Annotated in this window: 103 protein-coding genes, 3 tRNA genes, 1 other RNA gene and 1 pseudogene (2 of these 108 running past the window's edge); 62 read left to right on the top strand and 46 right to left on the bottom strand. The window is 59.7% G+C overall.

What is annotated here, in order from left to right:
• The 7 genes from R1W00_RS08095 to hflX all read left to right on the top strand — a co-directional run.
• On the top strand, positions 1 to 390 hold the 3' portion of the coding sequence (locus tag R1W00_RS08095; protein ID WP_317262218.1) for a response regulator. Its footprint begins 1,008 nt before the window's first position; only the last 390 of its 1,398 coding nucleotides appear in the window; its start codon lies beyond the left edge, outside the window; its stop codon occupies positions 388 to 390.
• Between the two features lie 138 nt (positions 391 to 528).
• A complete protein-coding gene (locus tag R1W00_RS08090; protein WP_317262217.1) occupies positions 529 to 2,751 on the top strand; it encodes a PAS domain-containing sensor histidine kinase in 2,223 nt (740 codons plus the stop codon).
• 17 nt (positions 2,752 to 2,768) lie between these two features.
• Complete coding sequence (locus R1W00_RS08085; protein WP_317262216.1) at positions 2,769 to 4,193, top strand: sigma-54 dependent transcriptional regulator; 1,425 nt, start codon at positions 2,769 to 2,771, stop codon at positions 4,191 to 4,193.
• 58 nt (positions 4,194 to 4,251) lie between these two features.
• Positions 4,252 to 5,628 carry a Trk system potassium transporter TrkA gene (gene trkA, locus R1W00_RS08080; RefSeq protein ID WP_317262215.1) on the top strand — a complete coding sequence of 459 codons (1,377 nt, stop codon included), beginning with the start codon at positions 4,252 to 4,254 and terminating at the stop codon, positions 5,626 to 5,628.
• A gap of 9 nt (positions 5,629 to 5,637) precedes the next feature.
• Positions 5,638 to 7,155: a TrkH family potassium uptake protein gene (locus R1W00_RS08075; protein WP_317262214.1), complete on the top strand. Its 1,518-nt coding sequence runs from the start codon at positions 5,638 to 5,640 to the stop codon at positions 7,153 to 7,155.
• A gap of 140 nt (positions 7,156 to 7,295) precedes the next feature.
• Positions 7,296 to 7,529: an RNA chaperone Hfq gene (hfq, locus tag R1W00_RS08070; RefSeq protein WP_037206760.1), complete on the top strand. Its 234-nt coding sequence runs from the start codon at positions 7,296 to 7,298 to the stop codon at positions 7,527 to 7,529.
• Complete coding sequence (gene hflX / locus R1W00_RS08065; RefSeq protein WP_317262405.1) at positions 7,530 to 8,813, top strand: GTPase HflX; 1,284 nt, start codon at positions 7,530 to 7,532, stop codon at positions 8,811 to 8,813.
• Here the strand turns inward: hflX and R1W00_RS08060 are convergent.
• The gene (locus tag R1W00_RS08060) at positions 8,810 to 9,451 is read right to left on the bottom strand and encodes a DUF1638 domain-containing protein (RefSeq protein ID WP_317262213.1); all 642 of its coding nucleotides are present in this window, start codon (positions 9,449 to 9,451) and stop codon (positions 8,810 to 8,812) included. The genes hflX and R1W00_RS08060 overlap by 4 nt on opposite strands.
• A 139-nt stretch (positions 9,452 to 9,590) precedes the next feature.
• On the opposite strand from R1W00_RS08060, the gene R1W00_RS08055 reads away from it, so the two are divergent.
• Entirely contained in the window at positions 9,591 to 10,103 is a 513-nt protein-coding gene (locus R1W00_RS08055) for a hypothetical protein (protein ID WP_317262212.1), read from the top strand.
• 55 nt (positions 10,104 to 10,158) lie between these two features.
• Here the strand turns inward: R1W00_RS08055 and R1W00_RS08050 are convergent, their stop codons facing one another.
• Entirely contained in the window at positions 10,159 to 10,860 is a 702-nt protein-coding gene (locus R1W00_RS08050) for a B12-binding domain-containing protein (protein WP_317262211.1), read from the bottom strand.
• A 160-nt stretch (positions 10,861 to 11,020) separates the two neighbouring features.
• On the opposite strand from R1W00_RS08050, the gene R1W00_RS08045 reads away from it, so the two are divergent.
• Positions 11,021 to 12,136 carry a PA0069 family radical SAM protein gene (locus R1W00_RS08045; RefSeq protein WP_317262210.1) on the top strand — a complete coding sequence of 372 codons (1,116 nt, stop codon included), beginning with the start codon at positions 11,021 to 11,023 and terminating at the stop codon, positions 12,134 to 12,136.
• A gap of 21 nt (positions 12,137 to 12,157) precedes the next feature.
• Here R1W00_RS08045 and bmt read toward each other — a convergent pair whose 3' ends face one another.
• From bmt to R1W00_RS08030, 3 genes are all read right to left on the bottom strand, one after another.
• Positions 12,158 to 13,171, bottom strand: coding sequence for a betaine--homocysteine S-methyltransferase (bmt, locus tag R1W00_RS08040; protein WP_317262209.1), 1,014 nt, complete (start codon positions 13,169 to 13,171; stop codon positions 12,158 to 12,160).
• Between the two features lie 163 nt (positions 13,172 to 13,334).
• Positions 13,335 to 15,203, bottom strand: a complete 1,869-nt coding sequence (locus R1W00_RS08035; protein WP_317262208.1) for a phosphatidylglycerol lysyltransferase domain-containing protein — start codon at positions 15,201 to 15,203, stop codon at positions 13,335 to 13,337.
• A gap of 172 nt (positions 15,204 to 15,375) precedes the next feature.
• Positions 15,376 to 15,690, bottom strand: a complete 315-nt coding sequence (locus R1W00_RS08030; RefSeq protein ID WP_317262207.1) for a DUF1476 domain-containing protein — start codon at positions 15,688 to 15,690, stop codon at positions 15,376 to 15,378.
• Positions 15,691 to 15,907: 217 nt separating this feature from the next.
• Between R1W00_RS08030 and purC the strand changes: the two genes are divergently transcribed.
• The 9 genes from purC (at position 15,908) to R1W00_RS07985 (ending at position 27,639) form a co-directional block, all read left to right on the top strand.
• Positions 15,908 to 16,669, top strand: coding sequence for a phosphoribosylaminoimidazolesuccinocarboxamide synthase (purC, locus tag R1W00_RS08025; RefSeq protein ID WP_317262206.1), 762 nt, complete (start codon positions 15,908 to 15,910; stop codon positions 16,667 to 16,669).
• 44 nt (positions 16,670 to 16,713) lie between these two features.
• The gene (purS, locus tag R1W00_RS08020) at positions 16,714 to 16,953 is read left to right on the top strand and encodes a phosphoribosylformylglycinamidine synthase subunit PurS (RefSeq protein WP_317262205.1); all 240 of its coding nucleotides are present in this window, start codon (positions 16,714 to 16,716) and stop codon (positions 16,951 to 16,953) included.
• Between the two features lie 45 nt (positions 16,954 to 16,998).
• Entirely contained in the window at positions 16,999 to 17,673 is a 675-nt protein-coding gene (gene purQ, locus R1W00_RS08015) for a phosphoribosylformylglycinamidine synthase subunit PurQ (RefSeq protein ID WP_317262204.1), read from the top strand.
• A 45-nt stretch (positions 17,674 to 17,718) separates the two neighbouring features.
• The gene (locus R1W00_RS08010) at positions 17,719 to 19,470 is read left to right on the top strand and encodes an ATP-binding protein (protein WP_317262203.1); all 1,752 of its coding nucleotides are present in this window, start codon (positions 17,719 to 17,721) and stop codon (positions 19,468 to 19,470) included.
• 18 nt (positions 19,471 to 19,488) lie between these two features.
• Positions 19,489 to 20,820, top strand: coding sequence for a sigma-54 dependent transcriptional regulator (locus R1W00_RS08005; protein WP_317262202.1), 1,332 nt, complete (start codon positions 19,489 to 19,491; stop codon positions 20,818 to 20,820).
• Positions 20,821 to 21,251: 431 nt separating this feature from the next.
• Positions 21,252 to 24,140, top strand: a complete 2,889-nt coding sequence (locus tag R1W00_RS08000) for an Rne/Rng family ribonuclease (protein WP_317262201.1) — start codon at positions 21,252 to 21,254, stop codon at positions 24,138 to 24,140.
• 128 nt (positions 24,141 to 24,268) lie between these two features.
• Positions 24,269 to 25,021 carry a cytochrome c biogenesis CcdA family protein gene (locus R1W00_RS07995; protein ID WP_317262200.1) on the top strand — a complete coding sequence of 251 codons (753 nt, stop codon included), beginning with the start codon at positions 24,269 to 24,271 and terminating at the stop codon, positions 25,019 to 25,021.
• A 30-nt stretch (positions 25,022 to 25,051) separates the two neighbouring features.
• The gene (locus R1W00_RS07990) at positions 25,052 to 26,284 is read left to right on the top strand and encodes a hypothetical protein (RefSeq protein WP_317262404.1); all 1,233 of its coding nucleotides are present in this window, start codon (positions 25,052 to 25,054) and stop codon (positions 26,282 to 26,284) included.
• On the top strand, positions 26,281 to 27,639 hold the full coding sequence (locus R1W00_RS07985) for a cytochrome P450 (protein WP_317262199.1): 1,359 nt from the start codon (positions 26,281 to 26,283) through the stop codon (positions 27,637 to 27,639). Before R1W00_RS07990 ends, R1W00_RS07985 begins: the two co-directional genes overlap by 4 nt.
• Here R1W00_RS07985 and R1W00_RS07980 read toward each other — a convergent pair.
• Entirely contained in the window at positions 27,614 to 30,076 is a 2,463-nt protein-coding gene (locus R1W00_RS07980; RefSeq protein WP_317262198.1) for a penicillin acylase family protein, read from the bottom strand. The two genes, R1W00_RS07985 and R1W00_RS07980, sit on opposite strands and share 26 nt — an antisense overlap.
• Positions 30,077 to 30,154: 78 nt before the next feature.
• On the opposite strand from R1W00_RS07980, the gene R1W00_RS07975 reads away from it, so the two are divergent.
• Both R1W00_RS07975 and R1W00_RS07970 read left to right on the top strand, forming a co-directional pair.
• Positions 30,155 to 31,030 carry an NAD(P)-dependent oxidoreductase gene (locus R1W00_RS07975; RefSeq protein ID WP_317262197.1) on the top strand — a complete coding sequence of 292 codons (876 nt, stop codon included), beginning with the start codon at positions 30,155 to 30,157 and terminating at the stop codon, positions 31,028 to 31,030.
• Positions 31,031 to 31,222: 192 nt separating this feature from the next.
• The gene (locus R1W00_RS07970) at positions 31,223 to 31,702 is read left to right on the top strand and encodes a hypothetical protein (RefSeq protein ID WP_317262196.1); all 480 of its coding nucleotides are present in this window, start codon (positions 31,223 to 31,225) and stop codon (positions 31,700 to 31,702) included.
• Positions 31,703 to 31,767: 65 nt separating this feature from the next.
• Here the strand turns inward: R1W00_RS07970 and R1W00_RS07965 are convergent, their stop codons facing one another.
• Entirely contained in the window at positions 31,768 to 32,328 is a 561-nt protein-coding gene (locus tag R1W00_RS07965) for a YSC84-related protein (protein ID WP_317262195.1), read from the bottom strand.
• Between the two features lie 121 nt (positions 32,329 to 32,449).
• Positions 32,450 to 33,451, bottom strand: coding sequence for a porphobilinogen synthase (hemB, locus tag R1W00_RS07960; RefSeq protein ID WP_317262194.1), 1,002 nt, complete (start codon positions 33,449 to 33,451; stop codon positions 32,450 to 32,452).
• A 117-nt stretch (positions 33,452 to 33,568) separates the two neighbouring features.
• Here hemB and R1W00_RS07955 point away from each other — a divergent pair, with 117 nt between their 5' ends.
• Positions 33,569 to 34,096 carry a component of SufBCD complex gene (locus tag R1W00_RS07955; RefSeq protein ID WP_317262193.1) on the top strand — a complete coding sequence of 176 codons (528 nt, stop codon included), beginning with the start codon at positions 33,569 to 33,571 and terminating at the stop codon, positions 34,094 to 34,096.
• A 31-nt stretch (positions 34,097 to 34,127) separates the two neighbouring features.
• A complete protein-coding gene (gene mfd / locus R1W00_RS07950; RefSeq protein ID WP_317262192.1) occupies positions 34,128 to 37,601 on the top strand; it encodes a transcription-repair coupling factor in 3,474 nt (1,157 codons plus the stop codon).
• Positions 37,602 to 37,622: 21 nt separating this feature from the next.
• On the opposite strand, the gene R1W00_RS07945 is transcribed toward mfd, so the two are convergent.
• From R1W00_RS07945 to R1W00_RS07935, 3 genes are all read right to left on the bottom strand, one after another.
• Positions 37,623 to 38,837 (bottom strand): multidrug effflux MFS transporter, encoded by a 1,215-nt coding sequence (locus tag R1W00_RS07945; RefSeq protein ID WP_317262191.1) that lies wholly within the window; start codon positions 38,835 to 38,837, stop codon positions 37,623 to 37,625.
• An 87-nt stretch (positions 38,838 to 38,924) separates the two neighbouring features.
• A complete protein-coding gene (locus R1W00_RS07940) occupies positions 38,925 to 39,575 on the bottom strand; it encodes a DsbA family oxidoreductase (protein ID WP_317262190.1) in 651 nt (216 codons plus the stop codon).
• Positions 39,562 to 41,091: a class I adenylate-forming enzyme family protein gene (locus R1W00_RS07935; protein WP_317262189.1), complete on the bottom strand. Its 1,530-nt coding sequence runs from the start codon at positions 41,089 to 41,091 to the stop codon at positions 39,562 to 39,564. Before R1W00_RS07935 ends, R1W00_RS07940 begins: the two co-directional genes overlap by 14 nt.
• 68 nt (positions 41,092 to 41,159) lie before the next feature.
• On the opposite strand from R1W00_RS07935, the gene R1W00_RS07930 reads away from it, so the two are divergent.
• A complete protein-coding gene (locus R1W00_RS07930; protein ID WP_317262188.1) occupies positions 41,160 to 41,783 on the top strand; it encodes an XRE family transcriptional regulator in 624 nt (207 codons plus the stop codon).
• Between the two features lie 13 nt (positions 41,784 to 41,796).
• Here R1W00_RS07930 and R1W00_RS07925 read toward each other — a convergent pair whose 3' ends face one another.
• Together R1W00_RS07925 and R1W00_RS07920 are read right to left on the bottom strand one after the other, a co-directional pair.
• Positions 41,797 to 41,910, bottom strand: a complete 114-nt coding sequence (locus R1W00_RS07925; RefSeq protein ID WP_317262187.1) for an entericidin EcnA/B family protein — start codon at positions 41,908 to 41,910, stop codon at positions 41,797 to 41,799.
• On the bottom strand, positions 41,911 to 43,731 hold the full coding sequence (locus tag R1W00_RS07920; RefSeq protein ID WP_410901532.1) for an extracellular solute-binding protein: 1,821 nt from the start codon (positions 43,729 to 43,731) through the stop codon (positions 41,911 to 41,913).
• 281 nt (positions 43,732 to 44,012) lie between these two features.
• Here R1W00_RS07920 and R1W00_RS07915 point away from each other — a divergent pair, with 281 nt between their 5' ends.
• Both R1W00_RS07915 and R1W00_RS07910 read left to right on the top strand, forming a co-directional pair.
• Positions 44,013 to 44,786, top strand: coding sequence for a 3-hydroxybutyrate dehydrogenase (locus tag R1W00_RS07915; protein WP_317262185.1), 774 nt, complete (start codon positions 44,013 to 44,015; stop codon positions 44,784 to 44,786).
• Between the two features lie 3 nt (positions 44,787 to 44,789).
• Positions 44,790 to 45,839, top strand: a complete 1,050-nt coding sequence (locus R1W00_RS07910; protein ID WP_317262184.1) for a patatin-like phospholipase family protein — start codon at positions 44,790 to 44,792, stop codon at positions 45,837 to 45,839.
• Here R1W00_RS07910 and R1W00_RS07905 read toward each other — a convergent pair.
• The 4 genes from R1W00_RS07905 to R1W00_RS07890 form a co-directional block, all read right to left on the bottom strand.
• Entirely contained in the window at positions 45,836 to 46,447 is a 612-nt protein-coding gene (locus R1W00_RS07905; protein WP_317262183.1) for a LysE/ArgO family amino acid transporter, read from the bottom strand. The genes R1W00_RS07910 and R1W00_RS07905 overlap by 4 nt on opposite strands.
• Before the next feature lie 5 nt (positions 46,448 to 46,452).
• The gene (locus tag R1W00_RS07900; protein WP_317262182.1) at positions 46,453 to 47,169 is read right to left on the bottom strand and encodes a DUF502 domain-containing protein; all 717 of its coding nucleotides are present in this window, start codon (positions 47,167 to 47,169) and stop codon (positions 46,453 to 46,455) included.
• A 135-nt stretch (positions 47,170 to 47,304) separates the two neighbouring features.
• On the bottom strand, positions 47,305 to 48,225 hold the full coding sequence (locus tag R1W00_RS07895; protein ID WP_317262181.1) for a pseudouridine-5'-phosphate glycosidase: 921 nt from the start codon (positions 48,223 to 48,225) through the stop codon (positions 47,305 to 47,307).
• Positions 48,222 to 49,112: a PfkB family carbohydrate kinase gene (locus R1W00_RS07890; RefSeq protein ID WP_317262180.1), complete on the bottom strand. Its 891-nt coding sequence runs from the start codon at positions 49,110 to 49,112 to the stop codon at positions 48,222 to 48,224. Before R1W00_RS07890 ends, R1W00_RS07895 begins: the two co-directional genes overlap by 4 nt.
• 263 nt (positions 49,113 to 49,375) lie before the next feature.
• Between R1W00_RS07890 and rpsB the strand changes: the two genes are divergently transcribed.
• Positions 49,376 to 50,143, top strand: coding sequence for a 30S ribosomal protein S2 (rpsB, locus tag R1W00_RS07885; RefSeq protein WP_317262179.1), 768 nt, complete (start codon positions 49,376 to 49,378; stop codon positions 50,141 to 50,143).
• An 83-nt stretch (positions 50,144 to 50,226) separates the two neighbouring features.
• Positions 50,227 to 51,102: a translation elongation factor Ts gene (gene tsf / locus R1W00_RS07880; protein WP_317262178.1), complete on the top strand. Its 876-nt coding sequence runs from the start codon at positions 50,227 to 50,229 to the stop codon at positions 51,100 to 51,102.
• 431 nt (positions 51,103 to 51,533) lie between these two features.
• Here the strand turns inward: tsf and R1W00_RS07875 are convergent, their stop codons facing one another.
• The 10 genes from R1W00_RS07875 to R1W00_RS07830 all read right to left on the bottom strand — a co-directional run bounded on the left by R1W00_RS07875 (position 51,534) and on the right by R1W00_RS07830 (position 61,365).
• The gene (locus R1W00_RS07875; protein WP_317262177.1) at positions 51,534 to 52,283 is read right to left on the bottom strand and encodes a LuxR family transcriptional regulator; all 750 of its coding nucleotides are present in this window, start codon (positions 52,281 to 52,283) and stop codon (positions 51,534 to 51,536) included.
• 348 nt (positions 52,284 to 52,631) lie between these two features.
• The gene (locus R1W00_RS07870; protein WP_317262176.1) at positions 52,632 to 53,057 is read right to left on the bottom strand and encodes a hypothetical protein; all 426 of its coding nucleotides are present in this window, start codon (positions 53,055 to 53,057) and stop codon (positions 52,632 to 52,634) included.
• 233 nt (positions 53,058 to 53,290) lie between these two features.
• Complete coding sequence (locus tag R1W00_RS07865; RefSeq protein ID WP_317262175.1) at positions 53,291 to 53,743, bottom strand: hypothetical protein; 453 nt, start codon at positions 53,741 to 53,743, stop codon at positions 53,291 to 53,293.
• 245 nt (positions 53,744 to 53,988) lie between these two features.
• Positions 53,989 to 54,681 (bottom strand): phosphate regulon transcriptional regulator PhoB, encoded by a 693-nt coding sequence (gene phoB / locus R1W00_RS07860; RefSeq protein WP_317262174.1) that lies wholly within the window; start codon positions 54,679 to 54,681, stop codon positions 53,989 to 53,991.
• A 5-nt stretch (positions 54,682 to 54,686) separates the two neighbouring features.
• Positions 54,687 to 55,400 carry a phosphate signaling complex protein PhoU gene (gene phoU, locus R1W00_RS07855; protein WP_317262173.1) on the bottom strand — a complete coding sequence of 238 codons (714 nt, stop codon included), beginning with the start codon at positions 55,398 to 55,400 and terminating at the stop codon, positions 54,687 to 54,689.
• A gap of 16 nt (positions 55,401 to 55,416) precedes the next feature.
• Entirely contained in the window at positions 55,417 to 56,214 is a 798-nt protein-coding gene (gene pstB / locus R1W00_RS07850) for a phosphate ABC transporter ATP-binding protein PstB (protein WP_317262172.1), read from the bottom strand.
• Positions 56,215 to 56,229: 15 nt separating this feature from the next.
• Positions 56,230 to 57,564 carry a phosphate ABC transporter permease PstA gene (pstA, locus tag R1W00_RS07845; protein WP_317262171.1) on the bottom strand — a complete coding sequence of 445 codons (1,335 nt, stop codon included), beginning with the start codon at positions 57,562 to 57,564 and terminating at the stop codon, positions 56,230 to 56,232.
• Positions 57,561 to 59,030 carry a phosphate ABC transporter permease subunit PstC gene (gene pstC, locus R1W00_RS07840; protein WP_317262170.1) on the bottom strand — a complete coding sequence of 490 codons (1,470 nt, stop codon included), beginning with the start codon at positions 59,028 to 59,030 and terminating at the stop codon, positions 57,561 to 57,563. The genes pstA and pstC overlap by 4 nt, the downstream gene beginning before the upstream one ends.
• Before the next feature lie 94 nt (positions 59,031 to 59,124).
• On the bottom strand, positions 59,125 to 60,156 hold the full coding sequence (locus R1W00_RS07835) for a substrate-binding domain-containing protein (protein WP_317262169.1): 1,032 nt from the start codon (positions 60,154 to 60,156) through the stop codon (positions 59,125 to 59,127).
• 168 nt (positions 60,157 to 60,324) lie between these two features.
• Positions 60,325 to 61,365, bottom strand: coding sequence for a sensor histidine kinase (locus R1W00_RS07830; protein ID WP_317262168.1), 1,041 nt, complete (start codon positions 61,363 to 61,365; stop codon positions 60,325 to 60,327).
• Positions 61,366 to 61,598: 233 nt separating this feature from the next.
• Here R1W00_RS07830 and R1W00_RS07825 point away from each other — a divergent pair, with 233 nt between their 5' ends.
• A complete protein-coding gene (locus R1W00_RS07825; RefSeq protein ID WP_317262167.1) occupies positions 61,599 to 61,919 on the top strand; it encodes a hypothetical protein in 321 nt (106 codons plus the stop codon).
• Positions 61,920 to 61,924: 5 nt separating this feature from the next.
• Here the strand turns inward: R1W00_RS07825 and R1W00_RS07820 are convergent, their stop codons facing one another.
• From R1W00_RS07820 to R1W00_RS07805, 4 genes are read right to left on the bottom strand one after another with little or no spacing between them, the layout of a single operon-like run.
• Positions 61,925 to 63,112, bottom strand: coding sequence for an aminotransferase class I/II-fold pyridoxal phosphate-dependent enzyme (locus tag R1W00_RS07820; RefSeq protein ID WP_317262166.1), 1,188 nt, complete (start codon positions 63,110 to 63,112; stop codon positions 61,925 to 61,927).
• 15 nt (positions 63,113 to 63,127) lie between these two features.
• Positions 63,128 to 63,655, bottom strand: coding sequence for a gamma carbonic anhydrase family protein (locus R1W00_RS07815; protein ID WP_317262165.1), 528 nt, complete (start codon positions 63,653 to 63,655; stop codon positions 63,128 to 63,130).
• The gene (gmk, locus tag R1W00_RS07810; protein ID WP_317262164.1) at positions 63,652 to 64,296 is read right to left on the bottom strand and encodes a guanylate kinase; all 645 of its coding nucleotides are present in this window, start codon (positions 64,294 to 64,296) and stop codon (positions 63,652 to 63,654) included. The genes R1W00_RS07815 and gmk overlap by 4 nt, the downstream gene beginning before the upstream one ends.
• A gap of 6 nt (positions 64,297 to 64,302) precedes the next feature.
• Positions 64,303 to 65,196, bottom strand: coding sequence for a YicC/YloC family endoribonuclease (locus R1W00_RS07805; protein WP_317262163.1), 894 nt, complete (start codon positions 65,194 to 65,196; stop codon positions 64,303 to 64,305).
• 149 nt (positions 65,197 to 65,345) lie between these two features.
• Between R1W00_RS07805 and R1W00_RS07800 the strand changes: the two genes are divergently transcribed.
• Complete coding sequence (locus tag R1W00_RS07800; RefSeq protein ID WP_317262162.1) at positions 65,346 to 66,029, top strand: PAS domain-containing protein; 684 nt, start codon at positions 65,346 to 65,348, stop codon at positions 66,027 to 66,029.
• Here R1W00_RS07800 and R1W00_RS07795 read toward each other — a convergent pair whose 3' ends face one another.
• Positions 66,030 to 67,397, bottom strand: coding sequence for a class II 3-deoxy-7-phosphoheptulonate synthase (locus tag R1W00_RS07795; RefSeq protein ID WP_317262161.1), 1,368 nt, complete (start codon positions 67,395 to 67,397; stop codon positions 66,030 to 66,032).
• Positions 67,398 to 67,670: 273 nt separating this feature from the next.
• Between R1W00_RS07795 and R1W00_RS07790 the strand changes: the two genes are divergently transcribed.
• From R1W00_RS07790 to R1W00_RS07780, 3 genes are all read left to right on the top strand, one after another.
• Positions 67,671 to 68,591 carry a GlxA family transcriptional regulator gene (locus R1W00_RS07790; RefSeq protein ID WP_317262403.1) on the top strand — a complete coding sequence of 307 codons (921 nt, stop codon included), beginning with the start codon at positions 67,671 to 67,673 and terminating at the stop codon, positions 68,589 to 68,591.
• Between the two features lie 101 nt (positions 68,592 to 68,692).
• Positions 68,693 to 69,889 (top strand): ABC transporter substrate-binding protein, encoded by a 1,197-nt coding sequence (locus R1W00_RS07785; RefSeq protein ID WP_317262160.1) that lies wholly within the window; start codon positions 68,693 to 68,695, stop codon positions 69,887 to 69,889.
• A gap of 63 nt (positions 69,890 to 69,952) precedes the next feature.
• Positions 69,953 to 70,735, top strand: a complete 783-nt coding sequence (locus tag R1W00_RS07780) for an ABC transporter ATP-binding protein (RefSeq protein WP_317262402.1) — start codon at positions 69,953 to 69,955, stop codon at positions 70,733 to 70,735.
• A 34-nt stretch (positions 70,736 to 70,769) separates the two neighbouring features.
• On the opposite strand, the gene R1W00_RS07775 is transcribed toward R1W00_RS07780, so the two are convergent.
• Together R1W00_RS07775 and R1W00_RS07770 are read right to left on the bottom strand one after the other, a co-directional pair.
• Positions 70,770 to 72,590: an ABC-F family ATP-binding cassette domain-containing protein gene (locus R1W00_RS07775; RefSeq protein WP_317262159.1), complete on the bottom strand. Its 1,821-nt coding sequence runs from the start codon at positions 72,588 to 72,590 to the stop codon at positions 70,770 to 70,772.
• A gap of 48 nt (positions 72,591 to 72,638) precedes the next feature.
• Complete coding sequence (locus R1W00_RS07770) at positions 72,639 to 73,376, bottom strand: GNAT family N-acetyltransferase (RefSeq protein ID WP_317262158.1); 738 nt, start codon at positions 73,374 to 73,376, stop codon at positions 72,639 to 72,641.
• A 103-nt stretch (positions 73,377 to 73,479) separates the two neighbouring features.
• Here R1W00_RS07770 and msrB point away from each other — a divergent pair, with 103 nt between their 5' ends.
• Positions 73,480 to 73,878, top strand: coding sequence for a peptide-methionine (R)-S-oxide reductase MsrB (gene msrB, locus R1W00_RS07765; RefSeq protein ID WP_317262157.1), 399 nt, complete (start codon positions 73,480 to 73,482; stop codon positions 73,876 to 73,878).
• Positions 73,879 to 73,953: 75 nt separating this feature from the next.
• On the opposite strand, the gene R1W00_RS07760 is transcribed toward msrB, so the two are convergent.
• Positions 73,954 to 74,415, bottom strand: coding sequence for an outer membrane protein assembly factor BamE (locus tag R1W00_RS07760; protein WP_317262156.1), 462 nt, complete (start codon positions 74,413 to 74,415; stop codon positions 73,954 to 73,956).
• Positions 74,416 to 74,497: 82 nt separating this feature from the next.
• On the opposite strand from R1W00_RS07760, the gene R1W00_RS07755 reads away from it, so the two are divergent.
• From R1W00_RS07755 to R1W00_RS07690, 14 genes are all read left to right on the top strand, one after another.
• Positions 74,498 to 75,052 (top strand): DUF177 domain-containing protein, encoded by a 555-nt coding sequence (locus R1W00_RS07755; RefSeq protein ID WP_317262155.1) that lies wholly within the window; start codon positions 74,498 to 74,500, stop codon positions 75,050 to 75,052.
• Positions 75,053 to 75,217: 165 nt separating this feature from the next.
• On the top strand, positions 75,218 to 75,424 hold the full coding sequence (rpmF, locus tag R1W00_RS07750) for a 50S ribosomal protein L32 (RefSeq protein ID WP_317262154.1): 207 nt from the start codon (positions 75,218 to 75,220) through the stop codon (positions 75,422 to 75,424).
• A 24-nt stretch (positions 75,425 to 75,448) separates the two neighbouring features.
• Positions 75,449 to 76,555, top strand: a complete 1,107-nt coding sequence (gene plsX / locus R1W00_RS07745; RefSeq protein ID WP_317262153.1) for a phosphate acyltransferase PlsX — start codon at positions 75,449 to 75,451, stop codon at positions 76,553 to 76,555.
• A complete protein-coding gene (locus tag R1W00_RS07740) occupies positions 76,552 to 77,523 on the top strand; it encodes a beta-ketoacyl-ACP synthase III (protein ID WP_317262152.1) in 972 nt (323 codons plus the stop codon). The genes plsX and R1W00_RS07740 overlap by 4 nt, the downstream gene beginning before the upstream one ends.
• A 115-nt stretch (positions 77,524 to 77,638) precedes the next feature.
• On the top strand, positions 77,639 to 77,938 hold the full coding sequence (gene ihfA / locus R1W00_RS07735; protein WP_317262151.1) for an integration host factor subunit alpha: 300 nt from the start codon (positions 77,639 to 77,641) through the stop codon (positions 77,936 to 77,938).
• A 21-nt stretch (positions 77,939 to 77,959) separates the two neighbouring features.
• Positions 77,960 to 78,886, top strand: coding sequence for a MerR family transcriptional regulator (locus R1W00_RS07730; protein WP_317262150.1), 927 nt, complete (start codon positions 77,960 to 77,962; stop codon positions 78,884 to 78,886).
• 59 nt (positions 78,887 to 78,945) lie between these two features.
• A tRNA-Pro gene (locus R1W00_RS07725) sits at positions 78,946 to 79,022 on the top strand.
• Between the two features lie 59 nt (positions 79,023 to 79,081).
• Positions 79,082 to 80,170 (top strand): 2'-deoxycytidine 5'-triphosphate deaminase, encoded by a 1,089-nt coding sequence (locus tag R1W00_RS07720; RefSeq protein ID WP_317262149.1) that lies wholly within the window; start codon positions 79,082 to 79,084, stop codon positions 80,168 to 80,170.
• A 72-nt stretch (positions 80,171 to 80,242) separates the two neighbouring features.
• Positions 80,243 to 80,596, top strand: a transfer-messenger RNA (tmRNA) gene (ssrA, locus tag R1W00_RS07715).
• Between the two features lie 59 nt (positions 80,597 to 80,655).
• Positions 80,656 to 81,912, top strand: a complete 1,257-nt coding sequence (gene chrA, locus R1W00_RS07710) for a chromate efflux transporter (RefSeq protein ID WP_317262148.1) — start codon at positions 80,656 to 80,658, stop codon at positions 81,910 to 81,912.
• 75 nt (positions 81,913 to 81,987) lie between these two features.
• The gene (locus R1W00_RS07705; RefSeq protein ID WP_317262147.1) at positions 81,988 to 82,500 is read left to right on the top strand and encodes an SspB family protein; all 513 of its coding nucleotides are present in this window, start codon (positions 81,988 to 81,990) and stop codon (positions 82,498 to 82,500) included.
• A gap of 78 nt (positions 82,501 to 82,578) precedes the next feature.
• Entirely contained in the window at positions 82,579 to 83,970 is a 1,392-nt protein-coding gene (fumC, locus tag R1W00_RS07700) for a class II fumarate hydratase (protein ID WP_317262146.1), read from the top strand.
• A gap of 2 nt (positions 83,971 to 83,972) precedes the next feature.
• Positions 83,973 to 84,170, top strand: a complete 198-nt coding sequence (locus R1W00_RS07695) for a DUF4169 family protein (protein WP_317262145.1) — start codon at positions 83,973 to 83,975, stop codon at positions 84,168 to 84,170.
• Positions 84,167 to 84,394: a ribbon-helix-helix domain-containing protein gene (locus tag R1W00_RS07690; RefSeq protein WP_317262144.1), complete on the top strand. Its 228-nt coding sequence runs from the start codon at positions 84,167 to 84,169 to the stop codon at positions 84,392 to 84,394. Before R1W00_RS07695 ends, R1W00_RS07690 begins: the two co-directional genes overlap by 4 nt.
• On the opposite strand, the gene R1W00_RS07685 is transcribed toward R1W00_RS07690, so the two are convergent.
• Complete coding sequence (locus R1W00_RS07685; protein ID WP_317262143.1) at positions 84,391 to 84,819, bottom strand: SufE family protein; 429 nt, start codon at positions 84,817 to 84,819, stop codon at positions 84,391 to 84,393. The two genes, R1W00_RS07690 and R1W00_RS07685, sit on opposite strands and share 4 nt — an antisense overlap.
• Before the next feature lie 122 nt (positions 84,820 to 84,941).
• On the opposite strand from R1W00_RS07685, the gene R1W00_RS07680 reads away from it, so the two are divergent.
• The gene (locus tag R1W00_RS07680; RefSeq protein WP_317262142.1) at positions 84,942 to 85,406 is read left to right on the top strand and encodes a hypothetical protein; all 465 of its coding nucleotides are present in this window, start codon (positions 84,942 to 84,944) and stop codon (positions 85,404 to 85,406) included.
• Between the two features lie 60 nt (positions 85,407 to 85,466).
• Here the strand turns inward: R1W00_RS07680 and rnd are convergent, their stop codons facing one another.
• The 3 genes from rnd to purM form a co-directional block, all read right to left on the bottom strand.
• The gene (gene rnd / locus R1W00_RS07675) at positions 85,467 to 86,618 is read right to left on the bottom strand and encodes a ribonuclease D (protein WP_317262141.1); all 1,152 of its coding nucleotides are present in this window, start codon (positions 86,616 to 86,618) and stop codon (positions 85,467 to 85,469) included.
• An 86-nt stretch (positions 86,619 to 86,704) separates the two neighbouring features.
• On the bottom strand, positions 86,705 to 87,295 hold the full coding sequence (purN, locus tag R1W00_RS07670; protein WP_317262140.1) for a phosphoribosylglycinamide formyltransferase: 591 nt from the start codon (positions 87,293 to 87,295) through the stop codon (positions 86,705 to 86,707).
• Positions 87,292 to 88,341, bottom strand: a complete 1,050-nt coding sequence (gene purM / locus R1W00_RS07665) for a phosphoribosylformylglycinamidine cyclo-ligase (protein ID WP_317262139.1) — start codon at positions 88,339 to 88,341, stop codon at positions 87,292 to 87,294. The genes purN and purM overlap by 4 nt, the downstream gene beginning before the upstream one ends.
• 134 nt (positions 88,342 to 88,475) lie before the next feature.
• Here purM and R1W00_RS07660 point away from each other — a divergent pair.
• The 4 genes from R1W00_RS07660 to R1W00_RS07645 all read left to right on the top strand — a co-directional run bounded on the left by R1W00_RS07660 (position 88,476) and on the right by R1W00_RS07645 (position 92,948).
• Positions 88,476 to 88,551, top strand: a tRNA-Ile gene (locus R1W00_RS07660).
• 245 nt (positions 88,552 to 88,796) lie between these two features.
• Complete coding sequence (cysG, locus tag R1W00_RS07655; protein WP_317262138.1) at positions 88,797 to 90,176, top strand: siroheme synthase CysG; 1,380 nt, start codon at positions 88,797 to 88,799, stop codon at positions 90,174 to 90,176.
• 76 nt (positions 90,177 to 90,252) lie between these two features.
• Positions 90,253 to 90,717 (top strand): (2Fe-2S)-binding protein, encoded by a 465-nt coding sequence (locus R1W00_RS07650; RefSeq protein WP_317262137.1) that lies wholly within the window; start codon positions 90,253 to 90,255, stop codon positions 90,715 to 90,717.
• Complete coding sequence (locus R1W00_RS07645; protein WP_317262136.1) at positions 90,714 to 92,948, top strand: xanthine dehydrogenase family protein molybdopterin-binding subunit; 2,235 nt, start codon at positions 90,714 to 90,716, stop codon at positions 92,946 to 92,948. Before R1W00_RS07650 ends, R1W00_RS07645 begins: the two co-directional genes overlap by 4 nt.
• Positions 92,949 to 92,950: 2 nt before the next feature.
• Here R1W00_RS07645 and R1W00_RS07640 read toward each other — a convergent pair whose 3' ends face one another.
• The 6 genes from R1W00_RS07640 to R1W00_RS07615 all read right to left on the bottom strand — a co-directional run bounded on the left by R1W00_RS07640 (position 92,951) and on the right by R1W00_RS07615 (position 100,062).
• Positions 92,951 to 93,907, bottom strand: coding sequence for a dipeptide ABC transporter ATP-binding protein (locus R1W00_RS07640; RefSeq protein WP_317262135.1), 957 nt, complete (start codon positions 93,905 to 93,907; stop codon positions 92,951 to 92,953).
• Complete coding sequence (locus R1W00_RS07635; RefSeq protein ID WP_317262134.1) at positions 93,900 to 94,901, bottom strand: ABC transporter ATP-binding protein; 1,002 nt, start codon at positions 94,899 to 94,901, stop codon at positions 93,900 to 93,902. The genes R1W00_RS07640 and R1W00_RS07635 overlap by 8 nt, the downstream gene beginning before the upstream one ends.
• A gap of 2 nt (positions 94,902 to 94,903) precedes the next feature.
• Entirely contained in the window at positions 94,904 to 95,797 is an 894-nt protein-coding gene (locus R1W00_RS07630; RefSeq protein WP_317262133.1) for an ABC transporter permease subunit, read from the bottom strand.
• A gap of 1 nt (position 95,798) precedes the next feature.
• On the bottom strand, positions 95,799 to 96,806 hold the full coding sequence (locus R1W00_RS07625) for an ABC transporter permease subunit (RefSeq protein WP_317262132.1): 1,008 nt from the start codon (positions 96,804 to 96,806) through the stop codon (positions 95,799 to 95,801).
• Positions 96,807 to 96,902: 96 nt separating this feature from the next.
• Positions 96,903 to 98,498: an ABC transporter substrate-binding protein gene (locus R1W00_RS07620; RefSeq protein WP_317262131.1), complete on the bottom strand. Its 1,596-nt coding sequence runs from the start codon at positions 98,496 to 98,498 to the stop codon at positions 96,903 to 96,905.
• A gap of 262 nt (positions 98,499 to 98,760) precedes the next feature.
• The gene (locus R1W00_RS07615; protein WP_317262130.1) at positions 98,761 to 100,062 is read right to left on the bottom strand and encodes an ATP-binding protein; all 1,302 of its coding nucleotides are present in this window, start codon (positions 100,060 to 100,062) and stop codon (positions 98,761 to 98,763) included.
• A 40-nt stretch (positions 100,063 to 100,102) separates the two neighbouring features.
• Here R1W00_RS07615 and R1W00_RS07610 point away from each other — a divergent pair, with 40 nt between their 5' ends.
• The 6 genes from R1W00_RS07610 to R1W00_RS07585 all read left to right on the top strand — a co-directional run bounded on the left by R1W00_RS07610 (position 100,103) and on the right by R1W00_RS07585 (position 107,121).
• Positions 100,103 to 100,984 carry an MBL fold metallo-hydrolase gene (locus R1W00_RS07610; RefSeq protein WP_317262129.1) on the top strand — a complete coding sequence of 294 codons (882 nt, stop codon included), beginning with the start codon at positions 100,103 to 100,105 and terminating at the stop codon, positions 100,982 to 100,984.
• A 70-nt stretch (positions 100,985 to 101,054) separates the two neighbouring features.
• Positions 101,055 to 101,129, top strand: a tRNA-Asn gene (locus R1W00_RS07605).
• A gap of 119 nt (positions 101,130 to 101,248) precedes the next feature.
• Positions 101,249 to 103,222: a site-specific integrase gene (locus R1W00_RS07600; protein ID WP_317262128.1), complete on the top strand. Its 1,974-nt coding sequence runs from the start codon at positions 101,249 to 101,251 to the stop codon at positions 103,220 to 103,222.
• Between the two features lie 364 nt (positions 103,223 to 103,586).
• Positions 103,587 to 104,177 (top strand): hypothetical protein, encoded by a 591-nt coding sequence (locus R1W00_RS07595; RefSeq protein ID WP_317262127.1) that lies wholly within the window; start codon positions 103,587 to 103,589, stop codon positions 104,175 to 104,177.
• Between the two features lie 279 nt (positions 104,178 to 104,456).
• A complete protein-coding gene (locus R1W00_RS07590; protein ID WP_317262126.1) occupies positions 104,457 to 105,461 on the top strand; it encodes a hypothetical protein in 1,005 nt (334 codons plus the stop codon).
• 277 nt (positions 105,462 to 105,738) lie between these two features.
• Positions 105,739 to 107,121, top strand: coding sequence for a hypothetical protein (locus tag R1W00_RS07585; protein WP_317262125.1), 1,383 nt, complete (start codon positions 105,739 to 105,741; stop codon positions 107,119 to 107,121).
• A gap of 712 nt (positions 107,122 to 107,833) precedes the next feature.
• Here R1W00_RS07585 and R1W00_RS07580 read toward each other — a convergent pair.
• Positions 107,834 to 108,751: pseudogene (locus tag R1W00_RS07580) on the bottom strand (IS5 family transposase); the annotation flags it as partial.
• 162 nt (positions 108,752 to 108,913) lie between these two features.
• Here R1W00_RS07580 and R1W00_RS07575 point away from each other — a divergent pair.
• The 4 genes in view from R1W00_RS07575 to R1W00_RS07560 are tightly spaced (at most 1 nt apart) and all read left to right on the top strand, a layout consistent with a single transcriptional unit that may run on beyond the window.
• Positions 108,914 to 110,401: an ATP-binding protein gene (locus tag R1W00_RS07575; protein WP_317262124.1), complete on the top strand. Its 1,488-nt coding sequence runs from the start codon at positions 108,914 to 108,916 to the stop codon at positions 110,399 to 110,401.
• 1 nt (position 110,402) lies between these two features.
• On the top strand, positions 110,403 to 113,156 hold the full coding sequence (locus tag R1W00_RS07570; RefSeq protein ID WP_317262123.1) for a Z1 domain-containing protein: 2,754 nt from the start codon (positions 110,403 to 110,405) through the stop codon (positions 113,154 to 113,156).
• The gene (locus tag R1W00_RS07565) at positions 113,146 to 114,090 is read left to right on the top strand and encodes a PD-(D/E)XK motif protein (RefSeq protein ID WP_317262122.1); all 945 of its coding nucleotides are present in this window, start codon (positions 113,146 to 113,148) and stop codon (positions 114,088 to 114,090) included. The genes R1W00_RS07570 and R1W00_RS07565 overlap by 11 nt, the downstream gene beginning before the upstream one ends.
• Position 114,091: 1 nt before the next feature.
• Positions 114,092 to 115,343 carry the 5' portion of an AIPR family protein gene (locus R1W00_RS07560; RefSeq protein WP_317262121.1) on the top strand. The gene runs 872 nt beyond the window's last position, so only the first 1,252 of its 2,124 coding nucleotides appear in the window; it begins with the start codon at positions 114,092 to 114,094; its stop codon lies off the right edge, out of view.

Here is a 115,343-nt window from a genome sequence, read left to right as displayed (position 1 = left end):
GGCAACGTGCGTCAGTTGGAAAACACCATCCGCCGTCTGGTCGTGACCTCGTCCGAAGAGGTGATTTCCCGCGCCGAGGTGGAATCGGTTCTGGGCAGCCAGCCCGAGATCGAACCGCTGGTCGGTGGTGGAGAGGGCGAAAAGCTCTCGTCGTCGGTCAACAAACACCTGCGCCGCTATTTCGACCTGCATGGTGGGGTTTTGCCGCCGCCGGGTCTCTATTCGCGGATTCTGCGTGAGGTTGAAATGCCTCTGATCGAGATCGCATTGGATGCGACCGGCGGAAATCAGGCGAAATGCGCGGATTTGCTGGGCATCAACCGAAATACCCTGCGCAAGAAGATTACAGACCTCGATATTCGCGTGACACGCCGCCGCAAATTGATGTAAAACCGCAACAGGGACTGTGGCGCGATTGTATCACCGCCACGGGACCCCAACAAAATTTGGCGGTTGCCGCGCAAAGCGGCGCAACATGGTGAGGCGGTAGTGCGAGGCCCTGCGCGGAGCGCGACCTGGAACAAGGCGATGCGATTGCGTCGTCAGCGGCGTGTGCAAAACGCTGCAACCTTGGGTCTGGTGATCCTTGGTCCGGTCTTGGCGATCCTGACATTGCTATTGCTTGGGCCCCTTGATCAGGGGGCGTCGTCGGTGTGGCTGCGTGCTGTGCTGCTGGCGGACTTGGTCTATGTGCTGATGGTGGCCTCGCTGGTGCTGATGCGCGTGGCGCAGATGATCGCGGCGCGGCGTCGCAAATCCGCCGGATCACGGTTGCACCTGCGTCTGACCGGTGTCTTTGCCGTGATCGCCCTTGTCCCTGCGGTGACGGTTGCGGTCTTTGCCGGTTTAACGGTGAACACGGGCCTTGAGGGGTGGTTCTCGGATCGTGTGCGCTCGGTTGTCGGCACGTCTCTGGAGGTCGCGGAAACCTATACCGCCGAACATCGTGCCGATCTGATTGAAGACGGTGAGGCACTGGCCTCCTACCTGAACCTCGCGCGTAATCAATCGTTTTTCCTAAGTGACGGGGATGTCCGCCGCGTTCTGACGGCCGGTCAGACTCAGGTTCAACGCGGGCTGAAAGAGGCCTATGTCATCGATTCCTCCGGAACCATCCGCGCGCGGGGCGAGGGGTCCTATCTGTTCGACTATGAGCAGCCGTCCGAGGACGATCTGACCCGCGCCAACGCCGGTGAAACCGTGTTGATTGAGGATTGGGTCAACAACGAATTCCGCGCGCTGGTGCGGCTGTCGGCCTATGTGGATCGCTATCTGTTGATCTCGCGCGGCGTGGATGGGACCTTCCTGAACCTGCTGGACGAGACTCAGGCGACCGCGCGCTTCTATCAACAGCTTGAGAATGAGCGCGGGCGCATCCTGTTCGAATTCGGCCTTCTTTATATCGGGTTTGCGGTGATCCTGATCCTTGCCTCGATCTGGTTGGGTCTGTGGTTTGCCGAACGTCTGTCGCGACCCATCGGACGTCTGGCCGGCGCGGCGCAACGCGTGGGCGCGGGCGACATGGATGTGCGCGTGATTGAGGAAGAGGGCGATGACGAAATCGCCGTCCTCGGGCGTATGTTCAACCAGATGACGCGCCAGTTGAAACGCCAGCGCAGCACGCTCTTGGCCAAGAACCAACAGATTGAAGAGCGTCAGCGCCTGTTTGACTCGGTCCTTGGCTCGGTCACGTCGGGCGTTGTGGGCGTCGATGCGGAGGGGCAGATCGAATTCCTGAACCGCTCGGCCCAACGTATTCTGGATCTGGACGGCGAGGGCGCGCTGGCCCTGCCGCTGCCTGCTGCGGTACCGGAATTCGGCGCGCTGTTTGAACGTCTGTCGACCACCGATGTCGAGGCCGCACAGGGCGAGGTCCGCCTGTCACGCAACGGGGCGATGGAAAACCTGCTGGTCCGCATGGCGATGCGCCGCGGGGATGAGGGCGAACTGGATGGCTATGTGGTGGCCTTTGACGATGTGACCGATCTGGTCAGTGCCCAGCGGATGGCGGCATGGGGCGATGTGGCCCGCCGCATCGCGCATGAGATCAAGAACCCGCTGACCCCGATCCAATTGTCCGCCGAACGCATCCGGCGCAAATTCGCGCCCAAGGTTGGGGACGACTCAGATGCCTTGGAACAGCTCACCGATGTTATTGTGCGCCAAACCAACGACTTGCGCCGCATTGTGGACGAGTTTTCGAAATTCGCCCGTATGCCCGAACCGGATCGGCGGGACGCGGATATCGTGACACTGGTGCGCGATGCGGTGGTTCTGCAAGAGGCGGGGCAACCGGAAGTCACCATCACCGGCGATCTGCCTGATGGTGCCATGATGGCCGAGGTTGATGCGACGATGATTTCGCAGGCCCTGACCAATCTGATCAAGAACGCGGGCGAGGCGACCGAGACCTATCGTCAGGAACACGACGCCGACGGGTATGCACCGACCGTTCGCGTCAGTCTGAACCGCGACGGGGCCTCGGCCCTGATCCGGATTGCGGACAACGGCATCGGCCTGCCCGAGGATCGGGCGCGCTTGTTCGAGCCCTATGTCACCACGCGGGACAAGGGCACGGGTCTGGGCCTGCCGATTGTGAAAAAGATTATCGAGGAACACGGGGGCACGCTGGCCTTGCTGGACGCGCCCCAGTTTGAGGGCAACAGCCACGTCGGCGCGATGGCAGAGATCCGTCTGCCTTTGATGACGGACGTGGCCAAGCCGCCGGAAACACCGGTGGCGGCACAATAGTAAGAGGGGACAGGTTTATGGGTGATATTCTAATTACGGACGATGAGCGCGACATTCGCGAGTTGATCGCGGATATTTTGCAGGATGAGGGCTATTCCACACGTCTGGCCGCGAATGCGACCGAATGTATGGATCAGATCGAAGACGAGCTGCCCGCGCTGATGATCCTCGACATCTGGCTCAAGGACAGCCACATGGACGGGATCGACATCCTGACCAAGGTTAAGAAAACCCACCCCGAGGTGCCGATCGTGATCATCTCCGGTCACGGCAACATCGAAATCGCAGTCGCCGCGATCAAACAGGGTGCCTATGACTTTATCGAAAAGCCGTTCAACATCGACCAGTTGCTGGTCGTGATCCGGCGGGCGATGGAAACCTCGCGTCTGCGCCGTGAGAACACCGAGTTGAAACGCGGCGGCACCGCGTCGGGCGAAATGATCGGCAATAGCTCGTCGTTCAAAACCCTTAAGGGGCAGTTGGACAAGGTCACGAAATCCAATGGTCGCGTGATGCTGTCGGGGCCTGCGGGCGTCGGCAAAGAGGTCGCCGCGCGCTATATCCACGCCAATTCCAACCGCGCCAGCGGGCCGTTCGTGACGGTGTCGTCTGCCACCATTGAACCCGACCGGATGGAAGATGTCCTGTTCGGACGCGAAACGCCCGAGGGCGGCGTTGAACAGGGCCTGCTGGAACAGGCCAACGGCGGGGTTCTGTTTTTCGATGAGGTCGCGGATATGCCCGCAGGGACCCAGTCGAAGATCCTGCGCGTTCTCGTCGATCAGTCCTTCACCCGCGTGGGCGGCACGGCCAAGGTCAACGTCGATATCCGTGTGATTTCCAGCACCACCAAGGACCTTGATGTCGAGATCGCGAACGGCACCTTCCGTCAGGAACTTTATCACCGTTTGAACGTGGTTCCGGTGGCGGTGCCTGCACTGGACGAACGGCGCGAGGACATCCCGGAACTGGCCACCCATTTCATCGGTGAGTTCAACCGCAATCAGGGCCTGCCGCTGCGCGAGCTGGATGAGGACGCGATTGCCCTGCTGCAGACCATGGAATGGCCGGGCAATGTGCGTCAGCTGAAGAACGTGATCGAACGGGTTCTGATCCTTGGCGAGGGCAGCGGCCCGATCAAGGCGCGCGAATTGCCCGAATCCGGTCCCGCCCCCGAAGAGGACACAGGCCGGATTTCCCTAAATGGGGCCTTGGCGACCTTGCCCCTGCGCGAGGCGCGCGAGTTGTTTGAACGGGAATATCTGCTGACCCAGATCAACCGTTTTGGCGGCAATATCAGCCGCACCGCCAGCTTTGTCGGGATGGAGCGTTCGGCCCTGCACCGCAAGCTGAAATCGCTGGGCGTGGTGACCACGAACAAATCCGGCACCCGCGTTGCGACCGTTGACACCAAGGACGATGCGGACACCGAACAGGCTTGATTGACCCCATAGGGCCCATCTGTCAAAGCTACGTCAAACAGGCAATTAGGATGTCCTGATGAAAGTCATTATTTGCGGCGCGGGTCAGGTTGGCTGGCAGATCGCCCGCCACTTGGCCAGCGAGAAAAACGACGTCACCGTAGTGGACAACAACGCCGATCTGGTGCGTCGTGCGACCGATACGTTGGATGTGCAGGGGGTGGCGGGGTTTGCGTCCTATCCAGATATTCTGGACCGTGCGGGCGCGCGTGACGCGGATATGATTATCGCCGCAACCTATTCCGATGAGGTCAACATGGTCACCTGTCAGGTGGCCCATTCGGTCTTTGCCATTCCGCGCAAGATCGCCCGTTTGCGCAGCCAGTCCTATCTGACCGCGATCTATTCCGACCTTTACCGGCGCGATCACATGCCCATCGACGTGGTGATCAGCCCCGAGCGTGAGGTCGCCGAGGCGGCGCTACAACGCCTGTCCGCGCCCACCACGTTTGACACCGAAAGTTTCATGGACGGCAAGGCGCAGTTGCTGGGCATTCAGCTTGGCGAGGATTGTCCGGTTCTGAATACGCCCTTGCGTCAGTTGACGGATCTGTTTTCCACCCTGCGCGCGATTGTCGTCGGCATCCGTCGCGAGGGAACCCTATTCGCGCCCGCGCCGGGGGATCAGCTGTTCTCGGGCGATCAGGTCTATGTCTTTGCCGAGGCTGGCGATGTGGGCCGGACGTTGGAGATTTTCGGCAAGGCCCCGCGCAAACAGGAACGCGTGGTGATTGTGGGCGGTGGCAACGTCGGTCTGACGGTCGCCAAAGAGCTTGAGGCCCAGCCCAAACGCATGCGCGCCCGCGTCATCGAAAAGAACCGTGCGCGCGCCGAAAACGCCGCCGACGCCTTGGAACGGACCATTGTATTGCATGGCGACGGGATGGACACGGCCCTACAGGCCGAGGCGAATATCGACCGTGCCGACGCCATTTTGGCGGTGACCGATGACGATAAAACCAACTTGTTGGCCTCTGTGCGGGCCAAGGCGGCGGGATGCCCCATGGCGATCTGTCTGGTGAACGATCCGTCCCTTGTGCCGCTGATGGCGCCCCTCGGGATTGACGCCTACATCAACCCGCGCGCCACGACGGTCAGTTCGATCCTGCGCCATATCCGGCACGGGCGGGTGCGCGGCGTCTATTCCATCGGCGACGCCGAGGCCGAGGTTATTGAGGCACAGGTTCTGAACACCTCGCCCATCTCCGGCAAAAAGATCAGCGACATCGGTTTTCCCGAGGGCGTCCTGATCGGCGCGGTGCAAAAGAACGGGCAGGTGATCAAGCCCACCGGCAACACCCGCATCGATGAGGGCGATGTGGTGGCGATCTTTACCATGGCCGATGATGTGCCCGAGGTAGAGCGCCTGTTGCAGGTCTCGATCGACTTTTTCTAGGCGACGGCTGTGCGGGTTCTGGCGAAATTTCCGTTTCTGGTCATTCTGATCGGCATTGCCGCGGCGGCGATGTATCTGCCCGCGATCCATGCGGTGTCGATCCGCGACCACCATACGGCCCGCGCGTTTTTCTATTCCGGCACGCTGTTTCTGTTCTTTGCGGTGGTGCTGGGCCTGTCGTCCTATCAGTCACGTCCGCGCAACCTTGCCCTGTCGCACCTGATCGCGCTGCCGCTGTTTTTCACGTTCATGCCGTTCCTGTTGGCCTTTCCCTTTTGGGAGGCCGTGGGCAACACCACCTTTCTGAACGCCTATTTTGAAATGGTGTCCAGCCTGACCACAACCGGCGCGACCCTGTTTGACGATCCTGCGCGCCTTGCGCCGTCGATCCATCTGTGGCGCGCGCTTGTCGGTTGGATGGGCGGGTTCTTTGTCTGGGTGACGGCGCTTGCGATCCTTGCGCCGCTGAACCTTGGCGGGTTTGAGGTGATCAGCAGCCAGAACATCGGCCAAGGCACAAAGCACGACGCCCTGTCGGTGCGCACGGCCAATACGCGTGAATTGCTGTTGCGGTTTTCGGGGCAGCTCTTGCCGATTTATGGCGGGATCACTGGTGCGCTGTGGCTGTTGTTGATCCTGTCGGGTGAGGAGCGTCTGATCGCCGTCTGCCACGCCATGTCCGTCATCGCGACCAGCGGGATTTCCCCCGTCGGTGGTCTTGAGAACGGGCTGTCGGGCCTTCCGGGGGAACTGTTTATGTTCCTGTTCCTCGGCTTTGCCCTGTCGCGCCAGACGTTCACACCCGAAACAGGGCGTGAGGGCTGGGGGCGTCTATTGCGCGATCCCGAGATCAATCTGGGTCTGGCCTGTCTGGCCGTGATCCCGATGCTGTTGTTCCTGCGCCATTGGCTGGGGGCCTATGACGTCGATGATCAGGAAAACACCGTCGCCGCCCTACGTGCCCTGTGGGGTAGCGTGTTTTCGGTGCTGTCCTTTCTGACGACCACGGGGTTTGTATCGGCCGATTGGGCGGATGCGCGGGTCTGGTCGGGCCTGCAGACGCCGGGGATGGTTCTGTTGGGGCTTGCCCTGATTGGTGGCGGCGTTGCGACCACGGCGGGCGGGGTCAAATTGCTGCGGGTCTATGCCCTTTACAAACACGGGGTGCGCGAGATGGACAAGCTGGTCCATCCGTCATCCGTAGGCGGGGCAGGGGTGTTTGCCCGCCACATCCGGCGGCGCGGGGCCTATGTGGCGTGGATCTTTTTCATGATGTTCGCCCTGTCGATTGCCCTGATCATGACGCTCTTGTCTCTGACCGGTCTGCACTTTGAAGACGTCAGCATCCTGACCGTTGCGGCCCTGTCGACGACCGGTCCCGTGGCACAGGTCGCGGGCGAGGTCCCGATCAGTTTTTCCGAACTCGACAGTGCCGGCAAAGTGATCTTCAGCGGGGCGATGATCCTTGGGCGCCTTGAAATGCTGGCCATCATCGCGCTGCTCAACCCCGAGTTTTGGCGACAATAATGCCGCAATGAGGCATCTAGTGCACAAATGCACATTATTTCCGCTGGAATCCGTCTTGCAGTCTGCTCATACTTACTGTCGTATGTGCGAGTGAATGTCCCAGTAAGGGGGCAAAACCAAGAATAAAGGCAAGAAAAACAATGGCTGCCGATAAACAGAACCTGCAGGACGCATTTCTGAATCATGTACGCAAGACCAAGGTTCCGGTCACGATCTTTCTGATCAATGGCGTCAAGCTTCAGGGTGTGATCACGTGGTTTGACAACTTTTGTGTGCTTCTGCGCCGTGATGGGCAATCGCAACTGGTCTATAAACATGCGATTTCGACTATAATGCCGGCGCAACCGATCAACCTCTATGATGGTGAGGAATAAATTTCTGATCCTGTTGACCGCGAACCGGGCCTAACACGGGCCTGGGTTCTGCATCCCGATATCACCTCGGACCGAGAGCGGCGCGACGCAGCGCCAGCGCTTGAAGAGGCCGTTTCCCTTGCTGCTGCCCTGCCGGAACTGACGGTTGTGGGCTCTACCATTGTGCCTTTGCCCAAGATGCGGGCGGGGTATCTGTTTGGGACCGGCAAGATTGATGAACTGGGCAAGATGCTGCATGACGCCGAGGTCGATCTGGTCCTCGTCGACGGGCATGTGACCCCCGTTCAGCAGCGCAATCTCGAAAAGGCGTGGAAGGTCAAGCTGCTTGACCGGACCGGTCTGATCCTTGAAATCTTTGCCGACCGCGCCCGCACCCGTGAGGGTGTTTTGCAGGTCGATCTGGCCGCGCTGTCCTATCAGCGGACCCGCCTCGTGCGCGCTTGGACCCACCTAGAGCGTCAGCGCGGTGGCCTTGGGTTCGTGGGTGGTCCCGGTGAAACCCAGATCGAGGCCGACCGCCGCGCCATCGACGAACAGATCGTCCGCCTGCGCCGTCAGTTGGCCAAGGTGGTCAAAACCCGCGACCTGCACCGCGCCGCACGCAAAAAGGTGCCGTTTCCCGTCGTGGCCCTTGTCGGTTATACCAACGCGGGCAAATCCACCTTGTTCAACCGGTTAACCGGTGCGGATGTGATGGCCAAGGACATGCTGTTCGCGACCCTTGACCCGACCATGCGGGGCGTGACCCTGCCGTCGGGGAAAAAGGTCATCCTGTCGGACACTGTGGGCTTTATTTCCGATCTGCCGACGCAACTGGTCGCGGCGTTTCGCGCCACGCTGGAAGAGGTGCTAGAGGCCGATCTGATCTTGCATGTGCGCGACATCGCCCATCCCGATAGCCAAGAGCAATCGGATGACGTGTTGCGCATTCTGGCCGATCTGGGGGTTGAGGAAGAGACGCCGCAGATCGAAATCTGGAACAAGGTCGATCTGCTGGACGAGGCGCGCCGCGAGGCGTTGCAGGTCAAGGCCGACCGCGAGGATGACGTGTTCACCCTGTCCGCGATCACCGGTCAGGGGGTTGAGACCCTGATGGATGCGGTGTCCGAGGCCCTGACCGAACCGCGTCACACGCTCGACCTGACCCTGTCCTTTGCCGAAGGGCGCGCGCGGGCGTGGCTGTTTGAGCAGGGCGTGGTCAAGGCCGAGGAACAGACCGAAACGGGCTATACGATCACCGTGTTCTGGACCGACAAACAGGCGGCGCAATACCGCGCGCTCTAACCCTGAACGGCCCCCGTGATCGCGGGGGTCAGTTCGCCGTAGCCTGTAAACCGCCGCTCATACGACAGACCTAGGCGCGCCGCACAATCGGCCGCGCGCGCATCCAGCGCGGGGTCATCGGTCTGCGCCAGATAGACCAGCGTCCGGTAATGGCCGAAATACATGTCGCGCAGCTCGGGGTGACGATCTAGGCCTAGCGGTTTCCACACAAAGGCATCGAACTGACGCGCCAGAAAATCGGTCAGGTAAAAGGCGTCGATCTCATCTCGCGCGGTGAAGGTATCCACGCCTTCGAAAAACGCATAGCAATGCGGTCCGCGGATCATCTCCACGCCATGCGCCGCGCAAACCTGTTCCAGCGCGCCGCCGGTGCCGCAATCGGCATAGGCGACAAAGATCCGGTCAAAGTTCGGCGCGTGTTTGATCAGGGCCTTTTCGACCTCGGTGGCGATCTTTTCGGGGTGATTGTGCAGAATCGCGGGCAAACAGGCCAAGCTGACGTGCTCCCACCCGCCGGTTTTGATCACGGCAAGTATTTCATGCGCCAACGCACCACAGGCCAGGATAAGGATTTTTCCACCTTCGGTTGAGAAATATCCCATTTCTGTCAACTTGGCGTCATCAATTCGCGCGGTCATCTGTCGTAATCCTCATGCTTTCGTGTGGCAGTGTAACGGTATCGAAATGAATTTCACCTTCACGTGGGATCAGCGCGAGATGGTTGCGGGATGGACAGGGGCGGGCCATGTCTAGTGCAACGTATTTAGGGACGATGACATGACTGATACCAACACCACAATGATGAGCAGCGATAAATCCGCGGCTCTGGATATGCACACAATCTTTGCCATTCTGATCGCGGGTTCGACCGGCACCATCGCCTTTGACCTGTTTGGTCAGGCGATCAGCCCGGGACTTGGCTTTGCCAATCTGGCGCCTGTCGGTCTGGCGCGGTCTCTGTTGGGGGCGCTTGGGTTGCCCAACGGGAACCCCGCGGGCAATCTTTTGCACCTGTTTCTGGTCGGCCTGATTGCCTATCCGGTGGGCTGGCTGTTCATTGCCAAGCCGATCATCGCCAAGATCATTCCGGGTCTGCATTGGGTCATCGCCTCGGCGATCTACGGCGTGGGCCTGTGGGTTTTCGCCATCGGTGGCGTGACCAAGGTGGCAGGTCTGCCGTTCTTCTTGAACTTTACGGGGATCACTTGGGTCGCTCTGACGGGTCATACGCTCTATGCGATCGTATGTGCGGGGACCTTTGTGTATCTCAACAGCCTGCGCGCAAAGTAAGGCGCGCAACCCACTCACGAAGCAAAAAGGGGGCAGCGTCGCTGCCCCCTTTGTTTTAGGCGCTCATCTGGTTGTGCTTGCGCGCGATGTATTCTTTGGCTGTTTCCACCGCCACGGCCGCATCACGGCAATAGGCGTCGGCGCCAATGGCCTTGCCGAACTCTTCGTTCAGGGGCGCGCCGCCCACCAGAACGATGTAGTCGTCGCGGATGCCTTGTTCGACCATCGCGTCGATGACGACCTTCATATAGGGCATCGTCGTGGTCAGCAGGGCGGACATACCCAGAATATCGGCCTGTTCTTTGTCGATGGCCTCAAGATAGTTCTCGACGGGGTTGTTGATGCCGATGTCGACAACCTCAAACCCTGCGCCTTCCATCATCATGCCGACAAGGTTCTTGCCGATGTCGTGGATGTCGCCCTTGACGGTGCCGATGACCATCTTGCCCATACGCGGTGCGCCGGTTTCGGCCAGCAGCGGTTTCAGGATGGCCATGCCGCCCTTCATCGCGTTTGCCGCCAGCAGGACCTCGGGCACGAAGAGGATGCCGTCGCGGAAGTCGTGGCCAACGATCGTCATCCCCGCGACCAAGGCTTTGGTCAGGATGTCATAAGGTGCCCAGCCGCGTTCCAGCAGGATATTTACACCTTCTTCGATTTCCTCTTTCAGACCATCATAGAGGTCATCCATCATCTGCTGGACCAACTCGTCGTCGGGCAGTTCGGACAGGATGATATCGTCTTCTTCATCGGCCATTGGCTTACTCCTGGCAGGCGGTGGTCGCACTATTAAGGATGATATTTACGGAATCGGGCGTCGTGTTAATGGCAAATTGCGACATAGGCGCGCACGCCACCGACGTTACGGTTGCAAAACAGGGGGTTGTGATCGAAAGGGGCTGGCGCGGGTGGAACAAATGTTCTACTTTCGTTCTCAAATGACACAGGTTCCCCAATCCCCCCATGCGCCGGTGATCCGCGCGCGCGCCACGGCGCAGAACGACCCGTCGCGGTTCGATCCGTACCGGCGTGAGGTGCTGGATGACGGGTGGCTGGACACGGTTGAGGTGGAGGCGGGCGCGCCGATCCGCACCTCTGTGCGCAATGAACGCGCGCGCCGGATCCTGACCAAAAACCAGTCGCCCGATATTCCATTCGACCGCTCGATCAACCCCTATCGCGGGTGCGAACACGGCTGTATCTACTGTTTTGCGCGCCCCACGCATGCCTATCTGGACATGTCGCCGGGTCTGGATTTCGAAACCCGCCTGATCGCGCGCCCCAACGCGGCCGAGCAATTGGCGCGGGAACTGTCCGCGCCGCGCTACCGCCCCGCGCCGATTGCGATCGGGACCAACACCGACCCGTACCAGCCCGTCGAACGGGACCGTGGCATCATGCGTGACATCCTGCAGGTGCTGAACGATTTCAACCATCCGGTCACGATCACCACCAAGGGCGCGCTGATCACACGCGACATCGACATTCTGGCGGATATGGCCACGCGCGATCTGGTCCATGTGGGGGTGTCGGTTACGACCCTCGATCCGGTTCTGTCCCGCAAGATGGAACCGCGCGCCGCCGCGCCCAACCGCCGGATTGAGGTGATCGGACGTCTGGCCGATGCGGGCATCCCGACGCGCGTCATGATTGCGCCGGTCATTCCCGCGCTGACCGATCATGAGCTGGAACAAATCCTTGCCACCGCCGTTCAGGCCGGTGCGACCGGCGCGAACTGGATCATGCTGCGCCTGCCGCGTGAGGTTGCGCCGTTGTTTCAGGACTGGCTGAACACCCATTACCCCGACCGCGCCGGACGCGTGTTGGGCCATATCCGCGATATGCATGGCGGTGCCTTGTACGAGTCCGCATGGGGGCGCCGGATGCAGGGACAGGGGGCCTATGCCAAACTGATCGGCGCGCGGTTTAAACGTGCGTTCACGGCGTTGGGTCTGGACCAGAGATCGCGCCCCTTGCGTGTGCACGACTTCTGTGTCCCGCCACGCGTGGGGGATCAGTTGAGCCTGTTTTGACATCTCGGTGCCTGTGGGCGATTAGGCGCGACGGCGACGACGGGTGCGGGCGGGCGCGGGTGCCTCATCCCCTGTGCCGTCGCTGTTGGACGAGAACCCGCCCAGTGCCTCGGCGATTTGTTCCAGCGTCGGGCGATCCCCACGGGGACGCGTTTCCAGCGCGGCACGCATCGCGCGCAGGTGCTCGGGCGTCGTGCCACAGCAACCGCCGATGATCGTCGCGCCACAATCGCGCGCCAGAACGGCGTAATCCGCCATCAGTTCGGGCGTGCCATCGTAGTGGATGTGACCGTCGTGGTATTTCGGAATGCCCGCGTTGCCCTTGGCGATCACCGGCGTTTCGGTGCCAGCCGCGGAAAAGCCCATCACAGTGCGCAGCAGATCGGACGCGCCCACACCACAGTTGGCCCCAAAGGCCAGCGGCGGGTAGGGCAGTTTCGCGATCATCTCGGCCAGATCGGCCGAGGTCACGCCCATCATCGTGCGACCAGCGGTGTCAAAGCTCATCGTGCCGCACCACGGCATACCGGCCAGTTTCGCGGCCTCGCCTGCGGCTTTGAATTCATCGGGGGCGGAAATGGTTTCGACCCACAGAACGTCTGCGCCGCCCTCTTTCAGACCCTCGGCCTGTTCGTGGAACATCTCAACGGCGGCGGAATAGGACAGGTGGCCCATGGGCTCCATGATTTCGCCGGTCGGACCGACGGAACCTGCGACCACAATCGGGCGACCGGCGGCATCTGCCACCTCGCGGCCCAGCTCGGCACCCACGCGGTTCAACTCGCGCACGCGGTTCTGCGCGTCATGCAGTTTCAGACGCGAGGCATTGCCGCCAAAGGTGTTGGTCAGGAAGATGTCCGACCCTGCGTCAACCGCCCCACGATAGAGCGCGCGGATGTTGTTGGGTTCGTCCACGTTCCACAGTTCCGGCGCATCGCCCGAGCTCAGCCCCATGTTGAACAGGTTCGTACCCGTCGCACCATCCGCCAACAACCAGTCGCGGGTTTTCAAAAGTTCGGTCAGGGCGTCGCTCATCCGATGTCCTTTCGTGATGGCCGATGGGGCGCAACAGGGGCACCCCCGGATGGACCGAGGGCATGTTCGTGGGCGCTATGTGTCACTTGTGACATCAAACCGCAAATTCTTATTTGTCATAATGATGATGAAAACGGCGCATGTTGGCCGGATGTGAGGGGGATCAGGCGGCGGGGCGCAGGATTTCGCGAATGATTTCCGCCCCCGCAACCGACAGGGCCAAGGGCGAGGACGCCGCGACATAGAGCATCTCCCAGCGCGGGGCAAAGGCGGCCTTGAACTGGCGCAGACCCGCGCCCGGTGCCGTGCGGCGCGCATAGGTTTGCAGTTTGCTCAGGCGGGGATCGGTGATCTCGCCCTCATAAGGAACGGCGGCAAGGGACAGGCGCGCGCAACCGGCGGCGCGGGCGGCGGCGATTCCTGCGGTGACAAGGGCGTACATGGTGCCATCAGGCGCATCATCGCCCGTGCGCATCAGGTCCAGCGTGTATTCGCTGACCCCTCGGTGGAAGGTGGCAAACGCCACGGGCGTATCGCCGACAAAGGCCGTGAACACCGCCTGTTGGTCGATGTAATCGGTGTCGAACGTGCCCATGGAAAAGCCGCGCTCGCCCTTATTGCGGGTGGCCCATTGGCGGTGAAGGTCGGCCATCGTGGCCGCATCGGGCGCACCGGCGCGGACCGTCACGCCGGCCTTATCTGCCTTGCGCAATTTGCGACGCAGGCCGCTGCGCGCGGGCGTGTCCAGTGTGAAATCGGCCAGATCGATCAGCGCCTCTTGGGCCACGGGGATCACCGTGAACCCGCGGCGGCGGGCGCGTGCGGCGGTGCGGGCCGAGCATTTATAGACGCAGGGCGCGGTGTGGCTATTGGCGGCGCGCACCCGCAGCGCGTCCAGCGCCGTGTCGGGGCAATCGCCCACCGGATCCCCCAGCGCGATCAGGCTCTGGCCCAAGCGCGCGGAGACAAACGCCGGATTGCCACAGGGGGATTTCAACAGTTCCTTGCGGCCCTGATAGATCAACGCGGCCTCGGCCCGTTTGGTCGTGGCAATCGCGTGCCGGTCTGCGGGGTTCAGTTTGGCGGGCGCGACGGTTTTGGGATAGGCGCGCCATTGTTTGATGGGACCGGACAGCCAGACCAGACCGGCCAGTGCGGCGGGCAGGGCATAGTACACCACGCGCCACGCGACGATCCCCGCCAGCAAGGGCTCGCTGTCAAATTGGGACAAGAGCGCCAGTAGCGTCACCTCAAACGGGCCGACGCCACCGGGCGTGCCACTGATCAACCCCGCGCCAAAGGCCAAGAGGAACGCGGGCAACAGGACCTGATAGCTGACGTCCGCAGGCATCAAACAGTAGAGACCAAAGGCGGCGGCCAGCGTGTCGAGGCAGGCAAAGGCGACGATCACCGCCATGGCGCGCAGCGAGGGCAGGCGCAGGGCGCGACCCCGAAACGACAGGCGCGGCGGCCAGATCGACAGGGCCATCGCGCCGAAACACAGAACCACCGCCGCGATGCCCGCGTACTGATAAACCGGTTCGCCCGAGGGAAGGATCAACAGGGTCAGGCCCGTGACGACCAACCACCCCGCCAAAAAGGATGCGGTCACAAGGATCGTCAGCTGTGCCGCCCCCGCCGCGCCCAAGCTGGGCAAAAGGCGCCAGCGCACCAAGCTGCCCGTGACGACCCCGAATCCCAGCGTTTGGGACAGAGCAATCCCGGTCGCGCCTGTGATGCGGGCCGCGCGGGTGCAGACGCCGGTGCCGATAATCCCGTGCAACACGCCGTCATAGCGCCCGATGGCCCAGAAACTGACCCCCGTGGCCAGAACGGCCAAGGCCCAATCGCCCGCGGACACGGCCAGAACGCATTCGATCACCCGCCCGACGTCCAATGCCATCACACGGTCGCGCAACAAAAATACCACCAGAGCCGCAATCGACCACGGCCCGATCTGACGCAGGATCAGACGGCCACGCGACGGGGCAATGGCCGCATGGGCGTCGGTGTCTTGGTGCGATGTGCTCAACGGCGGGTCCTCACAGACTGAGTCACAGACTCATATACGGCACAGGGGTTAACGATTTTGCCCACCGCGTCGATTTGGCCAAAGGTCGGATCAAACAGGACGGCGGGTTTAAGAAAAGCGCGCCTTGCCGATGACAAAGCGCGCCCGCGTTTTTTCGAGATTTCAGAAGGGCTTATTCGCCGTTCAAGATCTCGCCTTTGGCTTCGATCAGGGCCTCGGCCATTTTGGCGCGAATGGTGGCCTCATCCGCCAGACCGTTCAGATCGCCCGCAACCTTGCGGAACACGTCCTCGTGGCCGGCCTCTTCAAAGTCCGATTTCACTACTTCACCGGCATAGGCGGTCGCCTCATCGCCGGATTTGCCCAGCAGGCCAGCGGCCCACAGGCCCAGCAGCTTGTTCGCACGCGCCTGCGCCTTGAATTTCATTTCCTCGTCGTGTGCGAATTTGTTTTCAAATGCATTTTCGCGATCGTCGAAAGTGGTCATGGGCCTATCGTCCTCCAGAATCTGGTTGAATGCGTTTTAAGACATTGGTGCACGGATGCCTAGGGGGCGTGCGCGCTATCATTTACGGTTCCTATTATAGTGTGAAAACGCACGCCCGCGCCTTGCTCTAGCGCAAACCTTGGCATAAGAGGTGCGAAAGACACGGGGGCCGATGTGCATAGACCACAGCCCGGGCCCATCATTGACCGGAGTTTTCATGGCACGCCGTAAGAAAATCTACGAAGGCAAGGCAAAGATCCTGTACGAAGGCACCGAGCCCGGTACCCTGGTTCAGTATTTCAAGGACGACGCCACCGCATTCAACGCCGAGAAAAAGGCGACGATCGAGGGCAAGGGCGTTCTGAACAACCGCCTGAGCGAGTTCTTTATGACCGGTCTGACCCAGATTGGTGTGCCGAACCACTTTATCAAACGCATCAACATGCGCGAACAGCTGATCCGCGCGGTCGAGATCGTTCCGCTTGAGGTGATCGTGCGCAACTTTGCGGCTGGGTCCATGGCGAAGCGTCTGGGTCTGGAAGAGGGCACGCCGCTGCCCCGTCCGATCGTGGAATTCTCGTACAAGGACGACGCGCTTGGTGATCCCCTCGTGCCCGAGGAATACATCATCGCATTCGGCTGGGCGACCCAGCAGGACATGGATGACATCGTCGCGCTGGCCCTGCGGGTCAACGATTTCCTATCGGGGATCATGTATGGCGTCGGCATCAAGCTGATCGATTTCAAAATCGAGATCGGCCGCATCTTTGAGGGCGATTTCATGCGTCTGATCGTTGCCGACGAGATCAGCCCCGATAGCTGTCGTCTGTGGGACATGAAGACCGGCCAAAAGCTGGACAAGGACGTGTTCCGCCGCGATCTGGGCGATTTGACCGACGCCTATACCGAGGTTGCGCGCCGTCTGGGTGTGATGCCCAACAACGTGTCGCCCGCGACCAAGCCCACGCTGATCAACTAACCTGTCGCTGACAGGCAAACAGAGACAAAGGAAGGACCGGACAAATGAAAGCCCGCGTTCATGTGATGTTGAAAAACGGTGTTCTGGACCCCCAAGGTGAGGCAGTCCGCCACGCTCTGGGGTCGCTTGGCTTTGACGGCGTGGATGGCGTGCGTCAGGGCAAGGTGATCGATCTGGATCTGGCCGAAACCGACGCCGACAAGGCCCGTGAAACCGTGACTGCCATGTGCGAAAAGCTGTTGGCGAACACGGTGATCGAAAGCTACGACATCGAGATCGCCTAAGCGTCCGCGCTTAGGCTTTGGCACACGCCCAAGAGGATTACGTTGATGAAAGCCGCCGTCATTCAGTTCCCCGGATCCAACTGTGACCGTGACATGGCCGTCGCCCTCAATCAGGTGACCGGCAATGATCAGGCCCAGATGATCTGGCACAAGGAAACCAGCCTGCCGGACGGTCTGGACGTTGTCGCGATCCCCGGTGGGTTCTCGTTCGGCGACTACCTGCGCTGTGGGGCGATTGCCGCGAATTCGCCGATTGCGCAGGCCGTGATCGATTTTGCGAACAAGGGCGGCTATGTTCTGGGCGTGTGCAACGGGTTTCAGGTTCTGACCGAAACCGGTCTGCTGCCCGGCGCATTGATGCGCAACGCGGGTCTGAAGTTCCTGTGCAAATCGGTGGGCCTGCGCGTTGCGACCGCCAGCAGCGATTTCACCAGCGCCTACACCAAGGGCGACGTGATTTCGGTGCCGATTGCGCATCACGACGGCAACTATACCGTTGATGACGCGACGCTGGCGCAACTGCGCGATCAGGACCGGATTGCCTTTGAATACGTCAACAACCCCAACGGGTCGGTTGCCGATATCGCCGGTGTGCTGTCGGAAAACCGCCGTGTGCTGGGGATGATGCCGCACCCCGAGCGCGCCGCCGAATCCGCCCACGGCAACACCGACGGGGTGGAAATTTTCCGCTCATTGGCGGGGGCGCTGCTGTCTGCATGACCTGTTGCGCTTGTCCCGACGGGGCAGGGCGCATAGATTTGGCCCATGGCCGACACTGACGATCATTCTATCCAAGGCGGGGTCAGCTGGCGTATTCGCGCCACGCTGATCGCTTTGTTTTTGGCGGCGGTCGGCGTCATCTATGTCACCAATGACCTGCTGACCGAGAGGTTCACCAACGCCACACGGTCACGCGCGGCGGTGCGACTGGCGCTTTATTCCGGCAACCTGATGTCCGAGCTTCAACGCTCGTCTGTTGTGCCCCTGTTGTTGTCGCGGGATCCGACCCTGATCGGCGCGCTGAATTCCACCGATTACAGCCAAAGCTCGCAGCGTCTGATCACCTATGCCGAAGAGATCGGCGCGGCGTCCCTGTTGTTGCTCGACAACGGCGGACGGGTCGTGGCGTCCAGTGATCGCAACCGGATCGGCGCGAACCAACAGACCGAGGCCTATTTCGTCGACGCCCGCCGGTCCAACGATACCGTGTTTATTGCAGGGGAAAGCGCCTCTGGCGGGTATTCGTTCACCTATTCGCGCAAAATCACCAGCGACCGCGAAACCATCGGTGTAATCGTGGTGGCCGTCGATCTGGCCAAGTTCGAACAATCGTGGTCGGGCATTTCGGACGCGGTGATGGTCACCAATTCCGAGGGCCTGATCATCCTTTCGACCGAACCGCGCTGGCGCGGACGCACGGTCGAGGAGGCCCTTGCCACGCAATCCGCGCCCTCGGCCATCCAACGCGCAATTCAGGCCACCGCCGATTGGGCCGCGCTGCCCGCGAATACCTTCCTGCTGGGTGAATCCTATATGCGCAATGAGGCGCGCATCCCGTTCCAAGGGTGGCGCATCATCAGTTTCACCACCTTCGCCTCGATCCGCGAACGGGTGAACGGGGTTCTGGCGCTGGAGATCATGGGATTTGCCATGCTCTTGGCGCTGACGTTTTACGTCACCTCGCGCCGCGCCCTGTCGCGCTCGGTGTTCTACGCGCGGGAATCCGCGGAATTGCGCGCATTGAACAGCGCGCTTCAGCGGGAAATCGCCGAACGTGAACGCGCCGAAAAGAACCTAGAGGTCGCCGAACAGACCCTCGCGCAGTCCTCGAAACTGGCGGCGCTGGGGGAAATGTCGGCGGCGGTCAGCCATGAGTTGAATCAGCCCTTGGCGGCGATGAAAACCTATCTGGCGGGCGCGCGGTTGTTGCTGACCCGACGGCGCAGTGATGAGGCATTGGCGTCGTTTGCGCGGATTGATGACCTGATTGAACGCATGGGCGCGATCACCAAACAGCTAAAGAGCTATGCCCGCAAAGGCGGGGATGCGGTCGAACCCATTGATTTCAAGGCCAGTTTGTCCAGCGCCCTGTCGATGATGGAGCCCCAGCTGAAACGGCGCAAAGTCACGATTACCCGCAGCCTGCCACCCGCACCCGTCATGGTGATGGCCGACCGCGTGCGTCTGGAACAGGTAATCATCAACCTCCTGCGCAATGCGCTGGACGCGACCAAGATGGCAAGTGATCCGCAGATCGATCTGATCCTGTCGGCGGGTGAGACTGCCACCCTGACCGTGCGCGACAATGGCCACGGGATCGAAGATTTGGACGCCTTGTTTGAACCGTTCTACACCACCAAGTCACCAGGGGACGGGGTCGGTCTGGGGCTTGCTATTTCCTCGGGGATCGTCAACGACCTTGGCGGTCGTCTGAAGGCGCGCAACGGGCGCGCGGGCGGCGCGGTGTTTGAGGTACAATTGCCCATCCTTGAAGGTGGGCAAGAGGCAGCAGAATAAAAATAAGGAGACCGCGACATGGGTCGGGGCATCAGAATTGCGATTGTAGACGACGAAAAAGACATGCGTCAGTCGATCAGCCAGTGGCTGGCCCTCAGCGGGTTCGAGACCGAGACCTATGCCTCGGCCGAGGATGCGCTGAAATCCATCGACGCCGAATTCCCCGGCGTGATCGTGTCCGACATCCGCATGCCCGGCATGGACGGGATGATGTTCCTGAAGCGCCTGATGGGCCTCGACAGCAGCCTGCCGGTCATCATGATCACCGGCCACGGCGATGTGCCCATGGCAGTTGAGGCAATGCGCATCGGCGCGTTCGATTTCCTTGAAAAGCCGTTTAACCCCGACCGGATGACCGAACTGGCCAAACGCGCGGCGCAAAACCGCCGTCTGACGCTGGACAACCGCGCCCTGCGCCGTGAACTGTCGGATGGCTCGGTCATCATGAAGAAACTGATCGGCTCGTCCGATGAGATGGAGCGGTTGCGCGAGGATATCCTCGACCTTGGTCAGGCGGACAACCACGTGTTGATCGACGGGGAAACCGGCACGGGCAAGACGCTGGTCGCGCACGCCCTGCACGCCGTCGGTCCGCGCGCCAGCAAAAAGTTCGTCACGATGTCCTGCGCCGCCTATAGCGAGGAAGAACTGGCAAAGCGTCTGTTTGGTCCGGCGGATGACACGGATAAATTGCCCTTGGTCGAAGAGGCGCGGGGCGGGACCCTGTGTCTTGAGGATATTGAGGCCCTGCCGCAGGCGTTGCAGGCGCGGTTGCTGACCTTCATCAACGAACAAGGCACGCCGCCCGAAACGCGGATCGTTGCTGTGTCGAACCTGCAGGAACAGGGCAAAACCTGTGAGGACGTGTTGCGCCCCGATCTGTTCTTCCGGCTGGCGGCGATGAAAATCACCCTGCCGCCGCTGCGCAACCGTGGTGAGGACATCCTGACCCTGTTCACGCGTCTGGGCGAACAATTCGCCGAGGAATACGGCTGTGACGCGCCGCAGGTGACCGCGCAAGAGGCCGCGCAACTGTTGCAGGCGCCGTGGCCTGGTAACGTGCGCCAACTGATCAACGTGGCCGAGCGCGCGGTTTTGCAGAACCGTCGGGGCAGTGGCACCATCGCCAGCCTGCTGATGGCCGACAACGAAGAGACCCATCCGGTGATGACCACCGAGGGTAAGCCGTTGAAAGAATACGTCGAAGCCTTTGAGCGGATGCTGATCGACAACACGATGCGCCGTCACAAAGGATCTATCGTCAACGTGATGGAAGAACTGTGCCTGCCGCGCCGGACGCTGAACGAAAAAATGGCGAAATACGGTCTGTCGCGGTCGGATTACCTCTAAATCCATAAGATTATTACGGGAATGCCGCCGGATGTGAAAAATTCGGTTGGCATTGTCCACCATTCGCCGCTAACATGGACAAACCCCGATCCGTCATTGGACGAGTCTGGATGAGATGAGAGTTTCGCTGTTTCGTGATGTGTACCGGCCCAGAGTGGCGCGGCTGTTGCGTGAACAGGCAGATTAGGCCGGGAAACCAGCCGACAAAACGCCCAAACCCCGGGTACGGGGCGGGATTATAAATGGCGCCGGAAACGACGCCGGAGACAGACCGCGATGCAACGCGTGCACGGACACAGGCATATCAAAGGCAGGCACGTTGATGCCGCCGCCTTGGTTGTCCGCACGGCTGATCGCGCTTTACACAGATACCACCCGCAACGTTTGCGTCCCTTGGGGCGACGGGCGTCGTCGCGGTGTAATGAGAGAACATGGCCAAGAAAATGCTTATCGATGCCACCCACGCGGAAGAATGCCGCGTTGTGGTGGTCGACGGAAACAAGGTTGATGAATTCGATTTCGAAAGCGTCAACAAACGCCAGCTTGCTGGCAACATCTATCTAGCCAAGGTCACGCGCGTCGAGCCGTCGCTGCAGGCTGCATTTGTCGATTACGGCGGAAACCGCCACGGGTTCCTTGCGTTTTCGGAAATCCATCCGGATTACTACCAGATTCCTGTCGCCGACCGTGAGGCCCTGCTGGCCGAGGAACGGGCGTACAATGAATCGTTGAAAGACGACGAGGACAAGCCGCGCAGCAAGTCTTCGCGCTCGCGGTCGCGTCGTCGTTCGTCGTCCAAAAAGGACACCACGCCCCCCGAGGCACAGGCCGCCAAGTCGGAGACTGATGCCAAGGACGCCGTCGAAACCCGTGAGGTGACCGACAGCATTCCGGGTATGGATGTCGTCGATACTGGGACCGAGGCCGAAACCGGTGATCTGATCGTGGACACGGGGGCGGTGGAAACGGCGACCGAGACCGAGACCCAAGAGGCCGCTCCGGTCGAAACGCCTGCGACAGAGGTTGCCGAGGCTCCGGCTGAGACCACCGTCGAAGAGGCCGCTGCCGAACCCGTCGCGGAAGAGGCAGAGGCCAAAGAGGCCGAAACCGAAGAGGCCCCCGCTGCGGATACCGCAGAAGAGGCATCTGAGGACAGCGCTTCCGAGGACGCGTCGGACGATGATGCATCCGATGACGACGGTGACGACAGCGACGACGACAATGGCGACGATGACGCGTCCGAAAAGGACAGCGACATCGAATCCGTCGCCGACGAAGACGTCAGCGAGGAAATCCGCCTGCCGCGCAAACCGCGTCCCAAGCGGTACAAGATCCAAGAGGTCATCAAAGTCCGCCAGATCATGCTGGTGCAGGTGGTCAAAGAAGAACGCGGCAACAAGGGCGCGGCCCTGACCACATACCTGTCTCTGGCCGGTCGCTATTGCGTCTTGATGCCGAACACGGCCCGTGGTGGCGGCATCAGCCGCAAAATCACCAACGCGCCCGACCGCAAAAAGCTGAAAGAAATCGCTGGTGAGCTGAGCGTGCCCGAAGGTGCAGGCCTGATCATCCGGACCGCCGGTGCCAAACGCACGAAATCCGAGATCAAGCGCGACTACGAATACCTTCAGCGTCTTTGGGAGCAGATCCGCGAACTGACGCTGAAATCCGTCGCACCCGCCCCGATCTATGAAGAGGGCAACCTGATCAAACGCTCGATCCGCGATCTCTATAACCGCGAGATCGACGAGGTTCTGGTCGAGGGTGAGGCCGGCTATCGCGTGGCCAAGGACTTCATGAAAATGATCATGCCGTCCCACGCCAAGAACGTGAAACACTATCAGGACGCCCTGCCGCTGTTCGCGCGCTATCAGGTCGAAAGCTATCTCAGCAGCATGTTCAACCCGACTGTGCAGCTGAAATCGGGTGGCTATATCGTGATTGGCGTGACCGAGGCCTTGGTGGCGATCGACGTCAACTCGGGTCGTGCGACCAAAGAGGGCTCGATCGAGGAAACCGCGCTCAAGACCAACCTTGAGGCCGCCGAAGAGGTGGCCCGTCAGTTGCGCCTGCGTGACCTTGCCGGTCTGATCGTAATCGATTTCATCGACATGGAAGAGCGTCGCAACAACACCGCCGTTGAAAAACGTCTCAAGGACAAGCTCAAGACCGACCGCGCCCGCATTCAGGTGGGTCGCATTTCGGGCTTTGGTCTGCTTGAGATGTCGCGCCAGCGTCTGCGCCCGGGCATGATTGAGGCCACGACCCAGCCGTGCCCGTCCTGCCATGGTACGGGTCTGATCCGGTCGGATGACAACCTTGCCCTGTCGATCCTGCGTCAGCTCGAAGAAGAGGCTGTGCGCGGTCGCAGCAAAGAGTTGTTGCTGAAGGCGCCGATTGGCATCGTGAACTTCCTGATGAACCAAAAGCGTGAGCACATCGCCCAGATCGAGGCCCGTTACGGCATCTCGATCCGCGTTGAGGCCGACCCGCATCTGGTGTCGCCCGATTTCACGATCGAAAAGTTCAAAACCGCGACCCGCGCCGTGCCCGAAGTGACCGCGCCGGTGATTTCGATCGACACCTCGGACATGCCCGAGTTGGAGGAAGAGGAAGAAGCGGCTGCGCCGGCATCCACGCCCGAAGAGGGTGACGCCGAGGACAAGCCCAAGAAAAAGCGCCGTCGTCGTCGTCGTCGCAAGAGCAGCAACGCGAACCAAGACGCCGATGCAAGCACCGATGGTGAGAGCAACGGCGAAACGGGCGATGAGGCCAAGACCGACGCCGAGACGTCCACCGACGCCGCACCCGAAGGCGATGCGCCCGCAAGTGAGGCCGAAGGCGAAGCCGCCGAAGAGGCCCCCAAGCCGAAAAAGCGCACGCGCACCCGTCGTAAAAAGACTGAAACGCCTGCCGCTGAAACGACTGAGGCTGAGGCCACTGCCGACACCGAAACCAAGCCCGAGGGCGAAGTGACGGCAGAGGCCCCGGCCGAGACCGAGGAAAAGCCCAAGCGCACGCGTACCCGTCGCACCACCTCGACCCGTAAGAAAAAGACGGAAGAGGTGGCCGAGGAACCCGCAGCGGTTGAAGCCGTTGCCGAGGAACCCGCGTCGACGCCCGAGCCGGAGGTCGAGACCGCCGCCGAACCTGCGCCGGAACCCGTGGCCGAACTGGTCGGGGCCGAAGCAGAGGTCCAAACGCCGGTTGAGCCCGAGGTAGAGGTTGCCGAGATTCAGCCCGAGCCTGAGCCCGTGGCCGAGCCGGAACCCGAGCAAGAGCCCAAGCCGAAGAAACGCGGTTGGTGGTCCCTGAAATAAGGGCTTTGAAACAACACGGGATGCCGGGCCATTGGTCCGGCATTTCCTTTTCCACCAACGCAGATGTGAGTGTGCTGTGTGGAAAATGGCCCTATATAGGGCGGACAAACGGGTAAAAGGGATCGGTTATGTTCGGAATTGAGCTGTTGGATGCGTCACTGTTGCCGGCGATTTTGATCGCGGCGATTGGTGGCCTGATCAGTTTCCTCAGCCCCTGCGTTCTGCCGATCGTGCCGCCCTATCTGGCCTATATCAGTGGTGTCAGCATGGCCGAAATGTCGGGCGAGGGCGCCGAGGCGAAACGCCCGATCCTGCCTGCGCTGTTCTTTGTTCTTGGCCTATCGACGGTGTTCCTGTTCCTTGGGTTCACCGCCTCGGCCTTTGGGGCGTTCTTCCTGCAAAACCAGACGGTGTTCAATCAGATCGCGGGCATCATTGTGATGATCTTTGGCGCGCATTTCGTCGGCGTCTACCGGATCGGGTTCATGGACCGTGAGGCGCGTTTGGACGCCGGTGATCGCGGCGGTTCGGCCTTTGGGGCCTATATCCTTGGGCTTGCCTTTGCCTTTGGCTGGACGCCCTGTATCGGGCCGCAACTGGGCGCGATCCTGTCCCTTGCCGCGTCCGAGGCGGATGTCGCGCGCGGGACATTCCTGTTGGCGGTCTATGCGGCGGGCCTTGGCATTCCGTTCCTGTTGGTCGCGGCGTTCTTCCCGCGTCTCAAGGGCCTGATGGCATGGATGAAACGCCATATGGAGCGGATTGAGCGCATCATGGGCCTCCTGCTCTGGACCATCGGTTTGCTGATGCTGACGGGCGGGTTCGCCTCGATGTCCTATTGGCTGCTTGAGACCTTTCCGTTCCTCGCGACCTTGGGCTAACGGCCCTATCCAATTGAACAAATCTTGCCTATGCTGCCCGTGGGTTCGGGACAGCACAGGGTTTCAGTCGTGGTTCAGGTGCATCGGCGCAAGGTGTTTTACATCCCGGGCTATGACCCGATCCACCCGCGCCGCTATCGCGAACTCTATCGCAAAGAAGGCGCGGATCAGGCGCGCATCTCCGGCTATGACCTGACCCTGAAGCCCGGTGGCGGGGGCGGCAATTACGGCTGGCAGGTCGATACGGTGATTGACGGCGCATCGACCCACGCGGATTTTGAGGTGCTGGTCTGGTCCGATATTGTGCGCGGGTCGATGGATCAGGGGATCGTCGCGACCTATGGCCAACTGATCCGCACCGCATGGGCCTATATCGGGTCGGGTGCGTTGTTCCGGTTGATGCGGCTGCGCAAGGGGCCGATGATTGCGGCCCTCTATCCGATTGTGTTTTTGCTGGTCCAACTGGCGCTGGCCCTGATGGTGGCACGCGGTGTCGGGGCGGTTTTGTCGATGACGGGGGTGCCGTTTATCGGCTGGCTTGGCCTGATCGTGGTTTGGCCGATCCTCATGTGGTTCAAACGCCAAGACGGCCGGTTTTTCGCCTATTACCTGATGCATGATTACGCCTATTCGGCCAGTTCCCGTGGCGCGAACCCGCCCGCGCTTGAGGCGCGGATGACGGAATTCGGCGCGCAGATCCGTGCGTCACTGGACGCCGGATATGATGAGGTTCTGGTGGTCGGCCATTCGTCCGGCGCGCATCTGGGCGTGTCGATATTGGCCGATCTGCTGCGGGACGGCGTGGACGGGAAGGGCGCGCGCCTGTCGTTTCTGTCGCTGGGCCAAGTCGTCCCGATGGTCAGCTTTCTGCCCGATGCGGACCGTTTACGTCGCGACCTGCACGACCTGTCGCGCCAGACCATCGTGCCATGGGTTGACGTGACCGCGCCCGGGGATGGCTGTGCCTTTGCCCTATGCGATCCGGTGGCGGTCAGTGGGGTTGCCCCCGAGGATCAGGTCGGGCCGCTGGTGATTTCGGCGGCCTTTACCCAAACGCTCAGCCCCGAGCGGTGGGCCGAGCTGCGGTGGCGGTTTTTCCGCCTGCATTTCCAATATCTCTGCGCCTTTGATCGGCCGGGGGATTACGATTATTTCCAGATCACGGGCGGTCCCGTCACCCTGTCGGATCGGTTCGCCAAACGTGCGCCCACGCCCAGCCGTATCACCAAACCGGTGAACCGGTTCACGGAGATGGCCCCATGAGCCGCCCGCCCAAACCCGCCGCGCGGCCGGATAAGGTGTCACTGTGGACCTATGTGAAACTGTTTCGCCGCGACATCCTGTCGGCGCAACCAGCGCGCCTCTATCGCGCGAAGATGGCCGCGTTCAAGACGCCGTTTTTCCGCTCCTTCATGGTGAATGAACCCGCGCTGATCGATCTGGTGTTGAAAGAGCGCCCGATGGAATTCCCCAAATCGGGCCGTATCTCCGAGGGCCTGCGTCCGTTGTTGGGGAATTCGGTGTTCCTGACCAACGGGGCCGAGTGGGAACGTCAGCGTCGCATCATCGACCCCGCGTTTGAGGGCGGGCGCCTGCGCGATACCTTTCCCGCCATGGTCGTCGCCGCCGAGGCCGCGGTCGCACGCCTGTCCCCCGGTGTGGTTGAGGTCGAAGAGCAAACCAGCCACGCCGCCGCGGATGTGATCTTCCGAACGCTGTTCTCGATCCCCATCGACCATGTTCTGGCGCGGCAGGTGTTTGACGAATTCCGCACCTATCAGCGCACGCAACCGATCCTGAACCTTGCCGCGTTCATCCCGCTGCCGTCTTGGGTGCCGCGCGGGTTTCGGCGTCAGACGAAACGATCCGCTAAGATCATCCGCCGTTTGATCACAGAACTGACCGCCGCGCGGATGGACCAGATCACGGCGGGCACCGCGCCCGACGATCTGGCGACCAAGATCATGACCACCGCCGATCCGCAGACAGGCGAGCGTTTTGACACCCAAGAAATGGTCGATCAGGTCGCGATCTTTTTTCTTGCAGGCCATGAGACAAGCGCAAGCGCGCTGGCTTGGGCCCTGTATCTCATCGCGACGCATCCCGATATTCAGGCGCGCGTGGCGGAGGAGGTTGCCGCGTTGCCCGACCATCCGCAACTGTCGGATATGTCCACGTTGCGCCTGACGCGGGATGTATTTCGTGAGGCGCTGCGCCTTTATCCGCCGGTGCCGATGATGGTGCGTCAGGCCGCGCAGGACGAAACCCTGCGCGACCGCGATGTGCCCAAAGGCAGCCAGATTGTCCTGAGCCCGTGGCACCTACACCGCAACGACCGCTATTGGGAACGGCCCGACGATTTCGATCCCGACCGGTTCACGCGTGAGGACGGTAAGACCGCCCAACGCTGTGCCTATATCCCGTTTTCCGCCGGTCCGCGTGTGTGCACCGGCGCGGGGTTTGCGATGATGGAGGGGCCTTTGATCTTGGCCCTGATCCTGCGTGCCTTTCGGGTGGAGCCGGTTGAGGGGCAGGTGCCCGTTCCCGTCGCGCATCTGACCGTGCGCGCCGAGAACGGTATCTACCTGCGCCTTAGCCGTCGGGAAACAGACGGGTAATCCCGACTGCACCCGCGCGTGCCAGATCAAGGTCCAGCGACATCGGCACATATTCCCCGCGCCGCCACAACTCGCCCATGTCGTCGTAATGACGGCTGAGGGGATGACCGGATTGCCCCGTCGAAATGATGAAAACCGAACTGTCGGGATCGGCGAAATCATAGACCCCGCGATAGCCCGCGCCATGGACGTTCGCAAAGGGGTTCGGACCATCGCCCGAGGTGCGCCCGCGCTGCAGCGTGTTATCCCCACCCGAGGTGCTCTGGTAAATGTTCACGAACCATTTCAGGAACGGCACCTCGCCAAGGATCTGGTGCTTGTGCTCGGCGGTGTGGGCATCGCCCCAGCGCAGGCTTTCCAGCGACCCGCCATAGGTCTCGTCGATCCAGATCAGCGCCTCGTCCAGCGCGACGCGCGCCACATCGGTGCAACTTTCCACCGCCGTGGATTGCACGATGTCACACCACGCCGCCGCCCCGTCGATGTTGCGGAACACGCGCTCAAGGAACAGGGGTTCGACATGCGTGAATTCATCGGCCAGCGGCCCCAGATCGTCGCGGATCAGGCGATCCTGCAAATGGCGCATCCATGCGGCATAGATCAGGGGTTCGGGCATGTGCTCATTCATCTCGCCGTTCCAGTTGGCCAGCAGGCTGAGCGCGGTTTGACGCCGCCGTTCGGGGGTGCCGTCCGGCGCGGCCTCGCCCGTGAACCACAGATCGCGCCCGATCAGCGGCAACAGGGACTGCGCGCTGAACGACACGGTGTCCAGTTGCGCCTCGATAAAGCTTTCGCGCGTGTGCACCTCACGCCCTTGCATCAGACGACGCCAACGGTTGATGCGTTGCGTGTCGCCCCAGTCATAGCTGACGTGGAGCGGAAAGGGCCGGTCGATGGTCTTGTTGTTGGTGTTGCCAATAATGCCGCCGCGCGGGTTCACGAACCGCGGGTTCGACCCATAGGGAAACACCCCGTCCCAACGGTTCACGGCCTTCCACCCCTGAGACGGCATCCGGCCCAGCGTATCGTGCCCGTCATCGCGGCGGGGCATCACGCCAGTTGTCTGCATCGCGATATTGGCGCGGTCGATCAGCATCAGGTTCTGCGCCGGCGCGACCCAGCCCCGCGCGGCGTCCAGCGCCTGATCGACCGTCTGGGCGCGCATGATCTTCAGGGCCGCGCCGATGGTCGTGTCATCATCGCGCAGTGCCGTCCATGCGATGGATGCCACATGGCCGGGCGGGGTGATGGCGCGCAGATCGCGGTGCGTACCCGGCAAAACCGGTCCGTTGTCGGTCCAACGTTGGGTGATCGTGACGGGCTGTTCGCCCTTAACGGTGATGATGCTGCGCCGCGTTTCAAACGGCTTCCACCCGTCGGGCGTGCGGTATTCATCGGGGTTTTCGGGGTTCACCTGTTCGACATAAACGTCGAGGTCATCCAGATAGGCGGACGTATTCCCCCATGCGAGTTGATCCGAGCGGCCCACCAGAACAATCGGCGCGCCGGGGATGGTGCCGCCAATCACGCCGCCGGTCGACAGTTCCATCCGTGCCAGATACCAGATCGCCGGTGCGCTGAACCCCAGATGCGGGTCGTTGGCCATCAATGTCCCACCGGCGGCAGAACGTGTCGGCGCGGCCACCCATGCGTTCGACGCCCCCGCAAAGGGCAGGCGCGGGAAGGGTGACAGGGGATCATCGGTGCGCGCGGCAAATTGGGCGGGCGGTAAAGGCGCACCCATCAGGGCCGCGTAATCGGGCAGGGCGGCCACGCCGGTTCCCGGTGCTTCGGGCAGGATGTCCAGCACACGACCCTCGGGCAGGGCCAGCGACAGGCGCGCGCGAATGACCTCTTGTTCCAGACCGCCGGACAGTTGCAGCGCCATCAACTTGCCAATCGCGATGGAATCGGCGGGCTGCCAGAATGCGATCTGGTTCGAGAACATAAAGAACTCGGGCGCGCCACGTCCGCGTGCGCCTTCATTCACCTCGGTGATCCACGCATTGACGCCGCGCGCATAGGCCTGCAGCGCGGCCATGGTTTCAGGGTCCTGTGCGGAGAGGGATTTGACAGACAGGGTATAAAGGTCAAACCGGCGCAGCAGATCGTCGATTTTCAGGGTCCGCGGGCCGAACAGTTCCGACAAACGCCCCTGAGCGGTGCGCCGCATCATGGTCATCTGCCACAGACGGTCCTGTGCGTGGGCGAATCCGAGGCCGAAATAGACGTCCTCATCCGTGGCACCGGTGATATGGGGGACGTTCGCGTTGTCGCGGATGATCTCGACGGGGGCTGTGATCCCCGCGACCTCATGTCGGGTCTGATATTCGGGCAGGGACCGCGACGCGAGATAGTAGACAAACAAAACGGCCAGCACGCCCAAAACCAAGGCCGCAGTGAATAGGCGCAAAAGCCAGCGATAGACCAAAGACATCGTAATCCCGTTGTTGACCACCCCGGCGGGGCGGTTAGTTTGACCCTAGTTAATCCAAACACAGGGCAGGGGAAAGTCATGGCAAAGGTAACGTTTCTGGGTCTCGGCGTCATGGGGTATCCGATGGCTGGGCATCTTGTCGCCAAGGGGCATGAGGTGACGGTCTATAACCGCACAACGGCCAAGGCCGAGGCTTGGGCGGCAGAACATGGCGGGGCGTTTGCCGCAACGCCCGCCAAGGCCGCCGAGGGCGCGGATTTCGTGATGGCCTGCGTGGGCAACGATGACGATTTGCGCTCGGTCTGTATGGGCGCGGACGGTGCGTTCGCTGGTATGGCCAAGGGCGCGGTGTTCGTCGATCACACGACCGTTTCGGCGCAGGTGACACGCGAATTGGCCGACGTGGCCGCCGGTTCGGGGATCGGCTATGTGGACGCGCCTGTGTCCGGCGGTCAGGCCGGTGCAGAGAATGGACAGCTGGTCATCATGTGCGGGGGGGCCGAGGGTGATTATGACGCCGCCGCTCCGATCATGGATGCCTACGCCAAGCTGCACAAACGCATGGGCGCGGTGGGTGACGGGCAACTGACGAAGATGGTGAACCAGATCTGTATCGCGGGTCTCGTACAAGGTCTGTCCGAGGGAATTCATTTCGCGGAAAAAGCGGGTCTGGATCCGCGCGCGGTGGTGGGGGTGATCGGCGGCGGCGCGGCCGGTTCGTGGCAGATGGTGAACCGTCACGGCACCATGGCCGATGATGAATTTGAGCACGGGTTCGCGGTGGACTGGATGCGCAAGGATCTGGCGATCTGTCTGGCCACCGCAGAAGAGACTGGCGCGACCCTGCCGGTGACGGCCTTGGTCGATCAGTACTATAAAGACGTCCAGAACATGGGCGGCGGGCGTTGGGATACATCCAGCCTGATCAAACGTCTGCGTCGGCTGATGGGGTAATGATTAGCTATTCTAATCATTAGATATTGCCTAGAGATTTTTCGGGAGTCGCATGTCGCGGCTCCCGATTGTTTTTATTAACATAATAAAAACAAAGGTTTGAAATTTTTCTCCGAAAATTTCCAATACCATTGGAACGAAATCCGCGCCTCCGGTGTTGTCTTTTCGAACAGCAATTAAAGGAGGTTACTTATGTTTAATAAGTTTTATGCTACTGCTATCGCCGCTACTCTGACCGCTTCGGCTGCTTTTGCGTCGTCGCCGCAGCTGGACACGCAGGTCGACATCATTCTGGACGACCTTGGCTATGAAAACGTCGATCCGGCAATCCTGTCGAGCGAGGTCAAAAGCTATATTTACCTGCGCAGCAACAGTGACACGACCGACTATGAGCTGCGTGAAGATCTGGAACTGATCCTTGGTGGTGAACCCGACTTTACCAAGCTTGTCGTGATCCCCGCCGGTACGGCCCATGACGATGCGGGCCATGACATGATGGTTCTGGAAGACAGTGCCGTGAAGTCGGTACAGGATACCCTGGACCAGTACGGTTATGAGAACGTCGATGCGTCGACCCTGAAGACCAGTGAGATGGCCGAGATTTATCTGGCCGAATCTGGCGGTGACGCGACCGAAGTTCAGAACGTCCTGCGTTCGATCTTTGAATCGTAACATCTAACGAAAACGGGCCGGAAATCCTCCGGCCCGTTTTTGCATTCAATGCGCCCGTATCGTCCTTAGGGAATGATGCGGGTGTATTTTGTGCCTTCAAGGGAGGCGCCGACCAAAAGGCCCGCCTGACCAAACACCACCGCAATCACCGGATCGAGCGACGTGATGGTTTCGGCGGTCAGATTACCGCCCTTATCCTTGATCGCGTATTCCAGATCGGCCCCTGCAGACCATCCGGCGGACCGGCGGAAATCGCCAAGTGCCTCTTCGGTGATAAAGAACAGCGCGTGGGCATATTGCTGGGCACCGATTTGCAGGCCGAACGAGCCCTGCGTCGCCGAATAGTAATCGACCGTGGCGTTGTTAATGCGCAACGCGCCCTCGCCATAGGCGCCGCCCACGAACAGGCCCGCCTTGGTCACGAGGGGCATCCACAAGGTGCCAAGCGCCTTGCTGTCGATGTCCTGCATTTCGGGGAATTCATTAAAAAGGTAATCGCGCGACGCGTCGACGCGTGCGTCGATTTCCATGGCCGCATTCGTGCCAACGCCATTGCCGCAGGCCGCGGTCAACGCGGTTGTCGCCCCTGCAGCGCCGAGGAACGATCGCCGGGTGAACATGCTCATGTCTCTGCCCTATCTGTTTCGCCTGAGTGCAGCCTTTGGCGGCTGCTTGGCCCAAAGTCTAGGGGGTAAGCAGCCGCTTGTCATCATATCTTGGGGGTAATCGCCACATTTCGGCGGGAAATCACCCGTTTTTTAGATGTTTTGCCACCTCGGGCGCGAAATAGGTCAGGATCCCGTCACATCCGGCGCGTTTAAAGGACAAGAGGCTCTCGACCATCACCTTTTGCCCGTCGAGCCACCCGTTCTGCGCCGCCGCCTGCAACATCGCGTATTCGCCCGACACCTGATAGGCATAGGTCGGCACGCCAAAGCGGTCTTTGACGCGGCGGCAGATGTCCAGATAGGGCATCCCCGGTTTCACCATGACCATATCCGCGCCCTCCATCAGGTCGCGCTGGATCAGGCGCATGGCCTCGTCACTATTGGCGGGGTCCATCTGATAGGTGTTCTTGTCGCCCTTCAGCGCGCCCGAGGCCCCGACCGCATCGCGGAAGGGCCCGTAAAACGCCGAGGCATATTTCGCGGAGTAGCTGAGGATACAGACATTGTGATGTCCCTCGGCCTCAAGCGCGGTGCGCATCGCCGCGATCCGGCCATCCATCATGTCCGACGGGCCCAGGATATCGGCGCCCGCCTCGGCCTGTGCCAGCGCCATTTTGACCAGCGCGGCGACGGTCTCGTCATTCACGATCTCGCCATCGCGCACGATCCCGTCGTGGCCATTGGCGTTATAGGGGTCCAGCGCGATGTCAGTCATGATCGCGATATCCGGCACCGCGGCCTTGATCGCGCGGATCACCTGATTGGACAGGTTTTCAGGGTTCCATGCCTCTTCGCAGAGTTCGGTCTTTTTGCTGGGATCGGTGTAGGGGAAGATGCAGATCGCCGGAATGCCAAGATCATGCGCCATCGCTGCCGCCTCAACCGCGCGGGAAATCGACAGGCGGTTCACGCCGGGCATAGACGGGATCGGTTCGACCACGTCATCACCGTCGCGCACAAAGATCGGCCAGATCAGATCATCGACCGTCAGCGTATTTTCCCGCACCAAGCCGCGTACAGCGGGCGATTTGCGTGTCCGGCGCAGGCGGGTCATCGGGTACGGGGCCATCGGTGATTGCATCGATCTGTCCTTTCTATAGGCAGCCAAGGGGTGGCACGGTTTTGCAATGATCTCAAGGGCTAGGAATCCGGTGAATGCGGCGCTATGACAAGCCTATAGGGTTATCTGGGGGCCACTTTGGACTGGTATCAGACGGTATTCGAAGTCATCGACATGCGATCCTTTTCGAACCTGTGGTTCTGGATCATGCTGGCGGTGATCTGGTCCTCGGCGTCTTATTTCGTGATCGGTGTGCCGTTTGATCTGATCACCCGCGCCGGACGTCATGGGGGCCAAGCGGCCGAGGATCTGGCGACACTGGTCCGGATCAACGTCAATCGTATCCTCTATATTTCATCCGTATCGGGGCTTTGGCTGACGGGGCTCGGGTTCTTTTTTCTGACCATTCTGGCGATTTTGGGCTTTGGCTATCGGATGGAATTCGCACAGGCGGTGTTCTTGATCCTGATGCCGCTGTCGGGTGTGGCGGCGGTCAGTGTGCGCACCTGCCACGTGATCCATAATTTCGACCTACAGGGCGACGCCCTGCGCGCGCGTCTGATGTTCCATCGCCGTATCACACAGGTCATCGGCATGTTCGCCATTTTCGTCACAGCGATGTGGGGGATGTATCAGAACCTGTCGCTTGGCGTTTTGGGTGGTTGACAGCGCGGGTCCTGCGTTTAACTCCTGCGGCATGTCTGATCAAACTCACATCACGATGGGCGGTGCGCCCGAGGGGTTCGACGCCCAACTGATCCTGCGCGAATTGCGCAAGACAGGGGCGCCGGTTCTGCATGTCGCGCGCGACGATAAACGGCTGGCCGAAATGCGCGCCGCGCTGCGGTTTTTTGCCCCCGATGTGGTGGTTTTGGAATTCCCCGGCTGGGACTGTTTGCCGTTTGATCGGGTCAGCCCGAATGCCGATGTGTCGGCCTCGCGTATGGCGACGCTGGCCGCGCTGGCCTATGGCGGGATCACGGGACCGTTTGTGGTTCTCTCCACCGTCAGCGCCACGATGCAGCGCGTTCCCCCGCGCGAGATCCTGCGCAAATCCGCGTTTTCCGCGCGTGTGGGCGGGCAGGTGGATGAAAAGGGCCTGCGCGAGTTTCTGGTCCATATGGGGTTTGTTCAGGCGCCCACGGTGATGGAGGCCGGTGATTTTGCGATCCGTGGCGGCATCATCGACATTTTCCCGCCGGGACAGTTGGGGCCGATCCGTTTGGACCTGTTTGGCGATACGCTGGACGGGGTGCGCCGGTTTGATCCGGTGACACAGCGCACGACCGAGACCTTGGAGACGGTCGAGCTTGCCCCCGTGTCCGAGGTGATTTTGGATGAGCGCGCGATCACGCGGTTCCGCCAGAATTATCGGATCGAATTTGGCGCGGGTGGCCATGACGATCCCCTGTATGAGGCCGTTTCGGCGGGCCGCAAGCATCAGGGCGTCGAACACTGGCTGCCGTTCTTTTACGACGGGCTGGAAACGCTGTTCGATTACTTGCCGGATGCGTCGGTTTTTGTGGATTATCAGGGTGATGCGGCACGTCTTTCGCGTTGGGACGGGATTGCCGATCAATATGACAACCGCGCCGAGGCGATGAAGGCCAAGGGGCGGTTGGACACGGTCTATAAACCCTGTCCGCCGGACCTTCTGTACCTCAACGATCCCGCGTGGATGGAGCAGATTGCCGATCGCCGCGTCGTGTCCATGTCCCCGAACCCCCAAGGGTCGGGGCCGAATGTTCTGGACGCGGGCGGACGGATCGGGCGTAACTTTTCACCCGAACGTCAGCAAGAAGATAAAAACCTTTTCAGCGCCTTGGCGGATCACATTCAGGCAAAGCGTGAAGATGGGCCCATCGTCATTGCCTCCTATTCCGAGGGCGCGCGCGAACGTCTGCAAGGGCTGCTAGAGGATGAGGATGTTCTTGGCGTCACGCCCGTCCGTGATTTTCGCGATGTGGACGGGAAACAGGGCGTGTTCCTGTGCGTTTGGCCGCTAGAGCACGGGTTCACCACGCCGAACCTGACCGTGATTTCCGAACAGGATGTGCTGGGCGACCGGTTGATCCGTGGGGCGCGCAAACGGCGGCGCGCCGAGAATTTCCTGACCGAAACGCAATCCCTGTCGCCCGGTGATCTGGTCGTGCATGTGGAGCACGGGGTCGGGCGGTACAACGGGCTTGAGACCATCACCGCGATGGGCGCGCCGCATGAATGTATCGCGCTGGAATATGCGGGCGGGGACCGGTTGTTCCTGCCGGTCGAGAACATCGAACTGCTCTCGCGCTATGGCCACGAAGAGGGCCTGCTGGACAAGCTTGGCGGCGGCGCGTGGCAGGCGAAAAAGGCCAAGCTAAAAGAGCGTATTCGCCAGATCGCGGACAAGCTGATCCGTGTGGCCGCCGAACGCGCCCTGCGCAAGGCCGAGGTGCTGCAGCCCAGCCCGCATGCGTGGGAAGAGTTCAGCGCGCGCTTTCCCTATGAGGAAACCGAGGATCAGTTGAACGCGATCGAGGACGTTTTGACCGATCTGGCCTCGGGTGCGCCGATGGACCGTCTGGTCTGCGGCGATGTGGGCTTTGGCAAGACCGAGGTCGCGATGCGCGCGGCCTTCGTGGCGGCGATGGCAGGGGTGCAGGTGGCGGTGATCGCGCCGACGACCCTGCTTGCGCGTCAGCACGCCAAGGCGTTTCAGGAGCGTTTTCGTGGCTTCCCCCTGCAGGTGCGGCAATTGTCGCGCTTTGTGTCGCAAAAACAGGCCGCCGACACGCGCAAGGGTCTGGCCGACGGGACGGTCGATATCTGTGTCGGCACGCATGCCTTGTTGGCTAAGGGCGTGAGTTTCAAAAACCTTGGCCTGCTGATCATCGACGAGGAACAGCATTTCGGCGTTCAGCACAAAGAGCGTCTGAAACAGATGCGCAGCGATATCCACGTGCTGACCCTGACCGCGACGCCGATCCCGCGCACGCTGCAAATGTCGCTGACCGGTGTGCGCGATCTGTCGATCATCGGCACGCCGCCGGTGGATCGTCTGTCGATCCGCACCTATGTGTCCGAATTCGATACGGTTACAATCCGCGAGGCGCTGTTGCGCGAACATTATCGCGGCGGGCAGAGCTTCTTTGTTGTGCCCCGCATTAGCGATCTGCCCGAGATTGAGGATTTCCTGAAAAATCAGGTGCCCGAGGTCACGTTCATCACCGCCACGGGGCAGTTGGCCGCCGGTGATCTGGATGAACGGATGAACGCGTTCTACGACGGGAAATACGACGTCCTGTTGGCGACGACGATTGTGGAATCGGGTCTGGATATTCCGACCGCGAACACGATGATCGTGCACCGTGCCGATATGTTCGGCCTGTCACAGCTCTATCAAATTCGTGGCCGCGTGGGTCGCTCGAAAACCCGCGCCTATGCCTATCTGACCACGAAACCGCGCCAGCCCCTGACGCCGTCCGCGCAGAAACGTCTGCGGGTGCTGGGCAGTTTGGACAGCCTTGGCGCGGGCTTTACGCTAGCCAGTCAGGATCTGGACATTCGCGGGGCGGGCAACCTTGTGGGCGAGGAACAGTCGGGCCATGTCCAGGAGGTGGGATTTGAGCTCTACCAATCCATGCTGGAAGAGGCGATTTCCAAGATCAAATCGGGTGAGCTCGAAGGTCTCAACGACGGCGACGATCAATGGGCGCCACAGATCAACCTTGGGGTTCCGGTCCTGATCCCCGACACCTATGTGCCCGATCTGGACGTGCGTCTGGGCCTTTATCGTCGTCTGTCCAGCCTGCAGAAAAAGGTCGAACTCGAAGGGTTCGCGGCGGAATTGATCGACCGGTTCGGCCCGCTGCCCAAAGAGGTGAACACGCTGCTGTTGATCGTGCGGATCAAGGCGATGTGCAAAAAGGCCGGTATCGCCAAACTGGACGGTGGGCCCAAGGGCGCAACGATCCAGTTCCACAACGACAAGTTTGCTTCGCCCAAGGGTCTGGTCGAATTCATCAACGCCCAGAACGGCACGGCCAAGGTCAAGGACAACAAGATCATCCTGCGCCGCGACTGGCCCAAGGATGGCGACAAGATCAAAGGCGCCTTTGCGATTGCCCGTGATCTGGCGGAAAAGGTTGTGGCCGAAAAGAAAAAGGCCCGCGCGGGAACGCAGGCCTGATCGTTTGGATGGGATGCCGCGTCAATCGCGCGGCATCAGGATGAACAGGGCGCGCGCCATGACCACAGCCATGGTGATCCCAATCGCCATGGGCACGGGCGTGCCGTTGAACGCCAGACCCACCGGCGCGGCCAGAACTACGGAAATCACCGTTGCGACCGACCCCACGATCGAGGCGGCAAGGCCCGCGATATGGCCCATCGGCTCCATCGCCAATGCGTTCAGGTTCCCGACGGTCAGGCCCATCAGGCCGAACAGGGCAATCGACCACATCACATAGGCGGCGAATTCGACCCCTGCAGGCAGGACACCGGTCCAGAGCAGAACCACCATGATCACGGCCAGAATGGCCTCAACCGTCAGGGTGATGCTGATCAGATAGCGCATGCCCAGACGCACGACCAAACGGGCGTTCGCAATGGATGCAGTGCCCGCGCACAGCGCAATCACACCGAACCAGATGTGAAAGGTTTCCCCCCGGCCGAAATACTGTTCAAACACCTGCTGGGTTGAGGATAGCACCATAAACAGCACCGAAAACACCAGAGCCTGAACCGCGATCGACAGATTGACGATACGGTTGCTGAACACCTCGCGCATGGCGGCGAGCATCGTGCTTGCACGGATCGGACGGCGCAGGTTCGGTGGCAGGGTCTCGGGTTGGCGCAGCATGTACCAACCGACCGAAAAGCTTGCGAACAGCATGAAGGCCACGAAAATCGCGCGCCAGCCGCCCATCGCGATCACACCGGCCCCGATGGTCGGTGCAAGCGCGGGCAAAAGGGTAAAGATCATCATGACAAAGGACGTGATCTTGGCCATCTCGCGCCCCGAATAGAGATCGCGCACAACGGCAAGGCCAACAACCCGCGGCGCGGCGGCTCCCAGACCTTGAAGGACACGGGCAAGCAGCACCATTTCCAACTGACCTGCCGCCCATGCGAACACGGCCCCCACCAGATACAGGCCACCGCCCGCCAGAATAACGCGGCGACGCCCAAACGCATCGGACAGGGGGCCGACGAAAAACGTCCCGATCCCCATGCCCAGAACAAAGGCGGTGATAATAAAGGCGGCTTGGTTCGGATTGTCGGGGGAAAGTTCGGCCCCAATGACGGGCAGGGCGGGCAACATCGCATCAATGGAAAAGGCAATCGTCGCAAACATCATCGCGCACATTGCGATGAATTCAGGCTGCGCCAAACGGCGCGGCACGGGCTGAGTGGTGGCGTGCATATATTTTACTCTGTCAATTAAATTAATCGTAACCTGCGCCTAAATAGCACAGGTTGCTAGCCACCCAAATGCACAGTGGACGGTTCGTTAATTCACAGTCGCGTCTTGGGGCGGACCCGCAAGTTCAGCGATGACCTGCTCCCACAACTCGGGCGGTTGCGCGCCGGGGACCACGTGTGTGTTGGCGACGATAAAGGTCGGAACGCTGTTCACGCCGCGCTGACGGGCGTGGCTGTCGCGCGCGATGATGTCGGCGCGGTCGGCGTCACTGGCCAAGAGGCGGGCGATCATGTCGCCGTCCATCTCTGCGCCCTCGGCAATCGCGCGCAGGGTCGCGGGGTCCTCGATATCCTTGCCCTCTTGGAAATAGGCCTTGAACAGGGCGGTGACGACGGCGGTCTGGCGCCCCTCGATCCCCGCCCAATGGATCAGACGGTGCGCGTCCAGCGTATTGGGCGTGCGTTCAATCGCGGCAAAGTCGATCTCAAGACCCGACTCTTCGGCGGCCTCGGCAATCGCGCCGTAAACCTTCAGCGCATTGGCGCGGCCCCCGAATTTGGTCTCAAGGTATTCGCGGCGATCCATGCCACCGGCGGGCATGGTGGGGTTCAACTGAAACGGATGCCATTCGATGGTAAACGGATGGTCGGGATGGTTGATCAGGGCCTGATCCAGACGGGCCTTGCCGATGAAACACCACGGGCAGATCGGATCGGACAGGATATCAAGCTTGATCATGGTCGGCTTCCCAGTGTTGGCGCAGGGCCTTGCGGTTCAGTTTCCCGTTCCCGCCTTTGGGAAGGGCGTCCATCTTGATGAATAGACGCGGTTGTTTGTATCGGGCCAGATGGGTCTGTGCAAATTCCGAAAGCGCCGTTTCATCAACATCCTGTGAGGTGACGTAAAAGGCCGCGATCACCGTGGCGTCGGATTTGACGCGGATTTCGGTCGCCGCGACCTCGGCCACGCCGGGGAATTGGGACAGGGTCGCCTCAACCTCGACGGGGCTGACGCGAAAGCCGCCCGCGTTCATCATATCGTCGCCGCGTCCCAGATAGGTGATCGCGCCGTCTTCGGCCATTTCGACTGTATCGCCGGTCAGGAACCATTCGCCGTGGAACCGCTCGGCCGTTTCATCCGGCGCGTTCCAGTATGCGATCATCATGCCCGGATCGCGGTTGGAAATCGCCAATTGGCCCCCTGTACCACGTTTCGTGATGTTCAGTTCACCATCCAGAACCGCCAGACGCCGACCCGCTTGGGGATATCCTGACGCGGGGGGCGTCGCGGGGTGATCAGGACAGGCGGACACAAAGGTCGAACATTCTGACATGCCCAGCGCCTCATAAATCGCGGTGCCGGTGCGCTCGGTCCATGCAAGGCGCGTCGCCTCGGGCAGCTTTTCACCGGCGGACAGGCCGTGGCGCAGTTTCGGCAGGGACAGGGGCGCGTAGGATTTCAGCATCTGGCGATAGACCCCCGGCGCGGCGGCAAAGATCGTCGCGTCATAGCGTTTGAGCAGCAACGGCAGGGCCGAGGCCGCCACATCCGCCGCAGGGATCAGGGCGGTTGCCCCCATCGCCCACGGGTCCAGCAAACCGGTGCCCAGCGTATAGGTCCAGTTGAACGCGCCCGCATGCAGCAACCGGTCGGTCTGTGTCAGCCCGTACCAGCCGTCCCACATCATCCGCCGCGCCCAGACCGCGCGATGGGCGTGAACGACGCCACGGGGCCGGCCGCTGGTCCCCGATGTATAGACCATATAGGCGGGGCGGTCGGGGTCGCCCATGGCATAGTCGGCGGGCGGGTTGGTGAACATCGCCTCAAGCGCTGTCGCCGTGATCACTCGCGCGGGATGATCGGGCAGGGGCACGCCCGGCCCCGCGATAATGGCCACGGGGTCCAGCTCATCCGCCAGTTTGGTGATCTCGGGCGTGGTCAGGGCGGCGGCGGTCGGCACAGGGATCAGACCGGCGGCAATCGCGCCCAAAAAGGCCACCGGAAAATCGACCGTGTTCCCAAGACGCAGGATCACACGCCCCCCGGGCGGCAGACCCGCGTCCAGAAACCCCGTCGCCACACCGCGCACCGCCTGTTCCAGCTTGGCATAGGACCAACGCTGCGCGCCCTTGGGCGACACGACGGCAAGGGCGATCTTGTCCCCCAGATCCTGCGCGTGGCTCAGGATATAGGCGGCCAGATTGAACGGGGCGGGGCATGGGGCGAACGGCCCCTGATCGAACAATGCATCCATGCAGGCGTGCTAGCGTCCGCATGTGGTTGTTGCAAGGGCGGGGTGGCAGCGCTAGATGTTTTCGAACCATGACAAACGATACCCAACCCAGTCTGATCCGCCTTGCCCGTGCCTCTGGTGAACCGGCCAAGGTCGAACCGTTGAACCTTGGTCAACGGGTGCGCGAATTGCGCACGGCGCGCGGTTGGACGTTGGAACAGGCCGCGACCCATGCGGGGTTGGCGCGCTCCACCCTGTCCAAGATCGAGAACGGGCAGATGTCGCCGACCTATGAGGCGTTGAAAAAGCTGGCTGAGGGCTTGGCGATTTCCGTGCCCCAGCTGTTCACGCCCGCCAAGACGGAACAGGTCAACGGGCGCATGGCCACCACCAAAGAGGGTGAGGGCGCCGCCCATGCCACCACCACCTATGAGCACGAATTGCTGGCCCCGCAACTGACGCAAAAGGCGATGTTGCCCTATCGCGCCCGTATCCGCGCGCGCAGCTTTGATGAATTTGACGGCTGGGTACGCCATGACGGCGAGGAATTTCTATACGTACTGACGGGCGTTATTCGCCTGTACACGGAATTCTACGAACCGGTTGAAATGCGCCGTGGCGATAGCGCCTATTACGACGCGGCCATGGGCCATAACGTAATTTCCCTGTCCCAAGACGACGCCACCATCCTGTGGGTGACGTCGCTGGGGTAGGTCGGGCAGGGCGTTAGAACGCGTCCTGCACGATGCGCGATCCGGCCGAGATGTCCTCGCCCAGACCTTCGATTGTGCCGCAGGCCGCAAGGCCCGCCATCAGTGCAATCAAGATAAACGGTTTCATTTAGTCCTCTGCGTACCACCAGACATCCGGCTGGAACCCGATCCAATCCCCGTAAATCGGGATGGTTTCGGGATAATGCAGGTTTTTATCATGCGCAATCAGCGAGACAGGCGTGTACCACACCGGCACCACATAGCGACCGGCGGTCAGGATGCGGTCCAGCGCGCGCACAGCCGCCACCATGTCGTCGCCCGAGGGGGCGTTCAGCATGGCGTCGATCATGGCCACGGCGGCGGGTTCGTTCATCCCCATCCAGTTGCCGGTGCCGGGCTCGGTCACGCCATCGGGACCCCAATACAGCATCTGTTCGTTGCCGGGGCTGAGGGACATGCCGCGCGTGTACCATGTCATGTCGAAATCGTAATCCTTGGTGCGCGCAGAATATTGAGCATCATCAACCACTTCGACCGTGGCGTTGATGCCCAGACGTTTCAGCGTCTCCAGATACACGTCGGCGATTTGCTGGGGTTCGTTCGCCCCTTGTCGCAGGAGGATCGTCATTTCAAACGGATCGCCGGCGGCGTTGCGCAGAACGCCCGCGTCATCCACGGTCCAACCTGCCTCTTGCAGGCTGGCCAAGGCGGCGCGAAGGGCCTTGCGATCGACCTCACGCACATCGGAAACCGGCAGGCTATAGCCCTCGATCACGCCGGGGATCAAATCCTCGGCATAGGGGGTCAGCAGGTCGAGAACCTTGCCTGTGGCGGCCTCATGGCTCATCCCGAATTGCGAGTTCGAGAAATAAGAGGTGATGCGCGGCAGTTTGCCGTCGTTCAGCTTGGCGTTCGTGAATTCAAAGTTGAACGCCTGAATCATCGCCTCGCGCACACGCCAGTCGGCAAAGATATCGCGCCGCGTGTTCATGACGAAACCGGTGATGCCGGTGGGGCGTTGGTGCGGGATTTCGGATTTGACCACATCGCCGCGTTGAACCGCAGGGAAATTATAGACCTGTTCCCATTTCACGGGGTCGGTTTCGCGGTTGCTGGTCAGGATGCCGGCGGTAAAGGCCTCGAACATGACACTGCCATCGCCAAAGAATTCCATCCGGATGGTGTCAAGGTTGTTGGTCCCGCGGCGCAGCGGCAGGTCCTTGCCCCAATAGTCGGGATTGCGGGTCAGTTCGACATAACGCCCCGCCTCGAAATCGCTGATGACATAGGGGGCGGTGGAAATCGGGATGATGTCGATGCCGCTGGCGGCGAAATCGCGCCCCTCCCACTGTGCCTTTTTCAGGATCGGGCGCATGCCGATGATCAGGGCCAGTTCGCGGTCCTCGGTGTTAAAGGTGAACTTGACCGAGCGTTCGCCGGTTTGTTCGGCCGACGCGACCTTGCCCCAGACCCCGTGATAGCGCGGATGCCCCACGGTCCCCAGCGTCTCATAGGACCACAGCACGTCCTCAACCGTGACGGGCGTGCCGTCCGAGAATTTTGCCTCGGGGCGCAGGGTGAATTCGACCCATTCACGGTTCGGGCCCACATCAATCGATTCGGCCAACAGCCCGTAGAGGGTGAAGGGTTCGTCGTAACTGCGGCCCATCAAGCTCTCATAAGCCAGATATCGCAATTGCCACGGCACGCGCCCCTTAAGGATGTGAGGGTTCAAACTGTCAAAGCTGCCGACCTCACCCGTGACGATCTTGCCGCCCTTGGGCGCGTCGGGGTTCACATGAGGCAGGGACACAAAATCCGGTGGCAGCGCGGGGTCCCCATACATAGCTATGCCATGCTGTGGTTCCGCAGTTGCGAATCCCGTTCCAAGAATCACCGCGCCGATGGCCAATCGCACTGCTCGGGCCCCGAAAAAAATTGGTTTCATTATCGCAACAATCCTCAACATCCCTGTTTTAATTGACCCTCAGACTATGCCGCCGATCTAAGGTTTTCAAACTTTTAGCTTGGATGCAGGCAAGAGATTGCGTATAAAAGGGGCACTGCTCGATAGGTTTCTTGCCTGTATGAAACCTGCCTCAATAACTTAACGCCAGCTTCGCGCTGGCGTTTTTTTTTGCCCCCGATTTGCAACCAAACGCAGATTTTAAGTGTTCTTTGCAGGTGCAGCATCTATGTTCACTCACAACAAGGATCGGAGGACCAGATATGTCGCTAGTTGGAAAAACCGCAGTCATCACCGGATCGAATTCGGGAATCGGCCTTGGGGTCGCGCGTGAACTGGCGCGGGCGGGGGCGAACGTGGTTCTGAACTCGTTCACCGACAACCAAGAGGATCACGATCTGGCCCAAGAGATCGCGCGCGAGTTCAACGTGGATGCGCGCTATATTCAGGCCGACATGTCCAAGGCGGATGAATGCCGCGCCCTGATCGAAAAGGCGGGGGCCTGCGATATTTTGGTGAACAACGCCGGTATTCAGCACGTGTCGCCCATCGATGAATTCCCCGTGGAAAAATGGGACGCGATCATCGCAATCAACATGAACTCGGCCTTTCACACGACCGCCGCCGCCCTGCCGATGATGCGCAAGGCCGGTTGGGGCCGCGTTGTGAACGTCGCCTCGGCCCATGGTCTGACGGCCAGCCCGTTCAAATCGGCCTATGTCGCCGCGAAACATGGCGTGGTTGGCATGACCAAGGTGGTCGCGCTTGAAACCGCCAAGGAACCGATCACCGCGAATGCGATCTGCCCCGGTTATGTGAAAACCCCGCTGGTTGAAAAGCAGATCCCCGACACGGCCAAGAAATACGACATGACCGAGGAAGAAGTGATCGAAAAGGTCATCCTCGAACGTCAACCGTCCAAGGAATTCGCGACCGTGGAACAAATCGGCGGTACGGCTGTGTTCCTGTGTAGCGACGCCGCATCCCAGATCACCGGCACCACGATCAGTGTCGATGGCGGCTGGACTGCGCTGTAACCCATGGCCCGTTCCCGCAATCGCAAACGGATCAATCTGGCCCTGCAAGGTGGGGGCGCGCATGGCGCCTTTACCTGGGGTGTGCTCGACCGGATCATGGACGAGGACGATATCGAGATCGCGGGGATTAGCGGCACCTCGGCGGGGGCCCTGAACGGGGCGGCGTATAAATCCGGCTATTTGGCCAACGGGATTGAGGGCGCGCGCCATAACCTTGAATGGCTGTGGCGTCAGATCGGATCGGTCGGGGATATGCGGATCACCGATTGGGTGCGCGAATTCACGCCCGCGCCCGTTGTGATGGCACAGGCCGCAGGGTTTTCCGCCGCCTATGCCGTTGCCGATGTCGCAAGCCGGATGTTCAGCCCCTATGCCTATGGGCCGTTTTATCAGCACCCGTTGCGCAGCGTCGTGGATCAGTTCGATTTCGGTCGGATTTGCACGGCTGAGGGGCCGCGGTTCTATGTCTGTGCCACGAATGTGCGCACCGGCAAGGCGCGGGTGTTCACGGGGGATGAGATTTCCACCGATGCGATCCTTGCGTCGGCCTGTTTGCCAACCTTGTTCCAAGCGGTCGAAATCACCGACCCCGAAACCGGCCAGACCGATCCGTATTGGGACGGCGGGTACACTGGGAACCCTGCGCTATTTCCGTTGTACGATCAGGAGTTACCCGACGACATTGTCGTGGTGAACATCAACCCGTTGGAGCGCGATGACCTGCCGACCACGCCGCAGGACATCCAGAACCGGATCAATGAGATCAGTTTCAACTCGGCCCTGTTTAATGAGTTGCGCGCGATCCATTTCGTCAAACGTCTGATTGATCAAGGGGCGATTACGCCCGGCGCGATGAAAGATGCCAACATCCATATGATCGCCGACGATGACCTGATGAGGCAGCTGTCCGTTGCGACAAAGACGGTGCCTAACCCGTTGATTATTGGCAAGCTTCGCGATGCTGGCCGTGCGGCGGCGGATAAGTTTCTGACCGAGCATAAAGACGATCTGAACCATCGCGGGACCGCCGATCTGGTGGCGATGTTCGGCTAGAGCACGCTCAGGACCAGCATCACAGCCAGTCCCCACATCACCACGCCGATGAGCGCATCCAACACCTGCCACGCGCGGGCGGATTGCATGACGGGCGCAAGTAACCGCGCCCCGTAACCCAATGAAAAGAAAAAGCTATAGGACGCGAGCGAGGCCGCGACCGCAAAGGCAATTTTTTGGTTCAGGGGCACGAACTGGGTCGACACGGCGCCGATCAACCCCAGCGTATCCAGATAGACATGCGGGTTCAGCCACGTGAACGCCGCCGCAATCGCGATGGTTTTGCCAAGGGACACGGTCCGGTTTTCAAGGGTCAGCGCATAGTCGCCCTTGATCGCGGCCATGAACCGCAAGCCCCCGTAAACCAACAGAAATCCCGCGCCAAACACGGCCATCACAAAGGGCAACCACGGGGTAAGCGTGACCAGCGCGCCAAACCCCGCCACCCCGGACGAGATCAGGATCATATCCGAACTTGCACAAAACAGGGCGACCCAGAACACGTGCTGACGCGCGATCCCTTGGCGCAGAACAAAGGCGTTCTGCGCACCAATCGCCATAATCAGGGAAAGGGCCGTGAAATAGCCGGTGACCGCCGCCTCGAACATCGGGGTTATTTGGCGATGGCCTTGGCCGCCTCTTCGACGGCTTTGAGGGCGTCCTCGGGTTTGTCACTCGGGTAGACCAGACCGGCGGAAATCACCAGTTTCGCCGCGTCCTCGACCGACATGTCGAGCATGATCACCTCGGATTTCGGCACGAACAGCAGGAAACCCGACGTCGGGTTCGGCGTGGTCGGCAAAAAGACCGAGATCAACGCCTCGTCGCGGGGAATACGGCGATTCACCTCGCCCTTGGCGGTGGTGGACACAAACGCAATGGCCCATACGCCTTTGCGCGGGTATTCGACCAAACAGGCCTGATCGAATGAGGTTTCGGATTGGGCCAAAACCGTTTCTGCGATTTGTTTCAGTCCGTTATAGATCGACCTTACCACGGGCATCCGGTCAACAAGGCTCTCACCCCAGAGGATCAGAGAACGCCCGATCAGACCCTTGGCGATCCAACCGACAAACAGTGTGAACAGCAGGAAAAAGATCACCCCGACCCCGCGCAGGTCGATGCCCAGCAGGTTTTCGGGGTGGTACTTGTCCGGAACAAAGGGCAGAACGAACCCGTCGACCCAGCCAATGACCGTCCAGATCAGCCACACGGTCAGCCCGATCGGGGCAATCACGACCAGACCGGTCAGAAAGGACGCCCGCACGCCGGCCAAACCGCCACGGCGTTTTTTATGCTCTGGCGCATCAAGGTTTTCGTGTTCGAACATGTGGTTGCCTGTCTTCCCAATCGGGGTTCAATCTATGACCTCCGACCAAGGTCTACAATAAGCCCCGCGCACGGGGCCGAATTTAATGGTCGTATCTGAAATCTATGTTCAGATTTCCGGCACAGTTTGATGACGTTACGGGTATTGCGCAGCGATTTCGGTGGCAATCCGCGCGGCCAATCGGGCGTTGTTGCGCACAAGGGCGATATTGGCGGTCAGGGACGCGCCCGCCGTCAGGTTCAGGATATGACCCAGCAAAAACGGCGTGACTTCTTTGGCGGCGATTCCCTGCTGCTCGGCGGCGATCAGGGCCTGTTCGATGATCGGGCCGATCTCGCCATGGGGGATTTCGTCGGTCTCGGGGATGGGGTTCGCGATCAACTGACCGCCGGTTAGGCCGAGGCGCGCGCGCATCAAATGGGCCGCCGCGATCTGTCCGGCGTCATCCATGCGCAGGGGCGCGGTGATGCCACAGCTGCGCGACCAAAAGGCGGGCAGGGCGTCCTGACCATAGGCGATGACAGGCACACCTTGGGTTTCGAGCACCTCAAGCGTTTTGGGGATGTCGAGGATCGCCTTGGGCCCCGCCGCAACGACCGTCACGGGCGTTTGGCCCAGTTCCGTAAGGTCGGCCGAGATATCGAACGTGGTTTCCGCGCCGCGATGCACGCCGCCGATCCCGCCGGTGGCAAAGACCGAAATCCCCGCCAGATGCGCACAGATCATCGTCGCGGCCACGGTCGTCGCACCGGTCCAGCCCATGGTCAGGCACAGGGCCAGATCGGCGCGGCTGATCTTTTTGGCGTCGGTGGTCTGGGCGAGGCGTTCAAGATCCGCATCCGACAGACCGATGTGGATCATCCCGTCCATCAGGGCGATGGTTGCGGGCACGGCGCCTTGATCGCGGATGTCCTGTTCGACCGCGCGGGCCGTGGTCAGGTTGTCGGGATAGGGCATGCCGTGGGTGATGATCGTGCTTTCCAGCGCGACAACGGGCGCGCCGGTTTTCAGGGCCTCGGCGACATCGGGGGCAAAGCGGAGGGGCAGGGTGGTCATGTGGCGGGTCCTGTCAGATAGGTGGCAGTGGCGGTGTGGGCGCATTCCAGCGCGGCAAGGGGATCCGCGCCATTGGCCCGCGTCGCGATAAACTGGGCGGTGAAAAAGTCGCCCGCACCGGTGATGCGGGTCGGTGTGATGGCGGGGGGCGTGCGGGTTTTGACGCTGAGGCCCTTGGAATGGGCCCAAGCGACCGTGGTCTCACGCGCGCCGTCGGTGATGACCACGAGCGGAACGCCCATGCGTATGAGGGCGCGCGCGGCCTCGGTCGCCGAGATGTCGGGGGCGCGCAAGATCGCGCGGGCCTCGGCCAGATTACAATAGAGATCAGGTATCAGAGCGTTCAACAGCAGGTCGGTCAGCCGCGTGGATTTCACGGGACTGGCGCAGACCACGGACACGCGGCGTTCGCGCAGGTGGTCATGCCAATCAGGCCGATCCGCGATCAACGGGATCAGGTTCCCGTCCAGTATAAGGTGTCCGCGTGTGATCCTGAGTTGGTCGAGCATCGCATCGAGCCCTGCGCGCATCGCGCGGTCCACGGCCACCGCCCCGACAAGGCCGCGCGGGTCCTCTATCGCGATATAGCTGTCCGTGGGGTGACCCGGCAGGGGGATCAGACCGGTGGAGGTCAAACCCTGTGCCCCGAGGTCGTTGATGAGAGACCTGCCCGCATCATCATCGCCCACGGTGGCAATCAATGTGGTCGGCAGTCCCGCGTGATGAAGGTTGCGGGCGAGGTTTGTCGCCACGCCGCCAATGCGCCGCCGATAGGTTCCGGGCACATCGTCCCCCCGCGCGCAATCACCGTTCGCTTTGGCAATCACGTCCCAATGGGCCGCGCCAAGGCAAACAAATGGTGAGTAGTCGATCAGGGACAGTGTCATGGGCGTATCTGGGCGAGGATCGGGGGGCGGTGCAAGGGGATTGGCGTGAATTTCCGACCGTCTGGTCAAATGGCGATGTTTTTTGAGTATTTTTGCCAAGATGAAGGGCACGGGGCTTGTGTCATGGGGAAAGCTCGTTTAAACGCGCGATCACTTCACAGGCGAGGCTTGGGCCCTCGGGGGAGACATCCCCGAAAGGTCCGCCGGTTGGGACGCAAGTCCCTGATGGTCTCGCTCAGGCGCAAACCGGAAAGGAACACGATATGGCGCTTCCCGAATTCACTCTGCGTCAGCTGCTCGAAGCTGGCGTTCACTTTGGTCACCAAACCCAGCGTTGGAACCCGCGTATGGCGGAGTTCATCTATGGTGAACGTAACGGCATCCACATTCTGGACCTGACGCAGACCGTTCCCATGCTGGACGCTGCTCTGAACGTTGTGCGTGAGACCGTTGCCAAAAACGGCCGCATCCTGTTCGTTGGTACCAAGCGTCAGGCACAAGGTGCGATTGCTGAAGCCGCTGAGAAAAGCGCGCAGTACTACATGAACCACCGTTGGCTGGGCGGTACGCTGACCAACTGGAAAACCGTTTCGCAGTCGATCGAGCGCCTGAAAGCGCTGGACGAGAAACTGGAAAGCGGTGCCGAAGGCCTGACCAAGAAAGAGCGTCTGGGCATGGAACGTGAGCAGGCCAAACTGCAAGCGTCGCTGGGCGGTATCCGCGAGATGGGCGGCGTTCCCGATCTGCTGTTCGTCATCGACGTGAAAAAAGAAGATCTGGCGATTGCCGAAGCGAAAAAGCTGGGCATTCCGGTTGTTGGCGTTGTCGACACCAACTGCTCGCCGAACGGCGTTGACTACATCATCCCGGGCAACGATGACGCGGCCCGTGCGATTGCTCTGTACTGTGACCTGATCAGCCGCGCTGCTCTGGACGGTATGAGCGCGCAGCTGGATGCGGCTGGCGTTGATCTGGGCGCTCTGGAAGAGCTGCCGGAAGAAGAAGCCGTTGCTGAGGGCGCAGAGGCCTAATCGGCCCGCTGTCACGCAATTGATACCGGGCGGGGCTAGACCCCGCTCGGAACACCCATTCTGACGTTACGAGGAGAGCCGAAATGGCAATCACCGCTGCTATGGTGAAAGAGCTGCGCGAGAAATCCGGCGCAGGCATGATGGACGCGAAAAAAGCGCTGACCGAAAACGATGGCGACATGGATGCCGCAATCGACTGGCTGCGCACCAAGGGTCTGGCGACCGCTGCCAAGAAATCGGGCCGTACGGCTGCTGAAGGTCTGGTGGCTGTGGCTGTTGACGGCGGCGTTGGCGTTGCTGTCGAAGTGAACTCGGAAACCGACTTTGTTGCGAAGAACGCTGAATTCCAAGGCATGGTTTCGGGTATCGCGACCGCCGCTCTGGGCGTTGCTGATGTTGAGGCGCTGAAAGGTGCTGATCTGGACGGCAAAACCGTTGCTGACGTTCTGACCGACAAGATCGCAACCATCGGCGAAAACATGGGCGTACGCCGCATGGCCAAAGTCGAAGGCGACACCGTTGTCACCTACATCCACAACGCTGTTGCCGACAACATGGGCAAAATCGGCGTTCTGGTTGCACTGAAAGGTGGCGACGAGGCATTTGGCCGTCAGGTTGCCATGCACATCGCTGCGGCAAACCCCGCGTCGCTGGGCGAAGCTGATCTGGATCCGGCCGTTGTTGAGAAAGAGCGTCAGATCCAAATCGACATCGCACGTGAATCGGGCAAGCCCGAGCAGGTCATCGAGAAGATGATCGAAGGCCGCATGAAGAAATTCCTGTCGGAAGTCACGCTGCTGGGTCAGGCGTTCGTTGTGAACCCCGATCTGACCGTTGCCAAAGCTGCTGAAGAAGCCGGTGCCGAAGTTCTGGCATTCGTGCGCATGGAAGTGGGCGAAGGCATCGAGAAAAAGCAGGAAGATTTCGCTGCTGAGGTTGCTAAGGCCGCACAAGGCTAATCGCATCCGCGACCACGATTTCAGGCCGCTCCGGTTTCGGGGCGGCCTTTTTTGTTTCTGGGGATTGTTTGCGCGTATCCGTGTGGGTGATCGCGATGGACCTTCATCCACGGGCGCGAGACGACAATCAGCGTCGGGATAAAAAGGTATAGACAAAAAGAAACGGTGCAGCCGGGCAGCTGCACCGTTCTTTTTGAAACGCGCGGCTTCTATGGGGATGAGGGGCGCGCGTTTACTATGGTGCCGGCCAAGATGGCTGAATATACGCCATCCGACCGACGACCGGTTTCCCGGAAGAAAGGCGGTAAACACGTAATTGCGCGTCGCACCTCTCCAAAGTTCCATGGCTAAAGCCACCACTCACGGAACACGACTGTTTTGCCAGTAACAAACGTTAACCGAAAGTCAGGGATTCCTTACCTTGTCGGCCTTTAGGTCTCGAGAAGGAAAATTTGGTTTTGAAATGAGGCCTTTAGGACTGCCTGTGCAGTTGTTTCGACGTCTAGTGACTCGCGTGCAAGGCGAAGATGTTTCTCTACGGTTGCAGGCGTCAGGTCCATGATCGTCGCGATGTCCTGAGTCGTTTTGCCATCGCCAACCCATTCCAGCACTTCGCGCTGGCGGTTGGTGAGCATCCGACGCGTGCCGGAGTAGGGGAGACACATCAGTTTCAGGTGCGCCATGTTCGCGACCACAAAGATTTCGCGGCCGTGTTCGACCCATGTCGCATCAACCTCGGCCTGCGTGATGCCCGCACGCGCCGCAAGGCCCATGGCGCCCTTGGCACGTGCCGAGGCATCGCGGAAGCCGATGGAATAGCCCGCCGTTACATTATGCGCGCGGTTGAACTCCAGCACGCGCATGGCCTCGGGCGGCATTTCACCGGCCATTGCCTTATCAATCATGACCTGCCACGAGGACGCACCGACGTTCTCGGCGGCCCATTGCACCATAGGGGCGTCGAAATAGAGGCCGTCGTCGATAAACCCCGTCAGATAGGCATCGCCAAAGTTTGACAGGATCAAAACGTCCTTGGGATCGCCATAGGAATGCGCTGTACGGAAACGTGTGAACCCATAGATCAACCGATCAAATCCATAGCCATCCATGTACTTCACGAGATGGGCCCAGACGTCCTCGATGCTGCGAGCATCTGCAAGGATTTCCAGATCGTTCAACATTTGAGTCCTCAGAGCCTTGGGCGCGCCATACTGGAGCGTCGAACGTGTCTTTCCGCGTCTGATGGTTGAATACGCGGAGGTTTACGGTCGTATAAGGCAAGTTCTAGCCGATTACAGGAGAGAATGCACCATAAGGCGCAGAAGAATACAAATGTACTTTCACTTTTTCTGAAAGTGGTTCTGCATTCGGCATTTACGGCTGTTCGTTCAAGCTATGCGCGGGCGGATGCAAGCGTGGCTACATCATATTTAACATAATATTGATTATAGGATTGGTGATGTTTAATGGAAGCGTACTATGAGCGAAGACGTGCAGAGCGTGCGGCAGAGAGCCGATGAATGTGGGCCTTATGATGCTGAGTAAATGACGCGGAGCAGCCTCTCTCCTTCATGGTCGTATTTCACCCTCGCCCAAAGACCGATAAGCGCCTCTTCATCGGATACGTGTCTTCGATACTCTGTGCATCTCCTTACACCGCCATCTTCAAGAGGTTCGTCCAAAAGCGTCCGTTTCGGGGTAAGATCAGAGAACTTCAGGTACATATAGACGAACGCCATCAGCTGACGTTTTTCCAAAGATGACAGATATTCTTCAATCCTGAACGAAACAGATTGAACGGCGTCAAAGCTGCTTTCGCGCGCCGCGCGCTCAAGATCAACAAACAGAGAAAACAGCTTCTGGTCTGTCAAGGTCAGCCGACCATCAGATGTCCTATCAACACCGTGGGTAATGAGCTTATCTTTGACGAATTGGTAAATCGATGCTTCGGTCATAGGCGCAAACTACATCCGTGCCACCGTGCCTGCAAAAAAGAATTCAAGCGACCACCCGCAAGGCTTTTCAGCCCTGCGATATGTGAGGTCTCCGGGCCGCCAAGCCTTGCTCCTGTCGCGCCCTGTGGTGACACTTCTGATTTGCAAACCCAGTGACATTTCTACTTGGTTGCAACATGATGTTTAATGGAAACATGCTATGAGCGACGACCTAAAGAACGCGCAGACGTGGGTTAAGGCAAGGAAACTTCGGCCAGCCGTGCGCGATAAAACAGATCAATCGTGGCAACACCCAAATGGACATACTCGCATGTCGTGAACTCATACCCATCTAGTTCTACGCATTTTGGAACATTCTCGAATGTATCGGCTACTCGCTCCAAGGCAAGTTCATACCCCCTCGCTTGGAAGCCGCTTCCCTCAATGGTGTTGGGCAAAAGCGGAGACAAGGCCGCATAGAATGCGCGCATCGACCCAACCAACTCTGACAAACAAGTTCCGGTGCCACGATCAATCGTGACACAAATGTGAGCCGCATAGTCAAGGCATTGCGGTTGCATCCAGCCACGGTAGCGCAAATCCAAAGGCTCGATAGCCTTCAAACAGGCAATCACATCAGGGGTCGGCAGCTCTTCTTCCGCAATCGCCGGGTGGGCCAAAAATCCAAGAGCCAAAATGGCGGACATCACTAAGCTTTTCATTGAAATAGCTTGAAGCGACAAAAGGCAGGCGTCAATCCTGTTATCCGCAAGGCTTTTCGGGCCTGCGATATTTGAGGTCTTCGGGCCGCCAAGCCTTGCTCCTGTCGCGCCCTGTGGTGACCCTTCTGCTTTGCAAACCGGGTGACATTTCTACCTGATTGCAACATGGCATGGCGTACGGAACTGTCGAACCGTACGCCGAAGTTCAATCCTGGAACGTTCCGACGTTCCTAGCCGAGCGCATAGCCCGCGCCGCGCACCGTGCGCACGGGATCTTCACCGCCATGTTGGCACAGCGCCTTGCGCAGACGTCCGATGTGCACGTCGACGGTGCGCGTGTCGACATAGATGTCACGCCCCCACACGCGGTCCAGCAATTGCTCGCGGCTCCAGACACGACCGGGTTTTTCCATGAAGGTGCTCAGCAGACGAAATTCCGTTGGGCCCAGTTTCAACATATCCCCGCCGCGCGAAACCTTGTGGGTTTCGGCGTCCAGAATGATGTCTTCGTATTCCAGACGTTCCCCCACGGTCGCAGGACGCGTTCGGCGCAGTTGTGCACGCACACGGGCCATCAGCTCGACCACAGAGTACGGTTTGATCACATAATCATCTGCGCCGGTTTCCAGACCACGCACGCGATCCACCTCTTCGGCGCGCGCCGAGAGCATGATGATCGGAATGTTGCGCGTCTCGTTGCGGGTTTTCAGACGGCGGCAAACCTCAATCCCCGAAACGCTGGGCAGCATCCAGTCCAGAACGATGATGTCGGGCGATTCCTCATCCACGCAGAGCAACGCCTCTTCACCGTTTTCCGCCTTGGAAACCGAGAACCCTTCGGCCTCAAGGTTATAGGACAGCACTTCGCGTTGCGCCGGTTCATCCTCGACAACAAGAACGCGGGGTTGTTCTGCGGCGGCCATCGGTCTTAGTCCTTTTTACCGGCGTAGGATGTGTTGTCGCCTTTGTTGCGCTCATCATCGGGCATTTCACCGGTGGACAGGTAAATCACCTGTTCCACGATGGACGTCACATGATCGCCCATGCGTTCGATGTTTTTGGCGATGAAATGCAGGTGCATACAGGCGGTGATGTTGCGCGGATCTTCCATCATAAAGGTCAGGAATTCGCGGAACAGCGCGTTGTACATCTGATCGACTTCGTGGTCGCGTACGCGCACCGCGGCGGCCAGTTCGGCGTCACGCGTCACATAGGCGTCCAGCGCGTTTTTCAGCATGTCCTCAACCACAATGGCCATCCGGCGGATCGCGCCCGAGGCCCCATCGATCGGTTGCATCTGCACCAGAACCGAGGTCCGTTTACCAAGGTTTTTGGCGTAGTCCCCGATGCGTTCGAGGTTGGCCGAGATTTTCATCACGGTCAGAACGGTGCGCAGGTCAGACGCCGCCGGTGCACGCAGCGCCAGCAAGCGCGCGCATTCCTCGTTGATGCGTTCTTCGAGTTCGTCAATCGCGCGGTCGTTCTTGCGGACCTGCTCGGCCAGTTCTTCGTCACGGCGTTCCAGAGAGGTCGCTGCGTCGATAATCGCCTGTTCAACCAGACCGCCCATTTTCATGATCATGGCCTGAATGGCCTCCAGATCACGGTCAAAGGACGTCAGAATATGTTGGTGTTCACTCATGGTACTGGTCCCTGCCCTAGCCGATCCGGCCAGTGATATAGCTCTCGGTGCGTTCGTCTTTGGGGTTGGTGAAGATCTGGCCGGTTTCGCCATACTCAACCAAGGTCCCGAGGTGGAAGAACGCGGTTTTCTGGCTGACGCGCGCGGCCTGCTGCATCGAGTGGGTCACGATCACCACCGAATAATCGCGGCGCAGCTCGTCGATCAGTTCCTCGACCTGCAGCGTTGCAATCGGGTCAAGCGCCGAGCACGGTTCATCCATCAACAGGACCTCGGGCTCGGTCGCGACGGCGCGTGCGATGCACAGACGTTGTTGCTGACCACCGGACAGGCCGGTGCCGGGCGCGTGCAGACGATCCTTGACCTCATCCCAGATCGCACCACGGCGCAGCGCCTTTTCAACGATCTCGTCCAGATCGGCCTTGTTGCGGGCCAGACCGTGGATGCGCGGGCCATAGGCCACGTTGTCATAGATCGATTTCGGGAACGGGTTCGGTTTCTGGAACACCATGCCGACCTTGGCGCGCAGCTGTACGGGGTCAACGCGGCTGTCATAGATGTTCTGGTCGTCCAGACGGATGTCACCGGTCACGCGGCAGATGTCGATCGTGTCGTTCATCCGGTTCAAACAGCGCAGAAAGGTCGACTTGCCACAGCCCGACGGGCCGATGAACGCGGTGACCGTGCGGTCGGAGATATCGACCGAAACGTCTTTGATCGCATGGGTGTCGCCATAATAGACGTCACAGTTCTGCGCCGAGATTTTCACTTTGTTGGCGTCCACGTCTCTCTCCAGGATTCGCATATCATTCATAGCGGTCTTCCTTCCTTACCAACGGCGCTCGAACCGGCGACGCAAAATAATCGCCGCGACGTTCATAGCAAGAAGGAACACCAACAGCACAATAATGGCACCCGAGGCCCGTTCGACCAAGGCCGCATCGGCGCGCTGGGTCCAGTTATAGACCTGCACCGGCAGGGCCGAGGCCGGATCAAAGAACCCTTCGGGCGGGCCTGCGGGGTATTCCCGCACAAAGGCCACCATACCAATCAACAACAGGGGCGCGGTTTCACCCAAGGCCTGCGCCAGACCAATGATGGTCCCCGTCAGGATGCCCGGTGCCGCAAGGGGCAGCACATGGTGAAACACCGCCTGCATTTTCGAGGCCCCTACCCCCAACGCCGCGTCACGGATGCTGGGCGGAACGGCCTTCAGCGCGGCGCGCGTCGCGATGATGATGGTGGGCAGCGTCATCAGGGTCAGAACCAGACCACCGACAATCGGGGCCGACTGGGGCAGACCGGCAAAGTTGATGAAGATCGCCAGACCAAGGATACCGAACACAATCGAGGGCACGGCAGCAAGGTTGCTGATGTTCACCTCAATCAGGTCGGTCCAGCGGTTTTTCGGCGCGAACTCTTCCAGATAGATCGAGGCTGCAACGCCAATCGGCAGGGCCAAAACCAGAACCACAATCATCATGTAGAACGAGCCAAGGATCGCAACGCCCAGACCTGCGGCCTCGGGCCGGTTGTCGGATGCATCGGGCGCGGTGATAAAGGCGGTGTTGAACTTGGTGCGCAGGACACCGGCCTCCAACAGCGCGTCGGACAGGTCCAGTTGAACCGGCGACACGGTTTTCAACAGTTCCGCATCGGCGCGGTCCACGCGACCTTTGAAATAGCCGTCGATCTGGGCGTTGGCCAGAACGTCGAATTCCACCGTCGTGCCGATCGCATCGGGGTTTGCGATCACGAAATTACGCAGTTGCGCCGCGGCCTCTTTCGAGATGATCTTGCCCGCCTCTTTGCCGGTCAGACCTTCGATTTCAATCCCGTTCTCGACCATTGCGGCCTCGACAGCGGACTGAATCAGAGGCGCATAGCCAAAGGTCGAGACCTTTTTGATGTCGTCGATATTGCGGTTGCCGTTCTTGTCGAGCTTCGCCTCTAGCAATTCGACATTCAGCGTCACATAAGTCTGGCGGAACGCGCTGACCCCGTTGCCAAGGATCGACGTCATCAAAACGATCAGGGCAAGGATACCCACGCAAACGGCAGCCAGGCCATACAGGCGGAACCGTTTCTCGGCAGCGTTGCGTTTGCGGATATGGGCGTCGGTCGCATAGAGACCCGTCGCGGTGTTTGCGGATGCGTCGGTCATTCGTACTGCTCCCGGTATTTGCGCACGACATAAAGGGCAAGGATGTTCAGGCCCAGCGTCAGAACGAACAGCGTCAGACCCAGCGCAAAGGCGACAAGCGTCTCGGGGCTGGCGAAATCGGTGTCGCCGGTCAGCTGGCTGACGATTTTAACGGTGACGGTGGTCATGGCTTCAAACGGGTTGCCACTGATCTTGGCGGCGGCCCCTGCCCCCAGAACCACGATCATGGTTTCCCCGATGGCGCGCGATGCGGCCAGCAGGACCGCGCCGACGATGCCGGGCAATGCGGCCGGAACGACCACCTGTTTAATGGTTTCGGATTTCGTGGCCCCAAGGCCAAGCGAGCCGTCGCGCATGCTTTGGGGCACGGCGTTGATGATGTCATCAGACAGCGAGGACACGAACGGGATCAACATGATGCCCATGACCAGACCCGCCGTCATGACCGAGGCCGAGCTATCGCCAAGGCCCAGAGGTTGCGCGAAATAATCCCGCAGCATCGGACCCACAGTGATCAGGGCAAACAGACCGTACACAATGGTCGGGATACCGGCCAGAACCTCAATCGCGGGTTTGGCCCATGCGCGCATTTTCGGGCCCGCATATTCCGACAGGTAGATCGCCGCGAACAGGCCAATCGGAACGGCCACGATCAGCGCGATGAACGAGATATAGAGCGTGCCCCAGAGCAGCGGCAGAATGCCAAGCTCGGACGCGCCACCCCGACCGCTAAAGCTGGGCGCCCAAGTGGTGCCAAAGAAGAAATCGGTCCAGTTGTACTGGCCAAAGAAGTTGCGCGTCTCTAGCAGCATCGACATCACAATGCCGACCGTGGTCAGGATCGCGATGGTCGACGCAAGGATCAACAGCGCCTTGATCGCGCGTTCCACAACGTTGCGGGCGCGGAAGTCGACATGGGTGTTGCGGATCGCGGCAATGAACCCAAGCGCCGCCGCGCCCAGAACCACGATGCTCATCGCGAGGCTGTAGCGTGCCCAGAGGTTGCGATAGTCGCGGGCGCCGTCCAGAACCGGTTGGGCCACATCCGCGCCAAGCGCGATGCCCACCTGCCCCAGCATCCCGCGCACGTCGTCGCGCCCCGCGTTTAGGCGGGCGATTTCGGCGTCATCCAGAACGTTTTGCTCGTGCAGGTCGTTCAGACCATCGGCCAGACGGCGCACATCGGCCAGAACAAGATCGGGCGCACGCTCGCTGGCCTCGGCCTCGGCGGTGATCAGCGGCGAGATTTGCGCCTCAATTACCACGGGTTGCAGCAAAAGCCACGCCGCCATCAGCATCAGCGCAGGGATAACCGTCGCCAGAAAAACGTTGGAACCATAGTAAGAAGGAAGCGAGTGCAGCTTGCGGGTATCCCCGCCTGCGGAGGCCACAGCGCGGCGCACCCCCAGCAAGTATCCGATAGCGCCAAGCGCCAAAACGATCAGTAAGAGCCAGAGGATCGGCATGTGCCCCTCATTTCGGTTATTTGGTGCCGGTGAGACCGGCCAGACATGACAAGAGCGGCACAAGGCCGCTCTTGCCGGCAGAGACAGGCGTCTCTTAGTTCATGGTTGCTTCGTCAGCAACAACAGCTTGGGTCGCTGCCAGTTCCGGATCCGAAACCAGACCGTAAGCGGCCAGCGGGCCGTCGGGGCCAGCGATCTCGTCTGCGACGAAGAATTCAGCGTATTCTTTCAGGCCAGGGATGACGCCGATGTGTGCTTTCTTGATGTAGAAGTACAGCGGGCGCGACACCGGATATTCACCCGAAGCGATCGATTCCGTGCTGGGAACGACGCCCGACATGGTTGCCACTTTCAGCTTGTCGGTGTTGTTCTCGTAGAACGCCAGACCGAAGACGCCGATGCCGTTCGGGTTTGCGTCGATACGGGCCAGGGTCTCGGTGTAGTCGCCGTCGATGTCGACCGAACGACCGTCGTTGCGCACTGCCAGGCAAGCGTCTTCAGCGTCATCTTCCGACATGCCGCCAGCGATCATGGCTTCCATTGCGCCGGTAGCTTCACAGCCAGCAGCAACAACTTTTTCTTCGAACACTTCACGGGTGCCGTGCTTGGTGCCGGGGATGAAGGCCATGATTTCGGCGTCGGGCAGATCGGCGTTGAAGTCCGACCATTTGGTGTGGGGGTTATCAACCAGCTGACCGTCGACCAGAACTTTGGGGGCCAGAGCGTTGAAGATGTCCGACGGGGTGAACGCAGTGAATTCCGGACCCTGCAGTTGCGAGGCGAATACGATGCCGTCATAGCCGATGCGTACTTCGATGATGTCGGTGACACCAGCTTCGGCACAGGCTTTGATCTCTTTGTCTTTGATTTTGCGCGATGCGTTTGCAACGTCGATGGTGTTTTCGCCAACGCCTTCGCAGAAGCGCTTCAGACCTGCCGACGAACCGCCCGATTCAACAACGGGGGTCGGGAAGTCGAAGTTTTCGCCGAATGCTTCGGCAACGATCGAAGCGTAAGGCAGAACGGTCGACGAACCAGCAACCTGAACGTTGTCACGTGCAGCAGCGGCCGTGGCGGTAACAGCGGCGATCGCCAGGGTCGAGGCGGTCAGTTTCACAAAGGACATGTAGTGCTCCTAGATATTTGATGCGGCCGTGTTCTTGACGACCTTGGGGCGGGTCCTATTGGTCCTGCGCAATGCTTTTGTGAAAGTAATGTAACACCTTTATGACAGTGTTCGTTTTGTGCGGCGCCTAGACATGTTCCTCTGGTTGTCTACAGACAAGCCAAGCCCTTAAACCACAGGCAAAATCACCAAAAAACGGGCCCCCTGACCTACCGCCGATTGAATCTTAAAAAGACCGCGGTGACGGTTAATAATGTGTTTTACGATGGCCAGACCAAGACCGGTGCCACCCTTTTCACGGCTGCGGTGGTCATCGATTCTGTAAAACCGCTCGGTCAGGCGCGGAATGTGGATGGGATCGAATCCTTCACCATAGTCGGTGACGGCGATTTCGACCGCCGGACCACGCAACATCGGGTCGCGCGCGATCGGGGTGATCTCAACGCGGACCTCGCCGCCACTGCCACCATATTTGATCCCGTTTTCGATCAGGTTGGTGAACACTTGGGTCAACTGATCGCTATCTGCGGCGACGATCACGGGGTCTTCGGTGCCACGTTGCACCAGATCGACCGCCAGTTTTTCCGCCATGGGCGTCAGCGCGCGGATGCAGGACCCGACAAGCGCCGTCACATCCACCCGTTTGTCGGGGCGGATCCGTTCGTCGGTTTCCACGCGACTCAGCGACAAGAGGTCCGAGACGAGGCGACTCATCCGCTCTGATTCGCGTGCCATGATGCCCAAAAACCGCTCATGTGCCGCAGGATCGTCCTTGGCGGGGCCGCGCAAGGTCTCGATAAACCCCATAACGGCGGTCAGAGGCGTTTTTAATTCGTGACTGACGTTGGCGACGAAATCACGCCGGATTTGCCCCGCTGTTTCGGTGTCCGTCCGGTCCTCAAAACACAGGAAAACCACCGAACCCTCGGCGATCCGACCGGGGGAAACGGTGACGTCATAGACGACCTCTTTCATGTTTTGGGATCGCGCATAGCGCACCTTTGCGGCCTCGCCGCTGCGCGCAACTTTTTCGATTGCGTCCAATAAAACAGGGCTGCGGATGGCTGTCATGTAGTGGCGGTTCAGGTTTGTGGGATCGAAAAGCTCACCCGCCTGCGGGTTCATCGCCCCTAGTCGCGCATCGGGGTCAATCATGACCATCGGCAAAGGGACAGCGTTCACAAACGCCTCAACCGTGTTTGCCTGCATGTGTCAGCCCCTTTCGTTCATTATTTGGCTCGAAATACGGAAAATATGCGTCCTAGATACGCGAATAGGCGTTTTTGTCTTCACAAATGTGAAAGGTCGCGGATAGGTTTAATTCACCTTTTAAATTTTCGCCTTTTAGGTGTTTGGCAATTTCCGCCCTGCACCGGTGATCAAGCTGAGGGTCTTTTTTAATGGCTAATCTTTCGAAAACAAAAACTTTTCTGGACGCTTCCATGCCTGCACGCACTCTTGTTATCGGTCTGTCGCCCGATCAAATGGATCACGGTGACGCGCTCCACGTATCACAAACCTATGATTTCATGTCTTTTGACGATCTGTCCTGCGGGGTCGATCTGACGGCCCAAGTGATCAGCCCCTTGATGGCGGATCGGTTCGACGCGGGCGATGTGGCAACCGCCCTGCGTCAACGCGGCTATAAGGGCGAATTGATCGTCATGACGCCGCCCCTGCCCCGCCCCGACATGGTTCAGCGCGAACTGGCCCAGATGGCGCCGGACATGTCGATCCGTCTGGTGCGGGACACCGTCCACTAAGGGCGTTACAGGGCGGATGCCGCTGCGACGCCTTGGGTGAACTCTTTGATCAGGATCTCAATCGGCTCGACACCCACCGAGACGCGGAAGAACCCCTCGCTGATCCCCAATGCCGAACGGCGTTCTGGGGTCAGCGCGCGGTGCGAACTGGACGCGGGATGCGATAGGGTCGTCGCGATATCGCCCAGCGTTGGCGCAAAGGCCACGTCGGGACAGGCCGTGGTAAAGGCATTTGCCGCCGCGCGCCCGCCGGCAAGCTCAAAGCTCAGCATATTTCCGGGATTTGTGCCCAACAGTTCCTGTGCCCGCGCCGCATCGGGGTGATCGGCGCGCCCGGGATAGATGACGCGCAAAACGCTGTTCAGACCGGCCAGATGATCGGCCAGTTTCGCGGCGTTTTCCTGCGCGCGTTCAAATCGCAGATCGAACGAATAAAGCCCCCGCTCGGCCATCCAGCAATCAAACGGGCTGGGCGTCAGGCCCATGGTGACGGAGGTGACATAGATCTGTTGGCGCACCTCGGGATCGCGCGCGGCCACATAGCCCAGCGTCACATCCGCATGCCCCGCCAACAGCTTGGTCACCGAATGGACCACAATATCCGCGCCCAGATCAAAGGGCCGCATCCCCGCCGGTGTCGTAAAAGTATTATCGACCACCACCAGAATGCCGCGCGCCCGCGCCGCCGCGATGATCGGTTTCATATCCGCAATCCGCAAGGTCGGGTTCGACACGGTTTCCAGTAGGATCAGGCGCGTGTTGTCCTGAATGGCGGCGATGAACGCCTCGGCATCCGTCGGATCGGCCAGCGTCGTTTCCACGCCAAAACGCGGCAATTCCTCGGCCATCATCCGCAGGGACCGACCGTAGAGTTGGTTCCCGCCCAACACATGATCGCCCGTCTTGGTCAGGGCCCAGAACACCGCCGAAATCGACGCCATGCCCGATCCGTGGATCATACCGGAGGTCGGCGCGCCCTCCATCTGGTCGATCTTCCGCGACAGGACATCGGCGTTCGGATGCCCCTCGCGCGCATAGGTGTATCCGCTGGCGCGGCCCTCATATTGATCGTCCAGCGCATCGGGCGACGGCGAGGAATAGACCACCGACGGCTGAAACGGGGTCACAACCGGATGGGACTGTGTCTCGGGCCACGGCATGCGGCGCACAACGGTGTGGGGCGGTTTGTCCATGATGTCCTCGGGGTGTTAAACGGCGCTAAGGCCCGCGCGGAACCGGCGCATATTGGCCTGATACCCGCGCGCGGATTTCAGCAAACCGTCAATCGCCGCCTGATCCAGTTCGCGCACGATCTTACCGGGCGCGCCCATGACCAAACTGCCGTCGGGGATTTCCTTGCCCTCGGTGATCAGGGCATTCGCGCCAATCAAACAGTTCTTGCCGATCTTGGCCCCGTTCAGGATCACGGCCCCCATCCCGATCAAGGACTGATCCCCGATGGTACAGCCGTGCAGCATCGCCTTATGCCCGATAGTGCAGTTTTCCCCGATGCTAAGGGGGTATCCCATATCGGTGTGCAGGACACAGTTTTCCTGAACATTGCTGCCCGTGCCGACGGTGATCATTTCGTTGTCACCGCGCAGGGTACAGCCGAACCAGACCGACGAGCCGCTGCACAATGTGACCTTGCCGATCACGTTGGCATCCGGCGCGACCCAGAAATCCCCGTCCTCGGGCGTGATGGGGGCGAAACCGTCCAGCGCGTATAGGGTCATTGCGTGTCCTCAAACTGTGCATGCAGGGCACGCACGTGATCCTGCAGGCCCGGTTGTTGCAACCGTCGCATGCGTTCCGCCGAGATAATAGTCTTGAGCCGCTCTTCCGTCGCGTCCAGATCGTCATTGACCAGAACGTAATCATACCCGTCCCAGTGGCTGATCTCGTCCCAGCTCTTTTGCATGCGTTTGCCGATCACCTCATCGCTGTCCTGACCACGGGTGATCAGTCGGCGGCGGAGTTCGGTGATCGAGGGCGGCAGGATAAAGATCGACAGAGTATAAACCCCAAGGACCGAGTTGCGGATCTGTTGTGCACCCTGCCAGTCGATGTCGAACAGCACATCGCGCCCGTCATCAATCGCCTCTTTGACCGGCCCCATGGGTGAGCCGTAGAAATTCCCGAACACATGGGCGTGCTCCAGCATCGCGCCATCGGCCACGTGAGATTTGAAATCGGCCTCATCCATGAAATGGTAATCCGTGCCGTCCACCTCACCCGGGCGGGGTTCGCGCGTGGTGGCCGAGACCGAAAACCGCAACGTCGGGTCCCATGTCATCAGGCGTTTGGCCAGCGTCGATTTCCCAGCCCCCGAGGGCGAGGAAAGGATGATCAATAGGCCGCGGCGTGTCTCGTTCATGCCTGATTACTCCACATTCTGAACCTGTTCCCGCATCTGATCGATCACGGCCTTAAGCTCAAGCCCGATCCGCGTCAAATCCGTCGATTGCGACTTGGAGCACAGGGTATTTGTCTCGCGGTTAAATTCCTGCATGAGAAAGTCCAGCTTGCGCCCCACCGGCCCTTTGGTGGTTAACAACTCGCGCGCGGCGCTGACATGGGCGTGCAGACGATCCAGTTCTTCTTGGACGTCGGCCTTGACCGCCAACAGGGCCAGTTCTTGGGCCACGCGGTCGGCATCCGCGCCCTCCGCATTGTCGAGGACACGGGCAAGGTTGTCGCGCAGGGTTTGTGCCACCTGCGGACGGCGCGCATCGGCGGCCTCTTTGGCGGCGGCGGTCAGGGTCTCAATCTGGTCCAGTTGTTTTTGCAAGATGGTCAGTAGGTTCTGACCCTCGGTCCGGCGCATTTCGCAAAACGCATCCGTCAGGGTCGCAAAATCCGCCATCAGCGCGGCCAGCAATGGCGCCTGATCCTCATCCTGTGGCTGGGCCGACCCCAGTACGCCACGCATCGACAGGATATCCGCGCTGCTGGGCGCGTGCAGGGTGACGCGATTTTGGATCGCGCGTTCCTCAACCAGACGCAGGGCACTCAGGATACCGTTTAGGGCGTCCTCATCCACGGCCAGATCGCTGGCCCCCGCCTCACGGTTAAGGCGCAGGTTCACGGTGACATTGCCACGGCCCAATGTCTTGGTCAGATGGGCGCGCACCGCCTGATCCAGACCCGCGATCCAGTCGGGCAGGCGCATCCGAATGTCCAGCCCCTTGGCGTTGACCGACCGGATGTCCCAACTGAACCGTGTGTCGGCGAACGTGCCTTCCGAGGCCGCAAAGCCCGTCATCGAATTAACCATTTGCGCCTTTTTGCCCCGTAATCCGTCGCATTTTATGCGATGTTAAGACTTAGATAACCGTTGTTGCCTCACCGTTAACACAGGCCGGGACCAAGCGACAACGCCACAGCAAGCAAAAGCGGCACGCTCAGCCGCATAAGGTGGTCAGAATGCACGGGAATATGTCGGCCCAAGTGGTCTCGTTCAATCGGGTGAAATCGGGGATGCGCTATCCGCTGATCCAACGTGTCGAAGCCTATTGGGAGGCGTTGCGCAGTGGCGACGCCCTGCCCCAACGCGGTGCGGTGGACCCGCGCGGTTTGGGTGATGCCCTGCCCGTCTGTTTCGTGGCCGAACATGTGGGCGGCGGTCAACTGCGCCTGCGCATCGCCGGTCAATCCATCACCCGCATCGCGGGGGTTGAGGCACGGGGCATGGCCCTGACGTCTCTGATCGCGCCGGACCAGATCGGGGAATTGGAACGCCATGCCGAACGGATGATCAACGGGCGCGAGGTGCTGCGCATTGGCTTGGTCGCCGATCTCGGCAACGGGCGTCGGTTGCGGGGTGAAATGATCCTGCTGCCCCTTGGCAATACCGAAGGTGAGGTCGACCGCGTTCTGGGCTGTATCCTGAGCGATGCGGGCATGACCCCGCCCGCCTGCCGGTTCCGTATCAACGGCGTCGCCACCCGCAGCGCGGGTGAACCCTATACCGACGTCATGGCCGTCTGGAGCAATACACCAGACACCGCGCCCGCCTATGCCGCCGAGGCCCCTGCCCGTTTCGCCCATGAAAAAGGGCCGCGCGATATCCGCGCAGCCCTCAAAATCGTGTCAGGCGATAAGGCCTGATTACATCACGGCGCGCTTTTGCTCGTCGCGCATGCTGGTCAGTTCCTCGGCCACGAGGAACGCCAGTTCCAGCGACTGGCTGGCGTTCAGACGCGGGTCGCACGCGGTGTGGTAGCGCGCGCTGAGGTCCTCATCACCCACAGCGCGGACGCCGCCGGTGCATTCGGTCACGTCCTTGCCGGTCATCTCGAAATGCACACCGCCGGGGATCGTGCCCTCGGCGCGGTGGATCGCAAAGAATTCCTGAACCTCGCGCAGCACGTTTTCAAACGGACGGGTTTTATAACCGGTCGTCGATTTGATCGTGTTGCCGTGCATCGCATCACAGGTCCACAGGACGTTCGCGCCCATTTCCTGAACCGTTTTGATCAGACGCGGCAGGTGATCGCCCACCTTGCCCGCACCGAAACGTGCGATCAGGGTCAGACGGCCGCATTCGTTCTCGGGGTTCAGCTTTTCGATCAGAACCTTCAGGTCCTCTTCGGTCGTGGTGGGTCCACATTTCAGACCGATCGGGTTCAGAACGCCTTTGCAGAACTCGACATGTGCGCCGTCGGGCTGACGGGTGCGGTCGCCGATCCAGATCATGTGACCCGAGCCCGCAACAGGCAGACCCGAGGTCGAGTCGATCCGGCACAGCGCCTCTTCGTACTCAAGCAACAGGGCCTCGTGGCTGGTGAAGAAGTCCACTTGGCTCAGCTTGCTGGACGAGGTGCCATCGACGCCTGCGGCCTTCATAAAGTCGAGCGTATCGGAAATGCGGCTGGCCATTTCGCGGTACTTCTCGGCCTCATCACGGTCGGTAAACCCAAGAGTCCAGCTGTGCACGCGGTGGATATCGGCAAAACCGCCCTTGGAAAACGCGCGCAACAGGTTCAGCGACGCCGCCGCCTGAGTGTAGGCCTGCAGCATACGTTGGGGATCGGGGATCCGTGCCTCGGGGGTGAAATCGAACCCGTTGATGATGTCACCACGGTAGCTGGGCAGTTCCACGCCACCCACGGTTTCGGTGGGGGCCGAACGCGGTTTGGCGAACTGACCCGCCATACGGCCCACTTTGACCACGGGCACCTTGGCCGCAAAGGTCAGAACGATCGCCATCTGCAGCAGCACCTTATAGGTGTCGCGGATGCTGTCGGCGGAGAACTCGCTAAAGCTCTCGGCGCAATCGCCACCCTGTAGCAGGAACGCCTCACCACGGGCCGCCGCGCCCAGCTTGTCCTTCAGCTTGCGCGCCTCACCGGCAAAGACAAGCGGCGGATATTTGGACAATTGCGCTTCTACAGCGTTCAATGCCCCTTGATCCGTATACTCGGGCATCTGAACCCGGGGCTTGTTGCGCCAGTCAGATTTTTGCCAGTTGCTCATTGTCTTTGCTCCGAAAACATATTGGTTGCGCTAGCGGTTATAGTTTGTGGGGTGCATCATGACCACACCAAAACGCGACCCACAAGTGCCGCTTTTGGTGTATAGATATTCGCAAGGGCTCTTGCGCGTTACAGGCAAAACTGATTTCGCTATTCTATCGCAACGGTGGAGTTCGGCGTGACCGAGATTGAGATTCCAGAAGTCCTAGTTGAATTGTCCGACGCCCCGGGCAAGCCGAAACGCTATGTCTTTGTATTGCTGGAAAACTTTACGATGATGGCCTTTGCTGGCGCGATTGAGCCGCTGCGTCTGGCCAATCAGGTGACGGGCCGCAAGCTCTATGAATGGTCGGTTGTGGGTGAAGGCGGTGAAACCGTGTCCTGTTCGAACGGCAGTTCGTTCAAAGTGGACAGCGACCTGCCCGAATTGGCCCGTGATGACGCGGTGATCCTGTGCGGCGGTCTGTCGGTGCAGCGTGCCACGACCAAAAAACTGCTCAACTGGATTCGCCGCGAGAGCCGCCGCGGATTGACCGTCGGGGGCGTCTGTACGGCGGCCTATGTTCTGGCCAAGGCGGGGTTGCTGAACGGCAAACGCGCGACGATCCACTGGGAAAATCAGGACAGCTTTCTCGAAGAATTCGAAGACGTCGATCTGGCCCGTTCGGTCTTTGTGATCGACGGCAATACCATGTCGGCGGCGGGTGGCACCTCGTCTCTGGACCTGATGCTGACCTTGGTGGCGCGTGATTTCGGGTCCGAGGTCGCCAATACCGTGGCCGATCAGATGATCTATACCTCGATCCGGTCGGATCGCGACACGCTGCGCCTGTCGACACCGGCGCGTATCGGGGTGCGTCACCCGAAACTGGCGCAGGTCATCAAGATGATGGAAGACAACATCGAGGACCCGATCAGTCCCGCCAATCTGGCCAAACAGGTCGGCATGTCCACCCGTCAGCTTGAACGCCTCTTCCGCCGCTATCTGACCAAAAGCCCCAAGCGGTATTACATGGAACTGCGACTGCAAAAGGCGCGCAACCTGTTGATGCAGACGGATATGAGCGTGATCAACGTGGCCCTTGCCTGTGGGTTCACCTCGCCCTCGCATTTCTCGAAATGCTACCGCGCGCATTACGACACCACCCCCTATCGCGAACGCGGCAGTCGCGGGTCGGGTGACGAAAAAAAATGATCTGATATTTGGCCCGTGACGCTACGTTGCGGGCTTTTCTTTTTTAACCGTCAGGTCTAACTTTTTCACGGAAATGTGTTTCCAACACGGGAGAGAATAAAATGAATAAACTTCTTGCGGCTACGGCTCTGTGCGCTGTGACCTCTGGTGCGGCCTTTGCGGCCAGCCACTCGGACACGGTCAAGATCGGCGTTCTGCTGGGCTATACCGGTCCGATTGAATCGCTGGCCCCGCTGATGGCGGATGCGGCTGAATTGGCGATCTCGGAAATCAACGCCTCGGGTTCCTTTATGGACGGCGCGATGATCGAACCGGTCCGCGCGGATTCGACCTGTGTCGATGCCTCTGCCGCGACCGCCGCTGCCGAACGTCTGATCACCGCCGATGGCGTGTCGGGGATCGTCGGCGCGGACTGTTCCGGTGTGACCGGCGCGGTTCTGGCCAATGTCGCCCTGCCCAACGGGATGGTGATGATTTCGCCCTCCGCCACGCTTGAGGCGCTGGCCGCCGCCGAAGACAACGATCTGTTCTTCCGCACGCCCCCGTCCGATGCGCGTCAGGGTGCGGTTCTGGCCGACATCCTGATCGAAAAGGGCATCAACTCGGTCGCCCTGACCTACACCAACAACGACTACGGCAAAGGTTTCGCCGAGAGCTTTGAGAAATCCTATGCCGCTGGTGGTGGCTCCATCACCATCAGCGCCCCCCACGACGACGGCAAGGCCGATTACTCGGCCGAGGTTGGCGCGCTGGCGTCCGCCGGTGGCGATCTGCTGGTCGTGCTGGGCTATGCGGACCAAGGCGGCAAAGGCATCATTCAGGCCGCGTCGGACACGGGCGCGTTTGACACCTTTGCCATGGGCGACGGCATGTATTCCGACGTTCTTCTGGCCGATCTGGGCGATGTCCTAGAGGGCTCATTCGGGACCCAGCCCTGGGCGACCGGCGAAGGCGCGGATGCCTTTACTGCATTGGCCGCAGCCGCCGGCGTAGATAGCGAAAGCACCTACACCCGCGAAAGCTATGACGCCGCTGCCCTGATCGCGCTGGCGATGCAGGCCGCCGGTTCGACAGACCCCAACACCTATAAGAATTCGGTGTTTGACGTCGCCAACGCCCCGGGTGAGAAAATCCTGCCCGGTGAATTGGGCAAGGCGTTCGAGATCCTGAAGGCTGGCGGTGACATCGACTATGTCGGTGCAACCGGCGTTGAGATGATCGGTCGTGGTGAGGCCGCAGGCAGCTACCGCGAATACAAGATCGACGGCGGCGCCTACGTGACGGAATCGCTGCGCTAAGCGTTTGAAATGAAAGCAGTCTCGGGCGGTGCGCCGCCCGGGATCAAGACCGGAGAGATGGCCATGATTGTCGCCGAAAACATCCAGATGAGTTTTGGCGGGTTTCGCGCCGTTGACGGGGCCACGATTGAAATCGCGGATGGCTCGATCACCGGTTTGATCGGTCCGAACGGGGCCGGAAAATCTACCCTTTTCAATGTGATTGCGGGCGTTCTTAAACCCACGTCTGGCACGGTGCGCATGGATGGTGAGGATATCACTGGCCTGCCCCCGCATGAGTTGTTCCACAAGGGGTTGCTACGGACGTTTCAGGTCGCGCATGAGTTTTCATCGATGACAGTGCGCGAGAACCTGATGATGGTTCCCACCGCGCAATCCGGTGAGGGGTTGATGAACACGTGGTTCGGGCGTGGCCGCATTGCGCAAGAAGAGCGTGAATTGGCGAAGAAAGCCGATGAAGTGCTTGATTTCCTGACCATTTCCCATGTGGCCGATGAAAAGGTCGGCAACCTGTCGGGTGGTCAGAAAAAGCTGTTGGAACTGGGCCGGACGATGATGGTGGACGCCAAAATCGTGTTTCTGGATGAGGTTGGCGCGGGGGTAAACCGGACGTTGCTGAACACCATCGGGGACGCGATTGTCCGGCTGAACAAAGAGCGCGGCTATACCTTCTGTTTGATCGAACACGACATGGATTTCATTGCGCGTCTGTGCGATCCGGTGATTGTGATGGCCGAGGGCAAGGTGTTGGCCACCGGTAGATCCGACGAAATCATGCAAAATGAGGCGGTGATTGAGGCCTATCTGGGCCGTGGATTGAAAAACCGCGCCGCCGTTGCAGGCTGACGCGGTTTTTTGAGTATTTTTGCCAAGATGAAGTTCAGGCCTCTTCGGCCTTGGCCTCTAGCGTGAGCCATTCCTCTTCGGCGTCGCCGAGGGCGGTTTGACGTTCGACAAGGGCCTCGGTCGCCTTTTTGAATTTGAGCGGCTCCTTGGTGAAGAGGTCGGGGTCCATCAGGAAGTCTTCGAGCTTGGCGATTTCGGCCTCAAGCCGTTCGATGATCGCGGGCAGCGCGTCGAGGCGGTGTTTTTCGGTAAAGCTGAGCCCCGATTGCGCGGGTTTGTCCGCCGGTTTCTCGGCGGGCTTTGTCGCCTGTTTGGGGGCGGTTTTTTCCGTCGGGCTGGGTTCGGTTTCGCCCCTTTGCGCCTGATAGTCGGACCAGCCGCCCGCGTATGTGGTCGCCGTCCCGTCCCCCGGCATGGCGATGGTTGTTGTGGCGACGCGGTCGAGGAAATCACGATCGTGACTGACCAAGAGGACGGTTCCGTCGTAATCGCCAAGCAGGTCCTGCAACAGGTCCAGCGTTTCGATGTCCAGATCGTTGGTCGGTTCGTCGAGGATCAGGAGATTGCTTTCGCGCGCCATGATTTTGGCCAGCAACAGGCGCGCGCGTTCGCCGCCAGAGAGGCTGCGCACGGGGGCGCGGGCCTGACGTTCATCGAACAGGAATTCCTTGAGGTAGCCGACCACATGTTTGGGTTGGCCGCGTACGAGAATCTGATCGGCCTTGCCCGAAACGCCCATGGCGGGATCGCTGGCCAGACTGTCCCAGAGGGTCATGTCGGGGTCGAGTTTCGCGCGGTTCTGATCGAAGACCGCCATTTCAAGGCCGGTGCCAAGGGTCACGGTGCCCTGATCCGGCTCCATCTCGCCGATCAGCAGCTTGAGGAGGGTCGTCTTCCCTGCCCCGTTCGGCCCGACAAAGGCCACGCGGTCCCCGCGCATCACGCGCAGGTCAAACGGACGCAGGATCGTGCGATCGCCAAAGGTTTTGGCGATTCCCGTCGCCTCAACCACGCGGCGGCCCGATTTCGGACCCGAGGCCAGTGCCATTTCGGCGGTGCCTTGGCGTTTGATCATACTGGCGCGGTCGGCGCGCATGGCCTGTAGTTCGCGCAGACGGCCTTGGTTGCGTTTGCGCCGCGCGCTGATGCCCTCAACCGCCCAGCGTCCTTCGGACTTGATCTTGCGGTCGAGCTTATGACGCGCCTCGTCTTCATCCGCCCAGACCTTGTCGCGCCAGTCCTCGAACGCGCCAAAGCCTTGTTCCTGTCGACGGACCTGACCCCGGTCGATCCAGAGGGTCGCGCGGGTCAGCGCCCGCAAAAACGCGCGGTCGTGCGAGATCAGGACGAAACCGGCGCGGGTCGTGGATAGTTGCTCCTCGAGCCAGGCGATGGCCTCAATATCCAGATGGTTGGTCGGCTCATCCAGCAGCATCAGATCGGGCGCCTCGGCCAGCAGTTTGGCCAAGGCCGCGCGGCGCCGCTCACCACCCGATGCGCTATCGACAGAAATGCTCGGGTCGAACTTTAGACCCTCGGCCACGATATCGACCTTATAGGCCTCTGCGGGATCAAGGTTCGCGGTCGCGAAATCGCCAAGGGTCGCATAGGCGGACAGATCGGGGTCCTGTTCCATATAGCCGACGGAGGTGCCGGGCGGGATCACGCGTCCGCCGCGGTCGGCTTCAATCAGGCCCGCCATCACCTTCATCAGGGTGGATTTACCCGACCCGTTGCGCCCGACAAGGGCCACGCGGTCGCCGGTCTGCACCACAAGGTCCAGATCGTGAAAAATGGGATCGCCCCCGAAGGTCAGCGAGATGTCATTCAGTTGTAAAAGAGGTGCTCGAGCCATTCTTGCCAGCTATCGCTGAACCGCGTGCAGGTCAACGGGGCAAACGCGTCAGGTGGCGGTGGCGCGCAGCAGGCGCTTGCGGTTCTCGGGGATGGATTTGATTTCCAGACCCGTGAACACGTGCAGCGTATTCAGATCCTGATCGACCACGGCATGATCACTGACCCAACCGCCCATCATCAGATAGGTGCGCAATAGCGGCGGCATCCCCAGCATCGCGCGTTTCGCATCCGGTTTGAACCGGCGCAGTTTCGAGGCGAATTTGAAAACGTTCGGGGCCTTGATCCGTGGCAGCAGGGTCTTGGGCGCCAGATGCCGATCCTTGAGCAGGGCAAAGGCGTCCATGTATTTCTCGGCCTCGGTGCCTTGGAACGAGGAACAGCCAAACAGCATCTCAACCCCCGTATCATCCACGAACCGCGTCATCGCGCCCCACGCCACCCGCAGGATATCGGGGTCCTTATAGTCAGGGTGGATACAGAACCGGCCCATCTCGACCATCGGACCGCTAAAGGTGCTGAGCGCGGAGAGCTCATAAAACTGCGCGGAATAGCTCTGTTCGATCGACGCCCCGCCCGCCAGTGGCAACAGACGAAAACAGCAAACCAAGGTCCCGTCGCGCGTATCATGGACAAGGATATGACGGCACCGCTCATCAAACGGATCGGCGTCCAACGCCCCCTGACCGGCGCGAAACGCCAGTGTGCGCAGCTCTTGCGCGCCGCGAATATCGGCTGCGCCTTCGGCTAGTCGGGCGTCATAGCGCCCTTTCCGCAATCCACGCATCAACGTGATCCTTATGCCCTAGCGCCTGCGCGCTGCTGCTCTACATATGATAGGACATCCCGTATCACACAAGATGTGACACAAATCTGACAGGAGGCCCGCAATGACCGACCCGATCACCAAAACCGATGCCGAATGGCGCGCCCAGCTGTCCGATCTGGCCTATAAGGTGACGCGCAAACACGGGACCGAGCGCGCCTTTACCCATGACAATTTCCCGAAGGACCCCGGCACATTCCACTGTCTGTGTTGTGGCGCGCCCCTGTTTGAACAGGCCACCAAATTCGATAGCGGCACCGGATGGCCCAGTTTTTACAAACCGATCGATCCCGACATGGTTGGCGAAAAAGAGGACCGCAGCTTTTTCATGCGCCGGACCGAGGTGCATTGCGCCCGCTGTCAGGCGCATCTGGGCCATGTGTTCCCCGATGGCCCCGCGCCGACGGGCCTGCGCTATTGCATCAACGGTGTTGCCCTGACGTTTGAACCCGACGCCGACTGAACAGAGTTCAGTCGCCAAGCTAAAACAACAAAGGGCGGGGAAATCCCCGCCCTTTTCAATGAGGTCAGCGCGCCGTCAGTTGTCGAAGAACTGATCGGCGGTCAGGTTCCCGACGTTGCCCAGCAACTGGCCAAGGAACGAAACGCCTTCGATGTTGTCATCGGTCACACGGCGGTTCAGGACAACGACCATCCCGTCCTCTAGGCCAAAGCGTTCGATGTTTTTGACCACGCCGTCTTCGTCAAAGGAAATTGCGACGACTTGGCGAAAGAACTCTTCGCGCGCACGGGCGCCGCGGGTGATGAAATTGCTGGACACGTAATACCATGCCTCGTCGCGCATCACGCCCGAGGCACTGGGCGGGCCTACGAATTCCTCAACTGTGCCGCGTGTATCGACGCCCACGATGAGGTTGTCCAAATCTTCCTGCTCGGGCGTATACCCGTGCCGGTCGTAAATCGGTGTACAGGCGGCCAGAGCCAAAGAAACCGCGCCAGCGCGGATCAGGTTCATAGTCACTCGGCTACGCTTCGGCATATGCCCCCCCTTGCCTTTATGCGGCGTGCTGCATATCGCCTTAAAGAAAGAATGCGATTGGTTCAAGAATGGAACAAACCGGATGAGCGACACATCACCGAAACCCGTGCGGTTTGATAAACTGCCGCAAGGCCAAGACTTCACCTTTACGATCACGCCCGATGCGGAGACCCGTCAGGACATCGCGGCGCGTCTGGACCTGCTGGGCCTGCGCAAGGTCCGGTTCGAGGGCAAGATCGCCCCGCTGGGCAAAACCGATTGGCAACTCACCGCCATCATCGGCGCAACGGTGGTTCAGCCCAGTGTGGTCAGCCTTGAGCCCGTCAGCACCCGCATCGACGATCCGGTGACCCGCATCTACCGCAAGGACGTCGAGGTCATTCAGGACGAAGAGGCCGAAATGCCCGAGGACGACACGGTTGAGGCGATTCCGGTCGCACTGGATCTGATGGAGGTGTTGGAAGAGGCGCTTGCCCTGTCCCTGCCCCTTTATCCGCGGGCCGAGGATGAACAGGAATTTGAGGCCACATATACCCCGCCAGGGGTCGAACCGATCAAAGAAGCCGACATTAAACCCTTCGCTGGCCTCGCCGACCTGAAAAAAAGACTTGAAGGTGACGACGGGACCGGTAAGTAAGGCCCTGTGCAAATCAGCAGAAAAAAGACTTGCGTCGGGACAGAATCCGAGTATGTTCCCGGCCTCGTTTACACGTGGGGAGAAACCCAGCCCGAAACCGGTGCTCTGGCCAGTCTCCTATAAGAATTACAAGGGCTTGCGCCCCCCAAACACCGAGGTTGAGACATGGCTGTCCCTCAGAATAAAGTCACGCGGTCGCGCCGCAACCAACGCCGTTCGCACGATGCACTGGTTCCGGGCAACCCGGCAGAGTGCCCGAACTGTGGCGAACTGAAGCGTCCGCACCACGTTTGCGGTGCTTGCGGCCACTATGCCGACCGTGAGGTCGTTGCTCAGGCCGACGAGATCGATCTGGACGAAGACGCGGCATAAGCCCCTTAGGGTACGCGCCGCATCATGACAGATACGACGGATACAGAGAAATCCGGCCGACCGCGCACCGTTCTATCGGTTGACGCGATGGGTGGGGATCGTGGGCCGGCAGCCGTGGTTGCCGGCATTTCTCGCTCTGCCGCCAAGAATCCGGATATCCACTTTATTCTTCACGGCCCCGAGGACGTGCTGAACAAGCTGGTCGCCAAGCGTAAGCCGCTAGCAGGTCGGTGCGAGGTTCGGCACGCTGAAGGCGTGGTCACCATGCACGAAAAGCCCAGCCACGTGATGCGTCACGGCAAGGGCACGTCGATGTGGTCCGCGATTGAGGCCGTGCGCAGTGGCGATGCCACCGTCTGTGTCTCCTGTGGCAACACCGGCGCGTTGATGGCGCTGTCGATGGTGCGCCTGCGCAAACTGCCGGGTGTGAACCGTCCGGCGATTGCCTGCCTCTGGCCCTCGCGCAACAAAAGCGGCTTTAACGTCATGCTGGACGTCGGTGCGGACATCCGCGCCGATGAAAACGATCTGCTGCAATATGCACTGATGGGGGCGTCTTATGCCCGCAACGGCATGGACCTGCCCCGCCCGCGCATTGGCCTGTTGAACGTCGGCACCGAAGAGCACAAGGGCCGAGCCGAGCTAAAAGCCGCGCATGACCTGATTGAGGCCGCCGCCGATCGCAACGATTTCGAATTCGTCGGATTTGTTGAGGGCGGCGATATCCCGTCCGACCGCGTGGACGTGATCGTGACCGATGGCTACACGGGCAACATCGCCCTGAAAACTGCCGAAGGCACCGCCAAACTGATCTCCGATCTGTTGAAATCCGCCTTTAAACACACGGTTTTGTCGCGGTTTGCGGCTGTTCTGGCCTATACCTCGCTGCGCCGTTTATCCAAACGCATTGATCCGCGCCGCGTGAATGGCGGTGTATTCCTTGGCCTGAACGGAACAGTTGTGAAATCACACGGCTCGGCCGATTCGACCGGTGTCTCGGCGGCGGTCAAACTGGCCTTTCAGTTGGCCGAGAGCGGATTTAGCGAAAGACTGGCCGCACGGGTTGCGTCTGCCAACTTGACACGTCAAGATGACCCTAAAGGTGTAGTCGAGGACGACCAAAGAACATGACAATCCGGGCAGTCGTACAGGGTGTCGGGCATTATTTGCCCGAGCGTGTCGTTCCGAATTCCGATCTGGAAAAAATCGTAGAAACGTCGGACGAATGGATCAAAAGCCGCTCTGGCATTGAACGTCGTCATTACGTGGCCGAGGGGGAATTCACCTCGGATCTGGCGACCAAGGCATTGCAACATGCGCTGGATGATGCGGGCCTGACGCCCGATGATCTGGATGCGATTGTCGTTGCCACCTCGACCCCCGACCTGACCTTTCCCTCTGCTGCGACCATGGTGCAGGACAAGATCGGCATGACGCGCGGTTTTGCCTTTGATGTACAGGCCGTGTGCGCCGGTTTCATCTATGCCCTGACGAACGCCAACGCGATGATCGTTTCCGGTCAGGCCAAGCGTGTTGCAGTGATCGGCGCAGAAACCTTTAGCCGCCTGATGAACTGGGAAGATCGCACCACCTGCGTTCTGTTCGGGGATGGCGCGGGCGCGCTGATCCTTGAGGCACAGGACGGCAATGGCGATGCGGCGGATCGTGGCGTTCTGGCGACCGATCTGAATTCCGACGGGCGGTATCGCGATCTGCTTTATGTGGACGGTGGTGTCTCGACCCATTCGACCGGCGTTCTGCGCATGCAGGGCAAAGAGGTCTTTCGCCACGCCGTTGAAAAGCTGGCCCAGACGGCGACCGATGCCTTGGCCAAGGCCGGTCTGGCCAATGAGGACGTCGATTGGATCGTCCCGCATCAGGCCAACCTGCGCATCATCAAGGGCACGGCCCAAAAGATGGGTGTGCCGATCGACAACGTGATCATCACTGTTCAGGACCACGGCAACACTTCGGCGGCGTCTATCCCGCTGGCCTTGTCGGTGGGTAAGCATGATGGCCGAATCAAACAGGGCGATGTCGTCGTGACCGAGGCCATCGGTGGCGGTTTGGCGTGGGGGTCGGTGGTTTTGCGCTGGTAACGGTGAAATCATCATCCAAATCCCGCACAAACTGTTGCGGACAACCCGTTGATATTGACTCGGAAAATCATTCCTTCATAGATTTCGAATGTAATCAGTACATCAGGGGGAAGGAATGACGAACAAAACACTTACACGCATGGACCTCAGCGAGGCCGTCTTTAACGAGGCGGGCCTGTCGCGCAATGAATGCGCAGCGTTGGTTGAATCGGTGCTGCAACATATGTCCGATGCGCTTGTAAGCGGTGAAACCGTCAAGATTTCATCCTTTGGCACCTTTAGCGTCCGCGACAAGGCCGCCCGCGTGGGCCGTAACCCCAAAACCGGCGAAGAGGTTCCGATCCATCCCCGCCGTGTGCTGACGTTCCGCCCCTCGCATCTGATGAAAGAGCGCGTGGCCGCAGGCAACAAATAACGATCCGGAAGGTTTTCCAGGATGGCAAAATCCAAAGACGCCTTTCGAACCATTCGCGAGGTGTCCGAATGGCTGGACACGCCGGCCCATGTGCTGCGCTTTTGGGAAAGCAAGTTCACGCAGGTGAAACCGGTCAAACGTGCCGGTGGGCGGCGGTATTATCGGCCTGCCGATATGTTGTTGCTGGGTGGCATCAAAAAGCTGCTGCATGATGACGGGATGACGATCCGCGGCGTTCAGAAAATGCTGCGCGAACAGGGCGTTAAACATGTCGCGGCCCTGTCGCAGGAATTGGACGGCGAGACGGTTGAGATCGTCGATATTCCCGCCGATCCCCTGCCAGACGAGGCCCCGATGGCGGTGGACGTTCCCACCCTGCCCGAGCCGGAACCGGAAACTTCGGCTGAGGCGGGTGAGGCCGATAATGTCGTGCCCATGACCCGCCGTGAACGCCGTTTGGCCAACAATCGCCGCCGCGTCGAAGAGAAACGAAAAGAGGACGAGCGTCAGGCCGATCTGTTCGGTGGGTTTGATCCCGAACCCGAGCCCGAGGTTGAGGAGCCTGAGGCGGTTCATGCGGCAGAAAAGGCCGAGGAAACCCCGCCCGAGCCTGATAATCCCGAGCCGGTCCAAACCGCCCCAGAGGAGACAGTCGAAGAATCGCCCGCGCCGGATGAGGTGAGCGATTCCGAGCCTGACGCCGAGACACCGGCAGAATCGCAAGACCTGCCCGCCGCACCGACCAATGAACCGGCCGTTTTGGGCGCAGATCTGCCCGAGGCGGACAAGGCCCTGTCGGAATACGTCGCGCGGGACACGGTGGCATCGGCCCTTATTTCGCGCTCTACACGGCGCGCGTTGGTCCGGAAACACCCTGAAAAACTGGTCGAAATCCTGCCACGTCTGACGGCCTTGGCCGAGCGGATGGGCGCCGAGACCAAGGGATGAAAAAAAGCGGGAATTCAGACTTGTACCCGCCGCAAGACATGCTATTACGCTGCACACGTCGGGCTATAGCGCAGCCTGGTAGCGCGTCCGTCTGGGGGACGGAAGGTCGCAGGTTCGAGTCCTGCTAGCCCGACCAACAACAAAACCGCCCGTGTCCCGTTCGGGGCCGGGCGGTTCTGCTATGAGGGGGTCGATATGAACGGAACCGGTGTTCTGCCAAGCCAACACATCCGCACGATGATTGCGGATGGGGTTTTGACCGGCGATCCCGCGATCATCCCCGAGCAAATCCAACCTGCATCACTTGACCTGCGTTTGGGCACCGTTGCCTATCGCGTACGGGCCTCGTTTTTGGCCGGTGCGGGTCGGACCGTGGCCGAGCGGTTGGAAGAATTCGAAATGCATCGGATCGACCTCACCGATGACGCGGTTCTGGAAAAGGGCTGTGTCTATGTGGTGCCGTTGATGGAGCACCTCGCCCTGCCCGCTGGCATCACCGCCGTCGCCAATGCCAAAAGCAGCACCGGTCGTCTGGACCTGCTGACCCGTACGATCACCGATGGCGGGGTCGAATTTGACCGGATCGCCGCGGGATATACCGGTCCCCTCTATGCCGAAATTTGCCCGCGTTCGTTTTCGGTCAAGGTCCGTCCGGGGATGCGGTTGAACCAGATCCGGTTCCGTCAGGGGCAATCGGTATTGGATGACGCTGAACTTGGCGCGCTGCACGCCGAGACGCCGCTGGTCAACGGCGGGCCTGCGGTGATTTCCGAGGGTCTGGGGTTCTCGGTCGATTTACGCCCTGAAGACGGGACACTGGTCGGATATCGTGCCAAGCCGCATACGGGCGTGATCGATCTGGACCTGATCGACCATTACGAGGCCGATCAATACTGGGAGCCGATCTATAGCCGTGATGGGCGCATCATCCTTGATCCCGGTGCGTTCTATATTCTGGTCAGCCGCGAGGCCGTGTGCATCCCGCCCGATTACGCCGCCGAAATGGCACCCTATCTGGCGATGGTGGGTGAGTTCCGGGTGCATTACGCAGGTTTTTTCGATCCGGGGTTCGGGCACGCGGATGCGGGCGGCGTCGGCGCGCGCGGTGTTCTGGAGGTGCGGTGTCATGAGGCGCCGTTCGTGTTAGAGCATGGCCAGATCGTGGGCCGGTTGGTGTACGAGCAGATGGCAGAGCGTCCCGAGCAGTTGTACGGGCGCGAGATCGCGTCGAACTATCAGGGTCAGGGTCTGAAACTGTCCAAGCATTTCAAGACGCCGGTCTGAGCCAACCGTCGGATTTACGAGTATTTTTGCCAAGATGAAGGGGCGCGGGATTTTCTTGCGCCCTTTGTTGTTGTCCTTGAAGCGGGCGGGATTTGTGCCTATATCTGAGGCGTTCCCGTATGGGGACTATGGCGATAAACGCGCCCGTAATAAGCGGATCGGACCCGGGGGCGGTACCCGGCGGCTCCACCAAACCTCCCACATTGGCGGGATAATGGGGCCGAAATAGGATCGACGGACGTCTAAAGGGGTTAGCTTTTGCTCGGTGAGGTACCACCGTTATCGGTCCATGCATGATAGTTGCCAATGACAACCGTGCTCCGGTCGCCGTTGCTGCGTAAGCAGTAACGAGACCGAAACTTTAAGCCCTGTCCTCTAGCAAGGCCAGGCGGGGTTCGCAGGTACCTGGCAACAGAAACCTGCATTTTCCAAAATTGTCGTATGTCTGTGTCCCGTGGTGGCGTATGTCCGTTTGAGAGCAACGGATGAGGTGTGACGTGGTGCCGTCTTGGGGTGAGATGTGGCGTGTGTTTGGCCGGATTGGCGTTCTGTCCTTTGGTGGGCCGGCGGCGCAGATCGGGGTGATGCATCGTGAGTTGGTTGAGGCGCGCCCGTGGTTGAGCGAGGCGGCGTTTTTGCGCGCGCTGAGCTTTTGCATGATGTTGCCGGGGCCCGAGGCGATGCAGTTGGCCACCTATGCCGGTTGGAGGATGCGGGGCGTTTGGGGCGGTGTTTTGGCGGGGGCGCTGTTCGTGGTTCCCGGGGCCGTGGTCATTTTGGCACTGGCGGCATGCTATGTTGCATGGGGCGATGTCCCTGCGGTCGAGGCCGTGTTTCAGGGCATCAAGGCGACCGTTGTTGTGATCGTTGTTCAGGCGTTGATCCGTTTGTTGCAAAAGGCCGTGCGGGGGCCGGTAGATGTCACGATCGCCTGTGCGTCCTTTGTGGCCTTGTTCGTGTTTGATCTGTCCTATCCGGTGTTGATTGCAGTTGTGGCCGGTTTGGGCGTGTTTGTTGGGCGACGGACCGTTGAACCGACGGCGGCGCAGGGTGGTGCGCCCTTGGGTCGGGCGGTTCTGGTCTTGGCGGTTCTTTGGGCCGTGCCGTTGGTCGCATTGGTCATGAGCGGCGGTGTGTTTGGCGATCTGGCCGCGTTCTTTTCCAAGCTGGCGGTGGTCAGTTTCGGCGGGGCCTATGCCGCCCTATCCTATATGACGCAGACGGTGGTGCAGGAACACGGCTGGATCACCACCGCGCAGATGGTGGATGCACTGGGTCTGGCGGAGACCACGCCGGGACCGTTGATCTTGGTGACCGAATTCATCGGCTTCCTCAGCGGGCATGGCGTTGGCGGGTTTTGGGCCGGAGTGGCGGGCGCGGTGATTGCCCTGTGGATGACGTTCATTCCCTGTTTTCTATGGGTTTTTGCGGGCGCGCCGTTCATTGATCGGTTGGGGCATATGCCGCGCCTGTCGGGGGCCTTGTCGGCGGTGACGGTGGGGATTGTCGGGGTGATTGCGAACCTGTCGGTCTGGTTTGCCCTGCATGTTCTGTTTGGCCAGATCGGATCGGTCGCCGTTTTCGGGGGTGCCTTGCCCCTGCCCGTCTTGGACAGTTTGGATGCGGTGGCGCTTGGTCTGGGCGTGGTGGCGGCGGTGTTGATGCTGGGTCTGAAGTGGTCGTTGTTGCGGGTGATGCCCTTGATTGGGGCGCTGTCCCTTGGGGTGTCGATGATCGGTTAGGGCCGTGCTATCGCCCCTTTCATATCTGGATGAATCGCCTATGCTGACGGCAAGCAAAGACACGAAGGGCACAGCATGTCGAACCGCATTGACTATGGAAATCTGATGCATGACGCGATGCGGGGTTTGATCCGCAAGGTCCTGACGGATGTGTCGGAAAATGGTCTGCCCGGCGCGCATCACTTTTTCATCTCGTTCGGCACCGAGCACCCCGAGGTGCAGATCGCCGATTGGCTGCGCGACCGCTATCCCGATGAGATGACGGTGGTTTTGCAGCACTGGTTCGAAAACCTCGACGTGGGCGAAGACGGGTTTGCCGTCACCCTGAATTTCGGCGATAGCCCCGAGCCCCTGTACATTCCCTATGACGCCATCCACACCTTTGTGGACCCGTCCGTTGAATTCGGCCTGCGCTTTGAGACGCAGGGCGAGATGGACGACGATGACGATCTGGATGATTACGACGATGATCTGGACGATCTGCCCGAGCATGAGGTCGTTGATATGGGCGACCGCGAGGAACGTGATCACAAAGCCAAGCCCAAGGGTGAAGCCGAAGTTGTCAGCCTGGATTCCTTCCGAAAATAGCGCTAACGGCGCGCGCAGGCGATTGCCACGACCCTTTCTCGACGATAAACGGCATACAACCGTATGCAGGAGTGAGTTATGACGCAGACCCGCACTGAAACCGACAGCTTTGGCCCGCTCGAAGTTCCCGCCGATAAATATTGGGGGGCACAGACCCAACGCTCGATCATGAACTTCCCTATTGGCTGGGAAAAACAGCCCGTCGCTATCGTGCGCGCGCTTGGCGTGATCAAACAGGCCTGTGCCGAAGCCAACCGCGACAACGGCAAGCTGGACGCGAAACTGGCCGATGCGATCATCCAAGCCGCATCCGAGGTGGTTGAGGGCAAGTTCGACGATAACTTCCCTCTGGTCGTGTGGCAGACCGGTTCGGGCACCCAGTCGAACATGAACAGCAACGAGGTCATCGCGAACCGCGCGATCGAAATTCTGGGTGGCGTGATCGGTTCCAAAGATCCGGTGCACCCCAACGATCACTGCAACATGGGTCAGTCCTCCAACGACACCTTTCCGACCGCCATGCACATCGCGACCGCAACCACCGCGCATGACGTTCTGCTGCCCGGTCTGGAAAAGCTGCACGCCGCGATGGCCAAAAAGGTCGAAGAGTTCGAGGGCATCATCAAGATCGGCCGCACCCACACGCAGGATGCGACGCCCCTGACCCTCAGCCAAGAATTCGGCGGCTATACCCATCAGATCGCGATGGGCATCAAGCGCGTCAAAACCGCGTTGAACAGCATCTATGAACTGGCCCAAGGCGGCACCGCCGTTGGCACCGGTCTGAACACGCCCGTCGGTTGGGGTGAAACCGTGGCCGCCAACATGGCGCGCATCACCGGCCTGCCCTTTGTCACCGCCCCGAACAAGTTCGAAGCGCTGGCCGCCCATGACGCCATGGTCGAAATGTCGGGTGCCCTGAAAACCGTTGCGGCCTCGCTGTTCAAGATCGCCAACGACATCCGTCTGCTGGGCTCGGGCCCGCGTTGTGGTCTGGGTGAGCTGATTCTGCCGGAAAATGAACCTGGTTCGTCGATCATGCCCGGCAAAGTGAACCCGACCCAATGTGAGGCCCTGACGCAGGTCTGTGCCCATGTAATGGGCAACGATGCGGCCGTCGGTTTTGCCGGTTCGCAAGGTCACTTTGAACTGAACGTGTATAAGCCGATGATGGCCTATAACGTTCTGCAGTCGATGCAGTTGCTGGGCGATGCGGCCTCGGCCTTTACCGACAACCTTGTGGACGGTCTGCAGGCCGATGAGGACCGGATCGAAAAGCTGATGCGTGAATCGCTGATGCTGGTGACGGCTCTGGCGCCGGAAATCGGCTATGACAACGCGACCAAAGTTGCCAAAACCGCGCATAAAAACAAAACGACCCTGAAAGAAGAGGCCATCGCGCTTGGCTTTGTGGACGAAGAAACGTTTGACCGCGTTGTGCGTCCCGAAAACATGGTCGGCCCCAAGTAATCATGGGCAAGGTCGTCAACCTGCGGCAGGCGCGCAAGGATCGCGCCCGCCAGGATAAGCGGGCCAAGGGCGACCAGAACGCGGCGAAGTTTGGCCAAACCGCCGTCGAAAAAGATCTGAACAGCGCGCGGGCCGACAAGGCCCGCCGCGATCTGGACGGCCACGCACTTCCCGAGACAGACACGGATCCTAAGGCATGAGCAGCCGACCGCAAAAACGGTCTGTCACCCTGCGCGGTCACCGCACCAGCGTCTCTTTGGAACCTGAATTCTGGACCGCCCTGCGCGACATCGCAGACGAAAAAGGCATGGCGATCAACGCGCTAACGGCTGAAATTGATGCCGAACGGGATTTGGATGCGGGCCTTGCCACGGCCATGCGTCTCTACATTTTGCGATACTATCAGGACCGCGCGCGGGGCTAGGCCGCCGCCGCCTCACCCGCCAGTTTCTGGATACGTTCGACCATGGCGCGCAGACCGTTGGACCGCTGTGCCGACAGGTGATCGTTCAGACCCAGCCGCCCCAGTTCCGCCGTCGCATCGGTAGCCAGAACATCGCGCACAGGTTGCTCGTTATACAGCGTGGCCAGAACCGCGATCAGACCGCGCACGATCATCGCATCGCTTTCACCACGGAATTTGAACGTCGCGTCGGGACCGGTGCCGTCAATCTCGGGCAACAGCCACACCTGTGACGCACAGCCGTCCACCTTGGTCGCGGGCACTTTGAACGCGTCTTCCAGCGGGTCCATCGCCTTGCCCATGTCGATCACGTGGCGATAGCGATCCTCCCAGTCGTCCAGAAATTCAAACGTGTCGACCAGATCTTCGAATTCTGCGTTGGCCATGGCTGCCCCCTTTACCTTCCCCTCTGAGTTAGGCGTTTGTTTTCCAAAGGTCCAGACCGACGAAGCGGGTTTTCAAGCGTCGCGGTTTCGGATACCCCTGTGGTGGAAATCGGGGACTGAAGATGATCAAAAACTTGCCTCTGTTGTTTGCCGCCGCTCTGACCCTGTCGGCCTGTGGTCTGGGCGACTCGCGCCTTAATCCGTTCAACTGGTTCGGTGGTGCCGAGGAAGAGGTGATTGAGGCCGCGCCGCCCGTGGACGGGATCGAGGATCCGCGCGGATTGGTCACGGCCCTGACAGATCTGACCGTTGATCGTGCGCCCGGTGGGGCGATCATCACCGCATATGCCCTGCCCCAGACCCAAGGCTATTGGGACACGGCCCTGATCGCCGAAAATGACGGTCGCCCCGTTGATGGTGTCCTGACCCTGCAGTTCCGCGCGACCCCGCCCTTTGATGCGCAACCGACCGGAACGGACCGCTCGCGCCAGATCACGGCGGTGATTTTCTTGTCTAATCAGGATCTGGAGTTCGTGCGCACGATTGAGGTCAAATCACAGACCAACATCCTGCGCGCCCGTCGCTAAACCAAAAACAACAAACGGCGCCGAAGGGCGCCGTTTTCAATTGGGTTATGGGCGAAACGCTTAGATCTCGACGACCTTGACCGTCTGTCCCTTAGCCTTCAGCGCCAGTTCGCCATTGCACAGACGCAGGGCGTCGTTGCCAAACACCTCGGCGCGCCAGCCCTTCAATGCCATCACATCGCGCTGCCCCGCCGCGATCTGGTCCAGATCGGAGGCCGTCGCGATCAGCTTTTGCGCCACGCCCTCATTCTCGGCCTTGGCCTTCAGCAGCACGCGCAACAGATCGGCCAGCGCGGGGTTCACCTGCAGTTTGGTGTTGGTCTGGCTGACCTTGGGATATTGGTCCTGCGGGGTTTCATTGGCGGCCTTGATCGCGCCCAGAATACCGTCGGCAATGTCGCCCTTACGCGCCTCGCGCAGCAACAGGCGCGAGCGTGACAGGTCCTGCGGCGATTGCGGGCGCGTGGACGCCAGTTCAAGCAACGCGTCATCCTTGAATACACGGTTGCGCGGGACATTGCGCGCCTGCGCGTATCCCTCACGGAAACGAGCCAGTTCGCGAACGGTGTTCAAGAACTTGCCGCTGTTGGTGCGGGTCTTGACGCGCTGCCACGCCTCGGACGGGCGCACGATATAGGTCTCGGGGTCGGTCAGAACACGCAGCTCTTCCTTGAGCCACTTGGACCGGCCGCTCTTTTCCAGCTCGGCATTCAGGAATTCATAGATCACCCGCAGATGCGTCACATCGGCCAAGGCATAGGTCTTTTGCGCATCGGTCAGCGGACGGCGCGACCAATCGGTAAAGCGGGAGGTCTTGTCCAACTGCGCCTTAGCGATCTTTTTGACCAGCGTCTCATAGCCGACCTGTTCACCAAACCCACAGACCATTGCGGCGACCTGTGTATCGAACAGAGGTTCGGGGAACACATCGCCCTCGACAAAGAAGATCTCCAGATCCTGACGCGCGGCGTGGAACACTTTGACCACATTCGTATCACGGAACAGATCACACAGCGGCGCCAAGGACATCCCATCGACCAGCGGATCAACCAAGACCGCCTCGCCATCACCGGGAAGGGCCAATTGGACCAAACACAGTTTCGCGTAATAGGTGCGTTCGCGCAGGAACTCGGTGTCGATGGTGACGTAGGGACCGGCTTTGGCGGCCTCGCAGAACTCGGCGAGTTCCTCAGTGGTTGTCAAAGTGCGCATTGTTGCGTGTTTTTCTTTTTTAAATGGCGAAATTGCCGCAGGATGTTTCATCCTCTCTAGGCAATTCCGTTACAAAAGAAAAGGTATCAGGGCAGATAAACCGGTGTCCGGTCGCCCTCTGCAAACCGGCGCAGCACAGCGGGATAGAGTTTATGCTCCATCGGCAGGACCCGCGCGGCCAATTGATCGGGCGTATCACCGGCCAGAACCGGCACACGCGCCTGACCCAAGATCGGCCCGTCGTCCAATTCCGCCGTCACCTCATGCACCGAACACCCGTGTTCGGCGTCGCCCGCCTCAATCGCGCGGGCGTGGGTGTGCAGGCCTTTGTATTTGGGCAAAAGCGACGGGTGGATGTTCAACATCCGACCCTGCCACGCGCGGGTGAATTCGGGCGTCAGAATGCGCATGAACCCCGCCAGACAGATGATGTCGGGGTTTGCGGCGCTCAGTTGCTGCATCAATGCCGCCTCGAACGCGGCGCGATCCTTGCCAAAGGGGCGGTGATCCACGACGGCGGTGTCCACACCCAGATCGGCGGCCTTTTGCAGGCCGCCGGCATCGGGGTTATTGGCCAGCACCAGTACAGGGCGCGCCGGATGATCACCGGTCATGCTCTGCACAAGGGTCACCATATTGGACCCCCCGCCGGAAATCAGGATCGCAACCCGTTTCACAGCAGCGAACCGGTATACGCCACGCCCTCACCCTTGGTGACGGTGCCCATCGTGTAAACGGTTTCGCCCAGACCGGTCAGGAGTTCGGCCAATGCCTCGGCGCGCTCTGCCTCAACCGACAGGATCATGCCCACGCCCGAGTTAAAGGTCTTGAGCAACTCGGCCTGTTCCATACCGGCGGTTTCGGCCAGCCAACGGAACACCGGCGGCAACTCCCATGCGGTCAGGTCGATGGTTGCGCCCAGACCTTCGGGCAGGACACGCGGCAGGTTCTCGGTCAGACCGCCGCCGGTGATATGGGCCAGCGCGTGCACGCCACCCTCTTTCACGGCCGCCAGCGCCTGTTTCACGTAGAGACGCGTGGGCGTCAGCAGGTTCGCGCCAAGCGTCTGTTCCGGTGCCCACGGACAATCCGCGTCCCAGCCCAGACCGGACAGTTCCACAACCTTACGCACCAGCGAATAGCCGTTCGAATGCACCCCGTCGGATGCCAGACCCAACAGGACGTCGCCCTCTGTCACACCCTTGGGCAGGTCGGTGCCACGCTCCATCGCGCCGACGGCAAAGCCAGCCAGATCGAAATCGCCGTCCTCATACATGCCGGGCATTTCGGCGGTTTCCCCACCGATCAAGGCACAGCCCGAGCGCACACAGCCCTCGGCGATGCCTTCGACCACTTTGGCGGCATGTTCAACGGCCAGACGACCGGTCGCGAAATAGTCGAGAAAGAACAGAGGTTCCGCGCCCTGACAGACCAGATCGTTCACGCACATCGCCACCAGATCGATGCCGACGCCGCCGACCTCACCCGTGTCAATGGCGATGCGCAACTTGGTGCCAACGCCATCGGTCGCGCCCACAAGGATCGGATCGCTGTACCCTGCGTCTTTGAGGTCAAACAGCGCGCCAAAGCCGCCCAGACCGGCCATCACGCCGCTGCGGTTTGTGCGCTTGGCCGCGGGTTTGATCCGCTCGACCAATTCGTTGCCTGCATCAATATCTACACCGGCATCTGCATAGGTCAGGCCGTTTTTGCCATTGCTCATGATCTGTCCCCCGTGGCTTTGGGGGTGCGATAGACGATTGTTGCGGCGCTGTCCACGCCCAAGCGGGACATTGGCGCGGATGGGGACCAAGTGCTTGACGGGACCGGCCCTTCTGGTACTGAGATTGGCAGGTCGGGCCTGTAGCTCAACGGTTAGAGCAGGGCGCTCATAACGCCTTGGTTGGGGGTTCGAATCCCTCCGGGCCTACCATTTTCGCACATCAATTAGGCACCGCGCCCAATCGGCGGGCATTTGACGGTGTTTTGCGCGGGCTGCGTGCGCCCTGCCCCGCTCTGCCTGTACATGTCACCACCACGCGAGCTAGCAGTTAGATAACGGCAATGATGTCGTGTCTCTTCTTGATATTTAACTGAGCAACGCCGCTCGACACGCCAATAAGATGGCATGTCAGCGGTTCTTTTTGCGTGCTTGGTGGTGAACTTGGGTCTTGAGCGATGAAAAACTTTCCGATGTTCCTGCGGATGGATGGGCGACGCGTTGTCATTTGTGGCGGCGGGATTGAGGCCGCGCGCAAGCTGCGCCTGATCCTCAAGACCGAGGCCGATATCACGATCGCCGCCCGCGATCTGGACCCCGAAATGGAGGGGATCGTCGCCTCGGGTCGTGCGCATCACCAACCGGTCGCGACGCCCTGTACCTTTATCGGCGCGGGTCTGGTGTTCATCGCGACGGGCGATGAGGCCGAGGAAAACCGCATCGCAGGCATGGCGCGCGCCGCCGGTGCCGTGGTGAACGTGGTCGACCGCCCCGACATGTGCGACGCGGTGACACCGTCCATCGTGGATCGCGATCCGGTCGTTGTTGCCATCGGGACCGAAGGCGCAGCCCCCGTTCTGGGTCGCCGCATCAAGACCGAAGTCGAAACGATGCTCTCCCCGCGTCTGGGCGGGTTTGCGGCCCTTGCCGGACGTCTGCGTGACAGTGTCGCCGCCCGCGTGAAACCCGCCGACCGCCGCTCGTTCTGGGAATGGGCGTTCAGCGGCCCCGCCTATCAGGCCCATGTGGACGGACGCGAACATGCCGCCGCCGAGATGCTCAAATCCGCGATTTCCGCCGGGTCCGCCCCCAAGGCCAAGGGGCACATCGCCCTTGTCGGCGCGGGGCCCGGCGCGCGCGATCTGCTGACCCTGCGCGCGGTGCAGCGCCTGCAACAGGCCGATGTGGTCTATTACGACCGTCTGGTGGACCCTGAGGTGCTGGAGCTGGCGCGGCGCGATTGTGACCGTGTGTTCGTCGGCAAAGAGGTCGGCGCGCACAGCTGGCCCCAAGACAAAATCGACCGCATTATCGTGGCCTCCGCCCAACAGGGTCTGCGCGTTGTACGTCTGAAATCGGGCGATCCGTCGGTCTTTGGCCGCGCGACCGAGGAATTGCAGGCCGCCCGCGCCGCAGGGATTGAGGTTGAAATCGTCCCCGGCATCACCGCCGCCTCGGCCGCCGCCGCCTCGATTTCTGCGCCCCTGACCGTGCGCGGCGAAACCGACACCCTGATCCTGTCGACCGGCACGACCCGTCCGGACGATGAGGCACCCGATCACCGCACCCTCGCCCGCCCCGGCACGACCATGGCGTTTTACATGGCCGTTGAACGTGCCGCGCGGGTTCAGGCCGATTTGTTGGCGGCAGGCACCCCCGCCGATTGCCCCGTCGACATCGTCGCCCATGCCAGCACAGCGCGGGAACAGCACGTGGAAACCACCCTTGCCAATCTAGCCGACGCGGTGACGTGCAACGACATCCACAGCCCCGCCATCCTGTTCGTGCGCTACCCCAAACATCTGGCCCCTACCCGCGCATTGCCCGTATCCGCCTGACGTCGGGTGACCTTTACGACCCCTTGTCATTGAACGGGGCGCGCGCCACCTTGGGATAAGGCAAGGGAGGCGCGCGATGGACCTGCGGATCAACGGACAAACCCATTCGGTGGATGTGCCGGATGACATGCCCCTGTTGTGGGTGCTGCGCGATGTGCTGAACCTGACGGGCACGAAATACGGCTGCGGCGTTGCGGCTTGTGGGGCCTGTACCGTCTGGATCGACGGGATCGCGACGCGGTCCTGTCAGGTGCCCGCCGCCGATGTCACCGGTCCCGTCACCACGATTGAGGCGCTTGGCGACACACCCGTCGGCGCTGCGGTTCAGGCCGCGTGGATCGACAAACAGGTCGCCCAATGCGGATATTGTCAGTCGGGGCAGATCATGCAGGCCGCCGATCTGTTGACCGCCACCCCCGCGCCCACGGATCAGGATATTGACGACGCGATGGGCGGGAACCTGTGCCGCTGTGGCACCTATGTCCGCATCCGCGCCGCGATCCATGCCGCCGCTAAGACCCTATCGGAGGACAAAGGATGAGTCGCCTCACCCGCCGCATTTTCCTGTTCGGATCTGCAACCATCGCGGGCGGCATTGCCTTTGGCGCGTATAAGGTCGCGACGCCCCACCCAAACCCGTTGGCGAACACCGTTCCTTCGGATGGCGTGACCTTCAACCCATGGATCATGATTGACCCGACCGGCGTCACCCTGATCACCGCCCACACCGACGTGGGTCAAGGCGTATCGTCGATGGAGGCGCTGTTGCTGGCCGAGGAACTGGACCTAGCGCCCGACGGGTTCGAAACCCGTTTTGCCGCGCCGGATGCGGCCTATTTCAACACCGCGCTGGCGGCCGAGGCCGTGCCATTCATGCCCACCGACATGGGCCGCACCGCCGAAACCATGCGCGCGGTTGCGGGGGCGGCGGTGAAACTGATCGGGTTGCAATTGACCGGCGGGTCGTCCGCCGTGCCCGACAGTTTCGACAAGCTGCGTCAGGCCGGCGCGATGGCGCGTGAAACCCTGCGCGCGGCGGCGTCCAAACACACGGGCGTTGCGGTGGCGTACCTGCGTACCGAAAACGGCGCGGTGATCCTGCCCGACGGGACGCGCATCCCCTACCCCGATCTGGCCGCGACTGCCGCCACGACCACGCCTGTGAACGACGTTCGGCTGCGCGATCCGTCCGAGTGGCGTTTGATCGGAAAACCCGTCCCGCGCAGCGACATCCCCGCGAAATCCACGGGGCAACAGTCCTACGGGATCGACCTGCGCCTGCCCGGAATGGTGTTTGCCAGCGTCCGGTTGAACCCCGCCAAGGGCGGGGCGCTGAACGATTTTGACGCAACGGGCGCGCGCGGCATGAACGGAGTTCAGGCCGTTGTACCAGTCACCGGCGGGATCGCCGCCGTCGCCGACACCACATGGGCGGCCATTCAGGCCGTGAACGCCGTCGACTGTGATTGGGCACCCGCCGATTATCCGCCGGAACAAGACGCGCACTGGGACGCTCTGGCCGCGTCATTTTCCGAGGATAATTTAGATAAGGTCTGGCGCGAGGATGGCGAGGTGGACGCCGCGCGGCCCCACGATGCCGTGGTGGTTGAGGCCGAATATCGCGCGCCCTATGTGGCGCATCAGCCGCTGGAGCCGCTCAACGCAACCGCCCTTGTGACCGAGGACGGGGCCGAGATCTGGACCGCGCACCAGATCCCGCAATTCGCCGTCCGTCTGGCGGCTAAGGCCATCGGAATGGAGCCCGACCAGATCACATTCCACCAACAATTCGCGGGCGGTAGTTTTGGCCACAGGCTGGAGTTTGAGCACGTCGTCCGCGCGGTCGAAATCGCCAATCAGATGCGCGGCACGCCCGTTCAGATGTGCCTGTCCCGCGAAGAGGACTTTGCGCAGGATTTCCCCCGTCAGATCTCGATGGGCCGAATGCGCGCGTGGTCATTTGGCGACCGCGTGGATCACCTTGAAATCGACATCGCCTCGCCCTCTGTCACACGCTCACAAATGGGGCGAATGGGGGCGCCCGTTGCGGGACCGGATCTGCAAATTGCCGCCGGTGTCTGGAATATGACCTATGATATCGGGCGGTTGCGCGTGCGGGGATATCAAACGCCCGGCCTTTCGCCGGTGTCGTCTTGGCGGTCCGTTGGTGCGTCCAGTGCGGGCTTCTTTGCCGAGGGTTTTATGGATGAAATCCTGCACGCCATCGACGCCGACCCGATGGCCGCGCGCATCGACATGTGCAAGGTCGATTATCACCGCAAGGTGCTAGAGGCCGCCGCCGAAATGTCCGATTGGACCCGCCCGCGCCCCGCCGGAACCGGTCTTGGCGTTGCCTTTGTCGAGAGCTTTGGCGTGCCCGTCGCTGAAGTGGTTGAGGTCACCGATACGGCCGATGGCATTCGCATCACCAATGTGTGGGTCGCGGCGGATGTGGGCCGCGTGGTCGATCCGCTGAACTTTGAGAACATCGTTCAGGGCGGCGTGATCTGGGGGCTTGGCCACGCGATGAACAGCCAGATCACCTATGCGGGTGGCGCCGCAGAACAGGTCAATTTCTGGGACGCCGAGGGGATGCGCATCCATCAAGCCCCCGAAATTCATGTGCGGGGATTAGAAAACGCGCCGAAAATCCGCGGCATTGGTGAGCCGCCCGTGCCCCCCGCTGCGCCCGCGCTGGCCAATGCGATCTTCGCGGCCACGGGGCAACGGTTGCGGGAGATGCCGTTCGACAAGTTCGTCACATTCGCCTGAACTCACTCAGGAAAATGGCAGGCCGCGCCATGTACGGCCTCGTCCAGCTCGGGTCGAGTTCGGCGGCACACATCCGTCGCTTTCCAACACCGCGGCGCAAAGGCACAGCCCGACGGTACGTTCAACGGTGAGGGCAATTCGCCCTGCAGCTTGATCCGTTGATGATCCGCATCACGCGGCGTGACCGAGGGCGTCGCGGACAACAGGGCCTTGGTATAGGGATGGCGCGGATGGGCAAACACGTCATCGCGTGAACCCTGTTCAACGGCGCGTCCTAGGTACATGACGATCACCTGATCGGCGACGTGGCGCACCACGGACAGGTCATGCGAGATGAACACATAGGCAAGGTTCAGACGCTCTTGCAGGTCCATCAACAGGTTCAAAACCTGCGACTGGATCGACAGGTCCAACGCCGAGACCGGTTCGTCCAACACAACCACACGCGGGTTCAGCATCAGGGCGCGGGCAATCGCGATCCGCTGACGCTGACCACCCGAGAACATATGCGGGAAACGGTCGTAATGTTCGGGGCGCAAGCCGACCAGTTCCATCATCTCGCGCGCTTTGGCCTGACGGTCGGACGCGGTCATGTCGGGGCGGTTGATGCGCAACGGCTCCTCAAGGATCGTGCCCACGCGATGGCGCAGGTTAAGCGATCCATAGGGGTCCTGAAACACGATCTGAACCGTGCTGCGCAGGTCGGCCCATTTGTCGGGCGTCACCGCCTGTCCGTCGAGGGTCAGGGTCCCGCCGGTCGGTTCCTCAATCATGGTGATCAAGCGGGCGAGCGAGGATTTCCCACAGCCCGATTCCCCCACAATCGCCAAGGTTTCACCCGGGCGCACGGCGAATGATACATCCGACACCGCGCGCACCAGTTTCGGCGCGGAAAACAGGCCCCCGCCGACGGGGTATTGGATCGACAGCGCCTGCGCCTCTACCAACGGATCAATCATGGCTCACCTCGGAGAGTTGTTGGCGCGGTTCGCCCGCGTCGCTCAGGGGGTAGAAACAGCGCGCGAACCCCTGTGCAGCGTCGGTCACAGGGGGCACTGCATCACGGCATTGCGCCGTCGCATGGGCGCAGCGGGGCGAAAACAGGCACCCCTTTGGCCGGTCGAACTGTCCCGGTACAACGCCCGGAATGGTTGGCAAACGACGTCCGCGCGCGCGCTCGGGAAGTGCCGCCAACAGGGCCTGCGTATAGGGATGGCGCGGCGTTTCAAAAAGGCCCAGAACCGGCTGTTCCTCAACCTTTTGACCGGCGTATTGCACCTGAACCCGATGGGCGTTTTCCGCGACCACGCCCATGTCGTGAGTGATCAGGATCAGACCCAAATCGGTCTGCGCCTGCAGATCGCGCAGCAGGTCCAAAATCTGCGCCTGAATGGTGACGTCCAGCGCGGTTGTAGGTTCGTCCGCGATCAACAGACGCGGGTTACAGGCCAGCGCCATGGCGATCATCACGCGTTGCGACATCCCGCCAGACAGTTGGAACGGAAACACGCGCAACCGCGCCTCGGGGTCGGGAATGCCGACCAAATCCATCAACTCGATGGCACGGCGATGACGCGTAGCGCGGTCCATGCCCATGTGTAGGCGCAGGGCCTCTTTGATCTGGAAACCGACGGTGAAACAGGGGTTTAGGGACGACATCGGCTCTTGAAAGATCATCGCGATATCGCGCCCGATCACACGGCGCCGGTCCTTGGGCGTCAGTGTGCGCAGGTCGGTGCCGTCAAACGACATCTCGTCCGCCGTAATGGTCGCGGTCCACGGCAACAGGCCCATCATGGCCAGCATGGACACGGATTTTCCCGAGCCGGATTCGCCCACAATGGCCAAGACATCGCCCTGATCGACGGTCACATCGACCCCGTCCACGGCGCGGAATTGGCCGCCGCTGGTCTGGAAATCGACGCTTAGGTTGCGGATGTTCAACAGGGACATGATCAGCTCCGCTTTAGTTTGGGGTCAAGCGCGTCGCGCAAACCGTCGCCCATCAGGTTGATGGCCAGAACCGTGATCAGGATCGCCAAACCGGGGAAGGTCACGACCCACCATGCGCGCAGGATGAACTCGCGGCTTTCGGCCAACATGGTGCCCCATTCGGGCGTTGGCGGTTGCGCCCCCATCCCCAGAAACCCGAGCGCAGCCACGTCCAAAATCGCGTTCGAAAACGACAGGGCCGCTTGAACGATGATCGGAGCCAGACAGTTCGGCAGGACAGTGATGAACATCATACGCGCGCGCCCTGCCCCCGCCACACGGGCCGAGGTGACGTAGTCCTTGGACCGCTCGGTCAGGACGGCGGCGCGGGTCAGACGCACATAGTGGGGCTGCAAAACGATCGCGATGGCCAGCATCGCGTTCCACAGGGACGGCCCCAAAACCGCCACCAGAACCAGTGCCAGCAACAGTGACGGAAAGGACAGGATGATGTCCATGATCCGCATGATCAGCGTATCAAGCCAGCGCGGCGCGAACCCCGCGACAAGGCCGATCACGATCCCGCCGGTGGCTGCAACGACCACGACGACAATCCCGACAAAGAAGGAATAGCGCGCCCCGTGCAACAGCCGCGACAGGATATCCCGCCCCAGCGGATCGGTCCCGAGGATATGCGGCCACGTCCCGCCGTCCTGCCATAGGGGCGGCAACAGCGTGGCATCGCGGTTCTGGGCAATCGGATCAAAGGGTGCAATCACGTCGGCCAGAACGGCCAGCGCGACAAAGATCGCGAACACCCACAGGCCGATCACGGCCCCACGGTTTTCACGGAAATAGAACCAGAATTCGGCAAGGCGGCTGGGGCGTTCGGGGGTGGTGGATACGGTATCGCTCATCTCAACGCTTTCGAATTTTGGGGTTGATGAGGCCGTACAACAGATCGACCACCAGATTGACGACCATCACCGCAACAGCGACCAGCAACAGCCCCCCCTGCACCACCGGATAGTCACGGCGGAAGATGCTATCGACCATCCACTTCCCGATCCCGGGCCAGCTAAAGATCGTTTCGGTCAGGATCGCACCGGCCAGCAACGTGCCAACCGACAGGCCGATCACTGTGATTACGGGAATCATCGCGTTCCGTAGGGCGTGAACACCGTTCACACGGGCGGGTGCCAGACCCTTGGCACGCGCGGTGCGAATGTAGTCCTCGCTGAGGACCTCAAGCATGGCGGACCGTGTTTGGCGCGCAATCACCGCCAAGGGCACCGTGGCCAGAACAATCGACGGCAGGATCAGGTGTTTCACGGCCGATCCAAACGCGCCGTCCTGCCCCGACAGCAGGCTGTCGATCAACATGAACCCCGTATGCGCCGGAAAGAAATACAGCAGATCAATCCGTCCCGACACCGGTGTCCAGCCAAGGTTGCCCGAAAACACGATGATCAGCAAAAGCGCCCACCAAAAGATCGGCATCGAATAGCCAATCAATGCCGTCGACATCAGGGCACGGTCCAGAAATTTACCCCGTTTGGTGGCCGCAATGATACCGGCGGGCACGCCGATCAAAACGGCCAGAATGATCGCACACAGCGACAATTCCAACGTCGCGGGGAACAGGGCGAAAAATTCATCCCAGACCGGTTTTTTGGTGACGAAACTGGTGCCCAAATCCCCCTGCAACACGCCGGTCAGGTAATCCCAGAACTGGATATAGATCGGCTGATCAAATCCGAACTGGGTCCGCAGTTCGTCGTACCGTTCGGGGGTAATCCCGCGCTCACCCGCCATGACGATGATCGGATCGCCGGGCAACGCACGGATAAAGACAAAGGAAATCAATGTGACCCCGATAAACGTGGGCACAAAGGTCATCAGTTTCGACAGCAAATAACGCAGCATATCAAGGGCCTAGCAAGTTGGGGCGGGGCCCGAAGTCAGACAGATACGGGACCGGCGGCGTGGCCGGTCCCGCGTGGGATCACGTGATCCGCGGTCTTATTCGGCCAGCGACACTTCGGTAAAGATGTGGCTGCCGAGCGGGTGCACGACATAGCCCTCAACTTCGGGGCGTAGCGGCATGAACACGACCGAATGGGCGATGGTGGCCCAAGGTGCCTGCTCTTTGAAAATCACCTGTGCCTCTTCATAGAGGGCGGTGCGTTCGGCGGCATCGCTGCTGGTCTTGGCCTTTTGGATGATTTCCTCGAACGGCTCATAGCACCATTGCGCGCGGTTCGACCCGCCTACCCCGTCACAGCCCAGAAGAACCGCGAGGAAGTTGTCGGGATCGCCGTTGTCACCGGTCCAGCCCAGCAGAACCGCACCGTCACGATCCACATCTTTGGACCGGTCGAGATACTCGCCCCACTCATAGGACACGATTTCAACGTCCACACCGACCTCGGCGAAATCGGCCTGCATCAGTTCGGCCATACGACGCGCGTTGGGGTTATAGGGACGCTGAACCGGCATGGCCCAGATTTTCATGTCCAGATCGCTGACACCGGCCTCGGCCAGCATCGCCTTGGCGGCTTCGGGATCGTAATTGTCGTCGGTGACGGCCTCGTTATAGGACCACATGGTCGGCGGGATCGGGTTCTTGGCAACCTGACCGGCCCCTTGGAAGACCACGTCGATGATCGCCTGTTTGTCGATCGCCATGTTCAGCGCCTTGCGCACCACCGGATTGTCAAAGGGCGCGACCTGCGTGTTATAGGCCAGATAGCCGACGTTCAGGCCCTCTTGCTCTTTCAGGACGATGTCCTCGGAGTCCGACATCTCGGCCAGATCGGCGGGGTTCGGATAGGGCATCACGTGGCATTCGCCCGCCTGCAGCTTTTGATAGCGCACCGAAGCATCGGGCGTGATCGCAAAGATCAGGTTGTCCAGCTTCGGCAGCCCATCGCGGAAATAGGCGGGGTTCTTGGTATAGCGGATCACCGCGTCTTTTTGATAGGCGACGAACTGGAACGGGCCGGTGCCGACCGGTTCTTGGTTCAGCATCTCGGGCGTGCCAGCGGCGGCAAGGCTATCGGCGTATTCGGCCGACAGGATCGAGGCGAAATCCATCGCGAGGTTTGCGATAAAGGGCGCTTCGGTCCGGTTCAGTTTGAATTTGACGGTCAGGTCGTCGACCTTTTCGATCGAGGCGATCAGGTCGCCCATCGACATGCCGTCGAAATATTCCCACGTGCCGCCTGATGCGGTGTGGAACGGATGGTCGTCTTTCAACTGACGCTCGAACGTGAAAATCACGTCATCTGCGTTAAACGTGCGCGAGGGCGTAAAGAACGACGTGGTGTGGAACGGAATATCGCCGCGCAGTTTGAACGTGTATTCCAGACCGTCCTCGGAGACCTCCCAGCTTTCGGCGAGACCCGGAACAACCTCGGTCGTGCCGGTTTTGAACTCGACCAGACGCGAATAGACGGTTTGGCTGGACGCATCGAACGTGGTGCCCGACGTGTACAGCGCAGGGTCAAAGCCCTCGGGGCTGCCTTCGGAACAATAGACCAACGTTCCTTGGGCTGCGGCGGCACCGGCTGTTGCAATCAGCAGGCCCGTCGTGGCGAGAAGCGTACGCAATGACATTGATAGAAACTCCCAAATTGGTGATTTTACCGCGTTTGATGCGGCTTGGCGGTCGCGGGGCATCCGTTCGCATGTTCGTGAATGGACTCAGCCCGTGCCGCAGAAAAAATCTTTTCCCAAGCGGTCAAATTTTGCAACCACCGATCCGGCCCACACGCTGAAGTGACCTGACGTCACCCCGTATTCGCGCGAAAATGCGGCGTTTTGGGCGGAAACCCGCCGTTGGTGATTGGCGATGGTCACGAAGCGACCGGCGCCTGTTTCAGATCGGTAGGATCACATCGGCGCGCAAACCGCCCATATCCGTGCTTTCCCCAAGGCGAAGGGTCCCCCCATGCGCCCGCGCAATATCGGTCGCAATCGCAAGGCCCAGCCCCACCCCCGGCGCATTGGTAAGGTTGCGCGATTCATCCAGACGCGAAAACGGCTGCATCGCGACATCGCGCTTGTCGGCGGGAATACCGGGACCGTCGTCCTCAACGCTGAAGCGCAAGGTTTTCGGGGACCGCTCAAGGCTGATCCGGCAGTTGGTGCCATAGGATTGCGCATTGGACACAAGGTTCTGCAACGCCCGCGCAACACCGAGTGCGCGCAGGGGCACCGGCGGACCCTGATCCACGCGCCCCACATCGACCTGCATCTTCTGGGCAAGATCGGTGACCAAGGTGGCCGGATCGGTGATCGTGGGATCCTCGACCCGCTCGGCCCGTGCGAATTCAAGGAAAGAATCCAGCATCCGTTCCATATCCGTGACGTCCTGTTGCAGGGCCTCGGTGTCCTCGCACTCGTCCAGCATCGACAGGCCCAGCTTGAGCCGCGTCAGGGGCGTGCGGATGTCATGGCTGACCCCCAGCAACATCAGGGTGCGCTGTTCGATATGGCGATCAATCCGCGCCCGCATGTTCAAAAACGCATTGCCCGCCGCACGCACCTCAATCGCGCCGGTGGGTTTGAACGGGACGCTCTGCCCCCGCCCAAAGGCCTCGGCCGCGCGGGCTAGGCGCTTGATCGGACGCAGCTGATTGCGCAGGAACAGAAACGCGATCAGGGTCATCAGAATGCCGGTCCCGATCATCAGCACCAGCAACTGATGCGGGTTGGACGCCGACACACGCTGACGCGGGACCACGATGCGCAACACCCCGTCCGGTCGGTCCAGATAGACATGAACCTGCCGCTTGTTCTCGACCAGATCGACGGCTTTTACTCCCGGCACCATCTCGGTAAGGGTCTGCACCACGAACCGCCCCGACAGGTCGTAAAACAACCGTCGTGTCAGGGGGGGCGCACCGTCCTCTAGCCGCGCCTCGATCGTCAGGGCCGACAGAACCGGCGCCAGTTCCTCCAGACGCCCGGTTGGGTCGTCTGCCGATTGCACCTCATCTTGAATGAACGCGACCTCTTGGGCCACGCCACGGGTCATCTGGCGCGTGACATCGCGGAAATGACGTTCAATAAAGACAACGGACACAACCAATTGCACCGACAGAATCGGCAAGATCACGATCAGGGCCGCCCGCCCGTACAGATTGCGCGGCAATGCATTCTTAAGCCATTGTCTCATGCCCGAACCCTAGCCGCGCGTGCGACCAGAGGAAAGCGCTATGATCCCCCCTGCCCCGATCCGCGACATCCATCCCGGCGTGCGCTGTGTGTTGGCGCCGAACCCGTCGCCGATGACATATCATGGCACGAATACCTATCTGCTGGGTACGGATCGGGTCGCCGTGATCGACCCCGGCCCCGATGACGACGCGCATCTGGCGGCGATTCTGGGGGCCACGGGGAACGGCGCACAGATCACCCACGTCATTCTGACCCATTCCCATCTGGATCACAGCGCCCTCGCCCGCCGTCTGGCCGATCAGGTGGGCGCGCCGATCTATGCCTTTGGCGACAGCCACGCGGGCCGGCGCAGCGATCTGGACGGGATCGACGGTCTTGGCGGCGGCGAAGGTGTGGATTGGTCGTTCATCCCCGACATCACCCTGTGCGACGGTGAAGAGATCGCCACCGTCGAGTGGCGGCTGCGCGCGATCCACACGCCCGGCCACATGGGCAACCACATCAGCCTTGCCATGGGCGACGTCCTGTTCAGTGGCGATCACGTCATGGGCTGGGCCACGTCGATGGTCTCTCCGCCCGATGGCGATCTGCGCGCCTTCATGCACTCGCTCCGAAAATTGCAGAATCGCGGCTTCACCCGATTCCTGCCCGCCCACGGGGATCCGGTGGAAAACCCCGAGACGCGCCTGCAAGAGCTGCTGGATCACCGCCAAATGCGCACCGACCAGATCCGCGCGGCCCTTGCAGAACAGGCCGATACGCCCATGGGCCTGACCAAAAGGATATACGCCGATGTCGACCCGCGATTGCACGGCGCCGCCCTGCGCAACGTGATGGCCCATCTTATTGATCTTATGGACAGAAACCAGATCACCGCCGCGCCAGCCCTGTCTTTACAGGCGATTTTTTCGCTAAGATAAAAAAGTTCAAAAATCTTTCAAATTGCCTCTGGACGTCCCCAGAACAGGTTGCTAAATACCCCCCAGTTGTTCCGGCGTAGCTCAGCGGTAGAGCAGTTGACTGTTAATCAATTGGTCGTAGGTTCGATCCCTACCGCCGGAGCCAACCTTCCTCTTGCAGGTTGGAAAAAAACGACAAAGCGCTCCATCTCGGGGCGCTTTTGTCGTTTTGGGCACATTCTCTGTCACATCCGATTACACAAACCCCAAGTGGGAGTCGGAGCATTGAGAAGACCAACACCATGCCTGCATCTGGAACGCAGACCATCGTCGTTTTACTGGCGGCGGCGCGTCCCAAAGTTTTTTTCAGAAAACGCCTCAAGCCGGTTTTTCGTATTTTCCTTGAAGACCAATGTTGTTCGTGAGGCCGAGGTGCTGGCCCGCCGTTTGACGTGGCTCAGCTCCCTCGCCTTCGACTATTCGAGAGGCTTTGCGAACATGGAAACAGGTCTGATGGAGCGGGTTTTGACCGAGCTGGTGCGATTTGAGATCGCAGCATCGGACCAAGCACGCGCCGTTGCACCTGAACGCACACGCAAAGAAGCGCAGATGGCCGCTCAACGAGAGCTTGCCTTGCAAGACACACTGCGTGAAGCGCTGCTGTTGCGCAACCGTGAGGTGGCGCGTGCACCTGTTCAAGCTGCCGCTGCGCGTCTCGGAGTAAACATCATGACCAATGAAGAAAATTGGATGGTCATTGCTTATGAGGCAACACGTGTGCTGCTGGATCTGAGTGTTGAGCGTTCACAGCGTGATCAGGGTGTTTTCTCTGACCGCAGCCGTTTCTTTGAAGTGGCGATGAAGGCTGACGTTGCGCCCTCAATGCCTGCCTATCGCGCAGAACCTACGGCCATTGCAGTTCACGCAGCCCCCGTTGCCCAAGTGATAGCAGAGCCTGCGACGGCAACGACTTCTGCGCCTGTCAGTGCACCACTGACTGCGTCTGAACCGATCCAACCTTCGCCCTCAAAGGCGACGAAAAAGGCGTCTCTCAAGCTGTCTGAAGCATATGAAAAATACAGCGAGGCACGTTTGGCGGGCAAAGAGGGCAAGCGACCAGAAGAGCTTGCGGTCAAAGCCAACGCCAAGCTGATGATCGACGTCATTGGCGATAAACAGCTTGGCGATCTGACGAAAGCGGATTTTATTGAAGCGTTTTCGATTATCCAAAGGGTGCCAGCGAAACACGGCAAATCCTCCAAGGAAGTGCGAACGATCCGCGAAATCGTTGAGGCGACGGACTTTGAAGAGCAGAAAAACAAGGCACTTGTTCGTGCGCAGTTGAAAAAAACCGGTGCAAGTCAGGGCAACATCGAAGCCGCTGAGCATCAGGAAAACATCGCGCGGCTTCGCGTGAACACGGTCTATCGGCATATGCAGGACGCCCAACGCGTCGTGCGCTATATGGAGGCCCTTGGCTACCTCTCAGAGAATTTCATGGAAAATGTGATATGGTCCAAGGGGGAGCTGGAACGTCTCGAAATTCTTCAAGAAGACAACAGCCGTAAGATCTGGGGAGATGAGTTGCCGAAGCTGTTCCGAACCCCGCTATTCCAAGGACAGATCACCGATATTGGCGATCCATTGTTCTGGGCGGTGATTATTGCGGTCCTCCACGGTCTACGTGAAGAAGAGGTGCTGCAGCTGCGCACTGACGATATCCGGACCGAAAACAGTATTGTTTTTTTCGATATCAAGGTGGGCGCACAATGGCAGCGTTTGAAATCCAAAGCGGCAACGCGCCGTGTGCCCCTGCACGACAGCCTAATTGCACTTGGCTTCCTTGATCTGGTGGCTTTGCGGCGGCGCGAAGGTGAGGATCGCCTGTTCCCGCACCTGAAGCGCGGAAAGAACCGCAGAACCCTGTCAGAAAACTTCACCAAGGATTTTACGCGTTTCCGCAAGGCCAATCATGTCTATGAAAAGCGCATCGATTTTCACAGCTTCCGCACACAATTCAACGTCGAGCAGATCAAGGCCCGAACCGACAGTGAATTGCGCCATATTCTAATGGGGCACGAGATTGAGACGGTTAACCTAAAGCACTATAGAGGTGATGGTCATGATCTCGCATACCTGCATGAGATTGTGCAGCGTGTGGACATCGACGTTTCGATGATCAAAAGCCCCTTTGCCGACGGCAATAATGCAAAAGTGTCGGACTTGCAGGCCACGCGCAAACGCTTGCGTGTGGTATGAGCTGAGAACCTTCCTTTGCACAGGAAAATTGAGTGGTAGCCGCCTGGAAACAGGTGGTGAGTTTGGGCAGATGGGGCAACCCATTTGCCTAAATACATCAAGGCACTGCCATTTCCCTATTTCTGGATTTCAAAGTTTTCTTATTTCCGTGTATATATTTCGGTTTTATATCAATGCTGTAAGGAATAAAAATTGTCATGCATGCAGGTTTTGCGTCGGATCTGGTGACTTACAACATCACTTCCGCAGGTGTTTTCGCAGGGATGGCGGCCACATCTACATTCGCGCAGAAAAACTTCATCTAAATCTTTTTGTCCCAACGCCCACGTTCCCATGTTCCACTTACCAAGAAAGGAACGTGAAAATGCGCTACACCCACACGAAATTCCGCATCTCAGACAATGTTGCAGAGATCATCAAGCTATCCAAATTCTCGGCGCAAACCGCCAAACTTTTGTTCGCCCTCATTTTCCTTCAGGACCAAACCAACGAGTCTTGGCCGACTATTCTGTATGAAGCCGACAAACCTCAAGATCACTTCGTTTTCGTTTCAGAACTCCGCGAGCTGGGGTTCGCATCCAAAACCGGATCAAGCCGCTTTCTGCGCAAACCCGTTGCCGAGCTGGTCGCCATTCCCGGCATCTTCGACTATCTCGAAATTGCGTCAAATGGCCGTTACCTGACTTGGCGGTTCTCCGAGAACTTCTTTGACGTAATGGCAGACATGGATGTCTATGGGTTGATCGACGCCAGCGAACTCGCTCTGTGTCATGGGGTGTTTGGCGGTGCGTCGCTCGCACAGATCCCGCTTCACCGCAAGAAGCGAATTCCTGAGTTTAGACTGATCGGACCGAGCGAGAACAACGTGTGGAGAGACAACTATATCCCGCCGAAACTTGTCCCCAGCCAAGTCGAACGGCAACTACGCCCCCAACTGCAAAAATGGGCTGATTAAAGCGGGATCACCTTCGCGGTGTTACTTGTCCAAGAGGGATCGCGCCCAGGCTACACAGACGTCGTGATACGGATGCTACACAAAGACAGCGAGTGGCCAGAAGGACGCTTCCTAAAGAGGGCGATTTCTACTCGCATCTGGACCGTGTTCCCTAAATCGAAAACCCCGGCTGAAGATAGCGCAGCGGCACCCCCGGAGGGCCCGCCTTTTGCGCGCAGCAAAAGGGTTAGCGGGTTATCCGATTTTTGAATCGGATAATTTCTGCCTTACCTGATCCCCATGCGAAACGGCAAAAAACTGAATGCGGGAAAGTCTGGGGCGGTGCGGCAAGAGGCGCTGAAACCATCAGATCTCACTCGCGCGGAGAAACACGGGAAACGGGAAGACGAAAGCAGCCAAAAACGACGTGTGAGGGACGAAGCCCCGCTCGTCTTTGGCACATTGGATCTGACAGAGGCCCGCAAACGACACATGGAAGGCGTCCTGCAGTCGGGCCGCACGGCATGCATCCACGCGCTTGTGCAGTTTCCGACAGACCTTATCAACGGGGCGGATAAGGAACAGCAACAGCGGATGCTCGACCATGCTGTGACATTCCTGAATGAGTTTCATGGCGGCGATGCCGTGTTTGCTGCTCGCCTCGACCGCGACGAAACTGGCAGACACACAGTCGATGTCTTCCTGCTACCGAAATACGATTTTCGCTACAAAGATGGGCGCGTCGTCAAGAAAGCCAGCGTGTCTAAGTTCTCCAAAGAGCAGGCCCGAGCAAGATATGTGAAAACGGACAAGAAATCGGGCAAGGCGATCATAAACCGTACGACAGGCAAGCCCATTCCCCGCGATGATACACGAGCGCAAGGGTCAGCGTTGCAGGATGCTTTCTTTGAATATTTGCGTGAAGAAATGCAGCTCTCCGAAGCCATGCCGCCGGAACGAAAAAAGTTCACTGAAAAAGATCGACTGGAACCGGAGGAATATGGCCTGAAGAAAGACCGCGAACGCTTGCGTGCCAATGCAAGGGTGCTCGCGAACGCAGACCGCGTGGCACGAGAGCGTAACAAGCGACAAGCGGCCGAAAATGAATCACAGGCGCGTTCGTTGGCGAGGAGAGAGGCGGAGCTTCAAGCAGGACAAAAGGCGTTGTCAGAGTGGAAAACAGCCTTTGAGCGCTCTGCTGACAGCCGTGCGGCCGCGCTTGACAAACAAGAGGAGAAAATCAGGCGGGCTGCCAAAACTGTTCGCAAAATCAGGATCGCAAGTGGCCAAGGTGTATCCCGTTAGTTGAACCGAATTTTGATGAGCTGGCCCGCATGGATTGCAGCTTCGATTTCTGGGCCAATGTTGATGATCTGTGCGGTCATGTAGGGATCTCCGTTAGTTTAACGTGTTGGACTAACGGAAGATGGGACTGTCTCAATATCTCCAAAATTAGTTTGACAACTTTGAGGCTGACTTGCACCCGCTTACTCATATTGCCAACCACAACCTTATGCTGAATCCCATCGGGGGGCTTTCTATTCAGGCATTTTGCTTGATATAGATCTTCAGGGCATTTGATATGAGCGAGTGTATTATGAAAACTTTTGAAGACGTTGCGGTCGCCTTTGAAGGCATTGCAGATCGTGTCGAAAAAATTTGGTATCCACACATTTCAAAAACCACGACTTTTAAGGAGCAAAGCTGGAATGCGCCGGGATTAGCACCCGAAGATGCATGTTTGCTTGCGCGAGATATCGCAGACAGAATTCGAAATTTTGGTGCCGATGAAGAGGGATCAGAAAGCACCGAAGAACTCAAGTTTTGGAGTGCGTTGGCCAGTCAAGCCGAGAAAGTTGATTTTACTAACTTCACAAGTGACAAGATCTCGGTAGCACGTTCTACATTTGAGTTTCTCTTGTTTTGCAATGCCTATCTCCCTACTCGACCTGCCGATGTGGACTGGGACAAAGTCAAAGCGAAGGGATATATTCCCAAAGATCTTTCAAGAAAAATTGGCAGTATTGAGAAGCGTATCAAGGATCTCAGCCCGCGAACTGAAAGCCTTCAGGAAAAGATTGTCGCCATCGAAACGGCACACGATGCTGCTGAGCAGCTTCCCACCGACATGGAAGAACTGCGACGCAACAATAGCGAACTCAGAAAGCTATTGAAAGAAGCACAGAAAAACGCAGCTCTCATTCAAAACAACTTGGATGAGACCGAAACGGTTCGCTCAAAGGTCCAGAGTTTGCACGACGATACTACTTTGCTGGCGGACCAATCACAGCAACTCGTTGATAGATGTAATGAAAACTACCGCATCACCACCTCCGCAGGTCTCGCTGGCGCGTTTGAAGCACGATCAAAGTCGCTAACCATGACTGGCTGGTTCTGGGTTTTCTTGCTGGCGGTAGCCCTTGGTTGCGCCGTTGGGATCGGGTATTTCAGGCTCGAAGCATACGAGAGTCTTTTGAGCAACAGCGCGGAGACATCCGTTATCTTGTTAAATCTCTTGGTCACTTTCCTGGGGGTGGGTGGCCCCATTTGGCTTGCATGGCTTTCAACAAAAAACATTGGGCAAAGCTTCAAGCTGGCAGAGGACTATGCTTTCAAAGCTTCTATTTCAAAGGCCTATGAAGGTTACCGGAAGGAAGCTGTCAATCTTGATCAGGAGTTTGCCAAGCAACTGTTTGGCTCAGCCCTGACCCGACTTGATGAACTGCCCAGTCGTTTTGTTTCGCAGGTCGACCACAGCTCTCCACTGCAAGAAGCGCTCGATAATCCGACAATCAAAGCATTTTTTGCAGAAGTCCCAGATGTAAAAAATAAGTTGATAGATTTCGTTAGCGAACGAAAGAACGCATTTTCTGTTCTTGCAGGGACCGCCGTCGCATCGAAGACAACGAAAAATCGGCCCAATGGCTCACCCGAGAGCGCCACTGAAGAGGGTGGTGAAAAATAGGTACGTTATGTCAGACAAAGCACATGAATTGGAGTTCGCACTGGCGAACGAAGGTGGTGGTAGCCCTCAAAGAAACTTCCATAGCTGTGAACGTTGGCAAAGATATTGATGGAGCGCTCGGCGATGTAATCCGAAACCAGATTCGGGGGCCCTCTGATGCTGCGGAAGAAGATATGCAGCCGTAGGTGCTAAGATCTTGCTCTATAGCAATAGGTATGGCACAGACTCTTACACATCCGGAGTCGATGGAGATATTCGGAGCGAAAAATTGTTTGTTTTCAGTGGTATTGATTGCGTATTGCGCGCCCTACCGCCGGAGCCATAAAAACCCCTTAAGTCGCTATGACTTAAGGGGTTTTTTGGTTTTTGAGTGTTGTTGCAGGCGCGCCGGAACCGCCATCATGCACAAATTTAAAGTCTAATAGCCGGGCTCTGCCAATACTGTTGTGAGGGTGATGAAGAAACCTCTTCAACCCAAAAAAACTGGATCGCCTCGACCGCAGCTCTTCGCCGTTAGCTAGGCTTCGCTGTTTGAAGTGACCCCAATAGGTTCCTCAACATCTCCAAGACTTAATCAAACGTTATAATGCGTACCCAGTGAGAGTTCTTTCGATAGCGCTGGAATGACCGACGCTGATCCTTATACGTGGCCATCGTGGGTTTTGTCGCGCGAAAGGCCTGAAGTCCGGACCTCCCCTTTCCATAGCCTCACTTATCCGACGGGCTTGGTGACAGGTATGCCGAGTGCAGTGTAGCGGTTGAGCACGGTGGCGCGGATCTGAATTTTGGCGACCTGGCGATCGAAGTCGCGCGCCATGAGGCTCTGCCCCAGCAGCTTCAGGCAATGCATCCACTGACCGGCAGGGTATTTCCGCAGGAAGTGTCCCGAGAGGTTTCGTCTCGGCGCGGCTTCGGCGGTGGTATCCGCTCTATTTTCGCTAGATGGCGCGGCCGAGGTATTTAGATGCGCGCAGCGCCTCGTTTCAGGCGATCGCGCCGGTCGTCGATGGCTTCCAGGGCTTGGCGGTATGACAGCATCGGCGCCGCGCTCAGCGACAGCGCCATGGCACCTGCGCGTGTCATAAGCTCCGTCTGCCGTTACTGAACCGATCTCCAGATCAGCGGGGATCTGGTCAAGAAGCTCAGGCAGCATGGGCGCGTCACCGATGTGGCTTCCGGTGACCCCGATGGCCCGGATCTCCAGCGTCTGTTCATCGACGCTGATGTGGATCTTGCGCCACAGACGGCGTTTGGCGCCGCCATGCTTGCGGGCGTGCCATTCGCCTTCGCCCTCCGCCTTGATGCCGCTGCTGTCGATCAGCAGGTTCAGTGGCTCCTGCGAGCCACGGAAGGGGATGGTGACGGTAAGAGTCTTCTGTCGTCGGCTCAGCGTGCTCAAATCCGGCACCGTCCAGTCGGGACCGACGAGCCGCAGACAGTTCTCCGCGAACCCGGTCGTCTGACGGAGTGCCATGCCGAAAAGCACCTTCATCGTCAGGCATGTCTGGATCGCCGCATCGCCGTACTGTGGCTGCCTGCCTCGCTTGCCCGTCGACGGCTGCACCCAGGCCATGTCCGAGTCGAACCAGATCGTAAGGGAGCCGCGCAGCTTCAGCGCTTCATTGTAGTCCGGCCAGTTCTTGGTCTTCTAGCTCGGCGGGATGAATCCCTCACCCGGCCGTTGCGCAACAAAGCCCGTTTCCCTGCAATTTACGGGCAATCTTCTTGCACGTGCGCTCGTTCCGGGACAGGTTCGTTAACGTTGTATTAGTTATCCAATGGATGCCCATTTATGGATTTTTCCGCATCACAGGAAATAGAGCTTCCGCCGCACGCAGCGAGCTTGATCGAAGGTCTCCGAGATTTCGGATACAGCCTGGAGACATCCTTGGCTGATATCGTAGACAACTCGATTACAGCCGGCGCCAAGCGCATAGATGTTTTTGCAGACACCACTTCAGAGGATCCCTGGATCGCAATTTCCGACAATGGGCAAGGGATGTCCAAGGCGGAACTCCTCGAAGCCCTGAGGCCCGGAACTAAAAACCCTAGAGACGAGCGGAACGCGAAAGATCTCGGCCGCTTTGGACTCGGCCTGAAGAGTGCAAGTTTTTCCCAATGTCGCCAGCTTATTGTTGTGGCTCGTAAGGATGGAGAAACGACTGCGGCGGCCTGGGACCTGGATCGCGTTGGTGTGACCAACAAGTGGTCGGCCGCCATACTCGACGATCCTGCCAGCGTCCCCGCCGCAGAGCATCTCGGGGTCACGGGCACAATCGTTGTGTGGAAAAAACTGGACCGCCTTGATGGTGGGTATAAAAACAACGGCACTAGGCGAACGCAAACTCTTAACGCGGCATTGACCAGTGCTGAACGTCATCTCAGGCTGGTATTCCATCGCTACCTGAGTGGCTCGCCCGCACGCGTCTCCCTCTACCTGAACCATGTCAAACTCGACCCGATCGATCCTTTTGCCGAGGGGCATCCGGCACGACAACTCGACTCCGAGGAATACCTGAAGTTGGCCAAGGGAGTTGTGAGCTTCAAATGCGTCACCCTGCCCCACCATAAAAAAATGTCCCAACAGGAGTGGGATGAAATTGGCGGACCAGAGGGGCATCAACGATCGCAAGGTCTCTATATTTACCGTGCCGACAGATTGATCATTGCTGGAGGTTGGCTCGGGCTTGCCCGACAAACTGAATCCACCAAGCTTTGCCGAATTGCCGTCGACATCCCAAACTCCATGGATTCTGACTGGAAAATTGATGTCAAAAAAGCATCAGCACAACTGCCGCCCACGGTGAGGAACAAACTAAAGACAATCGTCGAGCGTTTTGTTTCAACTTCCAAAAGAACCTACACGCGCCGTGGCCGGAAACTTATTGCCGAAGATCAGCTTCCCATTTGGAACCGCGTCTTGCAGAATGACAAAATCATTTTCAGACCTGACCTTATGCACCCTGTTTTAAGCGAATTTCGTGACCGTCTCAGTGGTGATCTGAAGGGCGATTTCGATGCATGTATTCGCCTTATCGGGTCTTCGCTTCCTGTGGAAACGATCCATGCCGATATTATCGGTGGCGCTGAAAAAGTGGCCAGCGACCACCTTGATGACGAAGCACTCAGCCTTCAGGTCGGCGCTCTTATTACAAGTCTTCTCGAGGGAGGAATTTCCTCCGACACCATTCCAGAGCTTTTGAAAAACAATGTAGTCCTCCGGGCCCACTGGGACCGGACACAAGAAATTATTCACAAGTACCTAGAGGAAGACGCCTGACATGAGCGAAATCAGCAATTACGAGATTCTGGATGCGCAGGTTTCGCAGGCCCTTGTAAGCTCGGACAAGAAAACAGCCGACGAGCTGCGGGCACTGATCAGTACCCTGAACTCGGTCATGCCTGCAATGGGATACAAGGCTGTGTCGCCCGATCAGGAAGAGATCCTCGCCAGGGAATTCGAGGAGCGCAACGGGATCAGCATGGGGCTCGGTGCGGTAGTAACCAGCGAGGACTTCGAACCCTGGCTCGACGAAGCCAAACAGAACATCGATCCGTTTTACTGGAAACGCTACCGCGAACACCTGATCCGGACCGGATTACCGAAAGATGTGGTCATCAAACTAGATGATATCACAGACAAAACACTCGGAAGGATGGGCAACCCACAAAAGAATGTGGCCTGGAATTGCAAGGGGATGGTGGTAGGTCACGTTCAGAGCGGGAAGACCGCAAACTACACCGGCCTGATTTGCAAGGCGGCGGATGCCGGCTACAGGTTGGTCATCGTCATCGCCGGGATTCACAACAACCTGCGGAACCAGACCCAGCAGCGGATCGACGAAGGCTTCATAGGTCGCGACACTGGTAGTATGTATAAGGGCGGCAAGAGCGACAGGTGTGTCGGCGTAGGTTTGTTTGATGATCGCAATGTACCGGTCAGCCTGACTACGACCATCGACGATTTCAAGAAAGCGATCGCGACCACCAACAAGAGCCGAATCGACTCCTACAAGGTTCCCGTCGTTCTCGTGATCAAAAAGAATTACAGCACGCTGGGCAACCTTATTGACTGGCTGAAAGAGAACAGCTCGCACGGCGACGAGGAAATGATCAGCCAACCGATGCTCCTCATTGACGATGAAGCCGACAATGCGTCGATCAACACCAAATACGGCAAGAAAGAAGTCACGCGGATCAACGGACAGATCCGCGAGCTCCTCGGCCTGTTTCATCGCAGCTGCTACGTAGGGTATACCGCGACTCCGTTCGCAAACATTTTCATCGACCCCGACCAAGAAGACGACATGTTGGGCGAGGATCTGTTCCCTCGAGATTTCATCATTGGACTGGACGCGCCCTCCAACTATTTCGGAGGTAGCAAAGTTTTCCTCGAGGGCATCCCCGAAGACGATAGCGACCCGGAGTTCATTCGCTACATCGACGACAATGACGATATTCTTCCGGTCAAACACAAGATCGATCATGAACTGAACGAGTTGCCGGTTTCACTGACGGACGCACTCCGAGCGTTTCTCGTTGCGAGGACTATCCGCAACTTGCGAGGTCAAGCCGACAAACATGCCTCGATGCTGGTCAACGCGAGCCGTTTCACACGAGTTCAAGGGCTTTTGCGCATTCGACTTCACGAGGTTCTCGACAATATCCAGAATTCCCTTCGAGTGAACGGCGCAAAGGGTGACGCAGCAGACCGGGACCCCGAAATTGCGGCGCTCAAAGCAATCTGGGCAGAGGAGTTCTCGGACAGCGGATTTGGTTGGCCGGAAGTTCGCGCGGCTCTCCATGTAGCCGTCGCATCGGCGAAGGTCGTAGAGGTCAACAGCTCGCGCAACGACCTCGACTACTCCACGTCTGGAAAACAGGGCATCACTGTGATTGCCGTTGGTGGGTTCTCGTTGTCGCGGGGCTTGACCCTCGAAGGACTGACCACCACCTGGTTCCTCCGGAATACCATGATGTACGACACACTCATGCAAATGGGCCGCTGGTTCGGGTATCGAATGGGCTACGACGATCTTTGCCGGATCTGGATGCCCCGCGAAGCCGTGTCCTGGTACGCGCACATCGCGGCCGCAACCGAGGAGCTACATCAAGAACTCCGGCTTATGGAAAGCGCAAAAGCAACGCCCAAACAGTTTGGCCTGGCTGTCCGAAGCCACCCCTCCGCACTGATGGTCACCGCTCGAAACAAGCTTGGCTCCGGCAAAAAGACAGTATCGATCGGCCTATCCTCGAACTTTGTCGAAACGGCAAGGCTCACGTCCAACGCAGAAGATCTGCAGAAGAATAGGGCTGCCGCAGAGACTTTTGTTTCAAGACTTCGGAAGAACGGCTACTCACAGGAAAATACGGAGACTGTGAAGGGTGGATACCTACTAAAAGCGGTGCCGGTCGAGACTGTCGACGACTTCCTTCTGGCTTGGGTGAATGCCGACGAGAGCATTACGACCCAGATCGATCCGATCCGGAATTACATCCGGAAAAGGCAGGGCGACGAACTTGCCGAGTGGGATGTGCATATCGCGACATTGAAGACTGGAGCCGTAGACAAGTCGCTAGGTTGGCCCATTGTGCCGATCACCCGGAGAATCGGTGCGTTCGATCTGCAGCGCGGATTTATGTCAATTGGCGGCTCTAAGATGCGGGTATCTTCTCGCGGCGTCGAGCGGCTTGGCATTCCGGAAGAACTGGCACTCGAAACAGAAGCTGCCCATCGCGTGGACAGATCTCTGCCTAACGGAACCAAAGTGAACTATCCCGGGAAGATATACCGTGAAGTTAGAGAACGCCCGCTGATCGCTCTCTACCTCGTCGAGATCAAGGAGCCCGAAAACGCGCACATTTCTGACCACAAGGACTTCCCGGACAAACCTGTGGTGGCCTGGGCCATAAGTTTCCCCAAATCCGCACGTGCGGACGAGAAGGTCGAGTACATAATTAACACCACCAAACAGCGTGAACTGTTTGGTGATCCGGACACTGACGAGGAAGAGGATTACGCATATGAGCAATGATCCCTGGAAAGGACTCACAGAAGGAAACATGCGCCGGGTGGACGCGCACGGGAAACACGACTTCTTCTGGGCCACGGTGGAGAACAAGGCACCTGCCCTGCTGATGGGCCTCAAGCCCGAAACAGGGACGGCGTCCGATCTCCCTGCGCTCAAGAACATTGATGTTCGGTTCAGAACAGTGAATGGAAAGGCGCTGGTCATATCGCTTCTCGACAGCACTCATCGAGAAATTTTTGAAACGCTATGCCGTGATATTGTCGAAGCCGCTGAAGGTGCGCCCGATCAGACGGTCGCACTTGACCGCGTCATCAGGCGAACCCGGCGGTGGCATTTCCTGCTTAAAGGTGGCTCTTCCCAAGGCCTCAGCAAGGAAGAGCAGCGCGGACTGGTCGGCGAGCTGGCCTTCCTTCGTGAAATCGCAACGCATGTATCGCCGGAAACAGCGATAGAAGGCTGGACGGGCCCTGAAGGCGCAGCAAAGGACTTCGAGTTTCCTGCAGCCTGCATCGAGGTAAAAGCGCGGCGTGGTGCAGCCAAACCATATGTCCGGATTTCCTCTGAAGACCAGCTCTCCGAGGTAGCCGGACGCCAGCTTTTTCTGAGAGTTTACGACGTGGACAGCGCCGTTATTCCGGAGGGAGACAATCTCCACGGACACGTGGACAACACAATTGCTCTGTTCGATGACTATCCTCACTGTCTTGATGTTCTTGAAGAGCGTCTGGAAGCGGTCGGATATGACCGCGGTCACGATTACGAAAAGCGACGCTGGATAGTGGGCGCCAGCCGGACCTTCGAAGTGGCCGAAGGTTTCCCTCGGATAACACCTCCTCTCACTAGCGGCGTCCACAACGTGACCTACGCAATCGACCTCGCCGAATGCGTACATTTCATCTCTGGATTTGAACCGGCAATTTTAGCAGGGGAGGCTTGAAATGGATGGGCTTGAGGAGTTCCACCAGCAGTTCCAGACCGACATCATGGGTACCGCAACATCAGAAGGGGCTCTTCAGGAGGAGAGCTTTTTCGAACTGATCGGCGACATGCTCAACGAGGCTGGCGAAATCGATACGCCTTCCTGGAGCAGACACGAAGGGGAATGGAAGCGCCGCCGGATAGAGGATGCCCGCACACTCACCAAGTCAATCGCTGTCACAGGATACAGCATCGGGACCGAGCATGAAGACAGTACTCTAAGCCTGATCCTGACAGATTTCAGGTATAGTGACACTGTCCGCGAGATGGGCTCACCTGAAATCAAGAGCCTCTTCGGGAAACTGGTGGAGTTTTTGCGGGCCGCGCGAAGCGAAGAGTTCCGCGACGCGATCGAAGAAACTAGTGACGGTGCGATCCTCTGTGACCTCATTGCACGCAAGTGGTCACAGATTGACCGCATCAAATTGATCATCGCCACAACCGCTTCCACCAAGGCACGGGTCGATGCCTTTTCGGCGGGCGAGGTAGACGGCAAAAACGTTACCTACAACGTTTGGGATCTAAAACGACTTCGGAAGTATGTAGAACAGGGCCAGGCCCGCGAAGATCTTGTGATCGACCTTGAAAAGGATTTTGGCGGGAGCATCCCAATTCTCAAGGCCTTCGGTAGCGATGCGGCGCTTGAGAGCTACTTGGCCGTAATAAACGGCGACCAACTGGCGAACATCTATAACAAATGGGGAGCCCGCCTTCTGGAGTCGAACGTGCGCTCCTTCCTGCAGGCGCGCGGCAACGTGAACCGCGGCATTCGCGACACGATTATCAAAGAGCCGCACATGTTCCTTCCCTACAACAACGGGATCACCGCAACGGCAGATGCTGTGAAAATATCCAAAACGGCTGATGGCCTTGTCCTGTCCAGCGTGGAAAACCTGCAGATCGTCAACGGTGGCCAGACTACGGCATCCCTCCATGCCGCGATGAAGACTGCTTCCGAACAGCTCAAAAACGTCTATGTGCAGATGAAGCTGAACATCGTTCCGAAAGGCCAGTCCGAAGACGTCGTCCCCAAGATTTCGGAATACGCGAACACCCAGAACAAGGTGAACGCTGCCGACTTCTTTTCCAATCACCCATTCCACATCCGCATGGAAGAATTCTCGCGCAAGATCTATGCGCCGGCAGGGGAGGCCGGATTTCAGGACACCAAGTGGTTCTATGAACGTGCCCGCGGTCAATATGCCGACGCGC

The organism is Rhodovulum sp. FJ3, assembly GCF_032918305.1.
In the GTDB taxonomy this organism is placed as follows: Bacteria; Pseudomonadota; Alphaproteobacteria; order Rhodobacterales; family Rhodobacteraceae; genus SAT37.
This window is presented reverse-complemented; position numbering and strand designations above follow the sequence as displayed.

Coding starts and splice junctions, on each gene's coding strand:
- R1W00_RS08000 (WP_317262201.1), top strand. CDS start 21,252: ATGGCCAAGAAAATGCTTATCGATGCCACCCACGCGGAAGAATGCCGC.
- R1W00_RS08050 (WP_317262211.1), bottom strand. CDS start 10,860: ATGGCCGATGAAGAAGACGATATCATCCTGTCCGAACTGCCCGACGAC.
- trkA (WP_317262215.1), top strand. CDS start 4,252: ATGAAAGTCATTATTTGCGGCGCGGGTCAGGTTGGCTGGCAGATCGCC.
- R1W00_RS07875 (WP_317262177.1), bottom strand. CDS start 52,283: ATGTTGAACGATCTGGAAATCCTTGCAGATGCTCGCAGCATCGAGGAC.
- hemB (WP_317262194.1), bottom strand. CDS start 33,451: ATGCAATCACCGATGGCCCCGTACCCGATGACCCGCCTGCGCCGGACA.
- R1W00_RS07635 (WP_317262134.1), bottom strand. CDS start 94,901: ATGTCCCTGTTGAACATCCGCAACCTAAGCGTCGATTTCCAGACCAGC.
- ihfA (WP_317262151.1), top strand. CDS start 77,639: ATGACGAACAAAACACTTACACGCATGGACCTCAGCGAGGCCGTCTTT.
- R1W00_RS08060 (WP_317262213.1), bottom strand. CDS start 9,451: ATGACCGCGCGAATTGATGACGCCAAGTTGACAGAAATGGGATATTTC.
- R1W00_RS07995 (WP_317262200.1), top strand. CDS start 24,269: ATGTTCGGAATTGAGCTGTTGGATGCGTCACTGTTGCCGGCGATTTTG.
- R1W00_RS07800 (WP_317262162.1), top strand. CDS start 65,346: ATGCACGGGAATATGTCGGCCCAAGTGGTCTCGTTCAATCGGGTGAAA.
- R1W00_RS07925 (WP_317262187.1), bottom strand. CDS start 41,910: ATGAAACCGTTTATCTTGATTGCACTGATGGCGGGCCTTGCGGCCTGC.
- R1W00_RS07770 (WP_317262158.1), bottom strand. CDS start 73,376: ATGCGTGGATTGCGGAAAGGGCGCTATGACGCCCGACTAGCCGAAGGC.
- R1W00_RS07805 (WP_317262163.1), bottom strand. CDS start 65,196: ATGGTTAATTCGATGACGGGCTTTGCGGCCTCGGAAGGCACGTTCGCC.
- R1W00_RS07755 (WP_317262155.1), top strand. CDS start 74,498: ATGAGCGACACATCACCGAAACCCGTGCGGTTTGATAAACTGCCGCAA.
- R1W00_RS07595 (WP_317262127.1), top strand. CDS start 103,587: ATGCGCTACACCCACACGAAATTCCGCATCTCAGACAATGTTGCAGAG.
- R1W00_RS08085 (WP_317262216.1), top strand. CDS start 2,769: ATGGGTGATATTCTAATTACGGACGATGAGCGCGACATTCGCGAGTTG.
- R1W00_RS07865 (WP_317262175.1), bottom strand. CDS start 53,743: ATGTCCGCCATTTTGGCTCTTGGATTTTTGGCCCACCCGGCGATTGCG.
- chrA (WP_317262148.1), top strand. CDS start 80,656: ATGAGGTGTGACGTGGTGCCGTCTTGGGGTGAGATGTGGCGTGTGTTT.
- R1W00_RS07905 (WP_317262183.1), bottom strand. CDS start 46,447: ATGTTCGAGGCGGCGGTCACCGGCTATTTCACGGCCCTTTCCCTGATT.
- R1W00_RS07915 (WP_317262185.1), top strand. CDS start 44,013: ATGTCGCTAGTTGGAAAAACCGCAGTCATCACCGGATCGAATTCGGGA.
- R1W00_RS07890 (WP_317262180.1), bottom strand. CDS start 49,112: ATGACACTGTCCCTGATCGACTACTCACCATTTGTTTGCCTTGGCGCG.
- R1W00_RS07785 (WP_317262160.1), top strand. CDS start 68,693: ATGAATAAACTTCTTGCGGCTACGGCTCTGTGCGCTGTGACCTCTGGT.
- R1W00_RS07650 (WP_317262137.1), top strand. CDS start 90,253: ATGGACCTGCGGATCAACGGACAAACCCATTCGGTGGATGTGCCGGAT.
- R1W00_RS07835 (WP_317262169.1), bottom strand. CDS start 60,156: ATGTCCTTTGTGAAACTGACCGCCTCGACCCTGGCGATCGCCGCTGTT.
- R1W00_RS08030 (WP_317262207.1), bottom strand. CDS start 15,690: ATGACCACTTTCGACGATCGCGAAAATGCATTTGAAAACAAATTCGCA.
- R1W00_RS08055 (WP_317262212.1), top strand. CDS start 9,591: ATGACTGATACCAACACCACAATGATGAGCAGCGATAAATCCGCGGCT.
- R1W00_RS07830 (WP_317262168.1), bottom strand. CDS start 61,365: ATGCAGGCAAACACGGTTGAGGCGTTTGTGAACGCTGTCCCTTTGCCG.
- R1W00_RS07910 (WP_317262184.1), top strand. CDS start 44,790: ATGGCCCGTTCCCGCAATCGCAAACGGATCAATCTGGCCCTGCAAGGT.
- R1W00_RS07645 (WP_317262136.1), top strand. CDS start 90,714: ATGAGTCGCCTCACCCGCCGCATTTTCCTGTTCGGATCTGCAACCATC.
- phoU (WP_317262173.1), bottom strand. CDS start 55,400: ATGAGTGAACACCAACATATTCTGACGTCCTTTGACCGTGATCTGGAG.
- fumC (WP_317262146.1), top strand. CDS start 82,579: ATGACGCAGACCCGCACTGAAACCGACAGCTTTGGCCCGCTCGAAGTT.
- R1W00_RS07935 (WP_317262189.1), bottom strand. CDS start 41,091: ATGGATGCATTGTTCGATCAGGGGCCGTTCGCCCCATGCCCCGCCCCG.
- R1W00_RS07760 (WP_317262156.1), bottom strand. CDS start 74,415: ATGCCGAAGCGTAGCCGAGTGACTATGAACCTGATCCGCGCTGGCGCG.
- purQ (WP_317262204.1), top strand. CDS start 16,999: ATGAAAGCCGCCGTCATTCAGTTCCCCGGATCCAACTGTGACCGTGAC.
- rpsB (WP_317262179.1), top strand. CDS start 49,376: ATGGCGCTTCCCGAATTCACTCTGCGTCAGCTGCTCGAAGCTGGCGTT.
- R1W00_RS07815 (WP_317262165.1), bottom strand. CDS start 63,655: ATGACCCTATACGCGCTGGACGGTTTCGCCCCCATCACGCCCGAGGAC.
- hfq (WP_037206760.1), top strand. CDS start 7,296: ATGGCTGCCGATAAACAGAACCTGCAGGACGCATTTCTGAATCATGTA.
- R1W00_RS07965 (WP_317262195.1), bottom strand. CDS start 32,328: ATGAGCATGTTCACCCGGCGATCGTTCCTCGGCGCTGCAGGGGCGACA.
- R1W00_RS07820 (WP_317262166.1), bottom strand. CDS start 63,112: ATGGACAAACCGCCCCACACCGTTGTGCGCCGCATGCCGTGGCCCGAG.
- R1W00_RS07930 (WP_317262188.1), top strand. CDS start 41,160: ATGACAAACGATACCCAACCCAGTCTGATCCGCCTTGCCCGTGCCTCT.
- tsf (WP_317262178.1), top strand. CDS start 50,227: ATGGCAATCACCGCTGCTATGGTGAAAGAGCTGCGCGAGAAATCCGGC.
- purC (WP_317262206.1), top strand. CDS start 15,908: ATGGCACGCCGTAAGAAAATCTACGAAGGCAAGGCAAAGATCCTGTAC.
- pstB (WP_317262172.1), bottom strand. CDS start 56,214: ATGAATGATATGCGAATCCTGGAGAGAGACGTGGACGCCAACAAAGTG.
- R1W00_RS07685 (WP_317262143.1), bottom strand. CDS start 84,819: ATGGCCAACGCAGAATTCGAAGATCTGGTCGACACGTTTGAATTTCTG.
- R1W00_RS07825 (WP_317262167.1), top strand. CDS start 61,599: ATGCCTGCACGCACTCTTGTTATCGGTCTGTCGCCCGATCAAATGGAT.
- R1W00_RS07975 (WP_317262197.1), top strand. CDS start 30,155: ATGGCAAAGGTAACGTTTCTGGGTCTCGGCGTCATGGGGTATCCGATG.
- R1W00_RS07980 (WP_317262198.1), bottom strand. CDS start 30,076: ATGTCTTTGGTCTATCGCTGGCTTTTGCGCCTATTCACTGCGGCCTTG.
- R1W00_RS07970 (WP_317262196.1), top strand. CDS start 31,223: ATGTTTAATAAGTTTTATGCTACTGCTATCGCCGCTACTCTGACCGCT.
- R1W00_RS07620 (WP_317262131.1), bottom strand. CDS start 98,498: ATGTCATTGCGTACGCTTCTCGCCACGACGGGCCTGCTGATTGCAACA.
- plsX (WP_317262153.1), top strand. CDS start 75,449: ATGACAGATACGACGGATACAGAGAAATCCGGCCGACCGCGCACCGTT.
- rnd (WP_317262141.1), bottom strand. CDS start 86,618: ATGCGCACTTTGACAACCACTGAGGAACTCGCCGAGTTCTGCGAGGCC.
- R1W00_RS07990 (WP_317262404.1), top strand. CDS start 25,052: ATGCTGCCCGTGGGTTCGGGACAGCACAGGGTTTCAGTCGTGGTTCAG.
- R1W00_RS07945 (WP_317262191.1), bottom strand. CDS start 38,837: ATGCACGCCACCACTCAGCCCGTGCCGCGCCGTTTGGCGCAGCCTGAA.
- gmk (WP_317262164.1), bottom strand. CDS start 64,296: ATGAACGAGACACGCCGCGGCCTATTGATCATCCTTTCCTCGCCCTCG.
- R1W00_RS07795 (WP_317262161.1), bottom strand. CDS start 67,397: ATGAGCAACTGGCAAAAATCTGACTGGCGCAACAAGCCCCGGGTTCAG.
- R1W00_RS07610 (WP_317262129.1), top strand. CDS start 100,103: ATGATCCCCCCTGCCCCGATCCGCGACATCCATCCCGGCGTGCGCTGT.
- R1W00_RS07625 (WP_317262132.1), bottom strand. CDS start 96,806: ATGCTGCGTTATTTGCTGTCGAAACTGATGACCTTTGTGCCCACGTTT.
- R1W00_RS07585 (WP_317262125.1), top strand. CDS start 105,739: ATGAGCGAGTGTATTATGAAAACTTTTGAAGACGTTGCGGTCGCCTTT.
- R1W00_RS07940 (WP_317262190.1), bottom strand. CDS start 39,575: ATGATCAAGCTTGATATCCTGTCCGATCCGATCTGCCCGTGGTGTTTC.
- R1W00_RS07630 (WP_317262133.1), bottom strand. CDS start 95,797: ATGAGCGATACCGTATCCACCACCCCCGAACGCCCCAGCCGCCTTGCC.
- purS (WP_317262205.1), top strand. CDS start 16,714: ATGAAAGCCCGCGTTCATGTGATGTTGAAAAACGGTGTTCTGGACCCC.
- R1W00_RS07575 (WP_317262124.1), top strand. CDS start 108,914: ATGGATTTTTCCGCATCACAGGAAATAGAGCTTCCGCCGCACGCAGCG.
- mfd (WP_317262192.1), top strand. CDS start 34,128: ATGTCTGATCAAACTCACATCACGATGGGCGGTGCGCCCGAGGGGTTC.
- R1W00_RS07615 (WP_317262130.1), bottom strand. CDS start 100,062: ATGAGACAATGGCTTAAGAATGCATTGCCGCGCAATCTGTACGGGCGG.
- R1W00_RS07640 (WP_317262135.1), bottom strand. CDS start 93,907: ATGATTGATCCGTTGGTAGAGGCGCAGGCGCTGTCGATCCAATACCCC.
- rpmF (WP_317262154.1), top strand. CDS start 75,218: ATGGCTGTCCCTCAGAATAAAGTCACGCGGTCGCGCCGCAACCAACGC.
- R1W00_RS08090 (WP_317262217.1), top strand. CDS start 529: ATGCGATTGCGTCGTCAGCGGCGTGTGCAAAACGCTGCAACCTTGGGT.
- R1W00_RS07775 (WP_317262159.1), bottom strand. CDS start 72,590: ATGGCTCGAGCACCTCTTTTACAACTGAATGACATCTCGCTGACCTTC.
- R1W00_RS07690 (WP_317262144.1), top strand. CDS start 84,167: ATGAGCAGCCGACCGCAAAAACGGTCTGTCACCCTGCGCGGTCACCGC.
- R1W00_RS07895 (WP_317262181.1), bottom strand. CDS start 48,225: ATGACCACCCTGCCCCTCCGCTTTGCCCCCGATGTCGCCGAGGCCCTG.
- R1W00_RS07900 (WP_317262182.1), bottom strand. CDS start 47,169: ATGTTCGAACACGAAAACCTTGATGCGCCAGAGCATAAAAAACGCCGT.
- R1W00_RS07570 (WP_317262123.1), top strand. CDS start 110,403: ATGAGCGAAATCAGCAATTACGAGATTCTGGATGCGCAGGTTTCGCAG.
- R1W00_RS07730 (WP_317262150.1), top strand. CDS start 77,960: ATGGCAAAATCCAAAGACGCCTTTCGAACCATTCGCGAGGTGTCCGAA.
- R1W00_RS07680 (WP_317262142.1), top strand. CDS start 84,942: ATGATCAAAAACTTGCCTCTGTTGTTTGCCGCCGCTCTGACCCTGTCG.
- phoB (WP_317262174.1), bottom strand. CDS start 54,681: ATGGCCGCCGCAGAACAACCCCGCGTTCTTGTTGTCGAGGATGAACCG.
- R1W00_RS07695 (WP_317262145.1), top strand. CDS start 83,973: ATGGGCAAGGTCGTCAACCTGCGGCAGGCGCGCAAGGATCGCGCCCGC.
- R1W00_RS08045 (WP_317262210.1), top strand. CDS start 11,021: ATGTTCTACTTTCGTTCTCAAATGACACAGGTTCCCCAATCCCCCCAT.
- R1W00_RS07565 (WP_317262122.1), top strand. CDS start 113,146: ATGAGCAATGATCCCTGGAAAGGACTCACAGAAGGAAACATGCGCCGG.
- pstC (WP_317262170.1), bottom strand. CDS start 59,030: ATGCCGATCCTCTGGCTCTTACTGATCGTTTTGGCGCTTGGCGCTATC.
- R1W00_RS08005 (WP_317262202.1), top strand. CDS start 19,489: ATGGGTCGGGGCATCAGAATTGCGATTGTAGACGACGAAAAAGACATG.
- bmt (WP_317262209.1), bottom strand. CDS start 13,171: ATGAGCGACGCCCTGACCGAACTTTTGAAAACCCGCGACTGGTTGTTG.
- R1W00_RS07780 (WP_317262402.1), top strand. CDS start 69,953: ATGATTGTCGCCGAAAACATCCAGATGAGTTTTGGCGGGTTTCGCGCC.
- cysG (WP_317262138.1), top strand. CDS start 88,797: ATGAAAAACTTTCCGATGTTCCTGCGGATGGATGGGCGACGCGTTGTC.
- R1W00_RS07790 (WP_317262403.1), top strand. CDS start 67,671: ATGATGGCCTTTGCTGGCGCGATTGAGCCGCTGCGTCTGGCCAATCAG.
- pstA (WP_317262171.1), bottom strand. CDS start 57,564: ATGACCGACGCATCCGCAAACACCGCGACGGGTCTCTATGCGACCGAC.
- R1W00_RS07920 (WP_410901532.1), bottom strand. CDS start 43,731: ATGAAACCAATTTTTTTCGGGGCCCGAGCAGTGCGATTGGCCATCGGC.
- R1W00_RS07590 (WP_317262126.1), top strand. CDS start 104,457: ATGCGAAACGGCAAAAAACTGAATGCGGGAAAGTCTGGGGCGGTGCGG.
- R1W00_RS07985 (WP_317262199.1), top strand. CDS start 26,281: ATGAGCCGCCCGCCCAAACCCGCCGCGCGGCCGGATAAGGTGTCACTG.
- R1W00_RS08010 (WP_317262203.1), top strand. CDS start 17,719: ATGGCCGACACTGACGATCATTCTATCCAAGGCGGGGTCAGCTGGCGT.
- R1W00_RS07870 (WP_317262176.1), bottom strand. CDS start 53,057: ATGACCGAAGCATCGATTTACCAATTCGTCAAAGATAAGCTCATTACC.
- R1W00_RS07705 (WP_317262147.1), top strand. CDS start 81,988: ATGTCGAACCGCATTGACTATGGAAATCTGATGCATGACGCGATGCGG.
- msrB (WP_317262157.1), top strand. CDS start 73,480: ATGACCGACCCGATCACCAAAACCGATGCCGAATGGCGCGCCCAGCTG.
- R1W00_RS07720 (WP_317262149.1), top strand. CDS start 79,082: ATGAACGGAACCGGTGTTCTGCCAAGCCAACACATCCGCACGATGATT.
- R1W00_RS07740 (WP_317262152.1), top strand. CDS start 76,552: ATGACAATCCGGGCAGTCGTACAGGGTGTCGGGCATTATTTGCCCGAG.
- purM (WP_317262139.1), bottom strand. CDS start 88,341: ATGAGCAATGGCAAAAACGGCCTGACCTATGCAGATGCCGGTGTAGAT.